Here is a 113,366-nt window from a genome sequence, read left to right as displayed (position 1 = left end):
CTCCGACGGCGGCGCCTGGGCGATGGACCCCATGACGTCCCTCGACACCGGCTTCGTCCCCCAGGGCGTCAGCGCCGACCTGATCGCCACCATCGGCGGCTGGACCCGGCACGACGTGGACACGTACGCGGCGATGTCCCAGGAACGCGCCGCCGAGGCGTGGAAGGAGGGCCGCTTCGCCAAGTCCGTGGTCCCCGTGCTGGACCGCAACGGTCTGGTCGTGCTCGACCGGGACGAGCACATGCGCCCCGGCACCACCCCCGAGTCGCTGGCCGGCCTCAAGCCGTCCTTCGCCGACATCGGCGACCTCGGCGGCTTCGACGCGGTCGCCCTCCAGCGCTACCACTGGGTGGAGAAGATCGACCATGTGCACCACGCGGGCAACTCCTCCGGCATCGTGGACGGCGCCGCGCTGGTCGTCGTCGGCAGCCGCGAGGCGGGCGAGCGCTTCGGCCTGACCCCGCGGGCCCGGATCGTCTCCGCCGCAGTCTCCGGCTCCGAGCCCACCATCATGCTCACCGGCCCCGCGCCCGCCTCCCGCAAGGCGCTGGCCAAGGCCGGGCTCACCATCGACGACATCGACCTGATCGAGATGAACGAGGCCTTCGCCGCGGTGGTGCTGCGCTTCGCTTCCGACATGGGGGTGAGCCTGGACAAGGTCAACGTCAACGGCGGCGCCATTGCGCTGGGCCACCCGCTCGGCGCCACCGGCGCGATGCTGCTGGGCACCCTGGTGGACGAACTCGAGCGCCGCGACCAGCGCTACGGCCTGGCCACCCTGTGCGTGGGCGGCGGCATGGGCGTGGCCACCGTCATCGAGCGCGTCTGACGCCCCAGCCGCCGCAATTGCGGATCGCTTCCGGCACCGCCGCTCCGGATCGCTTGGCCGGATCGCTCGGCCGGATCGCTCGGCTGGACCGTTTTGCCGGATCACCTTGCCGGATCGCCCTTCCGCAGCGCCGGCCCCCCACCTCCCGCTCACCGGACCCGACGGAGCCCCGAACACCATGAGCCAGTCCACCATCCGCTGGGAGCAGGACGCCGACGGCATCGTCACGCTCGTCCTGGACGACCCCGAGCAGTCGGCCAACACCATGAACGCCGCGTTCGCCGACTCCTTCGACGCCACCATGGACCGCCTCGAAGCCGAACTCGACACGGTGCGCGGCGTCATCGTCACCTCCGCGAAGAAGACCTTCTTCGCCGGCGGCGACCTGCGCGACCTCATCCGCGCCACCCCCGCCGACGCCGAGCAGGTCTTCGCCCGCTCCATGCGGCTCAAGCGCCGGCTGCGCCGCCTGGAGACGCTCGGCCGGCCGGTCGTCGCCGCCATCAACGGCGCGGCGCTGGGCGGCGGTTACGAGATCGCCCTGGCCTGCCACCACCGCGTCGCCCTGGACGCGCCCGGCAGCAAGATCGGCCTGCCCGAGGTCACCCTCGGCCTGCTGCCCGGCGGCGGAGGCGTGGTCCGTACCGTACGGCTGCTCGGCATCGCCGACGCGCTGCTCAAAGTGCTGCTCCAGGGCCGGAGTTACGACCCGGCGCGCGCCCTGGAGGCCGGGCTGATCCACGAGGTGGCCGCCGACCGCGACGCCATGCTGGCCGCGGCCCGCGCCTTCATCGAGGCCAACCCCGAGGCCCGGCAGCCCTGGGACGTGCCCGGCTACAAGATCCCCGGCGGCACCCCCAAGAGCCCGTCCTTCGCCGCCAACCTGCCCGCCTTCCCGGCCAACCTGAGCAAGCAGCTGGCCGGCGCCCCGTTCCCCGCGCCGCGCAACATCCTCGCCGCGGCCGTCGAGGGGTCCCAGGTCGACATCGACACCGCGACCGTGGTCGAGGCCCGCTACTTCACCGAACTCGTCTGCGGCCCGGTCTCGAAGAACATGATCCAGGCGTTCTTCTTCGACATGCAGGCCGTCAACTCCGGCGCCCGCCGCCCGGGCGGGGTGCCCACCCGCCAGGTGCGGCGGGTCGCCGTGCTCGGCGCGGGCATGATGGGCGCCGGCATCGCCTACTCCTGCGCGCGGGCCGGCATCGACGTCGTCCTCAAGGACGTGTCCCTGGCTGCCGCCGAGCGCGGCAAGGCGTACTCCGCCGGTCTGCTCGACAAGGCACTGGCCAAGGGCCGGACCACCGCCGGGAAGCGGGACGCGCTGCTGGCCCGGATCACCCCCACCGCCGACCCCGCGGACCTGGCCGGCTGCGACGCCGTCATCGAGGCGGTGTTCGAGGACGCGGCGCTCAAGCACAAGGTGTTCCAGGAGATCGAGGGCATCGTGGCGCCCGACGCGCTGCTGTGCTCCAACACCTCCACCCTGCCCATCTCGCTGCTCGCCGAGGGCGTCCAGCGCGGCCAGGACTTCGTCGGCCTGCACTTCTTCTCGCCGGTGGACAAGATGCCGCTGGTGGAGATCATCCGTGGCGAGCGCACCGGCGACGAGGCGCTGGCCCGCGCCTTCGACCTGGTCCGGCAGATCCGCAAGACCCCGATCGTGGTCAACGACTCGCGCGGCTTCTTCACCTCACGGGTGATCGGCCACTTCATCAACGAGGGCGTCGCCATGATCGGCGAGGGCCTGCCGGCCGCCTCCGTCGAGCAGGCAGCCGCCCAGGCCGGCTACCCCGCCAAGGTGCTGTCCCTGCTGGACGAGCTCACCCTGACCCTGCCGCGGAAGATCCGCCGGGAGGCGCGCGAGGCCGTCGAGGCGTCCGGCGGCGTCTGGCGGCCGCACCCGGCCGACGAGGTCGTCGACCGCATGGTCGACGAGTTCGGCCGCCCCGGCCGCAGCGGCGGCGCCGGCTTCTACGACTACCAGGACGGCCGCCGCACCGGGCTGTGGCCGGGCCTGGCCGAGCACTTCCAGCGGTCCGGCGCCGAACTCCCCTTCCGCGACATGCAGGAGCGCATGCTCTTCGCGGAGGCCCTGGACTCGGTGCGCCTGCTGGAGGAGGGCGTCATCGCCTCGGTCGCCGACGCCAACATCGGCTCCCTGCTCGGCATCGGCTTCCCGGCCTGGACCGGCGGCGTGCTCCAGTACATCAACGGCTACGAGGGCGGCCCGGCCGGGTTCACCGCCCGGGCCCGCGAACTGGCCGCCGCCTACGGGGAGCGGTTCGAGCCGCCGGCGCTGCTGGTGGAGAAGGCGGAGAAGGGGGAGCGGTTCGCGGACTGAGGCCGCCTGTATGCCGGGCCCGTCCGGCAGGGGCGGGGCGCCGCGGAACCCGTCGCTATGGGTGCGGGTACGGACCGGGCCGGCCCGGAATCTTCGGGTACGGGCCCGGTCCGTCCGCGGCGTCCCGGGGGCGGGAGTTACGCGAGACCCGCTGCGTCGCCCGAGCCCATTGCGTCGTCCTTCGCGGCGTGCGAACCCCTGGCGTCGTTCTTCGTGTCGCCCGGACGCGGACCTCTCACATCGTCCGAGTCGTCGGATCGCGGACCCCTCGCGTCGCCGGGGTGCGTGTCCGGTCCGGCTGCCGGCCAGGCCCGCACCTCCTCGCGCAGTGCCCGCTGGAAGGTGGTCACCAGCGCCTGGACCACCAGGGGCTGCATCTGCGCGGACAGCGACCGCATCTGCGAGGGGCGGTCCGGCCGCCACACCTCGGCCAGGAAGATCCGGCTGATCTCGCGGGCCGCCGCGCGGGCGTGCGCCATCATCGCCTCGCGGGCCTCGACCAGCGCCTCGACCGGGATCGGCATGTCCAGCAGCCGCACGCCCAGGTGCAAGGTGCCCGGGTCCACCCGGAAGGCGTCCGGGTCGCCGGTGCGCTCCAGCACGTTCATCGCTTCCAGCCGGTCGAGGTCGGCCTCGGTCAGCGGCCGGCCGACCCGGTGCTCCAGCTTCTCCCGGTCGATCCCGGCCATGCCCTCCGGCAGCCAGGACGACACCAGGGCCCGGTGGATCGCCAGGTCGTGCGCGCTGATGTCCGGCGGGAGCTGCTGGAAGTACCGCTCGATGGCCGCCAGCGTCAGCCCCTGGTGCTGGAGTTCCCCGATCAGCGCCAGCCGCGACTGGTGCTCGGGGCCGTACCGCCCGATCCGGCGCGGTCCGATGGCGGGCGGCGGAAGCAGGCCGCGGGCGCTGTAGAAGCGGACGGTGCGCACCGTCACCCCGGCGCGGGCGGCCAGCTCGTCGATGGTGAGACCGGTCTGGGGCACCGCAACAGTATCGCTGTGCCACCAGCACTGTGAAAGTCCCGCGGCGGCATCCCGGCCGACGGCCCGTACGCTGACCTGGTGCGCCTTCGCCGTGACCGCCCGCTTCCGCCGCCGCGGGGCCGGGCCCGGGGCCGCTCGCCGGCCGCCTCCCGGGCCGGCCTGACCGCGCTGCTGCTCACGTGCTGCGTGGCCTGTACCGGCGGCGGGGCGGTCGCCTCGGGCGCCCCCGCGGCCGCCCCCGGCCTCGGCGACCGGCTGCTGCCCGGAGCCGGCAACGGCGGCTACGACGTCACGCACTACGGCCTGGACCTGTCCTACGACCCGACCGGCGGGCGGCTGACCGGCACCGCCGTACTCACCGCTACGGCCACCGAGGCGATGAGCGCCTTCGACCTGGACCTGTCCGGGCTGACCGTCGGCTCGGTGCGGGTGGACGGGCGGCCCGCCACCTTCCGCAGGGACGGCACGGAGCTCACGGTCCGGCCCGACCGGCCGCTCGCCCGCGGCGCCCGCTTCGAGACCACCGTCGGCTACGCGGGCGTCCCGCAGCTCCTCACCGACCCCGACGGCTCGCACGAGGGCTGGTTCCGCACCGACGACGGCGCCCTCGCCCTCGGCGAACCCGTCGGCGCCATGGCCTGGTTCCCCTGCAACGACCACCCCTCGGACAAGGCCGCCTACGACCTCACCGTGTCGGTGCCCGCCGGGCTGACCGCGGTGTCCAACGGCGAACTGGCCGGCACCGCCACCCGCGGCGGCCGCACCGCGTACCACTGGCGCACCACCGCGCCCATGGCCACGTATCTGGCCACCCTGGGCATCGGGCACTACACCGTCACCCGGACCAGCACCCCCAGCGGCCTGCCGCTGTACATCGCGGTGGACCCGCGCTCGGACGACCCGCAGACCGCCGACGCGCTGCGCCGCCTGCCGGAGGTCCTGGACTGGGAGAGCGGCCTGTTCGGCCGGTACCCCTTCGCCTCCTCCGGCGCGATCGTGGACCACCTGCCCAAGGGCGTCGGCGGCTACGCGCTGGAGACCCAGAACCGGCCGGCCTTCCCGGGCGACGCCGGTGCGCCCGCCGTACGCCTGGACACCCTGGTGCACGAGCTGTCCCACCAGTGGTTCGGCGACTGGGCCACCCCGGCGTCCTGGAGCGACATCTGGCTCAACGAGGGCTTCGCCACCTATGCCGAATGGCTCTGGCAGGAGCACGAAGGCGGCACCACTGTGGCGGCCAACGCCGCCGCTGCCCTGGCCGGCACCTCCGACTGGGCCTTCCCGCCCGCCGCCCCGCCCACGGCCGCCCAGCTCTTCGCCCCGCCCGTCTACTCGCGCGGCGCCCTGGTGCTCTACGAACTGCGCCGCACCATGGGCGACCGGGCCTTCCTCACCCTGCTGCGCACCTGGCCGGCCGCCCACGCGGGCGGCAACGCGACCACCGCCGAATTCACCGCCTTCGCCCAGCGGCTGACCCCGCACGACCTGCGCCCGCTCTTCGCTACCTGGCTGTACGGGTCCGCGAAACCGGCGCATCTGTGACGGGAACGGTGGCGGGAGAAGTAGCGGCAATGGTGCCGGGGATCGTGGCGGGGGTCCTGGCCGCAATGGTGACGGAAAGCGCGCCCGGACTGGGACGCCCCGCAAGAGGCGCCCCGGACGGCGCGGTCCGGGTGAGGTGCCTGCGGCTGACGTGCGGCTGATGCCCGCCTGACGCCGGGCGGCGGGCGCCGAAAATCGGGGGAAGCCGTCACCGGGGCGCTGCCAGGATGGGCCCGTGACGACCCACGAACTGCGCCGCGCCGCCTGGACCGCCGAGCCGCACCCGGTCTCCGCCCCCGAGTCGGAGCTGCTGCTGCGCCGCTATGTCACCGAGCTGATCGTCCGCTACTACGGCCGCCCGACCGACGACCGGGAGATCGACGAGGTCCTGGCCCTGGAGCCCAGCCACGACCTGACCCGGCCCACCGGCGAGTTCCTGGTGGCCCGCCGCGACGGGCTGCCGTCGGGCTGTGTGGGCCTGCGCGTCCTGGACGCGGCCACCGTCGAGCTGACCCGGATGTTCGTGGTGCCCGAGGCCCGCCGCCAGGGCGGCGCCGACGTGCTGGTCACCGCCGCCGAAGGCGTCGCCCGCGACACCTTCGGCGCCGCCGCCATCCGCCTGGACACCCGCACCGACCTGGTCGAGGCCCGCGCCCTGTACATCAAGCACGGCTTCGCGGAGATCGCGCCGTACAACGACAGCGTCTACGCCGGGCACTGGTTCGAGAAGAAGCTGCTCTGACCGGACGCATCTGCTGCCGGGCACGCGTACGGGCGACCCCTGCGCCCTGCCGCGCCGGAGCCCGGGCCCGGCACCTGGATAATGCGTCCAGGAGTCCAGCGAAGGAAGCGGGTTCAGCATCGTGACGACACCGGTCGTGCAATCGGTCGAGGCCAGGATCGCCGAGGAGCTCGGCGTACGCGAAGGGCAGGTGCGGGCCGCCGTCGACCTGCTCGACGGCGGGGCGACCGTGCCCTTCGTGGCGCGCTACCGCAAGGAGGCCACCGGCGCCCTCGACGACGGCCAGCTGCGCACCCTGGAGGAGCGGCTGCGCTACCTGCGCGAGCTGGACGAGCGGCGGGCCGCGATCCTGGAGTCGATCGAGTCGCAGGGCAAGCTCGACGACGAGCTGCGCGACCGCATCATGGCCGCCGACTCCAAGGCGCGCCTGGAGGACATCTACCTGCCGTACAAGCCCAAGCGGCGCACCAAGGCGCAGATCGCCCGCGAGGCCGGGCTGGAGCCGCTGGCCGACGCCCTGCTGAACGACCCCGGTCTCGACCCGCAGACCGAAGCGGCCGGATACGTGTCGGCCGACAAGGGCGTCGAGGACGCGGCCGCCGCACTGGAGGGCGCCCGGGCCATCCTCACCGAGCGCTTCTCCGAGGACGCCGACCTCGCCGGTGAACTGCGCGCCCGGATGTGGCGCAGCGGCCGGCTGGTGGCGAAGGTCCGCGAGGGCAAGGAGGAGAGCGGCGCGAAGTTCGCCGACTACTTCGACTTCGCCGAGCCCTTCACCAAGCTGCCCTCGCACCGGGTGCTGGCCATGCTGCGCGGCGAGAAGGAAGAGGTCCTCGACCTCACCCTGGAGCCGGAGGACCCCGCCGACGCGCCCGCCGAGGGGCCCAGCGGTTTCGAGCGCCGCATCGCCCAGCAGTTCGGCGTCGTCGACCGGGGCCGCCCCGCCGACAAGTGGCTCGCCGACACCGTGCGCTGGACCTGGCGCACCCGCCTGCTGGTGCGCCTGGGCATCGACCTGCGGGTCCAGCTCCGCCAGGAGGCCGAGGACGAGGCGGTCCGGGTCTTCGCCGCGAACCTGCGCGACCTGCTGCTGGCCGCTCCGGCCGGCACCCGCTCCACCATGGGCCTGGACCCGGGCCTGCGCACCGGCGTCAAGGTCGCCGTCGTCGACTCCACCGGCAAGGTGGTCGCCACCGACACCATCTACCCGCACGCCCCCCGCAACCGCTGGGACGAGTCGCTGGCCACCCTCGCCAAGCTCGCCGCGGCCCACCGGGTGGACCTGATCGCCATCGGCAACGGCACCGCCTCCCGGGAGACCGACCGGCTCGCCGCCGACCTGATCAAGGCTCACCCCGAGCTGAAGCTCACCAAGGCCGTGGTCTCCGAGGCCGGCGCCTCGGTCTACTCCGCCTCCGCCTACGCTGCCGCCGAACTGCCCGGCATGGACGTGTCGCTGCGCGGCGCGGTCTCCATCGCCCGGCGGCTGCAGGACCCGCTGGCCGAACTGGTCAAGATCGACCCGCGGTCGATCGGCGTCGGGCAGTACCAGCACGACCTGTCCGAGGTGAAGCTGTCCCGCTCCCTGGACGCGGTGGTCGAGGACTGCGTCAACGGCGTCGGGGTGGACGTCAACACCGCGTCCGTGCCGCTGCTGCGCCGCGTATCCGGCATCACCGAGAGCCTGGCCGCCAACATCGTCGCCCACCGCGACACCAACGGCCCCTTCCGCACCCGCAAGGCCCTCAAGGACGTCGCGCGCCTCGGCCCCAAGGCGTACGAGCAGTGCGCCGGCTTCCTGCGCATCCAGGGCGGCGACGACCCGCTCGACGCCTCCAGCGTGCACCCCGAGTCGTATCCGGTGGTGCGCAGGATCAGCGCCACCGCGGGCACCGAGATCTCCGCCCTGATCGGCAACGGATCGGTGCTGCGGACCCTGCGCCCGCAGGACTTCGTGGACGACGCCTTCGGCCTGCCGACCGTCACCGACATCCTGGCCGAGCTGGAGAAGCCCGGCCGCGACCCGCGCCCCGCCTTCCGGACCGCCGCCTTCAAGGAAGGCGTGGAGGAGATGAAGGACCTGCGCCCGGGGATGCTGCTGGAAGGAGTGGTCACCAATGTGGCCGCCTTCGGCGCCTTCGTGGACGTCGGTGTCCACCAGGACGGCCTGGTGCACGTCTCGGCGCTGTCCACGTCCTATGTGTCGGACCCGCGCGAGGTGGTCAAGCCCGGCGACATCGTGCGGGTGAAGGTGCTGGACGTGGACCTGCCGCGCAAGCGGATCTCGCTGACGCTGCGGCTGGACGACGAGGTGGGGGCGCCGCGCGGCGGGCAGCGTGCCGGCCAGAACGGTGGCCAAGGCGGCGGACAGGGCGGCGAGCGCCGCGGCGGACCCCCGCGGCAGGGCGGCGGGCGCGGCCAGGGCGGCGGCGGTCGCCGCGGCGGCGGGCAGCAGCAGCCGGCGCCGGGCGGCGCGATGGCCGACGCCCTGCGCCGGGCCGGCCTCACCGGCGGCAGGTAGCAGCCCCCCGGGTGCCGTCCGCCGTTCTGTGCGACAGGGCGGCGGGCGGCACAATGGAGGGAACCGCTGCGGTCCGCAACGCGTTGCAATGGGTAGGTAAAAGCCAGGACGCGGCGCGGGTCGTCGTGAACGGAGGCGGGGAGATGTCGAACCGTACGAAGCTGGTCATCGGGGGCGTGGTGGTGGGCCTGATCCTGCTCGCCTGGATCCCCTGGTGGGCGTCATTCCTGATCATCATCGGCATTCCGGCGGCGGCCTACCTGGCCCTCGACCCCTCGCAGCGCCGCCGCTTGCGCCGGGCGGGCCGGAAGCAAATCGGTCGCTGAAGCGGGACCACCCCCGCTAGGGTGCCGGTGCGGTCAGGGGCAACCGAGCGAGGGGACTACCCACGTCATGAACGACGGTACGGTCGTCGCGGTGAGCCGCGACACCCTGCACCGGTTCAGCAAGGTCAACCAGGACGTCGTCAGGCTGCTCGCCGGCCTCGGCGTCGAGGGCGACGCACACCTCGGCGTCACCGTCCAGCACCGGTCCCGGGTCGCGCAGGACCCGACGCAGCCCAATCTGCGCCAGGTCCACCTCATCCAGGCCGAACTCTTCGCCGACCTGCGCAGGGCGGGATACGAGGTCGCCCCCGGCAACCTCGGGGAGAACATCACCACCCGCGGCCTGGACCTGCTCGCACTGCCGGTCGGCACCGTGCTGCGGCTCGGCGCCGACGCGGTCGTGGAGATCACCGGCCTGCGCAACCCCTGCCTGCAGATCGACGCCTTCCGCACCGGCCTGCTCAAGCAGGTCGTCGGACGGGACGAGGCCGGGGACATCGTCCGCAAGGCCGGCGTCATGGGTGTCGTCCTCGAAAGCGGCGACGTACGCGCCGGCGACGCCATCGAGGTCCGGCTGCCGGCCGCGCCGCACCGCCCGCTCGAAAGGGTCTGAGTCCCCGTGCTCCGAGGCAGCCCGGCGCCGTACGACGCCCGCTCCGTGGCCGAACTGATCGCGGGTGCCGCCGACGGCACCCGCGTGAAGTACCTCCATTTCTGGGGCCACCACCCGCGGCGCGACGGCCGTCCCGGCCCGGGCTGCCTCAGCCAGTGGTGGCCGGCCCCGTTCACCGCGGACGGGGTGCGCTACGCCACCGCCGAGCACTGGATGATGGCCGGCAAGGCCCGCCTGTTCGGCGACGCCGAGGCCGAGCGGCAGGTGCTCGTGGCCGGCCACCCGGACCAGGCCAAGACCGCCGGGCGCCTGGTGCGCGGCTTCGACGAGGCGGCCTGGGCGGCAGCCCGCTTCGACCTGGTCGTCCGCGGCAATGTGCACAAGTTCGGCCAGGACCCCGACCTGCGGGACTTCCTGCTCGGCACGGGCGAACGCGTCCTGGTCGAGGCCAGCCCGGTGGACCGGGTCTGGGGCATCGGGCTCGCCGCGGACGACCCGCGCGCCGCCGACCCCGCCAGGTGGCGCGGGCTGAATCTGCTGGGCTTCGCCCTCATGGAGGCGAGAAGCCGGCTGGCCGCCGCCTGACGCCTCCCCGGCTTTTGCGGGCGCCCGCGTCCGCGCGCGCATAGGGTCGTCCGGGGCCCGTACGTCCATGGGGGCCGCAGGCTTGTCCGCCCGGAAAGGGGCACATGGGGATGGCAGAACGGCTGGTGGTCATCGGGGGCGACGCGGCGGGCATGTCGGCCGCCTCGCAGGCCCGGCGCCGCAGGGGAGCGGACGACCTGGAGATCGTCGCCTTCGAACGCGGCCGCCACACCTCGTACTCCGCCTGCGGCATCCCGTACTGGATCGGGGGCGACACCGACGGGCCGGACGAACTCATCGCCCGGACCCCCGAGGAGCACCGGGCCCGCGGCATCGACCTGCGGCTGGGCACCGAGGTGACCGAGGTGGACCCGGCGCGGGGGCGGGTGCTGGCCCGGGACCCCGACGGACGGGAGACGTGGACCTCGTACGACCATCTGGTGATCGCCACGGGCGCGGTGCCGCTGCGGCCGCCGATCCCCGGCATCGACGCCCCCGGGGTCTACGGGGTGCAGACCCTGGACGACGGGGAGGCGGTGCTGCGCGGCCTGGACCGGGCCGGAGTTCGCCGCGCGGTGGTGGTCGGCGGCGGCTACATCGGGGTGGAGATGGCCGAGGCGATGCTCCGGCACGGCCTCGAGGTGACCATGGTCGACCGGAACGACCAGCCGATGAACACCCTCGACCCGGACATGGGCAGCCTGGTGCGGCAGGCCATGGAAGGGCTCGGCGTGAAGGTCGTCTCCGGCGCCGCCGTGCGCGAGGTGCTGGTCGGCGCCGACGGCCGGGCGAGCGCGGTCGCCACCGACGAGGCGACCTTCCCGGCCGACCTGGTCGTGCTGGGCCTCGGGGTGCGCCCCGGCACCGACCTCGCCGCCGCCGCGGGCCTGCCGCTCGGCGAGCACGGCGGCCTGCTGACCGACCGCGCGATGCGGGTCCACGGCGCCGAGGGGATCTGGGCCGGCGGCGACTGCGTGGAAGTCCTCAACCTGGTCTCCGGCGCCTTCCAGCACATCGCGCTCGGCACCCACGCCAACAAGCAGGGCCGTGTCATCGGCATCAACATCGGCGGCGGCTACGCCACCTTCCCCGGCGTCGTGGGCACCGCCGTCAGCAAGGTGTGCGACGTCGAGATCGCCCGTACCGGACTCAAGGAGTCTCAGGCCCGGGCGGCGGGCCTGCAATACGTGACCGCCGTCGTGGAGTCCACCAGCCGGGCCGGCTACTACCCGGACGCCGCCCTGATGACCGTCAAGATGCTGGCCGAACGCGGCACCGGGCGCCTGCTCGGCCTGCAGATCGTCGGCCGCGACAGCGCGGCCAAGCGCGTCGACATCGGGGCGGTGGCGCTCACCGCGGGCATGACCGTGGACGAGATGACCGGCCTTGACCTCGGCTACGCGCCGCCCTTCTCACCGGTGTGGGACCCGGTGCTGGTCGCCGCCCGCAAGGCGTCCGACGCGGTGGCGGCCGACATCAGACGGGGCTGACGGCCGCCTGCTCCCACCGCGCCGCCAGTTCTTCGAGCGCGCCCAGCAGCGGCGGCAGGGCCGGCCCCCGGCCCACCGGCAGCACCTCGCCCGGCGCGTCGTCCATCAGCACGAACGCCATGTCGTCGGTCCGGCCCACCAGGCTCCACCCCGGCCCGTCCGCCCGCACCGCGCCGTACGCGGTCCTGACCCGGCCGGGCGGCGGCGGATTGCGCACGTACTCCTCGGCGGCGGCCAGGACCTGGCGCACGCCGGGGTGGGAGATGGCGGGGGCCTTCTCATCGGCGGCCTGCCGGGCGGCGTGGTCGTCGTTGCCGGCAGCTTCCTCGGCGGAGTCCTGGTGGTCGCCGTTTCCGGCAGCTTCTGCGGTGGGGCCGTCGTTCTCCTGCGCTCCCTGGGGTACGGCTTCGGCGGGCGGCGCGGCCTCCTCCGGTGCGGTGAACTGGTCACGCCAGGCCCACCAGTTGACGGCGATCTCGTCCGCGCCCAGGCGTCGCTGCGGCGGTCCCCAGACGGTGGTGTCCGGCGGGGCGAGCGGGGGCCGGCCGGCGGACTCCTCGTCGGGGTCGTGCGGCTCGGGGATGCCCGGTACGGCGACGGCGACCGGCAGCGGCCAGCCGGGCAGCGAAGCGGCCGTCGTCTCCTCGCCGGGCGCCAGGTCGTACTCCAGGCCGCAGTCCCAGGCGGCGAGCGCGCAGGCGACCATCACGGCGTCCGTGGTGGCCACCGTCCACCGGGCGCCGGTGCCGTCCTGCCCGAACATCAGGCCGTAGCCGGACCCGAGCGGTTCCAGGCCCAGCCGCGCGCAGGCCGCCGGGTAGTCGTCGCCCAGCACCCCCGGGAACCGGCCCGGCGTCAGCATCGCCGCGGTCAGCACGAACAGCGCGTCGTCGTCCTCGGATTGCGCCTGCTCGGCCATCCGTCGCCTCCCTCGTTTCGGGTCCGCCGCGCACCCTAACCAGCCGGTAACCGTCGCGTCGAGGGGGTATCGGACTCGTCATTGCGTTCGGTTGCCCGGGAGTGTCCGATCACGTGCCCGTTCGCGTGCCCGTTCAGCCCCGCCGGACCGCGAGCGCCAGATAGCGGTCCTCGGCGTCGTCCAGCAGGGTCAGGTCCCAGCCCGCCTCGGAAAGCACCTGCCCGATCCGCGGCGCGGCCCGGATGTCGTCGGGCCGCAGCTCGTGGCCCCGGCGGGCGGCGAGGGTGGCCCGGCCGACGGGATGGAACACCGCCAGCCTTCCGCCCGGCCGCGTCACCCGGGCCAGTTCCCGCAGGCCGAGGGCCGGGTCGGGCAGGTGGTGCACCAGGCCGGCGGCCAGCACCGCGTCGAAGGCATGCGCCCGCAACGGCAGGCGCGCGCCGTCCGCCTCAAGCAGCGCGCCCTGCCGGTGCCGGCCGAGCCGTACGGCCTCGCGCAGCATCTCGGGCGTGAGGTCGAGACCGACCACCGTCCCCGCCGGGCCCACCACCGCCCGCAGCAGGGGGAGCGCCCGCGCGGTCCCGCACCCCGCGTCCAGCGCCCGACCGGCGGGCGCCAGGCCCAGTTCGGCGATCGCCGCCTCGTACGCCGGAGTGTCGTCGGGATACCGGGTCTCCCAGCCGACCGCACGGGCCCCGAAGAACTCCCTGACCCTCCGCTGTTCGCTCTCACCAGTGGCCATGCATCATGGTGGCATGATCACGCTCCGCTCCGTCGCTCTGTTCGTCCTCGCAGCTTTTCTGGAGATCGGCGGCGCGTGGCTCATCTGGCAGGGGGTGCGCGAGCACCGCGGACTGGCCTGGATCGGCGCCGGGGTGGTGGCGCTGGGCCTCTACGGCTTCGTCGCCACACTCCAGCCCGACGCCCAGTTCGGCCGCATCCTCGCCGCCTACGGCGGGGTGTTCGTGGCCGGCTCGCTGTTGTGGGCCGCCGTCGCGGACGGTTACCGCCCCGACCGGTTCGACATAGCCGGCGCGCTGATCTGCCTCGTCGGCGTCGGGGTCATCATGTACGCGCCTAGGGGGCGTTGAGCCGGGGGGCCGCCGCGCTGCGACGGGGGCGCGGATACGAGTGGCGCGGGACACGTGTTCCGCGTGGGGGTTGCCGTTCTGCGGCGATCGGTCCAGGCTCGTACCTCAGCGGAGATCCGGGGAGGTGGGCCATGGCCGAGGGCGAAGGCCTCGCGTGGCTGCTCGACGACCTGACACAGCGCGTGCCGCATGTCCAGCATGCTCTTGTGCTGTCCGGCGACGGACTGGTGACCGGCGCGAGCGCCGCCCTGGACCCGCCGACCGCCGAGCATCTGGCCGCGGTGTCCTCGGGGTTCCACAGCCTGGCCAAGGGAGCGGGGCTGCGGTTCGGCACCGGCGGAGTGCGGCAGACCATGGTGGAGTTCGAGGAGGGCTTCCTCTTCGTCACCGCCGCGGGCGACGGCAGTTGCCTGACCGTGCTCAGCGGGATGGAGGCGGACGTCAGGCTGATCGCCTACGAGATGACGCTGCTGGTCGACCGGGTCGGGGAGCACCTGCGGGTCGCGCCGCGGCGGACGGACGTGTCGCCGTTCTGATCTCTCGGTTCTGATCGGGGCCGCGAAAGAGTTATCCACAGGCTCAAGACGGGCGGTCGGCTCTCCGCGCTATCTTCGTGACTGTCAGTGAACGACAGTGACGGGGAGTGGAGAGCAATGCCGAAGACGAAGGACAACCGGCGGCAGCGGACGACGACAGCCGGCGCCGCCCGGCAGGCGCGGGCGGCCGCGAGCGGGACGCGTACGAAGAGTGGGGCCGGCGCCGGGAGTACGGCCAGCAGCGCGGGTACGGGACGATCGGCGGGCAAGAAGCGGGCGGCGGGTGCGCGGCGCGTGGCGACTGCCGAGCGGGTGGACGGCGAGCTGCTGACGCTGAGCCGGGCGCGCGACGAACTGGGTCTGGACTACGACGAGTTCGACGTGGCCGTGCAGCTCGGCGAAGTGCCGACGGTGGTGTGCGGGCCGGGGCTGTGGAAGGTGGCGGCCGCCGACGTGGCCAGGCTGCGGGACGCCGAGGGGCCGCCCAAGGATCTGCTCGACCGGATCCACTTGGTCAGCGGCGGCGAGGCGGCCCGGATGATCGGCATCGGGCGGGAGCGGTTCGTCAAGCTGGCGAGGACCGGTCATGTCCGCCCCGTGCGCTGGTACGTCAACCGGTACCGGGCGCTGGTGTGGATGTATCCGGCCCGCGAAGTGGTGGAGTTCGCCGAGGGCCATCGCACGCTGCTGGCCGGAAGACTGCCGCAGGCGCTGCGCGACGCCGTGGAGGCGGGGGAGGACCAGCGGCCGCGCGGCTGGCGGGAACGCCGGGTCGGCCAACTCGTGCGCGACGCCTGGGACGCCTGGGACGAGGCCGCGGTGTGGGCCGCGCTCCTGCACCCCGAACTGGTGAACGAGGCCGTGCCCGACGCCGGCGAACGGGCCCACCTGCGCCGCCTGCGCGGCGCGCTCCCGCCCGGCCGCACCGGGCCGGCCGAGCCCGAACTCGTCCGACGGCTCACCACCGCCGACCATCCCGACGAGATCGCCACCGCCCTGCGCGCCCTGACCGAGTCCCTGACCCGGGCCCGCGCCCTGCCTCCCGACTCCGACCAGGCGGCGGTCCCGCCGGACCGTGCGGCGGAGCCCGCGGCGACGGATGGGGTCACCCCTCACCCCGCCCCTCGTCCTTCGCCGGCGGCCTTCCCGGCACTCGGCGTCCCACCGGCGCCCGGTGCGCTTTCGTTGCCGCCCGTGCGGTCCGTGCCGCCTGTGCCGCCCGTGCCGCCGCCTCCGGGGCGTCCGTCCGGTGAGGCAGGACCGGCCGCCACCGGGCCCCAGGGGCCTGGACCGGGCCGGTCGGGAACGGTCGGTTCTGGGCCGGGCAGGCCGGAAACGGGGCGGCGGCGGGGGCTGCGCCAGCTGCTGCGGGGGCGGCGGTCAGCCGCCGATCTTGCGGAAGAGCCCCTCCTGCATCACGGACACCAGAAGCCGCCCCTGACGGTCGAAGATCTGGCCGCGGGCCAGCCCGCGGGCGCCGGTCGCGATGGGTGACTCCTGCTGGTAGAGGAACCACTCGTCGGTACGGAAGGGCCGATGGAACCACATCGCGTGGTCGAGGGAGGCCATGTCGAAGCCGCGTGGCCCCCACAGGGGTTCGATGGGCACCCGAACCGCGTCGAGCAGCATCATGTCGCTCGCGTACGTCAGGGCGCAGGTGTGCACCAGCGGGTCGTCGCCGAGCGGGCCGACCGCGCGCATCCACACCGCGCTGCGCGGCTCCGCGCTCTCGACCTCCTGGGGCGTCCAGCGCAGCCGCTCCACGTACCTGATGTCGAACGGCTGGCGGCGGGCCATGCGTTCGAGCGCCTCGGGCAGCTCGCCCAAGTGCGCGCGGATCTCGTCGGCCAGCGGCGGCAGGTTCTCCGGATCCGGCACCTCGGGCATCGGCAACTGGTGCTCGAAGCCCGGCTCGGACTGATGGAAGGAGGCAGTCAAATTGAAGATCGTCCGACCCTGCTGGATGGCCACCACCCGGCGGGTGGTGAAGGAGCGCCCGTCGCGGACCCGTTCGACCTGGTACACGATCGGCACCCCGGGCCGGCCCGGGCGCAGGAAGTACGCGTGCAGCGAGTGCACCGGGCGCGAGCCGTCCGTGGTGCGCCCGGCGGCGACCAGCGCCTGCCCCGCCACCTGTCCGCCGAAGACCCGTTGCAGGCGTTCCTGGGGGCTGCGCCCGCGGAAGATGTTCTCCTCGATCCGTTCCAGGTCGAGCAGGTCCACCAGCCGTTCGGCCGGGCTCGTCATCGCCGGACTCCCGCCGTCCTCGGGCGCGTCGCGCCGCTCACAGTTCCCCCACGTCAGTCAGCCGGATCACCGCACGGCCCTCCTCGTCGGAGGCTGCGAGGTCGACCTCGGCCGAAATGCCCCAGCCATGGTCCCCGTTGGGGTCGGCGAAGATCTGCCGGACCCGCCACAGGCCGTGCTCCGGCTGCTCCTCGATGATCAGCAGCTTCGGGCCGCGGGCGTCGGGGCCGGTGCCCAGGTCGTCGTACTCGTCCCAGTAGGCGTCCATGGCGTCGGCCCAGGCGTCGGCGTCCCAGCCGGCCTCGCCGTCGAGTTCGCCGAGCTGGTCGTATTTCTCCAGCGCGGCCAGTTCCACCCGGCGGAAGAGGGCGTTGCGCACCAGCACCCGGAAGGCCCGGGCGTTGGCGGTGACCGGCTTGACCTGGTCGGCACGCTCGGCGGCTTCCTCGGCGCTCTCCTCCTCGGGGTTGGCCAGCTGCTCCCACTCGTCGAGCAGGCTGGAGTCCACCTGCCGGACGAGCTCCCCGAGCCAGGCGATCAGGTCCTGGAGGTCCTCGGACTTCAGGTCGTCCGGCACCGTGTGCTCCAGCGCCTTGAAGGCGCCGGCCAGGTAGCGCAGCACGATCCCCTCGGTGCGGGCCAGTTCGTAGAAGGACACGAACTCCGAGAAGGTCATGGCCCGCTCGTACATGTCGCGGACCACGGCCTTGGCCGACAGCGGGTGGTCGCCGACCCAGGGGTGGCTCTTGCGGTAGACGCCGTAGGCGTGCACCAGCAGTTCCTCCAGCGGCTTGGGGTAGCTCACGTCCTGGAGGCGTTCCATGCGCTCCTCGTACTCCACCCCGTCGGCCTTCATCGCCGCGACCGCCTCGCCGCGCGCCTTGTTCTCCTGGGCGGCCAGGATCTGGCGCGGGTCGTCGAGGGTGGACTCCACCACGGAGACCATGTCGAGCGCGTAGGAGGGGGAGTCGGGGTCCAGCAGTTCGAAGGAGGCCAGCGCGAAGGTGGACAGCGGCTGGGTGAGCGCGAAGTCCTGCTGGAGGTCCACGGTGAGCCGGACGATCCTGCCCTCGGCGTCCGGCTCGTCCAGCCGTTCCACCACGCCGCCGGCCAGCAGCGAGCGGTAGATGGCGATCGCCCGGCGGATGTGCCGCAACTGGGATCTGCGGTCCTCGTGATTGTCCTCCAGCAGCCGGCGCATGGCCTCGAAGGCGTTGCCCGGGCGGGCGATCACCGACAGCAGCATCGCGTGCGTCACCCGGAAACGGGAGGTCAGCGGCTCCGGCTCGGAGGCGATCAGCTTCTCGAAGGTGTTCTGGGACCAGTTGATGAACCCCTCGGGCGCCTTCTTGCGCACCACCTTGCGCCGCTTCTTCGGGTCGTCGCCCGCCTTGGCCAGCGCCTTCTCGTTCTCGATCACGTGCTCGGGCGCCTGTGCCACCACCAGGCCGGCGGTGTCGAACCCGGCCCGTCCCGCGCGGCCGGCGATCTGGTGGAACTCGCGGGCCCGCAGCACCCGCACCCGCTGCCCGTCGTACTTGGTGAGCGCGGTGAACAGCACGGTGCGGATGGGCACGTTGACGCCGACACCCAGGGTGTCCGTCCCGCAGATCACCTTCAGCAGGCCGGCCTGGGCCAGCTTCTCCACCAGCCGCCGGTACTTGGGCAGCATGCCGGCGTGGTGCACGCCGATGCCGTGCCGCACGTAACGGGACAGGTTGCGGCCGAAGGCGGTGGTGAAGCGGAAGTTGCCGATCATGTCGGCGATCGCGTCCTTCTCCTCCCGCGTGCACATGTTGATGCTCATCAGCGCCTGGGCCCGCTCCACGGCCGCGGCCTGGGTGAAGTGCACGATGTAGACGGGGGACTGGCGGCTTTCCAGCAGATCGGTGAGCGTCTCGGTGAGCGTGGTGATGCGGTATTCGTAGCTCAGCGGCACCGGGCGGGTCGCCGACCGCACGACAGTGGTGGGGCGGCCGGTGCGCCGGGTCAGGTCCGCCTCGAAGCGGGAGACGTCGCCCAGCGTCGCCGACATGAGCAGGAACTGCGCCTGCGGGAGTTCCAGCAGCGGGATCTGCCAGGCCCAGCCGCGGTCCGGCTCGGCGTAGAAGTGGAACTCGTCCATCACGACCTGGCCGACGTCGGCGTCCTTGCCGTCACGCAGGGCGATGGAAGCCAGCACCTCGGCGGTGCAGCAGATGACCGGGGCGTCCGGGTTGACCGAGGCGTCGCCGGTGAGCATGCCGACGTTCTCGGTGCCGAACAGTTTGCACAGGTCGAAGAACTTCTCCGAGACCAGCGCCTTGATCGGCGCGGTGTAGAAGGTGACCTCGTCCCTTGCCAGCGCGGCGAAATGCGCACCGGCCGCGACCAGGCTCTTTCCGGAGCCGGTGGGCGTGGACAGGATCACGTTCGCCCCGGAGACCACCTCGATCAGCGCCTCCTCCTGGGCCGGGTACAGGGTGATCCCCTGCCCCTGGGCCCACGTCGAGAACGCGTCGAAGAGGGCATCGGGATCGGGCTCGGACGGAAGCTGATCGATAAGGGTCACCCCTCCATCTTGCCGTCCCGCCCCACGGGCGCGGAACCGGACCGACGCTCCGTGATCATCAACGGTAGGGTGTGCGCTCGACCACGGGTTACATGCGCCTTCGGGCGGCATCACAGGGGGGCTGAGCAACACCATGATGGGACCTGCGCACTCACTGTCCGGAGCGGCGGCCTGGCTGGTCGCCGGCGCGGTCGCGGCCGCCGCCGGCCACCCGATGCCGTGGCCGACCCTGGTGGTGGGAGCGCTGATCTGCGCGGGGGCGGCCCTGGCGCCGGACCTGGACCACAAGGCGGCCACCATCTCGCGGGCCTTCGGGCCTTTCTCACGCGCCTTGTGCGGCATCATCGACGGCATCGCGCACGCCGCCTACAAGGCGACCCGCAAGAAGGGCGACCCGCGGCGGTCCGGCGGCCACCGCACCCTGACCCACACCTGGCTGTGGGCCGCCTTCCTCGGCTGCGGCTGTTCCGCCGCCGCGGTCTTCGGCGGGTGCTGGGCGGTGCTGGGAATCCTGTTCGTGCACATGGTGCTCGCCGTCGAGGGGCTGCTGTGGCGGCAGGCCCGGGTCTCCAGCGACGTCCTGGTCTGGCTGCTCGGTGCCTCCAGCGCCTGGGTGCTGGCCGACGCGCTGGACGACCCGGGCAACGGCAAGGACTGGCTGTTCACCCAGCCGGGTCAGCACTACATGTGGATCGGCATGCCGATCGTGCTGGGCGCGCTGGTGCACTGCCTGGGCGACGCCCTGACGGTCTCCGGCTGCCCGATCCTGTGGCCGATCCCGGTCGGCCGCAAGCGGTGGTACCCGGTGGGCCCGCCGAAGTTCATGCGGTTCCGGGCCGGGAGCTGGGTGGAGGTCAAGGTGCTCACCCCGGTGTTCTTCGTGCTCGGCGGCGCGAGCGCCCTGGGCGCCCTGGGCGTCATCGGCTGACCCGTGGCACGGCGGCCCGGCACCCGATCCGGGCCGCCGCCGTACCTGACCCGCCGGCCGGGGCTCCGGGGCCCGGGTCAGCCGTGCCAGGACCGCCACAGCGCCGCGTACGCCCCGTCGGCGGCCACGAGTTGGTGGTGGCTGCCCAGCTCGCTGATCCGGCCGTCCTCGACCACCGCGATCACGTCGGCGTCGTGCGCGGTGTGCAGCCGGTGGGCGATGGCGACGACAGTGCGGCCGTCCAGCACCCGGGACAGCGAGCGCTCCAGGTGCCGGGCGGCGCGCGGGTCGAGCAGCGAGGTCGCCTCGTCCAGCACCAGGGTGTGCGGATCGGCCAGCACCAGCCGGGCCAGCGCGAGCTGCTGCGCCTGCGCCGGCGTGAGCGCCGAGCCGCCCGAGCCGACCTCGGTGTCGAGGCTGTCGTCCAGCGCCCGCGCCCACTGCTCGGCGTCCACCGCCCGCAGCGCCTCCCACAGCTCGTCGTCCTGGGCGTCGGCCCTGGCCAGCCGCAGGTTGTCGCGCAGCGAGCCGACGAAGACGTGGTGCTCCTGGTTGACCAGCGCGACATGCGCGCGGACCCGTTCGGCCGGCATTCGGGCGAGCTGGGCACCGCCGAGGGTGACCTCGCCGGTCCGGGGCGCGTAGATCCCGGCCAGCAGCCGGCCCAGCGTGGACTTGCCCGCGCCGGACGGCCCGACCAGGGCCAGCCTGGTGCCCGGCGGCACGTTCAGGGACACGCCGTGCAGCACGTCGCTGCCCGCCCGGTAGCCGAACCGGACCTCGTCGGCGGCCACCTCCCGTCCGTCCGGGGTGATCGTCTCGTCCCCCTCGTCCCCGGCCACCTCGCGCACCCCGACCAGCCGGGCCAGCGAGACCTGGGCCACCTGGAGCTCGTCGTACCAGCGCAGCATCAGATTGACCGGGTCGACCAGCATCTGGGCGTAGAGCGCCCCGGTGGTCAGCTCGCCGGGCGACACCCAGCCGTGCAGCGCGAAGACGCCGCCGACCATGAGCACCGAGGTCAGGATCAGCGCGTGGGTGAGGTTGACCACCGGGAACAGGATGGTGCGCAGCCACAGCGTGTACCGCTCCCAGGCCACCCACTGGCCGATCCGCCGCCGGGACAGGTCCTCGCGGCGGCCCCCGAGGCCGTGGGCCTCGATGGTGCGCCCGGCGTCCACGGACTCGGCGAGGACCGCGGCGACCGCGGCGTATCCGGCGGCCTCGGAGCGGTAGGCCCGCGGGGCGCGCTTGAAGTACCAGCGGCAGCCCGCGACCAGCACCGGCAGCGCGATCAGCACCGACAGCGCCAGCGGCGGCGAGGTCACCGCGAGCGCCCCGAGCAGCAGCCCGGCCCACACCACGGCGATGGCCAGTTGCGGCACCGCCTCCCGCATGGCGTTGGACAGCCGGTCGATGTCGGTGGTGATCCGCGACAGCAGGTCACCGGTCCCGGCCCGCTCCAGCACGCCCGGCGGCAGTGCCACGGCCCGCACCAGGAAGTCCTCGCGCAGGTCGGCCAGCATCCGCTCGCCCAGGACCGCGCCGCGCAGCCGGACCAGCCGGACGAAGAACGCCTGCACGGCCAGCGCCACCAGGAACAGCGTGACCGTCCGCCCGAGGTGGATATCCCGCCGCCCGGACGACAGGTCCTGCACCAGGCCGCCGAGCAGGTAGGGGCCCACCATCGAGGCGAGCACCGCGACGGTGTTGACGGCCATCAGCACCGCGAAGGCGCGCCGGTGGCGGCGGGCCAGCTCGCGGATGTAGGTGCGTACGGTGGCCGGCGAGCCGACCGGCAGCGTGGTGGTCTGCCTTGGCGCGGCCGGGTCGTATTGCGGCGGGCGCACGCCGATCATGCGGACTCCTCCATCGACAGGCCGCCGCGGACGGCGGGAGCGGGTGTGGGGGCGGGCGGGGGAGCGGAAGCCGCCTCCGCCGCGGCGGACGGTCCGCTGCCGGCCTCGCCCTCGCGGGTCACCACCGCGCGGTACTCCGGGTTGCCCCGCAGCAGGTCGTGGTGGTCGCCGACGGCCACCGCCGTGCCGTCGGCGACGAAGACCACCTGGTCGGCACGGTCCAGGACCAGCGGGCTGGAGGTGAAGACGACGGTGGTGCGGTGGGCGCGGATCTCCTTCAGGCCGCGGGCGATCCTGGCCTCGGTGTGGGCGTCCACGGCCGAGGTCGGCTCGTCCAGCACCAGCACCTGCGGGTCGGCCACCAGGGACCGGGCCAGGGCCAGCCGCTGGCGCTGGCCGCCGGACAGGGAACGGCCGCGTTCGGTGATCGTCGCCTGCATGGGATCGGGCGCGCCGTCCGCGCTCGAGGCGGCCATGGACTGCACCAGGGATTCCAGCACGTCGCCGCACTGGGCGGCGGTGAGCGCGGCCTCGGGCGGGACGGCCCCGGAGCGCGGCACGTCCAGCAGTTCGGCGAGCGTGCCGGACAGCAGCACCGGATCCTTGTCCTGGACCAGGACGGCCGCCCGGGCCGCCGGCAGCGCGAGCGCGTCGAGCGCCTGCCCGCCGAGTGTCACCGAGGGCGCGTCGCCGGTCGCGTCCGTCGCGTGCCCGCCGAGCCGGTCGGCCAGCCGCCCGGCCGCGTCGGGGTCGCCGCACACCACGGCGGTCAGCAGTCCGGCGGGGGCGCGCAGCCCGGTCTCCGGGTCGAACAGGTCACCCGTGGGGGTGGCCGGGTCAGGGGCCGCCGGGTGCTGGCCGGCCGCCCGGGCCGAGTGTGCCGTCACGTCCGCCGTCACGTCTGTCGTCACTTTGCCCGGCACAGCGGCAGGCAGCGGGCCCGGCACCGAGGCCGCGACGTCCGGCGCCAGGACTTTCGAGTCGGGGAGCGCCGAGTCGGGGAGTGCCGAGCGTGGGAGCCTTGAGCCCGGGCCCGATGACACGGCCATCGTGTCCGTACGAGCGTCCGTCCCGGCCTCCGACCCCGCCGTCACCACGTCCCCGGACCCCACCGGCGCCGGTCGCGCCTGGGACCGGCTCAGCCCCAGCACGCGGGCCGCGCGTTTGGCCGAGGGGCGGGAGAAGGACCAGGCCATGGCGATCTCGGCGAAATTCTGCAGCGGCAGCATGAGGAAGACCACCGAGCCGTACACCGTGACCAGTTCACCAACGGAGATGCGGCCGTCGAGGGCGAGCCGGGCGCCGCGCCAGGCGACGCCGACCAGCAGCAGGCCGGGCAGGATTACCTGGACCGCGCTGATCAGCGCCCACATCCGGGCACTGTGGACGGCCGCGGTGCGCACCTGCTGGGAGGCGCGGCGGTACCGGTCGAGGAACAACTCCTCGCCGCCGATGCCGCGCAGCACCCGCAGGCCCGCCACGGTGTCGGAGGCCAGTTCGGTGGCCCGGCCCGCCTTCTCCCGCTGGAGGTCGGCGCGCCGGGTGGCCGCCGGGAGCAGCGGCAGGACGGCGAGGGCCAGCACCGGCACCGCGGCGGCGACCAGGACGCCGAGCTCGGGCTGGTACACCAGCATCGCGATCGCGACGCCCACCGTGGCCAGCAGGGCGGAGGTGAAGCGGGCCAGGGCCTCCACGAACCAGCCGATCTTCTCCACGTCGCCGGTGCTCACCGCCACCACCTCACCGGCCGCGACGCGCCGGGTGAGCACCGAGCCCAGCTCGACGGTCTTGCGGGCCAGGAGCTGCTGGACGCGGGCCGCGGCGAAGATCCAGTTGGTGACGGCGGTGCGGTGCAGCATGGTGTCGCCGACCGCGGTGAGCGCGCCGAGCAGCAGCATCAGGCCGCCGGCGAGCGCCAGCCGGGTGCCGGAGCGGTCCACCACCGCCTGGACGGCGATGCCGACGCCGGCCGGGAAGGACGCGACGGCGGCCATGTGGAGCAGGCCCCACATGGCCGCCGTCAACTGGCCGCGCCACTGGCTGAGTTCCAGCCACAACAGGAAGCGGAAGCCCGACCGGACGTCAGGAACGCCCGGATCGGGGAGAGGGAGGCTGCGTAGCGACGGCATGATGTCCTGGGGTCGGGTGGGGAGTTCCCACCGGTCCCGCGGCACACGTGATCCACGGCGAACGTGGACGAGTGGGGCGGGAGCGGAGAAAACGTCCCCGGAGCGGTCAGGAGCCGCACAAGACTGGCGTCGCCGCGCGCCGCCGGTCAACAGGTTTTTCCCGGCCGACGGGAACGGGCCGCGCCCCGCCGCCCGTCCGCCGCCGTTCGCGGTGCCCGCGGGAATCGGGTGCCCCACGGGACCACAGTGACGTTGAGCACAGTGGTGCCCGCCAAGTCGGGGGCTGCCGCCGTACGTTCGCCGCGACGGTGAACTCGCCCGCATTGGCTCCCGAGCGGCGGGAAACGGCAGACTGTGGACTTCGCAACCGTGTCGAGCTCCTGAGCACAGAGGGGACCCTCACCCATGAAGGGCTTTCGCGCATTCCTGCTGCGCGGCAACGTCGTCGATCTCGCCGTCGGCATCGTCGTGGGCGCGGCCTTCACCACCCTGGTGAACGGCTTCGTCAAGGCGTTCCTGACCCCGATTGTCGGCCTGGTGTCCGGCGCCACCGGCGACTACAGCGCCAAGACGTTCCGCGTGTCGGGCGTGAAGTTCCCCTACGGCGTGTTCATCGACGCCGTGATCAGCTTCGTGATCGTCGCTGCGGTGATCTACTTCCTGGTCGTGCTGCCGATGAACCGCCTGCAGGAGCGGTTCTTCCCCAAGGCCACCTCTGCTCCGATGCGGGAGTGCCCGGAGTGCCTGACCCCGATACCGGCCGCCGCCAGGCGCTGCAGCGCCTGCACCGCCCCGATCGCCCCCCAGGAGCCCGTGGCCGACCTCTCGAAGTGACGCAACGCGTGACGCGCCTCGTCGGGGCCGTGGACCGCTCGGTCCCGGCCCGGGGGCGCCGGGGGCACTGCCCCGAAGCCCGAGTGATCTGAGGGCCCGGAACCGGCCCTCACTCGTCCAGTACGTCCAGCAGCGCCGTCAGCGCCGCCCGCTGGCTCTCGTCCAGCGGCGCCAGCAGTTCCGCGGCCGCGGCCCGGCGGGCCCGCCGCAGGTCGAGCAACGCCTGGCCGCCCGCCTCCCGCAGTTCGATCCGGGTCACCCGGCGGTTGTGCGGATCGGCCACCCGCCGTACGAGTTCCCTCGCCTCCAGGGCGTCCACCAGCGTGGTCACCGCCCGGGGCACCACGTCGAGCCGCTGCGCGAGATCGGCCATGCGCGGCGGCTCGTCGCATTGCCCGAGCGTGCGCAGCAGCCGGGACTGCGCCGGGGTGATGCCCAGCGGCTCCATGAGCTGGCGCTGGGCGCGGTGCAGCCGCCGGCTCAGCCGGATGAGCTGATCGGCGAGACGCCCGGTGACCTCGTCCGCTCCCGGGGCGTCGCCTTCCGGCTCCGACGGGCTCAGGGCGACGGTCGTGCGGCTTTCCATGGTCTCGAGCCTACCAGGATCCTAGCTCATTGTGAATATAGGTAACAATGAACTACACTCCCTGTGTCGGTCCGCGGTCCCGTCCCGTACGTCTCGCACGTCCGGCACGTCCAGCACGTCCGCACGACCCGCGCCCGACGCCCCCCTACGGTCCGCGGCCGTACGGGCACCCGCCGTCCCGAACCGCAAGGAGTCCTTTGCACCCCGAACACGATCCTGCCGCCCGGTGGTCGGGCGCCCCGAAGAACACCGCCCCCACCGATGTCCGCCGCATCGTCCGCCTCTTCCGCCCCTACCGCGGCCGGCTCGCCGTCGTCGGCGTGCTGGTCGGCCTGTCCTCGCTGGTCTCGGTCGCCTCGCCGTTCCTGCTGCGAGCGATCCTCGACACCGCGATCCCGGAGCGCCGCACCGGGCTGCTGGCCCTGCTCGCCCTCGGCATGATCGCCACCGCCGTCGCCAACGGCGTCTTCGGCGTCCTGCAGACGCTGATCTCCACCACCGTCGGGCAGCGCGTCATGCACGACCTGCGCACCGCCGTCTACGAGCGGCTCCAGCGCATGTCGCTCGCCTTCTTCACCCGGACCCGCACCGGCGAGGTGCAGTCCCGTATCGCCAACGACATCGGCGGCATGCAGGCCACGGTCACCTCCACCGCCACCTCGCTGGTCTCCAACGCCACCGCCGTCATCGCCTCGGTCGTCGCCATGGTCGCCCTCGACTGGCGGCTGACGGTGGTCTCCCTGGTCCTGCTGCCGGTGTTCGTCTGGGTGGCCCGCAAGGTCGGCCGCGAACGCAAGAAGATCGCCACCGAGCGGCAGAAGCAGATGGCGGCCATGTCCGCCATCGTCACCGAGTCCCTGTCGGTCAGCGGCATCCTGCTCGGCCGCACCATGGGCCGCGGCGAGTCCCTGTCCCGCGACTTCCGCACCGAGTCCGAGCAGCTGGTGGACCTGGAGGTGCGGTCCAACATGCAGGGCCGCTGGCGGATGGCCGTCATCGGCATCGTGATGTCCGCGATGCCCGCCCTGCTCTACTGGGCGGCCGGCCTCACCACCGGCAACGGCGGCCCGGCCGTCTCCATCGGCACCCTGGTCGCCTTCGTCTCCCTCCAGCAGGGCATGTTCCGGCCGACCGTCTCCCTGCTGGCCACCGGCGTGCAGGTGCAGACCTCCCTGGCACTCTTCCAGCGCATCTTCGAATACCTCGACCTGCCGATCGACATCACCGAGAAGCCCGACGCCGTCCACCTCGACCCGGTCCGCGGCGACGTCCGGTTCGAGAACGTCGACTTCGCCTACGACCCCGAGTCCGGCGCTCCGACCCTGCGCGGCATCGACCTGGCCGTGCCGGCCGGCGGCAGCCTCGCCGTGGTCGGCGCCACCGGCTCCGGCAAGAGCACCCTGAGCTACCTGGTGCCGCGGCTGTACGACGTCACCGGCGGCCGGGTCACCCTCGACGGCACCGACGTGCGCGACCTGAGCTTCGACACCCTGGCCACGGCAGTCGGCGTGGTCTCCCAGGAGACCTACCTCTTCCACGCCTCGGTCGCCGAGAACCTGCGCTTCGCCAAGCCCGACGCCACCGACGAGGAGATCCGGGCCGCGGCGCGCGCCGCCCAGATCCACGACCACATCGCGGGGCTGCCCGACGGCTACGACACCCTGGTCGGCGAGCGCGGCTACCGCTTCTCCGGCGGCGAGAAGCAGCGGCTGGCCATCGCCCGCACCATCCTGCGCGACCCGCCGGTCCTGATCCTCGACGAGGCCACCAGCGCGCTCGACACCCGGACCGAGGCCGCCGTCCAGGACGCCATCGACTCCCTGTCCGCCGGCCGCACCACCATCACCATCGCGCACCGGCTGTCCACCATCCGCGACGCCGACCAGATCGTGGTCCTGGACGACGGCCGCATCGTCGAACGCGGCTCCCACGACGAACTCCTCGCCCTGGGCGGCCGCTACGCAGCCCTGGTCCGCCGCGACACGCAACTGGCCACGACCGTGCCCTCGTGACGCCCGCCCCCCGCGGGCGGGCGTCACCCCTGCGCGAACGGCGTCACCCGGGGAAATCCGTCACCTGGGCGTCGCTCGCGACCATGACGACTTCCAGGGTGCGCGGCCCGTGCACCCCTTCCACCCGGTCGAGTTCGATGTCGCTGGTGGCCGACGGCCCGCTGATCCAGGTCTGCGGGCGGGTCGGGGTGAGCCGGGGCAGCGCCTGGGGGAGCGACTCGACGATCTGCTCGGGCCGGATGACGCAGATGTGGTGGTCGGGCACCAGGGTGAGGGCGCGGCGCCCCTGGTCCGGCGAGGCGTCCAGCACAATGGTGCCGGTTTCCGCGATGGCCAGCGCGCAGCCGGTGACGACGCTGTCCACGGCGTCCAGTTCGACCGGCGTCAGCCCGGGGTGATCCGTGACCACGTCGACGTCCAGGGCGCGCGCATCGGTGAGCCAGTCCCCGGGCAGCCCGGCGGGCACCACCGCCGTACGCGAGCCGCGCTCGGTCAGCAGCCGCGCGATGGTCGCCGCCAGGCCCGCCGCATCCGTGCGGTGGACGTGGGCCCGGTAGTCGGCCAGGTGCTCGGCGAGCAGGTCGGCGGTCTGCAGCGGTGTACGGGTGGCGTGCGTGGTCGCGTAGTCGCGCGGCACGTCCCGGGCGATGTCCTCGGGCGTGGGGGCGGCGGTGGCGGTCGTGGTCCCCAGCGCCTGGCGGACGCGGCGCAGAATCTCCGCGCGGCTGCTGCTGCCGGTCGTGTTCGTCATCGCGCACCGCCAGGGGTCGTGCTGCCGGGGTCGGGGTTCGTGTTCTTGGTGTGCTGCTTCCACCACTGCCGAAACGTCTGATCGGGCACCTGGGGGAGCGTACGGGTGTCGGTCCAGGCCTTCGCGGTCCGGATGGGCAGGCTGCGCGGGTGCAGCTTGCGGGTGCCGGTGGCCAGGCGCTGGGCGGCGGCCCAGGCAGCCGGGCGGCCCATGGCGTAGCGGCTCGCCCTGATCGCGGCGTGTTCGGTGGTGTGTCCGCGCGCGGGTTTGATGGTGACGCGCTGTCCTGCCTGGGTGACGGGGCCGCCTTGGACGACGCGTTGGCGGAGGTGGACGAGGATGTCGGGGATGTCGATGGCGACGGGGCAGACGTCGTAGCAGGCTCCGCACAGGCTGGAGGCGTAGGGGAGGGAGGCGTCCAGTTCGGTTGCGGTGCCGCGCAGTTGTGGGGTGAGGATGGCGCCGATGGGGCCGGGGTAGGCGGAGCCGTAGGCGTGGCCGCCGGCGCGTTCGTAGACGGGGCAGACGTTCAGGCAGGCCGAGCAGCGGATGCAGCGCAGGGCCTGGCGGCCTACGGTGTCGGCGAGGGTGTCGGTGCGGCCGTTGTCCAGCAGTACGAGGTGGAAGGTTTTGGGGCCGTCGCCGTCGGTGGTGCCGGTCCACATGGTGGTGTAGGGGTTCATGCGTTCGGCGGTGGAGGAGCGGGGCAGGGTCTGGAGGAAGACTTCCAGGTCGCGGAAGGTCGGCACGATCTTCTCGATGCCGACCACCGAGATCAGGGTTTCGGGCAGGGTCAGGCACATGCGTCCGTTGCCCTCGGATTCCAGGACGACCAGGGTGCCGGTGTCGGCGACCATGAAGTTGGCTCCGGAGATGCCGACCTTGGTGTGCAGGAATTTCTGCCGCAGGTGCAGCCGTGCCGCCTCCGCCAAGGCCGCCGGCTCATCGCTCAGGCCCTGCGGTGCGGGTCGTCCCCAGGCGGCCATCTGGGTGCGGAAGATGTCGCGGATCTCGGCGCGGTTCTTGTGGATCGCGGGGACCAGGATGTGCGAGGGCCGGTCGTCGCCCAACTGGACGATGAGTTCGGCCAGGTCGGTCTCGTAGGCGCGGATGCCCTGAGCGGCCAGGGCTTCGTTGAGGCCGATTTCCTGGGTGGCCATGGATTTGACCTTGACGACCTCGGTTTCGCCGGTGGCGTGGACGAGGTCGGTGACGATGCGGTTGGCCTCGTCGGCGTCGGCGGCCCAGTGGACGTGGCCGCCGGCGGCGGTGACGGCCTGTTCCAGTTGCTGGAGGTAGTGGTCGAGGTGGGCCAGGGTGTGGTCCTTGATCGCGGCTCCCGCGGCCCGCAACTCCCCCCAGTCGGAGAGTTCGCCGATCGCGACGGCGCGTTTGGCGCGGATGGTGTGGGTGGCGTGCCGCAGGTTCGCCCGCAACTGCCCGTCCCGCGTCGACTCCCGCGCCGCCACCGGAAACGACGGCAGACCGACGAAGACACCGGTGCCGTGCCCGGTCTGGGACTCCTGGCTGGTGGACGGAGGGTTCATCGGATCTTTGCCTCCGATACGGGGGGTCGGTACGGCTGCTCGCGGGTGGACGCCAGGATTTCGGCCAAGTGGAGGGTGTGCAGCGGGGCGTGCTCGTGGCGGACGATGCCCTCGATGTGCATCAGGCAGGAGTTGTCCGCCCCGCACAGCACCCCGGCCCCGGTGTCCAGGGCGTTGCGGACCTTGTCCTGGCCCATGGCGGCGGACACGTCCGAGTTCTTCACCGCGAAGGTGCCGCCGAAGCCGCAGCACTCCTCCGCCCCCGGCAGCTCGCGCAGTTCGATGCCCTCCACCGCCGACAGCAACTTCAGCGGCCGGTCCTTCAGCCCCAGCATCCGCAGCCCGTGGCAGGAGGGGTGGTACGTGACGGCGTACGGGAAGTACGCGCCCACGTCCGTCACGCCGAGCACGTCCACCAGGAACTCGGTGAGTTCGTACGTGCGCGGCACCAGCGTCTCGGCCGCGCGGTCCAGCCGCCCGTCGGGGCGGCCCTCGGCGCGGGCCCGGGCGGCGACGCGCGGGTAGTTGTCGCGGACCATCGCCACGCACGAACCCGAGGGCGTGACCACGTAGTCGTAGCCGGCGAAAGCGGCGGCCATGCCGCGGACCAGCGGCTCGGTCTCGTGCCGGTAGCCGGTGTTGTAGTGCGGCTGGCCGCAGCAGGACTGGGCCATGGGGAAGTCGACCTCCACGCCCAGGCGCTCCAGCAGCCGTACCACCGCCCGACCCGTGTCCGGGAACAGCAGATCGTTCACACACGTCAGGAAGAGGGCTACGCGCATGGCCGCCTCGCGCTGTCCGTGCGCCGGGTACGGGGGAGCCGCCGCGCAGGACGCGAGTCGGCCGGATGTTGATCACGCATACGCTCATACTGCCGTAAACGCGCGCGTCAGGGAAGCAGACATCCGATGTTTCTTGTGGTAAGGGCTACTGCTGGTGCCCTTCCGGCTCGGTCCGCCCGTCCGTGACCAGCGCGAGCACCGCGCTCACCACCGCGGCCGCGGCCACCGCGATGACGGCCGACCAGCCCACCCCGCCCAGCATCGCCGCCGCGACCAATACCACAGCGGTGAGCGCGGCTACTGCCGACACGCCGGCCAGCACGGAATTCCAACTTGATGTCCCCATTCCCCCAACCTAGATGCCGGGCACGCCGCGCGTGGCGCCGTTGCGTACTCCTGCCGCAGCGGGCGGCCGGGCGGCGTCCGGGATCAGGCGGTGGGATCAGGCGGCCGGTACGGGCTCCGGCAGATCCGCCGCAAGGTGTCGCGCGTCGGCCGCGCCCTCCGTGCCGGGCAGGGCCTGTGCCGCCGGGCCGCCGAGCAGCGCGCGGATCTCCCGGACCGCGGTGCGCCCGGCGCGATTGGCGCCGATCGTGCTGGCCGACGGGCCGTAACCGATCAGGTGGATCCGCGGGTCCTTCGCCACGCGCGTGCCGTCCATCCGTATCCCGCCGCCGGGCTCGCGCAGCCGCAGCGGGGCCAGGTGGTCCAGGGCGGCCCGGAAACCGGTGGCCCACAGGATCGTGTCGGCCTCCAGGGTGCGGCCGTCGTCCCAGGCCACGCCGTGCGGGGTGATGCGGTCGAAGACGGGCAGCCGGTCGAGGACGCCCCGGCGCTGCGCGTCCAGGATCGCGTCGGTGGCGGCCAGGCCGGTCACGCCGACCACGCTCTGCGGGGGCAAGCCCTTGCGGACCCGCTCGTCCACCAGCGCCACCGCGTTCCGGCCCCAGTCCTCGGAGAAGGGACCGGTCCGGAAGACCGGCGGCCTGCGCGTCACCCAGGTGGTCCGGGCCACCTCCGCGAGTTCCATCAGCAACTGCACCGCCGAGGTGCCGCCGCCGACCACGATCACGTGCTGCCCGGCGAACTCCCGCGCGCCCCGGTAGCCCGCGGTGTGCAACTGCCGTCCGAGGAAGGTCTCCTGGCCGGGGTAGTACGGCACGAAGGGCCGGTCCCAGGTGCCGGTCGCGTTCAGCAGCGCCCGCGCCGACCACACGCCGGCGTCGGTCTCCACCCGCAGCCGCCCGCCGGCGTCCTCGCGTACCGCGCGCACGTCCACCGGTCGGCGCACCCGAAGGTCGAACTCGCGCTCGTAGCGGGCGAAGTACTCGCTCACCACCTCGGCGGACGGCCGGCCCGGGTCCGCGTCGCGCAGCGGCAGCCCCGGCAGGTCGTGCACCCGGTGCGCCTTGCCGTACGTCAGCGAGGGCCAGCGGTACTGCCAGGCGCCACCGGGCGCGGGGGAGTGGTCCAGCACCACGAAGTCCCGCTCCGGGCGGAAGCCGGCCCTGTGCAGGAAGTACCCCGCCGACAGTCCGGCCTGACCGGCGCCCACCACCGCGACTTCGACGTCCCGCACGGCTGCTTCGTTCATGTTTCTACCAACCGCGGGCCCGGGGCAAAGCTTCCCGCGCCCCCGCAGCCCCGCGCTCCCGCAGCCCCGCCGTGCCCCCACGACCGCGACGCCGGACCGCGCTCATCCGCTTCCGCCCGCCAGAGCCGCGCTCACCGCTCCCGCGCGGCTGTCGCCCGCTCCGGCGCGGGCGAAGCGGCCTGGCCGGGGACCGGCGGCACCGGCATCGGCGGCTGGGCGGCCCAGCGGCGCAGCCGCGCCACCCGTTCGGCGGCCTCCTCCAGCCTGTGCAGGGGCAGATCGCCGTCGGCCACCGCGCGCGCCGCCGCCGTGTGGATCGCCTCGTGCACGCCCGCGCCGCTCGCCGGGCCGAGCCGGATCAGGTCCACGCCGGCGATCCAGGCCAGCACTGCCGCGCCCGGCACGCCCCAGCCGTTGACGATCACCGGCGCGTCCAGGGTGTCGCTGATCACCACCCCGCGGTAGCCGAGTTCGCCGCGCAGGATCCCGGTGACGGCGGTGGCGCTCAGGACGGCGGGCACCCCGTCCCCGCCGGGCGCCGGGGAGCGGGCCGCGGTGATCGCGCGCACCCCGGCCGCCGCGCCCTCGGCGAACGGGCGCAGGCTGCCCGCGCCCGTGAACGGGCCGAGGGCCGCGGCCACGCCGTGCCCCTGCAGGTCGGTGACGAACGCCCGGGTCTCGCCCGCGCGCGGGCCCGGCCGTACCCCCAGGTGCAGGTTGGCGCCCCCGGCCACGAGTTCGGCCGCCGCCGCGCTGCCGCCGTCGGCCGGGCGGTGAGCCCCCGGATGCCCGGTGAGCGCGTCCGGCAGCGCCGCCCGGAGGGCGTCCGAGGCGGCTCTGGCGGCCGGCCCGTAAGCGTGTACGGCGGCCCCGGGCGTGCCTCTCTCCAGGCCGCGCAGGATCCAGTCGGGCAGGCCGTCCCGGCCGTCCACGGCGGGCAGCACGCACGAGTCGACCAGGACGGTGAGCCGGTGCAACGGGGTCACGTCGTTGTCCCCCTTCGGGGCGCGGCGGCGGAGGGCGGTCGCCCAGGCGTCTTCCAGGCGCTGAATGGTACAGACCAATTCAGGGGTGCGGCAATCCGGCCTCCGCCACCTCGTACGACGTGCCGCGAGGTCGTCCGGCAAACACCCCGGCCGTACCGTCGTGGCGGGCCCGCGGCGTCCGGCGCTCCCCAGGGCTTCACCCGGGAAGTGCCCTTACGCGATGCCGTAAGGGAGCGCACGCAATGCCTCGCGCGCCGGGGGGACCCCCAGCGCCGGCAGCGGAATGGACACCGCTCAGCGCCCGCCCGAGATCAGCAGCGGAGCGCCTCCGGGGGCGGAGGCCGGGCGGCCGTTGGCGGCCGGGACCCCGTCCAGCGGGGAGGCCGGCGGATGCTCCAGCAGGCCCCGGTCGGCGAGTACGGGCATCACGCCCTCGCCGAACCAGTACGCCTCCTCCAGATGCGGGTAGCCGGAGAAGACGAAGTGTTCGATGCCCAGGGCGTGGTACTCCTCGATCCGGTCGGCGACGTCTGCGTGGCTGCCGACCAACGCCGTGCCCGCGCCGCCGCGCACCAGGCCCACCCCGGCCCACAGGTTGGGCGCGATCTCCAGGCCGTCGCGCCGCCCGCCGTGCAGCGCCAGCATCCGCCGCTGGCCCACCGATTCACTGCGCCCCAGCGCCTCCTGGGCCGCGGCCACCGTGTCCGCGTCGAGGTCGCCGAGCAGTCGGTCGGCCGTCGCCCACGCCTCGGCCGCCGAGTCACGGGTGATCACGTGCAGCCGGATGCCGAACCGGACCGTGCGCCCCTCCGCCTCGGCCAGCGAACGGATCCACGCGATCTTCTCCGCCACCTGGGCGGGCGGTTCGCCCCAGGTCAGGTAGACGTCGCTGTGCCGTGCGGCCACCGGACCCGCGGCCGGTGAGGAGCCGCCGAAGAAGATCTGCGGCATCGGGTCCGGCGGCAGCGCGGTCAGCCCGCCCTCCACCTGGTAGTGCTCGCCGTGGAAGTCGAACGGTTCGCCGCGCCACACCCCGCGTACCACCGACAGGAACTCCGCGGTGCGCGCGTACCGGCTGTCGTGGTCCAGATGGTCGCCGAACCGCCGCTGCTCGGTGGAGTCGCCGCCGGTCACCACGTTGAGCAGCAGCCGGCCGCGGGTGACCCGCTGGTACGTGGCCGCCATCTGCGCCGCCAGCACCGGCGAGACCACCCCGGGCCGGAAGGCGACCAGGAACTTCAGCCGCCGGGTGTGCTGGGAGAGCACCGCCGTGGTCAGCCATGCGTCCTCGCACCACGTACCGGTCGGGGTCAGCACCGCCTCGAAGCCCAACTGGTCGGCGGCGCGCGCGATCTGCGCCAGGTAGTCGATGTCGGGTGCGCGGATTCCGGAGACCGGGGTGATCCGGGAGCGCTTGATGCCGCCGTCGGTATAGGCGTGACGGTCCACCAGGGTGCGGCCGTCGCCGCCGGTGGGCAGGAACCAGTGCAGGTGTACGGACATTGGGCGGAGGCCTTTCGTCGGGTGGGGAGCGCGCCCGCCCGGCGCGCGTCGGCGCCGGGCGGTGCGGGTGGAGAGTCAGAGGAAGCCGGGGAGCCCGGGGCTTCGGGAGCTTTGGGGGCCGGGGCCGACGCCCGCTGCGAAGGGGCCGCGAACGGGCGCGGGCCGGACGGAGGAAGAAGCGTCAGCGGCCGGCGGGACACGCCGCCGATGCCACCCGCAGCAGGTCGATGTGACCGCGCGTGGTGAGCAGGCAAGGACGCGACATGCCGCGACGGTAACCACTGCCCGGGCAGCCGGTCAACGGCCCCGGGTTGCGCGGGTGGTGGCCGAGCATCGTCCGGAGCATCCGGTGCCGCCGCCGGTGGCCGATCAACGGCCCGTCGTCCTGCGGGCGTGGCCGGCCCGGCCCGACGCGCCCGACGACGCCGGCTGTACGCGCCGCCGATTCGCCGTCCGCGGCTCCCGCAGTCCGTCTCCGACGAACCCGGAGCCCGATGCCGCCGCCATGTCGCACAGCATCCGTACGGTCCCGCGTCCGCCGTACGGCTCACCCGTCCGGCCCCGGTGTCGCGCGGTGCGGCGCCTCGGCGACCATGGACACATGGCCGACACCTTCACCACTCGCGTCGTCGACGTCACCACCGGCTCCCGGGAGACGGTCCACGACCTGACCGCCGCCTGTGCGTCCTTCCTGCGCGAGGCGGCCGCCGGCCGCGACGGACTGCTCAATGTCTTCGTGCCGCACGCCACCGCGGGCGTGGCCGTCATCGAGACCGGTGCGGGCAGCGACGAGGACCTGCTCGCCGCCATGAAGGACCTGCTGCCGGCCGACGACCGCTGGCGGCACTGGCACGGCAGCCCGGGCCACGGCCGGGACCATGTGCTGCCCGCCCTGGTGCCGCCGCACGCCACCCTCCCGGTGGTCGGCGGCCGGCTGGAACTGGGCACCTGGCAGTCGGTCGTGCTGGTGGACACCAATGTCGACAATCCCCGCCGCCAGGTGCGGCTGAGCTTCCTGGGTTGAGCTTCCTGGGCTGAGCAGGATTCATCCCGGGTCCGACCGCCGAATCCCCGTCGGGTCCGAACCCTTGCGCTGTCGGAGTGGTCTTCCGCGTTCCGCCGCGCCCCCGCTGATCCAGCGGGCCGCTCGTCCCGCACGATGATCGAAGGCCGCTGCCGCGCCGCTCGATGTGCCTGGATCCCGGGAGCCTCATTGACCACCGCATCCGCCGGCTCCGACGCCCCACCCGCCCGTTACGACGACCTGCGGGCCCTCTACATCAACTGCACCCTCAAGAGGTCCCCCGAGCGCAGCCACACCCAGGGGCTGGTCGAGCGCAGCGTCCGCATCATGGAGGAGCAGGGCGTGGACGTGGGCGTCGTACGGGCTGTCGACCTCGACATCGCCACCGGCGTATGGCCGGACATGACCGAGCACGGCTGGGAAACCGACGCCTGGCCCGGGCTGTACCAACAGGTCATGGCGGCCGACATCCTTGTGGTGGCCGGCCCGATCTGGCTCGGCGACAACGCGTCGGTGACCAAGCGCGTGATCGAACGGCTCTACGCCTGCTCCAGCCTCCTCAACGACGCGGGCCAGTACGCCTACTACGGACGTGTCGGCGGCTGCCTGATCACCGGCAACGAGGACGGGGTCAAGCACTGCGCCATGAACGTCCTCTACAGCCTCCAGCACCTCGGCTACACCATCCCGCCGCAGGCCGATGCCGGATGGATCGGCGCGGCCGGCCCCGGTCCGTCCTACCTCGATCCGGGCTCAGGGGGCCCGGACAACGAGTTCACCAACCGCAACACCACCTTCATGACGTGGAACCTCCTCCACCTCGCCCGCATCGTCAAGGACGCCGGCGGCCTCCCCGCCTACGGCAACCAGCGCGCGGCCTGGGACGCCGGGTGCCACCGCGACGCGGACAACCCCGAACACCGGTGACCCGACGCCGGGGCCGGGCAACCGCTTCCGCGCCGACGGTGTCATCGGCGAGGCGCACTCCACCGGCTCCGGCCGGCCGTGGATCGGGCGGTGTCCCGGCGGCGCGTCATACGAGCAGTTCCGCCAGGTCGTAGCTGACCGGCTCCTCCAGTTGGGCGTACGTGCACTGCTCGGGCTCGCGGTCGGGGCGCCAGCGGCGGAACTGCGCGGTGTGGCGGAAGCGGTCGCCCTGCATGTGGTCGTAGGCGACCTCCAGCACTCTTTCCGGGCGCAATGGCAGCCAGGAAAGGTCCTTCTTGCCGGTCCAGCGGCTCACTCCGCCCGGCAGCCGCCCCGTGGCCTGCGCCTCCTCGCTGGTCCACCGCTCCCAGGGGTGACCGGCCACGGAGTCCGTCATCAGCGGCTCCAGTTCGGTCATCAGCGCCTTGCGCCGGGCCATCGGGAAGGAGGCGCACACGCCCACGTGCTGGAGCGCGCCGGACGCGTCGTACAGGCCCAGCAGCAAGGAGCCGACCACCGGGCCGCTCTTGTGCAGCCGCAGGCCCGCCACCACGCAGTCCGCGGTCCGCTCGTGCTTGACCTTCACCATGACCCGCTCGCCCGGCCGGTACGGCAGGTCGTGCGGCTTGGCGACCACTCCGTCCAGGCCCGCGCCCTCGAACCGGTCGAACCAGGTACGGGCCAGCTCCAGATCCTCGGTCGCGGGCGCGGTGTGCACCGGCGCGGCGGCCGGGCCCAGCGCCTCGACCAGCGCCTGGCGCCGCTCCCGCTGCGGGGTGCCCATCAGCGAGGCGTCGCCCAGGGCGAGCAGGTCGAAGCCGACGAAGGAGGCCGGGGTCACCTCGGCCAGGTGGCGCACCCGGGAGGCGGCCGGGTGGATCCGCTCCAGCAGCGCCTCGAAGTCCAGCCGCCCGCCGCGCGCGATCACGATCTCGCCGTCCAGCACGCAGCGCGGCGGGACCTGCTCGGTCAGCGCCGCCACGACCTCGGGGAAGTAGCGGGTCAGCGGCTTGCCGGAGCGGCTGCCCAGCTCGACCTCATCGCCGTCCCGGAACACGATGGCCCGGAATCCGTCCCACTTGGCCTCGTACAGCATGCCCGGCGGGATCCGCGCGGCGGTCCGGGCCAGCATCGGCTCCACGGGTGGCATCACGGGCAGGTCCATGGTCCGATTGTGCGTCCGGCGCCCGGGGCGCGCACAGCCGCCACGCACGCGCCGCGTACGCGCCGGCGGACGGGAAAGGCACCTCGAAGGGGCACGCGGGGGAGACGAAAGGAAGTGCTCCGGGAACGCGCCGGAGCGTCCGCCGGCGCGCGATGCGACCCCCGTCGGCCTAACGTGGGGGCATGGCGGAGTCGCTGGAGCTGACGGTCGGCGGGCGTACGGTCAAGGTGTCCAATCCGGGCAAGGTCTACTTCCCGCAGCGCGGGTTCACCAAGGGGGACGTGGCCCGCTACTACGCGAGCGTCGCCGAGGGAGCCCTGCGCGCCCTGCGGGACCGGCCGACCACCCTCCAGCGCTACCCCGAAGGGGTGGACGGCGAGTTCTTCTTCCAGAAGCGGGCCCCGAAGAACCTGCCCGACTGGATCCCGACCGGCCGGATCGCCTTCCCCAGCGGCCGGTACGCCGACGAGATCTGCCCCACCGAACCCGCCGCCGTGCTGTGGGCGGCCAACCTCGGCAGCCTCACCTTCCACCCCTGGCCGGTGCGCCGCGCCGACACCGAGCACCCCGACGAACTGCGCATCGACCTCGACCCGCAGCCCGGTACCGGCTACGCGGACGCGGTGCGCGCCGCCCTCGAACTGCGCGACGTGCTGGACGGCCTGGGCCTGGCCGGCTGGCCGAAGACCTCCGGCGGCCGGGGCATCCACGTCTTCGTGCCCATCGCTCCGGAATGGACGTTCGTCCAGGTACGGCGCTCCGCGATCGCCATCGCCCGCGAACTCGAACGCCGCGACCCGGAACGCATCACCACCGCCTGGTGGAAGGAGGAGCGCGGCGCGAAGATCTTCGTGGACTACAACCAGACCGCCCGCGACCGCACCATCGCCAGCGCCTACTCCGTACGGCCCTTCCCGCACGCCCCGGTGTCCGCGCCGCTGCGCTGGGAGGAGGTGCCGGACGCGGTCCCCGAGGACTTCGACCTGGCCACCATGCCGGACCGGTTCGCCGAGGTGGGCGATGTGCACGCCGACATGGACGAGCACGCCTTCCGGCTGGAAGCCGCACTCGAACTGGCCACCCGCGACGAGAGCGAGCACGGCCTCGGCGACCTGCCGTACCCGCCCGAGCACCCCAAGATGAAGGGCGAGCCCAAGCGCGTGCAGCCCAGCCGCGCGAAGAAGACGCCCTGACGCCCCGGCGCCCCGGGCGCCGCCTTCACCCCCCCCGCCGGCCACGGATCAGGTGGCCAGCGGCAGCGCGGTGCGCGAGGGGACGGGAGCCAGCACGTCGGCCGGGACCAGTTCCTCGGTCTCGTCGTCGATCAGGGAGACCCGGACGGCCGGGTTCTCCGTGGTGTCGATGGTGGCCGTGCGGTCCAGGGCGAACAGGACGCTGACCGGGTGGGCGCCGCGCATGTCCTCGTACACCCCGGCGAAGCGCAGCACCCGCCAGCCCTCGTCGTCCCAGGAGTCCAGCAGCGCCGAGCGGACGACCGGGGAGGCCGCCTGCCAGGCCAGCGAGCGTTCCAGGAGCTCCACCGACGCGGCGACCGGCACCTGTCCGGCCGGTCCGGCCGAGGCCGGCAGCGGGTTGCCGAACAGCCTGATCCGGGCCCGGCGCAGCGGCAGCAGCCACAGCCGGTCCAGATCGGCCGTCAGGGCGCCGACCACCACGGTCGCGGCCACGAGGAACACCGTGGAGACGGCCGGCCGGTCGGCGATCCGCGACCACCACGAGGTGTCCGCGGTCGCCGCCGCGGCGCCGCCCAGCACGACCAGCCCGGCCCGGCTGAAGGACAGCAGGCCGATCGGACCCTCCTGCTTGGCGCTGCACCCGCAGGACGACTCGGGCGCGGTCGCCCTGGCGTAGCCGAGGTAACCGGTGAAGCCCAGGCCCAGCGCGGCCGTGGCGGCGCCCGGGACGACCGCGGTGGGCGCGGCCAGCAGCGCGGCGGCCAGGGCGACTTCCACCCCGCCGATGGTACGCAGCGCGAGCGCGGCCCGCCGGGCGTCGCCCAGCACCCGTACGAGCACGGTGTCGGCGGCCACTTGCGCGGTCCGCCGGCCGAAGAGCTTGCCCGCGCCGGTGACGGCCAACAGCACGGCGCAGACCAGGGGCGCGAGGTCGGAGACGACCGGAATCATCGCCGCGCCCCCTCAGTGCCCGACCGTGACACGGGCGATGTCGATGGCGTCGTCCGCCGGCCGCCAGGCGCCCAGGATCTGCGCGGCCTGCCCGATCCGGACCCGGGACAGGTCCGGGGTGAGGGCTCCGCCCAGGTAGGAGGCGGTGGTGGTGTCGGGCACGACATGGCCCACCGTCTCGTGGCTGCCGTGCGTGAAGTGCAGCCGGTCCTTGGCGATGCCGCGGATGGTGACGTACAGGTTGACGATGTTCACCCACACGGCGTCCGCCGCGATGGTGCCGTCGGGCATGTCCACCCCGCGGGCGTACAGGCCGTCGCCGACCTTGACGGCGTCGGCGGTGGTCGGGCGCAGCTTCCAGATGCTGGTGACGTTGGTGAGCTGGATCAGGTGCTGGTCGCCGTAGGAGCCGGCGACCTCCAGCACGCTGCCTTTGATCCGGGTGATCCGGCCCTCGGCGAAGGCCGACTTGGTGATCGCCGGGTCGAGCGACGGCATGGGTTCGGCGAACGCGGCGTCCGCGTCCAGGCCGCCCAGCGCCGAGGCGCCGACGATGGTGGCGCCGCCGAGCGCGGCCGTGGTCAGGAAGCGCCGGCGGTCCAGCGGCCGCCCCGTGTTCTCGTGGTTCTGCCTCATCTGCGCTCTCCTTCCGGGCCTGGTCACTCGTAGATGTAGACGGGCAGCTTGCCGGAGCTGAGGTTGCCGATCGCGGAGAACGCGGCCGGCGTCAGGTCGATCACGCGGTTGGTGCGGCAGGAGCCGTTGCAGCAGGTCGCCTCGCCGCAGAAGCTCTGGGTGCGCGGGCCGCAGTCGGAGACGGTGACGCAGACGGAGGCGCCGGAGCACTGGTGCTTGACGTTCATCACCGAGCCGCAGGCGCGCTGGACGATGGTCTCGCCGCACAGGTCGGGGCGGGTGATGCTGAAGCACGCCGCCGAGGTGTTGGGCCACGCCGCCTGGTGGGCGTTGGACTGGCAGGTGCCGCAGGCGCCGGTGCCGGCGCTGCCGCACGGGCCCCAGGAGCTGCCGCAGCAGAACCAGGTGGTTTCCCCCGCCCACAGGGCGGTCGATCCGCAAGCCATGTGATTCCCTTCGCGTCCCGCACAGGCGCTCCTCATGAGGGATGACCTGTGCATGACAATTCGGACGACGCAGGAGGCGTACCGCGAAGTGGGGGGTCGCGGCGCGATCGCGAGAAAATCGCGAGAAAGGTGAACCTGCTGCGCCGGGTGGGATGGACGTGTCGGCCGTGCAGGTGGAGCACCGACATGATGCACCCGTTCTACGCGCGTCCGGAAGGGGCGGGACGCGACTCCTGGGCCCGCCGGCCCACGGCCTCCACCAGTGGCAGCACCCGGTGCGCCACCCGCTCCCGCAGGGCGATCTCGGTGCGGGTGCGCACCACCCCGGGGAGCTGGATCAGCCGCTGGATGATGTCCTCCAGGTGGGCGTTGTCCCGGGCGACGACCCGGGTGAGCAGGTCCCCGCCGCCCGTGATGGAGTACGCCTCGATGATCTCGGGCACCGTCGCGAGCGCGTCACCGACGTCGTCCAGGTGGCCCTGGGTGACCTCGATCCGGACGAAGGCCAGCACCGGGTGGCCCAGTGCGACCGGCGAGATCCGCGGGCCCGCCGCGGTGATCACCCCGTCGCGCTCCATCCGGTCCAGCCGGGCCTGCAGGGTGCCGCGGGCCACGCCGAGGATCCGCGCGTACTCACGGACGCTGGTCCGCGGCTGGTCCAGCAGCAGCCGCAGGATCCTGGCGTCCAGGGCGTCCACCGCCATCGTGCCCCCTGGTCCCTCACGGTCGGTCACCTGGCATATGCACCGTACCAATGGCACACACAAGAGCGATCAAAATGAGCCATCACAGGCACGGTTGGCCTTCGGGTCGGGCAATCTGTCAGTGGCCGGGCCCGTGAGGGGTCCGTACGCCGCGGCGCGCCGGGCCCCGGGGGCGACGCGGGCGCCGCCAGGTACTACTCTCAGCCGCCGTACGGACATCAGGCGGAAGAGGTACGGCAGTGGCCGGGCACGCATACATCGGGTCCTTCACCACGGAAGGAGGCCGCGGACTGACCACCGCGGCCGTCGACCCGAACTCGGGAGCGCTCACCGCGCTGGGGGACACGGCCGAGGTGCCGAATCCTTCCTTCCTCGCGCTGTCGCAGGACGAGCGCACTCTGTACGCGGTCAGCGAGACCGAACCGGAGGGGGCCGCGGCCGCGTTCTCCCTCGCCGACCCGGCGGCGCCGCGGCTGCTGGGCGCGCCCGTGGCGGTGGGCGGCGGCGCCACCACGCACCTGAGCGTGTATCAGGGCCACCTGCTGACGGCCAACTACGCGGCGCCCGGCAGCATCAGCGTGGTCTCGATCGGCGCGGACGGCGCGCTGGGCGAACTGCGGTCCGTCCTGGAGCACGAGGGCGACGGGCCGAACCGGGAGCGCCAGGAGGCCCCGCACGCCCACGCGGTGCTGCCCGACCCGGCCGGGCGCCGCGTGCTCACCGTGGACCTGGGCACCGACTCGGTGCGGGTGTGCGAACTGCTCGCGGACAGCGGCGAACTGGAGATCGACCGGGAGCTGGGCCTGCGCTCCGGCATCGGTCCGCGGCACATGACCTTCCACCCCGCCGGCACCCACGCCTACGTGATGAACGAGCTCGACTCGATCGTCACCGTGTGCCGTTGGGACGCGGAGAAGGGGTCGCTGCGCGCCCTGGCCGAGACCCGGGTGCTGCCCGAGGGCACCGAGGGCGAGAACTACCCGTCGGAACTGGTCGTCTCGCCCGACGGCCGGTTCGCCTGGGCCGCCAACCGCGGCCACAACAGCATCGCCGTGCTGACCCTGGACGAGTCCGGCGAGCGGCTGGAGCTGGCCGACACCGTCTCCTGCGGCGGCGACTGGCCCCGCCACCTGACCCTCGACCCGTCCGGCACCCGGCTGTATGCGGCCAACCAGCGCTCCGGCGACGTCACCTGGTTCGAGGTCGACCCGGCCACCGGCATCCCCAAGCAGGCCGGCTCGCTGGCGCTGCCCGCGGTCTCCTGCGTGGTGTTCGCCTGAGTTCGCCCGATCCGGGGCCCTGCCCGGCTTCGGACGGCGCCCGGAACGCGTCGGCGGGCGGCCCCGGTCGAGGGGACGCCCGCCGGTGTGACGGTCCTTCGTGCGCCGTTGAGCCGGTACGCCGTGCCCGTCGCCGTACCGCCTCCGTATCGGGGGCGGTACGCGTCAGCGCGAGGGCGCGCCCTGCGGCTGCTGCAGCGCGATGCCGACCGCGCCGGCGTACTGCGCGACGACCAGCTTGCCGACCGCCGGGTAGGGGCCGAGCGCGTCGGCGCCGGAGCACTCGGCCTCCGCGGCGGCGGTGTGCAGCAACTGCGGCGCGATCTCCGGACCGATCAGGCACGGCGCCAGCGCCAGCGTCGCCGAGCCGGAGGAGCGCAACTGCTCGGCGGCCCGGGCGATCGCGCCGTCCTCGTCCAGCGCCGCGGCCAGCACCGGTACGGCCAGCCGCGCGGCCAGCAGCAGCCCGGTCACTCCGGCGGCCTGCGCGGCCTCCTCGCCGCCCACCGTGGCCAGGATGATCCCGTCGGCCGCGGTCGCCACGGTGAACAGCCGGGCCCGGTCGGCCCGGGCCAGCCCCGCCTCGGACAGCCGCACGTGCAGCGCCTCGGCGAGCAGCGGATGCGGGCCGAGCACCTCGGTGAGGTCCACCTGCGCCTTGCTGTCGGCGATGGCCTGCCGGATCCGGCGCAGCACCGCCCCCTCCGGGCCGGCCAGCAGCGGCACCACGACCGCGGCGGTGTCCTCCCCGGGCCGGTCGGCCGCCACCTGGTCCAGCACCGAGCGCAGGGCGGGGAACTCCTCGTCGTCGCCGTCGACGAACGCGATCCGCGGATCGAGCCCGGACAGCTCCGACCGGGCGATGCTCACGACCTCCTCGGCCAGGCTCAGCGCGGCGGCGGTCGGAGTGCCGGGGACGGCGAGAACCAGCACCGGCGCGCCCTCGGGCGCGGACAGCGCCTCAGGACGGCGGTGTCGCCCGGGCTGGCGCGGACGCGGCATTCGAACGGGGAGGCCGGAACCGGGGCCTGTGGCAGTGCTCATGGCGACGCATGCTAACGCGTTGCGGCGCCTACGTGTTCGCGTGGGTACGAGGGCGGCCGGTCCTGTCCGGAACTGTCCGTTTCGCTGGTCACGACGGGTCATGGCACGAGCCGGGCACGTACACGTATCCGAATCCGAGTGCCCGCCGGGCACCCGATCCGGCCGCTTCCACCGGCGTCCGGAACCTCGGTCGATCTCCGGTTCGGCGGCTTCCGATGCGGTGGATTCCGCCTCGGTGATGGCAGGTGCGTTGACTCCTCGGCCCGGGTTCGGCCCGGTGCTCACGACGCGGTGAGGGTGAGCAGCGCAGGGTCGGCGGGCAGTGGGAGGTCGCCGCGGTGCAGGGCGCCGGCGATCAGCAGGGCGCCGTCCAGCGGGTCGCCCGCGGCCGGGACGAGCACGGCGTCGGGCAGCAGCCACTGGGCCTGGTCGCGCAGCGGACCGAGCAGCGGCTCGCCGAGCCGGAACAGCCCGCCGGTCAGCGCCACTTCGACCTCGCCGGGACCGGGCCGGACGGCCGCGGCGGACTCCAGGACGTGGGCCGCGGCCCGGCGCAGGATGTCCGAGGCGACCGGGTCCTGCGCGGCGCAGTCGGCCACGTCGGGCGCGAACGAGGCCAGCACGGCGGGCCGCTCGGGGCGCGGGTAGAGCTGTCCGGGCAGCGTGGCCGGCGGACCGAACCGTTTGTGCGCCCGGGCCAGCAGGGCGTCCGAACCGCCGGCCCGGCCGTCGTACGCCCGCATGGCGGCCTCCAGCCCGGCCCGGCCGATCCAGGCGCCGCCGCCCGCGTCGCCCAGCAGGTGGCCCCAGCCGTCTGCGCGCCGCCAGCCGGTGCCGTCAGCGGCCGTGCCCAGCGCGATCATGCCGGTGCCGGCCGCGACCACCACGCCCGCGCGCAGGCCCAGCGCCCCCGCGTAGGCCGTGACCGCGTCGCCGGCGAGCGCCAGCCGGCGCACTCCCAGGCGCTCGCGCAGCGCGCCGGGCAGCCGGGCCCGCAGGTCCTCGCCGAGCGACGCCATGCCGGCCGCGCCCACGCAGGCCGCGACCGTGCGCCGCGCGCCCACCTCGCGCAGCAGGGACTCGGCCAGCGGCAGCGCGAGGGACAGCAGGTCGGCGGCGTCGATGCCGTGGGCGCCGGTCACCGCGGGCCGGCCGGAGGTCAGCGGGGCGGCCGCGTAGGAGCCGTCGGCGCGGGCCAGCGCCACGCGCAGGCCGGAGCCGCCGGAGTCCACGCCCAGCACCCAGGTGTCGCCGGACGCGCCGGCGGCGGCGGGCGGCGGCCCGGCCGCCGGGTCCGGGGACGCCGGACCCGCCGTCATCCGAGCCCGCGGGAGTCCTGCTTGAGCGCGGTGTCCACGGTGAGCGCCGAGGCGACCACCATGCTCAGCAGCGGGTCGTCGAGCGGCCGGTGGATCTGCAGCACATAGTTGTCGGCCGTGGTGAACATGGTCTTCGCCAGGCCCTCCCACGTCTTGGTGATCCGGCCGATCTCGGTCTCGGTGTGGTCGACGATCGCGAAGTTCCAGGCCCGCCAGTTCTCCGCCTTGATGGCGCCGATCTTCTGGCCGTTGTACATGAACGCGAAGTTGATCTTGCCGATGGCGTTCTGCTGCACGATCTCGCCGAGCGGCTCGCCGCTGGGCCGCTGCACCAGCACCTTGGACTTGATGAACTTGGCCGGCCGGGTCAGCACGAGCTGCGGTTGCCCGTGCGCGTCCCGGACCTCCAGCTTGTGGGTGAGGAACTGGTCCACGCTGGAGACGAACCGCAGCACCTTCTTCGCGGTGCTCTGCCCGACCTCGACCACCGAGCCGAGGGTGTTGCCGTTCTGGTCGAACACGCTGTATTCGTTGACGAGTTCGATCAGTTTGGCCTTCTGGTTGACGACCAGGACCGGCTCGGAGAACAGGGTGCCGCCGCCGAACGCCGTCGGCGCTATGCCGGCCTGTTGCTGCACCTGCTTCTGGACCTTCGCCGGCTCCGGCGGCCTGCTGACGTTCAGCTCCCAGGCGTTCCCGCCGCCCTGCTGCTGCGGCTGCTGCACCTGCCCGGGATTGGTGTGCTCGGTCCACTGGGCGCCGTCCCAGTATCTGAGCAGATTCGGTGTGCCTTGCGGGTCGGCGTACCAGCCCGCGGGGGGAGTGGGATGCGTCGTCACCCGGGCAGGGTATCGTGGCGCGCCCCTTACGGGCCCCGGCCGCGGTGCGGCAAGGGCCCTGGGGACGCCGGGCGCAGGATTCAGGGAAGCTGCCAGTTCACCGGCTGCGCGCCCTGCTGGGCCAGCATGTCGTTGGCCCGGCTGAACGGGCGCGACCCGAAGAAGCCGCGGTCGGCCGACATCGGCGAGGGGTGCGCGGACTCGATGGCCGGCAGGTGGCCCAGCAGCGGCCGCAAGTTGCGGGCGTCGCGGCCCCACAGTATCGACACCAGCGGGCGGCCGCGCCCGGCCAGCGCGCGGATCGCCTGCTCGGTCACCTCTTCCCAGCCCTTGCCGCGGTGGGCGGCCGGCTGCCGGGGCGCGGTGGTCAGCGCCCTGTTGAGCAGCAGCACGCCCTGCCGGGTCCACGGGGTCAGGTCGCCGTTGGACGGCCGGGGCAGGCCCAGGTCGGCGTTCATCTCCCGGAAGATGTTCTCCAGACTGCCGGGCAGCGGGTTGACGTGCGGCGCGACGGAGAAGCTGAGCCCCACCGCGTGGCCGGGCGTCGGATACGGGTCCTGGCCGACGATCAGCACCCGTACCTCGTCGAACGGCTGCTGGAAGGCCCGCAGCACATTCGCTCCCGACGGCAGATAGGTGCGGCCGCCGGCGATCTCGGCGCGGAGGAAGTCCCCCATCGATGCGATCCGGCTTGCCACGGGTTCGAGCGCCTTCGCCCAGCCCGCCTCGACGATCTCGTGCAATGGTCGTGCAGTCACGGTCCGTCACTCTACTGGCTGAACGACCGTGCCCGGCACGGGTGTCGGCCGGGGCTGTGGGCAATTGCGGGCAAGCGCCCCGCCCGGCCGGCGATCCCGTCCTCGGCCCCGGCGTCAATTCCCCACTCTTCCTCCGCTCCCGGCGGCGTTTTCGGGTGCGGTCCGGCCCGGCTACACCACCGCCGCCCGTACGCAGAGCACGTCCGGCAGGTGGGCCGCGGCCTGCTCCCAGGTGTCGCCCTGGTCGGCGCTGGCGTACACCTCCCCGTTGCGGTTGCCGAAGTAGACCCCGCCCGGGTCGCCGTCGTCGGTGCTCATGGCGTCGCGCAGCACCACGCCGTAGCACGGCTCCTCGGGCAGCCCGGCGGACAGCGCCGCCCAGGTGGCCCCGGCGTCCTCGGTGCGGAACACCCGGCAGCGGTGGTCCGGCGGCATCCGGTACGCGTCCGCGCGCAGCGGGAAGACGTAGGCGACGTCGCCGCGATGCCTGTGCGTGGCCACGGCGAAGCCGAAGTCGGCCGGCAGGCCGCCGCCGATGTCCTGCCAGGTGGCGCCGCCGTCGTCACTGCGGTAGACGCCGCCGTGATTCTGCAGGTAGAGCCGGTCCGGGTCCACCGCGTCCTGGGCGATCTTGTGGACGCACTGCCCGAACTCCGGGAAGCGGCGCTCCTCGGGCAGGAAGGTGGCCTGCACGCCGGTGTTGGACGGCGACCAGTGCCCGCCGCCGTCCTTCGATCGGTACACCCCGCCGGTGGAGACCGCGACGGTGACCAGGTCCGCGTCCGCGGGATGGGTGACCACCGTGTGCACCGCCTGGCCGCCGAATCCCGCCTCCCACTGCGGGCGTTGCGGGTGCTCCCAGAGACTGCGCACGAAGCCGAAGGTCTCACCGCCGTCCTCGGAGCGGAACAACGCGCCGGGCTGGGTCCCGGCGTACACCACGCCGGGCGCGGCCGGGCCCGCCGGGTGCAACTGCCAGACCCGCTCCAGCGAGACGCCGGTGTCCTCGGGGAACTTCACGGCGGGGCGGGCCGGTTCGTGCCAGGAGGCGCCGAGGTCGTCCGAGCGGAAGACCGACGGCCCCCAGTGCGAACTGTCCGCACCCGCCAGCAGTCTCGGCGTCCCGCCGCGGGTGTCGATCGCCAGCGAGTACACCGCCTGCATCGGGAAGTGCGGCCCGGAGAACTCCCAGTGCCGGCCGCCCCGCCCGCGGCCGCGCCGGCCCAGGAACAGTCCCTTCTGCGTGCCCACCGCGAGCAGCACGTCCGCCATGGCGCCTCACCTCCGTGATGATCGGTGTGTCCCCCATCACAGAGTCTGCACCCGGCCACTGACAAAGGCCCCCATTCGGCGGATCACCGCAGATCAGGGACGAGCCGTGGGCTCGTACGCGGGTACGCGGGCGGCCGGAAACCGCCGGTGCGGGACGGGCCGTTCGTACGCCGGCCCGGGGTACGAACGGCCCGCCGCGGTCAGCGCGCGGCCCGCGGGTATCCCCGCAGGTACTGCGCCGGGATCCGCGCCGCCTCGGGCACGCCGAGTTCGCGTGCCGCGTCCAGCGGCCAGGTCGGGTGGCGCAGCAGCTCCCGGCCGAGCAGTACGGCGTCGGCCTGTCCGGTGGCGAGGACCGTCTCGGCCTGGCGGGGCTGGGTGATCTCGCCGACCGCGGCGACCGGCAGGTCGGTGGCCGCCTTCACCCGCGCGGCGAACGGCACCTGGTAGCCGGGGCCGGTGGGGACGGTCGCGGTGGCCGCGTTGCCGCCGGTCGAGACGTCGAGCAGGTCCACGCCCCGGGCCAGCAGCTCCTTGGCGAACCGCACTGTCTCGTCGGCCGTCCAGCCGCCCTCGTCGAGCCAGTCGGTGGCGGAGATCCGGAAGAACAGCGGCAGGTCGTCCGGCCACACCTCGCGTACCGCGTCCACCACTTCCAGCGCGAAGCGGATCCGGTTCTCGAACGGGCCGCCGTAGCCGTCGGTGCGGCGGTTGCTGTGCGGGGACAGGAACTCGCCGACCAGGTAGCCGTGGGCGCCGTGCACCTCGGCGACCTGGAAGCCGGCCGCGAGTGCCCGCCGGGCGGCGGCCGCGAACTGCGCGACGACCTGCTGGATACCCGCCTCGGAGAGCTGCACGGGCACCGGGTGCCGGTCGGAGAAGGGCACCGCGCTCGGTGCGACCGTCTGCCAGGCGCCTTCGCCGGCCCCCAGGGCCGCGCCGCCGTCCCACGGCCGCCGCACGGACGCCTTGCGCCCGGCATGTGCGAGCTGGATGCCCGGGACCGCTCCCTGGGCCTTGACGAAGGCGGTGATCCGGGCGAACGCCTCGGCCTGGCGGTCGTTCCAGATGCCGAGGTCGTGCGCGCTGATCCGGCCCTCGGGGGCGACCGCGGTGGCCTCGGTGAGCAGCAGCCCGGCGCCACCGGCGGCTCTGGCGCCGTAGTGCGCGAAGTGCCAGTCGGTGGGGACGCCTTGCTCCTCGCCGTCCGCGGCGGCCGAGTACTGGCACATCGGGGCCATCCAGACCCGGTTGGGGACGGTCAGCGACCGCAGGGTCAACGGCTCGAACAAGGCGCTCATCGCACGCTCCTCGTCAGGGGGTCGGGCAAAGGGCCCGGCTGAGGCCATGGACCCGGCTGTCACGATAGGCGCCGTAGTACGGTATCTGTCAAACTACGCCGGACGTCGAACTACGCCGTGCGTCGAACCAAGGTGCCTTCGTATCATGGTCCGCATGACTGCCCGGCCGCTGGTCACCGCCCCCGCCGGAGCCGCCCCGGGGCGCATGCTCGCCCACCCCGCCCCCGCGGACATCCGGCTCACGGACGTGCTGCACGCCCTGTCCGACCCGGTGCGGCTGACCGTGGTCCGCGCGCTGGCCGGCGCCCGCACCGAACTCACCTGTTCCGATGTGCCGCTGCCGGTCACCAAGTCCACGACCACGCATCACTACCGGGTGCTGCGCGAGGCAGGGGTGATCACCCAGATCTACCGGGGCACCTCGAAGATGAACGCCCTGCGCCGCGACGACCTGGACCGGCTCTTCCCGGGGCTGCTCGACAGCGTCCTGGCCGCCGCGGACGCCCAGGCGCGGCGCATGGGCGAGCGGTGACGCCCGGAGCGGTCGGCGCCGGGCGCTGCGCGGGCAGCGGGCCGCCCGTCGGTGGCCGGTAGCCGACGCTCACCGGTTTCCGGGCCGCCCGCCGGACGGCTGTGCCGCGTGCATGTGCCGCGGGCAGGTCACAGTGCTGGGAAGTCCGCCGGGAGGCGGGTGCCGACCGCCGGAAGGTCCGCCTCCTCCTCGCTCGGCGGCCGGCCGAGGGACCATTTCAAGTCAAACCGCTGGAAGAGTTCGGCCCGCAGCCGGGCCACCGGCATGGGCGCGCCGGGCAGCAGCAACGCCACCGTGGCACCCATCAGCAGCGCGCGCAGCAGCCGGTACTCCTCCTCCGCGTCGTCCGCCGCGCCCCAGGCCTCCACCGCGCCCCGCAGCAGGGCGGCGAGTCGCTGCTGCTCGGGGCACTGGATGAACCCTTCCTGCAGGATCGAGGCCATGTGGGTGCGCATCAGCCTGGTGTGCGTCTGCGTCAGCTGCAGGATCGCGTCGATGGCCCGGGCCAGCACTTCGTCCCCGTCGACGGCCGGCGGCTCGGCGTCCAGCGCCGCCGCCAGTTCCGTGTGCATCAGCCGGTGCACGGCGGACTGCAGGAGCGCGCGCTTGCCGGAGAAGTAGTACGAGACCAGGCCGCGGGCGGAGCCGGCGCGCTGGGTGATGTCGGCCAAGGTCGTGGCCTCGTAGCCGCGTTCCTCGACCAGCTCGACAGTGGCCTGCAACAGCCGCTCCCGGGAACGCTGACGCATGGCTTCATTGACCGATGCGCTGCGAGGGGACATGCTTTACTCCTGCGTTGACTGGCTGCGAGCCAATATACTCAGCGCGTCCCGCCGGACCACGGACCGTGCGGGAATCCAATGATGGACGCCGGTCCCGGCGACGCGGGGGATCGTCGGGATCGGCGTTCGTCGTACGTAGGGCCTGCCCGTGCCGGTTCCGGCTCGAACGGGCCGGTCGCGGCCCGGTGCCGGTCCTCGTACCCGGTGTCGCGGCACGGTCGCCCGTGCCCCTGCTCCCCCGTGCACGGTACGCCTCAGCCGAGCAGGTCCAGTACGCCGCGCAAGGCGTACGGCCGCTGCGCGACGGGCAGCGGGTCCACCAGGAGCACCCGGGAGCCCAGTGCCGCCGCGGCGCCGTCGGCCCGCGCGCTGTCGCCGACCATCACGGCGTCCTCCGGCGCCACCCCCAGCGCTTCGCAGGCGATCCGGAAGATCCGCGCATCGGGCTTCATGACGCCGTGCTCGCAACTGAGCACAAAGGCGTCGACATATCCGTCCAGACCGTGCGCGCGGAAGACCGGACGCAGGTCCCAGCCGATGTTGCTGACCACCGCCACCGGCACTCCGCGCGCCCGCAGTTCGCCGAGCACCTGCCCGGCGTCCGGGTACGGCTGCCACGCCGCGGGGTCGTGGTGGCGCGCGTAGAGCGCGTCGTGGACGTCCCAGGGCAGGCCCGTGGTGCGCGACAGGCCGGTGTACGCGGCCCGGTGCCGCTCGGCGTTCAGGTCGCGGTCCCGCCAGGTGGCGGCCAGGGCCGCGGGCACCTCGCGGGGAAGCGCGCCGCCCGGCTGCGCGCCGGCTTCCTCGAGCCGCCGCGCCCAGCCCGGGATCTCGTCCTCGGTGGCCGGCACGCCCTGTTCGGCCAGCACCGCCCCCAGCCAGGCCGCGGCGGGCTCCATGCGGAAGAGGGTCCCGGAGAAGTCGACCATGCAGCCCTTGACCGTCATCGGCTCGTCCTGTCCTCGTTGTCGTGCGCAATTCCGTGCGCCCTGAGTCGTCGGGGGGCCGTCGTACGGCCGGGGTCGGCCGCCGGGCCTGCCCCCGTCCCGTGGTGCGGGGACCGCCGCTAGGTGAGCGCGCTGATGCCCGGGCCGAAGGCGATCAGCAGCGGCACCGCCGGGATCAGCAGCGCGTACGCGGTGATCTGTACCCGGCGGGCCAGCGGCAGTCTGGGCGCGGGGTCCAGCAGTCGGTGCACCCGGCCGGGCAGCACCGCGCCGGTGGCCGCACCCGGCCCGAACACCCCGCGTTCCTCGTTGAGCTGGACCAGGGCGAGCGCGGTGTTCAGGCGTCCCACCCGGCGAGACGCGGTGTCGTCGGCGGCCAGTTCCACCAGGTGGTGCACCTGGTCGCGGAAGGCCGCGAAAACCGGCACCTGGGGGAAGGCTCCGGCCAGCGCCCCCGCGCAGTGCAGAAGGACGTCGTGCCGGGCCCGTACGTGCCCCTGCTCGTGCTCCAGCACCGCGTCCAACTGGCGGCCGCGCAGCCGGTCGAGCGCGGCGGTGGTGATGACCAGCCGCTGGTCGGCGCCGGACAGCCACCAGGCGTCCGAGCGCGGGTCCTCCAGTACCACCAGGCGCTCGCCGGGCGCCGGCTCGGCCCACTCGCCGGGCAACCGGGGGGCGCGCGCCCGCAGTTCGGCCCGGCGCTGCCGCCGCCTGGCACGTGCGGCCCGCACCTCGCGGGTGAGCATCGCCGCGGTCCACAGCCCACCCAGCGCCAGCAGGATGGCCAGGGCGCCCGCCCAGCGGCCGTGCGCGGAGAGCCCGTAGGCGTCCGCCGCGCCGCGCGGCGCGAAGGCGAAGACATGCCCGCGCACCTGCCACCAGGCCGCGGAGGCCAGCAGCGCCATCGCCGACACACAGCACAGCAGCACCGCGGCGACCACGCACTGCCAGACCCACAGGGCCAGCACGGGTTCTCGCTCCGGCCAGTCGGCACGGGCGAACAGACGCGGCGCCATTGCCGCCGCAAGTGCGCCGAGAATCAGCAGCACGAACGGGACCGTCATGCCGATCACCCTAGGAGGCGGGGTAATGCCTTGGCACGGCCGTGGACCACATGTGACGCATCACTCACAGCATGTGTCGGTAGTGGCCAACCCGTCGACGCGGCCAGCGCGTCCATACAGCGGTGTGACGGCCAGGCCACGGGCCGGTAGCGGATGGATCACAGGCCGTGAACTCACCCGGGGCGGATGGTTGGTCTCTACCACAATGAGCCGAATCCAAGCGGATCAGCTCAAGGGGGGACTCATGCGCCGAATCGGCGTCACCATTACCACAGCCACACTCGTCGTCCTGCTCGCGGCCTGCAACAGCGGCGGCACCAGCGTCAACAACACCCCGGACAAGGCCACCACCAAGGCGGCTGCCCCAACGAAGAAGGCGGTCGCGCCGACGGCGAAGCCCACTACCGCGAAGCCCAAGCCAGCCGTCGCGCACGTCGGCGACACGCTCACCGTCCACGGCTACGAGAACGGCTCCCAACTGGCCGTCACCCTCGTCAAATGGCTGCCCACCGCGAAGAGCAGCGACGAGTTCATGACCCCCGACGCGGGGAAGCGGTACGCCGCGGCGCAGATCCGCATCACCAACACCGGGACCGCCGCCTACTCGGACAGTCCGTCCAACGGGGCGCAGGTCGCCGATGGCTCGGGGCAGCGGTTCGACTCCACATTCGCCGACGTGACCGCCGGCCCGTCGATGGCGTCCAGCGTGACGTTGAAGCCTGGGGACAAGGCATTGGGCTGGATCACATTCGAGGTTCCCAAGGCAAGCACGATCACGGCGGTGCAGTTCACGATGGACTCCGGGTTCGCCGACGAGGTCGGCGAATGGCGTATCCCCTGACCGCCTGACCCCACGATCGCCGCGCCTGTGCTGCGTGGCCCGCAGGCCGCTGTCAGAAGGCGACGCCTGCCCCGTGCGGTCCGAGACCCTCGTCCGGGCCGCACGGCCTTCCGCCCCGCCGAAGAGGTGGACGGCGGCATCGACCTTCTCTCCCATCCGACTCGCGGCGATTGCTTGACCGCAGGTCAGACCCCGGCCGTCACATCGCGAGCAGCATCGCCAGCATGCCGAGGGCCATCGTCACCCGGCAGGCGATGGCCACTTCGGGGGCGTACCGGGCGGAGACGCCGTCGGCCCGCACTCCCGCCCCGGCTCCCGCGGGTATCAGGGACAGCGCATGCCGGTGGGCGGGCGCGGCCACCAGGAGCATTCCGGCGCGCAGCACGTATCCGGCGAAGTAGAGCAGCAGGAGTCCGGTCAGCAGCGGGACGCCGGGGGCGGCGTGTCCCGCGTGCTCGGCGTGCGCCGAATGCGCCGCTCCCGGGCGGGCCATGGACAGCGCGACGTAGACCATCGCCGCCGAGCACACCGAGTGGTGCAGATGGTGTCCGCCGCGGCCGCGGGCCGCCCACAGGGAGCGCGCGCCGGCCAGGGCGAAGACCGCGGTGAAGACCGGGGCGCACCACGGCCACGGGTCGAAGACGGACAGCGGGACCGCCATCACGGCCATGCCCGTGCCCATCAGCGCTTCGTCGGTGGACTCGCGGCGCACCAGGCAGGTGGTCGCCGCCGCGGCGCTGAGCACCACGAGCAGCCACGCGACGAGCGGTGGTCCGTGCATGGAGCCTCCAGTTCGCGGCGGGCCGTTCCCCTGCCGTGAACGACGGCCCGTCAATCAGATGCCCGGACCATATGGCGCACAACCTCGCGCACGGAATCCCTGGCGGCGCGCGCGGGGTTGACCTGCTGCTTTCCGTGCGCCCCGCACTACCCCCGGCAATCTGGGAGAAAATGTCCGCCGCGGACCGTTGCAGGCCCCGATCGCGGGCGGTCACCGCAGGCCCGGCTGCCGGGCCGGATGCCGTGTCGGCGCCCCGGGATAGCCTGTCCGCCATGGACATCGCCGCGCCCGCCTTCCGCCCCGCCACCCCCGACGACGTGCCCGCCCTGGTCGCCCTGATCGAGTCCGCCTACCGGGGCGACTCCAGCCGGGCCGGCTGGACCACCGAGGCGGACATCCTGGAGGGGCAGCGCACGGACCCCAGGGGCGTGCTGGAGGTCATCGAGAAGCCGGACAGCCGGCTGGTGGCGGTCGAGACCGACGGCGAACTGGTGGCCTGCTGCCAGTTGGAGCACCGCGGGGAGCACGCGTACTTCGGCATGTTCGCGGTGCGCCCGGAGCTCCAGGGAGCGGGGCTGGGCAAGATGATCATCGCCGAGGCGGAACGATTCGCCCGCGACGAGTGGGGCGTTGCCGAGATGCACATGACGGTGATCTCGGTCCGCGAGGACCTGATCGCCTGGTACGAGCGCCGCGGCTACGCCCGCACCGGCCGGATGAGCCCCTTCCCGTACGGCGACGAGCGCTTCGGCCTGCCGACCCGCGACGACCTCCAGTTCGAGCTGCTCACCAAGAAGCTGCCCTGACGGGCCGCCTCGTCACGGTCGTCCGGGCCCAGCACCGCCGGGCACAGCACTGCCGGTCACAGCCGGCCCGCCTCGGTCAGCCGCCGCAGGAAGTCCCGAGTGCGCTGCTGCCGCGGGGCGCCGAACACCTCGGCAGGAGTACCGCGTTCCAGGACCACGCCCGCGTCCAGGAAGCACACCTGGTCGGCGACGTCCCGGGCGAAAGCCATCTCGTGGGTCGCGAGCACCATGGTCATGCCCTCCTCCTTCAGGTCCCGGATCACCGCAAGTACTTCGCCCACCAGCTCCGGATCGAGGGCCGCGGTGACCTCGTCGAGCAGCAGCAGCCGGGGCCGGGTCGCCACTGCCCGCAGGATCGCCACCCGCTGCTGCTGGCCCCCGCTGAGCCGGTCGGGATACGCGCCCGCCCTGTCGGCCAGTCCCAGCCGGGCCAGCAACTCCAGGGCCTCGGCCTCGGCCCGGTCCCGGGGCACGCGGTGCACCCGGCGCGGCGCCAGCGTGATGTTGTCGAGCACGGTCATGTGCGGGAAGAGGTTGTACGACTGGAAGACCACGCCGATCCGGCGGCGCACCGCGTCCTGGTCGACTCGCGGAGCGGTGATCTCGGCGCCGTCCAGGAAGATCCCCCCGTCGTCCACCTCCTCCAGCAGGTTGACGCACCGCAGCAGCGTGGACTTGCCCGAACCCGAGGCACCGATGAGCGCGGTCACGGTGTGTACCGGCACCTCCAGCGTCACATCCCGCAGCACCAGCGAGGAGCCGTAGCCCTTGCGCACCTCCTCCAGGCGCAGTACGGGCTCGCCGGCCGCGGATTCGGCTCCGGCCGGTCCGGGTGCGTCGACGGTCATACGGCGCCTCCTTGCGACTGCCGGGCGTTCATCCGGGCCGCCACCCAGTCGGTGAACCTCGTCATCGGAATGGTGATCACCACGAAGATCAGGCCCGCCACGACATACGGCGTGTAGTTGAAGTCCCGGCTGGCGATGATCTCCGCCGCGTAGACCGCGTCCACGGCGCCGCCGATCGACACCAGGCCGGTGTCCTTCTGAAGCGACACCATGTCGTTGAGCAGGGCCGGCACCACCAGGCGCACCGCCTGCGGCAGGACCACGTGCCGCATGGTCTGCGCGGTGGTCAGGCCGAGAGAGCGGGCCGCCGCGCGCTGACCCGGGTGGACCGACTCGATGCCGGCCCGGAACACCTCGGCCACGTACGCGGTGTACGTCAGGCACAGCGCGAACCCGCCGAGCAGCACCGGGTCGTGGGTGACCCCGCTCAGCCGCAATGCCGGGACGCCGAACACGCAGACCAGGATGCAGATGATCAGCGGCAGCCCGCGGAAGAAGTCGACATACACGGTGGCCAGCGCGCGTACCGGGAAGAACACCGGGCCGCGCAGGGTGCGCAGCATCGCCAGCAGCAACCCCGCGACCAGCACAATGGCGCCGCACACCACGAGCAGTCGCAGGTTCAGCCACAGGCCGTCGAGCACCTTGGGCAGCGCGACCCGCGCGTAGTGCGCGTTCAGGAAGGTGGCCCGAGTGCGCTGCCAGCCCGGGGCGTTCACCACCAGGGCGACCAGGACGGCCGCGGTCGCCGCCGAACTGACCGCCGCGACGGCGAACGACCGGCGGGTGCGGGCCCGCCGGTAGCGCTCCCGCGCGATCCGCCGCGCCGAAGGGACGTACGCCGCTGGCGTGGCCTTGACGTCGGGCGGCCCGCCGGTCACGTCTTCGCCCTTGCCGCCGGCCATGTCGCCGGGCCGGTCGTCCGCGTCGTCCGAGACGGTCACTTGAGCACCGGTGCGTCGACCGCGTCCGACAGCCACTGCTTCTCGAGCGCGGCCAGTGTGCCGTCGCCGCGCAGCGCGGTCACCGCCTGGGAGACGCAGCGGGTGAGCGGGCTGCCCTTGTCCAGCACGAGCCCGAACTGCTCGGGCGTGCCGCCGGTCGAGGCGAACTGCCCGGCGACCCTGGCGTCGGGCACCTCGGCGCCGGTGATGTAGAAGGCGGTCGGCAGGTCCACCACGATCCCGTCCACCTGGCCGTTCTTGAGCGCTGCCACGGCGAGGTCGTTGCGCTGGTAGACGGCCGGCTGCCGGTCCGGCTTCACCACGTCGGTGATGGTGTCGAGGCTGGTGGTGCCCACCTGGGCGCCGAGTTTCGCGTTCCTCAGGTCGGCCAGGGTGCGGGCCTTGGCGGCGGGGGAGTCCTTGCGGACCACGAGCGCCTGGCGCACGTCGTAGTAGCCGGGCGAGAAGTCGACGGCCTTGCGGCGGTCGGCGTTGATGGACACCTGGTTGATGTCGAAGTCGAAGTCCTTCACGCCGGGGGAGAAGGCCGAGTTGAACGGCACCTTGCGCCAGACCACCCGGTCCGCGGTGAAGCCCAGGTGCTTGGCCACCGCGTAGGCGACGGCCGACTCGTAGCCCTTGCCGTTGGAAGGCTTGTTGCCGGAGAACCACGGGTCGTACGCCGGGTCGTCGGTGCCCACCGTGAGCTTGCCCTGGGCGCGGGTGGGCAGCGACGCGGCCGAGCAGGAGGCGGCGCTCGCCGCAGCCGTGCCCGGCCCTGGGCCGGACGCCTTGCCGTCGTCCTGCGGGGAGCACGCGGCCAGGGCGAGGGTGGCGGTCAGCAGGGCCGCCGCCGCAAGGGGCGTACGGTGTGGGGACGTGCGCATCGGCAGAAGCATGGCCGGACCTTGGCACCGCGGCGGCACCGCTGTCCACGCGGTTGGGGCCCGGGTCCGGATGGCGGACCTTTGTGTCCGCTGTGTTGCGGACGGTCGCGTGAAGTGGCCGGGCCGGCACGTAGGGTGACGGTACCCTACGGGCGTCCGCGGGGCAGTACGCGCCCCTACCGGGCCGCCGGGGCCGGTTCCTCGGGGAGGTCGGTGGCGGCGCCGTCCAGGCCCAGGGCGCGGGCCAGGGCCCAGTCCTGGGCGGTGTTGACGGTCCAGGCCATCACGGCGATGCCGGCGGCCTGGCAGCGGCGGACGATGTCCAGGCTGAGCCGGGTGAGGTCCAGGCTGACCAGGCGGGCGCCCACCGCCTCGGCGCGGGTGACGATGTCCGGGCCGAGGTCGCTCGCCACCAGCACGGTGCGCACCTCGGGCAGCAGCGCGTGGATCTCGGCCAGGGCCTCGTCGTGGAAGGACAGCACACTGACTCGGCCGGTCTCGCCGCGCTCGCGCAGCACATCGGCGACGGCACGCGCCGCGGCCACGTCCTTGATCTCGGCCTGAACGGGCTTGCCCACCGCGTCCAGGACCTCCTCGAAGACCGGCACCCGCTCGCCGAGCCCGGCGTCCAGGCCGCGGATCTCCGCGATCGTGAGGTCGCGGATCCGGCCGGTGCCGTCGGTGGTGCGGTCCACCGTGGCGTCGTGCATGACGACCAGGGCGCCGTCCTTGCTCAGGTGCAGGTCGAGTTCGATCTGGTCCATGCCCGCCTGCTCGGCGCGGCGGAAGGACCGCAGGGTGTTCTCCGGCTCCACGCCCATGACCCCGCGGTGACCGACGGTGAGGAAGCTCATGGCCGTCACCCTAGCGACCGCGGGCGTCGGCCAGCCGAACGCGCCGTGACGACTCGGCGTTCACCCGGCCGCCGTCCCGCGTCCCGTCACCCTTTCCCCGTACGCCGCATTCCACAAATTTTACGGGCCGCTCCCTGGGCACTGGCCGCAAAAATTACGGCTGGCGAAGGATACGACAGGACAATCTTCGGGTGCTCCTCTTGATGACACGCCGACGCGATGGATACGGTGTCTTGACGGAAGGTTCTCTTGCGAAGGAGGGGTCATGGCTGAAGTTCTTTCGCCGAAGGTGGCGGGAGAGGACGGGATATCCGGCGGGAGCGTCACCGGCCACCCCCAGTGGGGCGTGCTGAAGCAGGCCGTCGAGGCGATCCGCCCCTGGCAGCGCAAGGACGGCTCGATCGACTTCGACGCCGAGGACGCGCCGTCCCGCGCGGACGCCGAGCGCACCCTGGGCCGCGCGGTGGACGCGGTCGAGCAGCTCTCCCCGCTGCTCCCGCACGACGCCGACTACCACCGCGCTCTGGTCGCCGACCTGCGCCGCTGGGCCGGCGGCGGCTTCGCCGTCCCCGACTTCCTCGACTCGCTGCTGGCCTTCCGGCCCGCCGCCGACCGCCGGGACGGCCTCCAGCACCTGGTGGTCTTCCCGATGTACACCCAGAACGGCAACCCCGACCGCAACCTGGAGGCGGTCGTGCTGCGCGTGGTGTGGCCGCAGTGGCTCGCCGAGCTGGAGCGCACCCGGTACGACAACCCGATGTTCGTGCCCATCACCTTCGAGGACTTCACCCCGGGCTACGACACCAACTCCGCGGTCCTCTTCCCGGAGACCGTCGCCGTCCGCGAGGCTCCCGACCGCTGGACCTGGGGCGCCATCTTCTGCGACCGCGAGGCCGCCCGCTTCCGCTCGGTGACCGCCGCCGCCGTGGACGTCCTCGGCCTGGAACTGCCCGAGGACGCCGCCCGCCTGGTGGCCGACCAGGAGGTGGCCCAGCAGACCTATGTGCTGTGGGACATGATCCACGACCGCACCCACAGCCACGGCGACCTGCCGTTCGACCCCTTCATGATCAAACAGCGCGCGCCGTTCTGGATGTACGGCCTGGAAGAGCTGCGCTGCGACCTGACCGCGTTCAAGGAAGCGGTGAAACTGCAGGCCGAGGGCCACCCGATGGGCCTGGGCGTGCAGTACGCGATCCTCTTCGACCGGCTGTTCCGCTTCCCGGTCACCGGCGACCGCGTGCGCAACTACGACGGCCTCGGCGGCCAGTTGCTGTTCGCCTACCTGCACCAGCACGACGCCGTACGCTGGACGGACAACACCCTGCACATCGACTGGGAGCGCGCGCCGCAGGTCACCAACCAGCTCTGCGCCGAGATCGAGACGCTGTACCGGGACGGGATCGACCGGCCCAAGCTCGTGCACTGGTTCGCCGCCTACGAACTGGTCGCCCGGTACCTCTCCCCGCACCCCGGCTCGGTCTGGGCCCGGGGCCCGCGGGCCCTGGACCTCTCGCTCCCGCCCCGCAAGCTGGTGGACGACGTGCTGCCGGACGAGTTCCCGCTCAGCATGTTCTACGAGGCCCTTGCCAAGAAGCTGCGTACAGTGATCGCCTCTACCAAGGGCATCACCGGCGAGAGCGCGCTGCGGGGCGCCGCGTGACCGGTCCGGCCGAGGAGGCGCAGATGACGACCGACACGTACACAGGTGGCCTGAGCGGTGCGGTGATCGCGGTGGCCGGCGCCGGGGGACCGGCCGGGCGCGCCGTGCTCCAGCGGCTCGCGCGGGCCGGCGGCCACGTGATCGCCGCCGACGCCGACGCCGAGCGGCTGGCGCAGGCCGTGGACGCCGCGCAGTACGACGCGGGAGGCGCGGACATCACCGGCGAGGTCGTGGACCTGCTCGACCTGGAGGTGACCCGGGACTGGGCGGACCGGGTCGAGAAGGACCACGGCCGGGTGGACGGGGTGGTGCACCTGGTCGGTGGCTGGCGCGGCTCCGCCTCCTTCCCGGAGACCGACCCGGCCGACTGGGACGTGCTGGAGAAGCTGCTGATCCGCACCGTGCAGAACACGTCGCTCGCCTTCCACGACGGGCTGCTGCGCAGCCATGGCGGCCGGTACGTGCTGATCAGCGCGGCCGGTGCCACCAAGCCCACCGCGGGCAACGCCGCCTACGCCGCCGCCAAGGCCGCGGCCGAGGCGTGGACCCTGGCGATGGGCGACTCCTTCCGCAAGCTCGGCGGCGACGACGGCCCCAGGGCGGCGGCCACCGTTCTGGTGATCAAGGCGCTGGTGCACGATGAACTGCGGGCCCAGCGCCCGAACGCCAAATTCGCCGGTTTCACCGACGTCCGCGACCTGGCCGACGCCATCGCCGACGTCTGGAACCAGAGCCCAACGGAAGTGAACGGGACCCGACAGTGGCTGACGCCTCAACCGTGACCGACCAGAACGACCAGAACACCGAGAACGCCCGGAACACCGAGAACGGCGCCGCCCCGCACACCGACGCCGTACGGCGGCACGACCCCCAGATGCGCGGTTTCGCCAGCGACAATTACGCCGGGGTGCACCCCGAGGTGCTCGCGGCGATAGCCCTCGCCAATGGCGGCCACCAGGTCTCCTACGGCGCGGACGTGTACACGCAAGCCCTCCAGGAAGTCTTCCGGGCCCACTTCGGACCGGCCGCCGAGGTCTTCCCGGTGTTCAACGGCACCGGCGCGAACGTGACCGCGCTCCAAGCGGTCACCGAGCGCTGGGGCGCGGTGATCTGCGCCGACAGCGCCCACATCAACACCGACGAGTGCGGCGCGCCCGAGCGCATGGGCGGCCTGAAGCTGCTGACCGTGCCCACCCCGGACGGCAAGCTCACCCCCGGGCTCATCGACCGGCAGGCGTACGGCCTGGACGACGAGCATCGGGCACAGCCCCAGGTGCTGTCGATCACCCAGAGCACCGAACTGGGCACCCTGTACACGCCCGAGGAGATCACGGCGATCTGCGACCACGCCCACGAACTGGGCCTGACCGTCCACATGGACGGCTCCCGGATCGCCAACGCCGCGGCGGCCCTCGGCGTGCCGATGGCCCGCTTCACCACCGACGCCGGGGTGGACCTGCTGTCCTTCGGCGGCACCAAGAACGGCCTGCTGCTCGGCGAGTGCGTGGTGGTGCTCCGCCCGGAGGGCGTGCGCTCCATCCGCTACCTGCGCAAGATGTCCATGCAACTCGCCTCCAAGATGCGCTTCGTGTCGGTGCAGTTCGAGGCCCTGCTGGCCGGCGACCTGTGGCTGCGCAGCGCCGCCCACGCCAACGCGATGGCCCGCCGCCTCGAGCAGGCGGTGCGCGGCATCGACGGGGTGAGCGTGGTGCGCCCGGTGCAGGCCAACGCCGTCTTCGCGCTGCTGCCGCGCGAGGTCAGCGAGCGGCTCCAGAAGCGCTACCGCTTCTACTTCTGGAACGAGGCCACCGGCGAGGTGCGCTGGATGTGCTCCTTCGACACCACCGAGGCGGACGTGGACGGCTTCGCCGCCGCCATTGCGGAGGAAATGGCGGCCTGAGCGGTCGGGGCTCAGCCTCTGTCTGCATAAATATGCGGGGAGCGGAATATTGAGTGGACGGGCGGTCGGGAGCCTCCTAGGGTCGGCGCATGCAGCCGATTCCGGAGACCTCCGACCGCTCCGCCTTTCTCGCCGCCGACGAGGCCGTCGACCACGATCACCGGGTCGTACGGGAGACCGCCGCGCGGCTGCGGGCCGCGGCTCCGGACCCGTACGGCTACGCGCGCGCCGCCTTCGAGTTCGTCCGCGACCAGGTGCCGCATTCGTACGACAGCCGCGACGAACGGGTGACCTGGCGCGCCTCCGACGTGCTCACCCTGCGCACCGGCATCTGCTACGCCAAGTCGCACGCCCTGGTCGCGCTGCTGCGGGCCGAGGGCATCCCCGCCGGGCTGTGCTACCAGCGCCTGACCGAGGACGACGGAACCGAGCCGGTGATCCACGGCCTGATCGCCCTGCTGCTGCCCGGCCGCGCCGCCTGGTCCCGGCTGGACCCGCGCGGCAACAAGCCCGGCATCGACGCCCGCTTCGACCTGGACGAGGAGCACCTGGCCTGGCCGGTGCGCCCGGCCCTCGGCGAGTACGCCTACCCGCTGGTCCACGCCGCGCCGCCCGCGCCCGTACTGGACTGCCTGCGGCGCGCCACCCGGGCCAGTGCCATCGACCTCCCCGCCGACCTCCCAGGCGCTCCCGGGCAGTGACGGCCACCGCGCGGGCCGCCGGGAATCAAACCCCGCCCCGGGAACGCTGACCCGTGACGACCGGGGAGACCATGGACGGCGGGCGCCGCGGGGCGCGGGCCCGGAGCGGAACGGGAGGACCGGGTGCGGGACGACGACGGTGGGCAGCGGCTGACAGCGGCGGAGATCGGCGCGCCGCTGGGGGAGCGGGCCACACTGGTCCAGTTCTCCACCGCCTTCTGCGTGCCCTGCCGGGCCACCCGGCGGGTGCTGGGCGAGGTGGCCGGCATGGTCGAGGGCGTCCGGCACGTCGAGATCGACGCGGAGGGGCACCTCGACCTGGTGCGGAAGCTGGACATCGTGCGGACCCCGACCGTGCTGGTGCTCGACGCACAGGGCGCGGTGGTGCGGCGCGCGGCCGGTCAGCCCCGCCCGGTCGACGTGATCGCGGCCCTGGGCGCGGCGATCTGAACGGCGGCCGCGACGCCATGGCGCCGGGAAAGGCCGCGGGGATGGCTTCGGGGACGGTTCGCCGAAGGGCCGCGGCCGCGGCTTCCGGTGTGGATCCCCACGTGCGACGGATGGGGCGCACGCGGCGCCGTACCGTGCCCTGGGCCGGACAAACCCGCGCCGGCGCAGTTGTGACGGACATTCCACCTGGCCGGGGAGCCTTGACGCGGACCCGCCCGAATCGTCACTCTGACGTTATGTCCCGAGACCCCCTTCTGGTCGCGCGTGCCGACGTCGACTTCGGACGGCACTCCAGCGCGCGCTGTCCGGGTCGCTGAGCGCATCCGCCCGCACCGCCGGCCCGCTTCAGCCCGCTCCAGAAGGACGAACTCCGTGACCGCACCGACCCACCTCCGCACGCCCGGAGGGCCCGACGCCACGCCCTCCGCGCCCGCTACGGCCTCGTCGTCCCCTTCGGGACCCGCCTCCCGGCCCGCCGCCGGACCCGGACCGGAGCCCGGCCCCGCCTCCCGGCCCGCGTCCGGTCCCGGCACGGACCCCGGCTTGGATCCCGGTCTGGACCCCGGCCTCTTCCGCTCCGTCTTCCGCCGGCACGCCGCCGGCGTCGCCGTGATCACCGCCGCCGGCCCAGGCGGCCCGGTCGGCTTCACCGCCACCTCGCTCACCTCGGTCGCCGCCGAGCCGCCGCTGCTGTCCTTCGGCATCAGCCTGGGCGCGTCGAGCTGGCCGGTCCTCGCCCGGGCGGACCACGTCGGCGTCCACATACTGGGCGACCACCAGGAGGAACTGGCGGCGGTCTTCGCCCGCAGCGGCGCCGACCGGTTCGGGCCCGGGACCGCCTGGACCACCGGCCCGTACGGAGTGCCGCTGCTGGACGCGGTCCCGGCCTGGCTGGTCGGGCGGGTGCTGCACCGGGTGCCCGCCGGCGACCACCGGATCGTGATCGCCCAGGCGGTGGCCGCCGACCCGCACGGCCCCGGCCGCCCGTTGCTCTACCACCAGGGCGCCTTCCACCGGCTGCCGCACTGAGCCGAACCACTGGGCCGAAGCATTGGGCCCAATCACTGAGCCCAACCGGCCCTGGCACCGCACCCGGTGCCTCACCCCGGCCCGGTCCGGCCGCCCCCGCGGGCGCGCCCGGACCGGGCCGGCGAGCGTCGGACAGGTCACAGTTCACGGACCTTGCGAATGGGGCAGGAGCTCTGTGTACTGACGAGTAATATTTCGGTGGGGGCAGTTCCCGCGCCCTGGCCGGGAGCCGCTGCCACAGGCGCCTATGCTGCCCTGACGGGGCCTTTTCCCGAGCCGCGACCGCGGCGGACGCCGTACCGGGGCGGCACCCCGCGCCGGTCAACTGGACGATGACGTGCAGGACGAAGCAGTAGGAGAGCAGGCGTGAGCTTGAGGATCGTAGTGGCCGTGAAGTACGTGCCCGATGCCACGGGGGACCGGCGCTTCGCCGCGGACCTGACCACCGACCGCGACGCGGTGGACGGCCTGCTGTCCGAGCTGGACGAGTACGCGGTGGAGCAGGCGCTGCAGATCGCGGAGGCTGCCGACGACGCCGAGATCACCGTGGTGACCGTGGGCCCGGAGGACGCCAAGGACGCGCTGCGCAAGGCGCTGTCCATGGGCGCGCACAAGGCCGTGCACGTGGAGGACGACGCGCTGCACGGCACCGACGTGATCGGCACCTCGCTGGTGCTGGCCAAGGCCGTTGAGCACACCGGGTTCGACCTGGTGGTCACCGGCATGGCGTCCACCGACGGCACCATGGGCGTGCTTCCGGCGCTGCTGGCCGAGCGCCTGGGCGTGCCGCAGGTGACGCTGCTGTCGCAGGTGAGCGTCGAGGACGGCACCGTGACCGGGCGCCGGGACGGCGACGCGGCCAGCGAGCAGCTCCAGGCGTCGCTGCCTGCGCTGGTGTCGGTGACCGACCAGTCCGGCGAGGCCCGCTACCCCTCGTTCAAGGGGATCATGGCGGCCAAGAAGAAGCCGGTGGAGTCGCTGGACCTGTCGGACCTCGGCATCGACGCGTCCGAGGTGGGCCTGGGCGGCGCCTGGAGCGCCGTCGACGAGGCGACCGCGCGTCCGGCCCGTACCGCGGGCACGATCGTGAAGGACGAGGGCGAGGGCGGCAAGCAGCTCGCGGAGTTCCTGGCGAGCCAGAAGTTCATCTGAACCGGCCCGGCCGCCGCCCGGACCGCCCGGCGCGACCGCGGCCCCGCCGCTGGACCCCCTCTGACGCGGAAATCCCCGGGTCCGCCCGGACTTTCCCCGGATCTGTGCAGGAGAACGATTGTCATGGCTGAAGTCCTCGTCTACGTCGACCACGTCGACGGCGCCGTCCGCAAGCCGACCCTGGAACTGCTGACCCTGGCCCGCCGGCTGGGCGAGCCGGTGGCGGTCCACCTCGGCCCCGGCGCCGAGACCGCCGCCCCGGTGCTGGCCGAGCACGGCGCCACCCGCGTCCTGGCCGCCGACGCGCCGGAGTTCGCCGACTACCTGGTCGTACCCAAGGTGGACGCCCTGGAGGCCGCCGCGCAGGCCGTGCAGCCGGCCGCGGTGCTGGTGCCGTCCTCCGGTGAGGGCAAGGAGATCGCCGCCCGCCTCGCGCTGCGCCTGGGCTCGGGCGTCATCACCGACGCGGTGGACGTCGAGGCCGGCGAGCAGGGCCCGGTGGCCACCCAGTCGGCGTTCGCCGCCGCATTCACCACCAAGTCCCGCATCACCCGCGGCACTCCGGTGATCACGGTCAAGCCCAACTCCGCCCCGGTCGAGACCGCCCCCGCGGCCGGCGCCGTCGAGGCCCTGGAGGTCACCTTCGGCGACCTGGCCCGCGGCACCAAGGTGGTCTCCCGCACCCCGCGCGAGTCCACCGGGCGCCCGGAGCTGACCGAGGCCGCGATCGTGGTCTCCGGCGGGCGCGGCGTGGGCGGCGCGGAGAACTTCGCGGTCGTCGAGGCGCTGGCCGACTCCCTCGGCGCGGCCGTCGGCGCCTCCCGGGCGGCGGTCGACGCCGGCTGGTACCCGCACTCCAACCAGGTCGGCCAGACCGGCAAGTCGGTCTCGCCGCAGCTCTACATCGCCAACGGCATCTCCGGCGCCATCCAGCACCGGGCCGGCATGCAGACCTCGAAGACCATCGTCGCGGTCAACAAGGACCCCGAGGCGCCGATCTTCGACCTGGCGGACTACGGCGTGGTCGGCGACCTGTTCCAGGTCGTCCCGCAGCTCACCGAGGAGGTCAAGGCCCGCAAGGGCTGACCCCTCGCGCGGCACCCCGGCGCGCCGACCGGCCCCGAGCCCCGCTCCGGCCGGTCCCGGCCCCCGTACGCCCGCGGCGTACGGGGGCCGCCGCGTTTCCGTACGCCGGGGGGACGTACGGCGCGCGCGACCCGGCCCGCGCCGACGGTCCGCACCACGGCGCCACCCGGCACCGTACCGGCGACACGCCCCGCCCCGGCGGGACCGAGGGCCTGTTGACCGGCCGATACGCCCCCGCTAGCGTCGCTTCAACGAAATGTTGAAGCGCGCGGGAGGTGCGGCCATGCCGGACGGTTCGGGCGGGACGACACTGGCGGACGCGGTGCGCGAGCGGATCGGCGCCCGGCTCGCCGCCACCGACGCGGAACTGGCCCGCCGTTACCCCGGCGACCCCGGCACCCGCCAGCCCGTGCACACCGTCTACGTGCCCGCCGACGCCTTCGCCGAGGACACCGTGCGCTCCTGGGGCGACCAGGCGCTGGCCGCCCTCGACGCCCACGCGCCCGACGCCGCCGCGCTGGCCGGCGTCCTGGGCCTGCCCGCTGACGTGGCCGGGACGGTGCACGAGCGGGTGCGGGCCAAGCTGCGCCGCGAGCCCGTGGAGGACCTGCGGATCGACTTCGAGGACGGGTACGGCAACCGCCCGGACGCCGAGGAGGACGCGGCCGCGGTGGCCGCCGCCCGTACCGTGACCGCCGTGGTGGCAGCCGGGACCGCCCCGCCGTACCTCGGCATCCGCATGAAGTGCCTGGAGGCCGCGGTCCGCGACCGGGGGATCCGCACCCTCGACCTGTTCCTGACCGGGCTGCTGGCCGGCGGCGGCCTCCCGGACGGCCTGGTGCTCACCCTGCCCAAGGTCACCTTCCCCGAGCAGGTGGCCGCGATGGCCGCGCTGTGCGGGGAGTTCGAGCGGGCCGCGGGACTGCCGAACGGGCGGATCCGCTTCGAGATCCAGATCGAGACCACCCAGGCGATCCTCGGCCCGGACGGCGCCGCCGGGGTGCCCCGGCTCATCGACGCCGCCGGCGGCCGGGCCACCGCCCTGCACTACGGCACCTTCGACTACAGCGCCGCCTGCGGGGTCGGCGCCGCCCACCAGTCCCCGGACCACCCGGTGGCCGACTTCGCCAAGGCCGTCATGCAGGCCGCCGCCGCGGGCACCGGCGTACGGCTGTCCGACGGCTCCACCAATGTGCTGCCCGTCGGCCCCACCGAGCGGGTGCACGCCGCCTGGCGGCTGCACTACGGCCTGGTCCGCCGCGCACTGGCCCGCGCCTATTACCAGGGCTGGGACATGCACCCGGGCCATCTGCCCACCCGTTACGCCGCGGTCTACGCCTACTACCGCGAGGGCCTGGACGCGACCGCCGCGCGTCTGGCCGCCTACGTGGCCCGGACCGGCGGCGAGGTGCTGGACGAACCCGCCACCGCCCGCGCGCTCAGCGGCGACCTGCTGCGCGGCCTGGACTGCGGCGCGCTCGACCCGGCCGAGGTCACCGGCCGCACCGGGCTGGGCCCGGCCGACCTGGCCGCACTCGCCGGCCGGCCGGCCCGCTGAGACCGGCCGGCCATGCGCTCAGGGGGCGGGCGGCAACTCGCCGGAGCCGCGGGTGATCAGGCGCACCGGCAGTACCACCCGGGCCGGCTCCGGCGGGGCCAGTCCGTCCAGCCGGCGGAAGAGCAACTGGGCGGCGCTGCGGCCCATTCCGGGAGCGTCCTGGGCGACCACGGTGACCGCGGGATCGAGCAGGTCGGCCAGTTCGAAGTCGTCGAAGCCGACCAGCGCGATCGGGCGGGGCTGACCGGACAGCACACGCACCGCGGTTACGGTGACCCGGTTGTTGCCGGCGAAAAGCGCGGTCACCGGCTCCGGGCCGGACAGCATCGAGGCGAGCGCGGCCCGTACCCGGTCCGGGGTGGTGGGCCCCATCGTGTACCACTCCGGCGCGACCTGGAGCCCGGCCGCGGCCATCGCCTCGCGGTAGCCGCGCAGCCGTTCGGCCGCGGTGTGGATGACCGGCAGGTCGCCGATGAAGCCGATCCTGCGGTGGCCGTGCGCGATCAGGTGGGCCACGCCCTCGCGCACCCCGCCCGCGTTGTCGGTCAGCACCACGTCCGCGTTCAGCCGGCCGGCCGGGCGGTCCACGAACACCGTGGCCACGCCCGCGTCGATCTCCGGGGTCAGATAGCGGTGGTCGTCGCCGGCCGGCACGACCACCAGCCCGTCGACCCGGCGGGCGCAGAAGGCGAGCACCAACTCCTGCTCCCGGCGCGGGTCCTCGGCGCTGGAACCGGTGAACAGCAGCGCGCCGTGCGAGCGCGCCACGTCCTCCACCGCGCGGCTGAGCCCGGCGTAGAACGGGTCGGCGACGTCCTCCAGCACCAGGCCGACGCTGGCGGTGCGGCGGGTGCGCAGCAGGCGTGCGCTGTCGTTGCGACGGAAGCCCAGGGCGTCGATGGCGGCCTGCACCCGCGCGGCGGTGTCGGGTGTGACCCCGGGCTCCTCGTTCACCACGCGGGAGACCGTCTTGAGGCCGACGCCCGCGCGCGCGGCGACATCCTTCATGGTGGGGCGGGGGGTGCGTCCAGGTGTTTGGGTCACGGTCGTAGTATTCCCTGCGGCCGGAGATGGACAACGTTGTCAGAACAGGCGAGACTACTCCCGGTACCGCTCCCGCGGAACCCCCGCGACACAATGGTGCGCAGGAATGACGACAGGAGACCTCCGAGCGATGCAGCCCCCACACGGCGCGACCGGTCCACTCGTGGCCGCACTGGACATCGGCGGAACCAAGATCGCCGGGGGACTCGTCGACACCCAGGGCAGAATTCTGCTGCGGGCGCTGCGACCGACCCCCGCCGGCGAGGACGGCGACACGGTGATGAAGGCCGTCGCCGAAGTCCTCTCGGACCTGCGGGCGGACCCGCGCTGGGACGCGGCCGTCGCGGTCGGCATCGGCAGTGCCGGCCCGGTGGACGCCGCGCACGGCACCGTCAGCCCGGTCAACGTGCCCGGCTGGCGCGACTTTCCGCTCGTGCCCCGGGTCGGCGAGTCCGCCGGTGACCTGCCGGTGGTGCTCACCGGCGACGGCGTGGCGATGACCGCGGCCGAGCACTGGCAGGGCGCTGCCCGCGGCTTCGACAACGCCCTGTGCATGGTGGTGTCCACCGGCGTCGGCGGCGGCCTGGTGCTGGGCGGCGCGCTGCTGCCCGGACCGACCGGCAACGCCGGCCACATCGGGCACATCAGCGTGGACCTCGACGGCGATCCCTGCCCGTGCGGGTCGCGCGGCTGCGTCGAACGCATCGCCAGCGGCCCCAACATCGCCCGCCGCGCCGTGGCCACCGGCTGGCGCCCGCCGGAGGGCACCCAGCCCACGGCGGCCGCCGTCGCCGCCTCCGCGCGCGAGGGCGACCCGCTCGCCCTGGCCTCCTTCGACCGCGCCGCCCAGGCCCTCGCGGCCGGCATCGCGGCGACCGCCACGCTGGTGGAGATCAATGTCGCGGTGATCGGCGGGGGCGTGGCGGGCGCCGGCCCCATCCTCTTCGACCCCCTGCGCGCCCACCTCACCCAGTACGCCACCCTCTCCTTCGCCTCCGGCGTCCAGGTCGTCCCGGCCAAGCTCGGCACGGACGCGGGCCTGGTCGGTGCCGCCGCGGCGGCGGCCGAGGCGCTTCGGCTGGAGGCGTTCGCGCTGTCCGCGTAGGGCTCGCGCCGGGCGTGGACGGGCGTGGCCGTACCGGTACGGGGCCACGCCCGCGGGTACGCGGCTGTCGGCACCGGACGTACAGGCACGGGCGAACGCGGTGGCGGGTAGGCCGTGTTCGCCCGCTCCCGGTCGGGTGGACGCCATCGGGCCCGGGTACGTACGGGCCGGTACGGTGATCGTCCGCGGGCGCGTACCGTCAGCCGGCCGACGCGGTCGTCATCCGATCGCGTAAGGAGCCCACGACGGCCAGGGTGAGGCGGTGTACGTCAGGGCGTTCGACGGGAGTGGCCGCCGGGGGACGTGGCTTCCTGCCAGCCGCCCGTCGGGCCGTGGCCGAATGCCCCTCGGGCCGCGGCCTCCAGGTTGGGGCCGGCAACGGTCGGGTGGGGCGGTGTACGTCGGGGAGTACGGCGGGAGTGGTCGCCGGGGGTCGTGACGACGTGGCTTCCTGGCAGGCGTCCGTCGGGCCGTGGCCGAATGCCCCTCGGGCCGCGGCCTCCAGGTAGGCGCTGGCAACGGTCGGGTGGGGCGGCGTACGTCAGGGCGTACAACGGGCGTGCCCGTCGGTGGTCGTCGACCCGCCGCCTCCTGGTGGCCCGTCGCCCGAAGTGCGCTCTCAGGTCGCCCCTGCCGGGCCGAACATGGGCAGGCACCGGGGCAGGCCGCTGACCGTGACCGGGACGGACCGGTGCTGTTCCCAGCGGGACCGGGTCAGGCGAAGCCGGCGCATTGTCACCCTGCGGCCGCGCACCGCGTGCAGTTCGATGCCGTCGGGTTCGTAACCGTGCTTCATGGACACGGCGAACGAGGAGGGGTTGTCCTCGAAGGCGCCGGATGCCGCCTCGTGGGCGTCCAGGCCGGCGAAGGCCAGGTGCAGCACCGCGGCGCGCATCTCGGTGCCGATTCCCTGCCCCTGGAACCGGGTCCCGAGCCAGGAGCCGGTGGTCACCTGCCGCAGCACGGCGAAGTCCCGGGCCTCGACGGTCTGGAGGCCGACCACCCGGCCGTTCTCGAAGACGGCGAGGTTCAGGGCCCAGTCGTTCGGGGACCAGTTGCCGAGGCACAGCCAGTGGTGCTGCACCACCGAGCGCGCCCGGTCGGCGGGCGGCAGGTCGGTCCACGGCACTATGAAGGGCATACGGTCCGGGTCGTGAACGCCTTGAGCCGCGAGGTCGGCCAGGTCGGCGAGTTCGTCCGCACCGGGCAGGCGCAGCTCCAGGCGCGGGGTGGTCAGCCGCAGTCCGAGCAGGGGCCAGTGGTCGCTGATCATGCGTCATTGTCGGGGGCTGCGGCGGGCCGGGGCATCCGAATTTCCGCGTCCGGGCAGGCCGGAGGCCCACCGCGGTCGCACCGCCCGGCACGGGGCGCGGCGTTCGGATGCGCGCCCGCCGTCGGCGGTTCCCGGAATCCGGCGCGGGCGGCCGGCGGGCGGTGAGGCGGCCGCGTGCGTTTGCCGGGTGCGATGATCCGGGCAATTCGTAGGGGGCAACGGATAAGGGGGCACCGTGATCATCTGGGTGAACGGGGCGTTCGGCGCGGGCAAGAGCCGTGCCGCGCGGGAAATGCTGGACCTGATACCGCAGAGCACGCTCTACGACCCCGAGGTGCTGGGCGCCTTCCTGCGCGGACTGCTGCCCGAGAAGCGGCTGCCGGAGGCCGCCGACTGCTGGGAGATGCCGCTGTGGCGGCGCCTGGTGGTGGACACCGCGGCGGCGCTGCTGGCGGAGGTCGGCGGCGCTCTGGTGGTCCCGATGACGCTGCTGCGGCAGGAGCACCGCGACGAGGTGTTCGGCGGGCTCGCCGCCCGCGGCATCGATGTCCGACATGTCCTGCTCGATCCCGGAGAAACGATCCTGCGCGAGCGGATCGCCGCGCGCGGGGACGACCCCGAGGACGGCGACGACGAGACGGCCCGCCGCCGGGCGCAGGACCGGGTCGAGGAGTACCTGGCGGCGCTGCCCTGGCTCGCCCTCGACGCGCACGTGGTGCGGACCGCCGGGCTCACCCCGCGGCAGACCGCGCTCGCGGTGACCGAGGCGGTCGGCCGGGGCGAGGGCGTCTGCGACATCGTGCAGACCCCGGCGCCCCGCGCCGAGACCGTCGCCGCCGGGGTGCTGCTCTTCGACGACGCCGACCGGGTCCTGCTGGTCGACCCCACCTACAAGCCCGGCTGGGAGTTCCCCGGCGGAGTGGTCGAACGCGGCGAGTCGCCGACCCGGGCCGGGCACCGCGAGGTCGCCGAGGAACTCGGCATCGAGCTCACCCGCGGCCTCGAACTCCTCGTCGTGGACTGGGAACCCCCGCAGCCGCCCGGCCACGGCGGCCTGCGGCTGATCTTCGACGGCGGCCGCATGCCTCGCGCCGACATCGGCCGCCTGCTCCTGCCCGACGCAGAACTGCGCGACTGGCGCTTCGTCACCGAGGACGAAGCGGCGGGCCTGCTGCCCCAGGTCCGCCTCGACCGCCTGCGCTGGGCCCTGCGCGCCCGTGAGCAGGGCCGCCCGCTCAATCTGGAGGCGGGCCAGCCGGTGCGCTGAGCGCGGCCGGCCCTGCCCGGTCCCACTCGGGGCTTCCTGCCTCGGCTTCCCGCTCCCGGGCTTCCCGCCCGGGACTTCGTCCCTCAGACGCCCTGCCCGGCGGTCTGCGACACCGCGTAACGGGTCAGGAACAGCGCCTCGGTCAGCGACATGAGTTCGAACTCCCGCGGGTCCAGGCTCTCGTTGACCGCGTGGATGCGGGCCTCCGGCTCGCTCAGGCCGATCAGCAGGATCTCGGCCCGCGGGTAGAGGGTGGCCAGCGTGTTGCACAGCGGGATGGAGCCGCCCTGGCCGGCCACCGCCATCTCCTGGCCGTACGCCTCGCGCATCGCCTCGGCCATCGCGGTGTACGCGGGACTGGTGGTGTCCGCGGCGAACGGCTGGCCGCTGCCGCGCAGCGCGGTCTCCACGGTCGCGCCCCAGGGGGCCGCCGCCCGCAGGTGCGCCTCCAGCGCCTCGGCGGCGCGGGCGGCGTCCACGCCCGGCGGCACCCGCAGGCTCACCAGGGCCCCCGCCTTGGCCTGTACGGAGGGGGTGGCGCCGACCACCGGAGGTGCGTCGATGCCGAGGATGGTGACCGCCGGGCGGGCCCACAGCCGGTCCGAGACCGAGCCGTTCCCGATCAGGTCCACCCCGTCCAGCACCCCGGCGTCGCCCCGGAAGTCGGCCTCGGTGTAGTCGAGCCCCGGCCAGGTGCCGTCCGCGTCCAGGCCGGCCACCGTGGTGGCGCCCGACGCGTCCCGCAGGGAGGCCAGGATGTGGATGAGGGCGCCCAGCGCGTCGGGCGCCACGCCGCCGAACTGACCGGAGTGCAGGTTGCCCGCCAGCGTGGCCACCCGCAGGTCCATCAGCACCATGCCGCGCAGCGAGGAGGTCACCGTGGGCAGCCCGGGCCGGAAGTTGCCCGCGTCACCGATCACGATGGTGTCGGCGGCCAGCAGCTCCGGGTGCTGCTCGGCGTACCGCTCCAGCCCGCCGGTGCCCTGCTCCTCCGAACCCTCCACGATCATCTTGACGTTGACCGGCACTCCGCCCTGCTCCTTCAGCGCCCGCAGCGCGGTCAGGTGCATCAGCAGCCCGCCCTTGCAGTCCGCGGCGCCGCGTCCGTACCACCGGCCGTCCTCGCGCTCGGTCAGCTCGAACGGCGGGGTCAGCCACGCCTCCTCCTCCAGCGGCGGCTGCACGTCGTAGTGCGCGTACAGGAGCACGGTCGGCGCGTCGGCCGGGCCGGGCAGGTAGCCGTAGACCGACTGGGTGCCGTCGGGCGTGTCGAGCAGCGCCACGTCCCGGAAACCCTCGGCGGTCAGCGCCTGGAGGATCCAGGCCGCCGCCTTCTCCGACTCGCTGCGCGGGAACTGGCGCCAGTCGGCCACCGACGCGAACGACACCAGCTCCGCCAGTTCGGCATGGGCCCGCGGGATCAGCGCGGTGACGGTCTCGGAAAGCGGAACGGTGGACATGAAGTGCTCCTCGCAGGAATCCGGCAGGTAGCTCGGTCGTTGGTCACCCAACGGTGCCCTGCCGATGGTGCCACAGCGAGTCGGCGGGGCCGGGCGCAATAGGATGCGCTGAACAGCGACAACAGGCGGACCTGGCGAGCGGGAGCGGAAACGGACGTGAGCGGTGAGCAGGCAGCGCAGGACAGCGGCGCGGGGGACGGCGAGGCCGCCACGGTCTGGGACGTGGTGGTGGTCGGGGCGGGCCCGGCCGGAGCGTCGGCCGCGCACGCGGCGGCGGTGACCGGCCGCCGGGTGCTGCTGCTGGAGAAATCCGAACTGCCCCGGTACAAGACCTGCGGCGGCGGAATCATCGGGCCGTCCCGGGACGCCCTGCCGCCCGGCTTCGAACTGCCGTTGCGCGACCGGGTGCACGCCGTCACCTTCAGCCTCAACGGCCGGCTCAGCCGCACCAAGCGCTCCCGGCAGATGCTGTTCGGCCTCATCAACCGGCCGGAGTTCGACGCCGGGCTGGTCGAGGCGGCCCGCGCGGCCGGCGCGGTGGTGCGCACCGGCGCCACGGTCTCCCGGGTGGAGCAGCACGGCCCCGGTGTCCCCGACCGCCGTACGGTCGCGGTCATACTCAACAGCGGCGGCGCGGACGGCAATCGCGAGGAGGTCGTCTACGCGCGCGCAGTGGTCGGCGCCGACGGCAGCGCCAGCCGGATAGGAGCCCACGTCGGGGTCAAGCTGGACCAGGTGGACCTCGGCCTGGAGGCGGAGATCCCGGTGCCGGCCCCGGTCGCCGAGGACTGGGCGGGCCGGGTGCACATCGACTGGGGCCCGCTGCCCGGCAGTTACGGCTGGGTCTTCCCCAAGGGCGATTCCCTCACCGTGGGCGTGATCTCCGCGCGCGGTGACGGCGCCGCCACCAAACGCTACTTCGAGGACTTCGTCGCCCGCCTGGGCCTGGCCGGCTTCGAGCCGAGCGTCTCCTCCGGCCACCTGACCCGCTGCCGGGCCGACGACTCCCCCCTCTCCCGCGGCCGGGTCCTGGTCTGCGGCGACGCGGCCGGACTGCTGGAGCCCTGGACCCGCGAGGGCATCTCGTACGCCCTGCGCTCGGGACGGCTGGCGGGGGAGTGGGCGGTGCGCATCGCCGAGTCCCACGACGCGGTGGACGCCCGGCGCCAGGCCCTGAACTACGCCTTCGCCGTCAAGGCCGGCCTCGGCGTCGAGATGGGCATCGGGCGCCGCATGCTCGCCCTCTTCGAGAAGCGCCCGGGAATGCTGCACGCCGCGCTCACCACCTTCCCGCCGGCCTGGCGGGCGTTCGCCAGCATCACCCGCGGCAAGATCACGCTGGCCGAGCTTGTCCGGACGCGTCCGTTGGCCCGCCGCGCCCTGGAGGCTTTTGACCGGGCTTGACGACGGGCTCGGCCACGCCTCGTTGCCGGGCCCGCTCCGGCTCGGACTCGCCCGGCGAACCCCCGCTCCCTGCCCTGCGGGCCCGCTGGGCGGCGGAACGGTTCGCCGGGCCCCCGTCGGCGCGGGGGCACCGCCGAGGATCTGGATGCAACCCATCCGCTTGTCATGACATCGATGGCAGACTGAGACAGGGAGTGCAGGGCCGCGGGGGTCGTAGTGACTGCCGTCTTGACAGGGGGGGCCGGTGGGCATGACATCAAAGACCGGGCGTGATGCACAGCGCCGAGGCGTAAGGGGTGGTTACGTGACCGCGCAACAGCAGCCGGAGAGCGGCGTCGGCGCCCGCGTCCGCAAATTACGCCTCGAGTCCGGCCTGTCCCAGCAGGACATCTCCTCCGAGGAGATCTCCCCCAGCTACGTCTCCTTGATCGAGGCGGGCAAGCGCCTGCCGTCCAAGGCGGTGGTCGAGCTGCTGGCGGCCCGGCTCGGCTGCGAACCCGAGTATCTCCTGACCGGAAGGGACCGAAGCCAGGTCGACAGTGCCCGGCTCCAGGTGACCAGCGGCGAGGTGCTGCTGGCCAGGGGTGACGCCGAATCGGCCCTCGCGTCCTTCAGCGTGGCCCTGGAGTTCCCGCGTCTCCTGCCCTCCGACCTCACCCGCAGGGCCAGGCTCGGCCAGGCCCGGGCGCTGGAACGGCTCGGCCGGCTGGAGGCCGCGATTCCCAACCTCCAGGGACTGCTCGACGAAGGGGACCTGGTCCCCGGCACCGTCCCCTGGGCCGAAGCCGTGGTCGCACTCGTACGCTGCCTGCGTACCGTCGGCGACTACACCGCGAGCATCGAGATCGGCGAGCGGGCGCTGCGCGAGATCCGCGCGCTCGGCCTCGACACGTCGGACGACTACATCCTGCTGGGAGTCGCCGTGGCGGGCGCGCACTGGGCCCGCGGTGACCTGGCCACCGCGCAGTACCAACTGCACCGGATGCTGGAGATCGCCGCCACACACGCGTCCCCGGCGGCCCGTGGCTCGGTGTACTGGAACGCGAGCCTGGTGGCCCGCTCGCGGGGGTCCCTGAACCAGGCGGTCGCCTTCGCCGAACGTGCCCTGGCCCTGATCAGCGAAGGGGACAACGAACGGCATCTGGGCCTGGTCAAGCGGGTCTACGGCAGTCTGCTGCTGGAGACCGACCCGCCCCAGCCGCGTGCCGCGCGGACCTTCCTGACCGAGGCGATGGAGACACTCCGGGCCACCGGCAACCTCTTCGAGCAGGCCGGCTGCGAGGTCCGCCTGGGCCGGGCCGAACTGGCGCTCGGCAACTACGCGGCAGCCCGCGAACACGCGCAGTCCTGCATCGGCCGGATCGGGCACACCTCGCACCCGCACCATGCGGAGGTATTGGTCCTGCTCGCCGAGGCCCAGATGGCGACCGGTGAACAGGAGGACGCCGAAGCGTCCCTCCACGCCGCGGCCGAGGCCGCGCACGGCATTTCCCCCGTCCGCGACGCGGCCGGGATCTGGCGGCAGATCGGCGATGTCTGGCTGCGGGCCGGCCGCGAAGGCGAGGCGGTCAGGGCCTACCAGGCGGGACTGGGCGCGGCCGGCGTGCGCGAACAGCACGGGGCGCCCGTGCGGCCACCGCTGGAGCAGCCGTAGCGGCTCGTCCGCGCCTCGAAACCCTGCCCGGCGGCGCGTGCCCCGGCTGTTGGCAGCCGCGCCCCACGACTTGACTGAGTGTCATTGATTCGGTTGACACTCCTGCTGGCGCGACCGTCTACTGATGGCTAAGTCAATTGCCAAGGCCTGAGAAGTCGGGGGTGCAGGCCACATATGACTGACCGTAATGCTGCGATCGTTCTGGCAGGCGGCCGGGGGAAGGGGCCGAGCCGAACGCCCGGGGGCGACTGCCCTCGGCGACGGCGCGACAAGTCCACGACGGGGCGCAAGTCCGCGCCGGGGCGCGTCTGTCCGGGGCGGCGCTGCGCGGACCTGCGCGGTGTGGCCACCGGGCCGGAAAGTCCGCAGGTCACGACCTGCCGGGGCACGGACTCCGCACGAGTGGGCTGATGCCGCACACCGGCCCCTGATCCGGCACCGGGTCACCCGGCCATGAGCCGTCACGGTCACACCGTGCCGACGGCCGCGCCGGCGTCCGCCGGACCTGGCCCCGAGGGATGCGTCAAGCCCCAGCGCCCACGGGCGCGGTTCCAGCACCCATGCGCACTTCGCCAGAATTTCGCCAGAAAGCTGACCGAGCAGATGACCAAACAGATGATCTCAGACCACAAGACCGGCCGCACCTTATCCGACAGTTCGGCCGGATACCTCATCCACTGTTCTCCCGCCGGGCGCCGTTTCGGCCCGCGTACCGCCGACTGCCGCCGACACACCGTCGGGGGGACGCAGAAACGGGTCTCGCGCGCCGTCCGCAAACCGGGCGACGAGTACCGGAATACCAGTCACCGGGATACCGGCCATGCGGCCCTCGGCATGCTCGCCGAGGGCCGCTCCGTCTCCCGGACACGGCTGGAGGACGGACCCGTGCCGGAATCCGAGGAACCCGGAAAGTACCCGCGGGGGGTGCGATGAGCGCCGCCGCCGCAATTCGGGAGCTCCGAGGTGCCGGAACGCACGGCGAAGCCGGCCGGAACAGCAGACAGCCCGGCAGGCGCCGGCGGTCCCCCGCAGGGGCGCTGCTGCGGGAACTCAACGTCCGAGGCGGCGAAGCCGATGGCCTGCTCGCCGAGTACTGCCGGGATCTGTTCTCCGAGCTGCCGCGCTCCGACCAGCGGGCCTGGGCCGAGGTCTACGTGCGGGGGCTGCTGACCGTGCCGGGGCGCAAGACTCCGGCGCGGATATCGGAACACATCGTCGGCAAGCCCGCGGTCGCACAGCTCCAGCAGTTCGTGAACCAGAGTCCGTGGGACCACCTCCAGGTTCTCGGCCGGCTCGCCGGAGCGTGCGCCGCCTCGCTCCCCGTGCGCGCCTGGGCCCTGGACACCGTGGCCTTCCCGAAGACCGGGAAATGTTCGGTCGGGGTGTCCCGGCAGTACTCGGCCGCCGACGGCAAAGTGCTGAACTGCCAGCTCGGCATGGCCGCCTCGCTGGTGGGCGATGGCTGCGCCGTGCCGGTGGACTGGCAGCTCATGCTCCCCGCCGAGTGGGACCAGGACGCGAAACGCAGAACCTGCGCGCACGTGCCGAGCGAGGCGCGCCACCTTCCGGACTGGCAGTACGGGCTCCAGTTGGTGGACGAACTGCTGGTGGACTGGGCACTGTCACCGCGCCCGGTGCTCGTGGACTGGCGGCGGTTCCCCGACGAGGGCCTCGATGACCTTCTGCGCGGGTTCGAGGAACGCGGCCTGGGGTACCTGGTGCGGATCGACAGCTCGACCGGGATACGGTCGGCCGTAGGCCGCCATGCGGGCGGGCGGCTGTCGACCGCGTACGACTTGGGGCGCCAGGCCCAGGGGCGGACGAAACACACCACCGTGGCCTGGCGCGAGGGCGATCCGCCGCGGTTGCGGCAGACCCAGTTCCTCAGCTGCCTCGCCTCGGAGTCCTCAGGCGGCCCTCGTTCGCTGCGCCAGCCGCGATGGTTGCTGATGGAGTGGCCAGCGGGGCGGGACCGGCCGCGGAACTACTGGTTCACGAATCTCGACACCCGCCAGCCGGCAGGAGTCGTGGGGCTGGCGAAGCTCGGCGACTCGTCCCGCTCCGCGCTCGAGCAAATGCTGCGAACGGCCGGACTCCAGGACTTCGAGGGCCGCTCCTTCCGTGGCTGGCACCACCACGTCACACTGGCGTCCGTGGCTTTCGGCTTCGGCCTGCTGGCCATGGCCCGGGCCGATGAAGGTTATTGACCTTCGATGCGCAAAGAACTCCACCGGTGATATCCCGAGTTCACCCGGCGCGAGATCGAAGCGGAATGGGGCGGCGCCCTCCCCGGTGCGGGGAGGGCGCCGCTGTCGATCCTCAGCAGCAGGCCTCGGTGTTGCCGTACAGGCCGACGCCAATCGTCGGGTACGGGTGGTGGCCCTGCGGCGACAAGTCACCGACCAGTGATAAGAGTGCCGCCGCGGCCAGCGCGCAGGCCACAATCAATCGGAGTCCAGCCTCCACAATTGAGTCCCCCGTTCAATAATTCACAGTGATTTCACGTGAGAATTTTGCATCTCAGAGGGGGAGTCAACACCAGTGCGGCGATGCAGTCAACGGCGGCCCGGAAACAATTCCCGGGGCCCGGGTCCGCCGCCCGGAGATCAAGAATTGATCGAATTGGCCCCGGGGATATCGGGCGTCGCTCCGGCGGTCCTACAGGCTTGCGTAGACCTCGGTCACCCGTCCGGCGATCTCCTTCCAGGAGAATTCCGCAACAGCCCGCTCCCGACCCGCCGTTCCGAGCTCACGAGCGAGATCGCGGTCGTCGATCAGGGTGTTGAGGGATTCCGCCAGCCGCCCGGCCAGGGCCGTCGGGTCCCGCGGCTCACCGGTGGCGTCGTCGCCCGCGGCGAACGGCACCAGCAGCCCGGTCTCCTTGTCCACGACCACGTCCGGGATCCCGCCGACCGCGGTCGCCACCACGGCGGTGCCGCAGGCCATCGCCTCCAGGTTCACGATGCCCTGCGGCTCGTACAGCGACGGGCAGACGAAGGCCACCGCGTGCGTCAGGAGCTGGCACAGTGAGCGCCGGTCGACGAAGCGCCGGATCGGCACGACCGTGACCGGCGAGGCGGCCAGGTCCGCGATGGCCCGGTCGGTCTCCGCGGCGATCCGCGGGGTGTCGGCGGCGCCGAGGACGAGCACCAGCTGGGTGCCGGGCAGCAGCTGTTCGGCGGCGGCCAGCAGGTGGGCCAGGCCCTTCTGCCGGGTGACGCGCCCGACGAAGAGGACGTACGGCCGTGCGGGGTCGACGCCGGCGGCGACCAGGGCTTCGGTGCCCGGTTGGGGCCGGAAGGACTCGGTGTCGATCCCGCTGCCGATGACGTGCACCCGTTCGGCCCTAACCCGCGGATACACCGCGAGGACGTCGCGCCGCATCGCCTCGGACACGGCGATCACCGCGTCGGCCGCCTCGACGGCCGAGCGCTCGATCCAGCGCGACACCGCGTAGCCGGTGCCGAGCTGCTCGGCCTTCCACGGCCGCAGCGGCTCCAGGCTGTGCGTGGTCACGACGTGGCGGACGCCGTGCGCCAGTTGCGCCAGGTGGCCGGCGGCGTTGGCGTACCAGGTGTGGCTGTGCACGACGTCGGCTGCGCCGGCGTCGGCCGCGATCCGCTCGGCGACGGCGAGCGTCCGCAGTGCCATGCCGAGGTCGAGTGCAGGCTCGGGGTAGCCGACCACCCACGGCTCCGGGCGCGGCGGTCCGAAACAGCGCACCGTGACGTCGGCGAGGCCGCCGGGACCGCCCGGGCCGCCGGCGGCGCCGGGGCCGGCCGGACCGATCCGGTCGCGCAGTGCCGCGGCCAGTTCGGTGACATGGACCCCCGCGCCGCCGTAGACGTGCGGCGGATACTCACGGGTCAGCAGTTCCACACGCATCAGGCGTCCTCTTCACCCGCGTCGGCCAGGGTGAAGACCGCCGCGGGCCGCACCGCCGGGTCCAGCCGGACGAAGCCGTATCCGTACCACTGGTGCGTCAATCCGGTGAGGAGGTCGCGGACGGTCAGCGTGGTCTCGGCCGGGTCGATGCCGAACACCTCGGGATCGAGGCCGACGGCGGCCTTGCGGATGTGCTCGGGGTCCAGGTTCACGACCACGACGACGCTGTCCTTCGGCTGCCCGCCCTGCTTGACGTAGGCCAGGACGTGGTCGTCGTCGGTGTCCAGGAACCGGAGGTTGCGCAGTTGCCGCAGCGCCGGCAGGTTCCGGCGCAGCTCGTTGAGCCGGGTGATCAGCGGGATGATGCTGTCCGGGTCGGTGCGCGCCGCCGACCAGTCGCGCGGGCGCAGCTCGTACTTCTCCGAGCGGGCGTAATCCTCGCTGTCGGGCCTGGCCGGCGTGTTCTCGCAGAGTTCGTACCCGGCGTACATCCCCCAGCTGGGGGACAGCGTCGCCGCCAGCACCGCGCGCAGTTCGAAGGCCGGACGGCCGCCCGTCTGCAGGTGCCCGGGGAGGATGTCGGGAGTGTTGACGAAGAAGTTGGGGCGCAGGAACGGCGCCGAGGGTCCGGACAGCTCGGTCAGGTACTCGGTGAGTTCCTCCTTGGTCTCGCGCCAGGTGAAGTAGGTGTAGGACTGGTCGAAGCCGATCTTCGCCAGCGTGTGCAGCAGCTCGGGCCGGGTGAACGCCTCGGCCAGGAAGACGACGTCCGGATCGGCGCGGTGGATCGCCGCCAGCACCGCGTCCCAGAAGTCGGCCGGCTTCGTGTGCGGGTTGTCGACGCGGAAGACGCGGATCCCGTGCCCGATCCAGAACCGCAGGATCCTCACGGTCTCGGCGATGATCCCGGCCGGATCGCGGGCGAAGTCGAGCGGATAGATGTCCTGATACTTCTTGGGCGGGTTCTCGGCGTAGGCGATCGTGCCGTCGGCGCGCCGGGTGAACCACTCCGGGTGCTCGGTGACCCACGGATGGTCCGGCGAGCACTGGAGGGCGAAGTCGAGCGCGACCTCCAGGCCGTGGCGCGCGGCCTCGGCGACGAAGAAGTCGAAGTCGTCCAATGTACCGAGGTCGGGGTGCACCGCGTCGTGGCCGCCTGTCGGACCGCCGACCGCCCACGGCGAGCCGACGTCGGCCGGGTCGGTGCTGGGGGTGTCGTCGGGGCCCTTGCGCCCGGTGACGCCGATCGGATGGACCGGCGGCAGGTACACCACGTCGAAGCCCATGGCGGCCACGCCGGGCAGACGCTCGGCGGCTGTCCGCAGGGTGCCGGACACCGCGGGCCGGCCGTCGCCCGCATTCTCCCGCGCCCCCTCCGAGCGCGGGAAGAACTCGTACCAGGCGCCGACCAGCGCCCGCGAGCGCTTGACCCGCAACGGCAGCGGTTCGGACTCCGTGACCGCATCGCGCAGCGGGGCCGCGGCGAGCACCGTGGGCGGCACGGCCGCGTCGAAGGCCGCCATGCGGGCGGCCGGGGCGCGGGTGCGGTCGCGGAGGGCGGCGCCGGCCGTGGCGAGCGCGACCGGGTCCCGACCGGGGACGGTGCCGGCCCTCGCGGTCACCTCCGTGAGCCCGGCCGAACCGGCCAGCCGCTCCAGCAGCCGCGCGCCGTCCTCCAGTTCCAGTTCCACGTCGACCCCGGCCTCGACCTTGATGCCGGCCCGCCGCCGCCAGGTGGCGATCGGGTCGATCCATGCGCGCACCGCAAAGGTGCAGTCGCCGGCCTTCGACGCGGTGACGTGCGCCACGAACCGGTCGGGTTCGGTGGCGGACTCCGTCATCCGGACCGCGGGCTCCCGCGTGCCGGCGGCGTCGCGCAGGATCACCTCGGCGCGCACCACGTCGAGGCCGTGGGTGAACACCGTGGCGCTGACCGGGAAGATCTCGCCGACCGCGGCCTTGGCCGGGAAGGCGCCGTGTTCCGTACGCGGCTCCACGCCCAGCAGCGTGACCAGGCGCAGGCCTGCGTTCTCGGCTGTGTTCACGGCCGCCCCCCGGCCGGGTTGCGGGCCGCGATCTGGTCGATGACGGTACGGGCGAAGCGGTTGGCGTCCTCGGCGGTGCGGGCGGTGATCAGGTCGCCGTCGACGACGACGTCCTGGTCCACGAACTTCCCGCCCATGTTGGCGAAGTCGCCCAGCAGGTTGTTGTGGACGACGGCGCGCCGTCCGCGTACCGACTCCGGGATCGGCGCGGCCAGCCACATGCCGTGGCAGATGATGCCCTTGACGATGTTCCGGTGGGCGAACGCCCGGCGCAGGAACGCCGTCGCCGGCGGGATCGCCTTGGGGTTCTCGGTGTAGCGGAGCCGGTCGGCGACGATCCCCGAGGGGACGATCACCGCCGAGTAGCCGCGCAGCGTGGAGTCGTCGATGTCCTCGAAGGACTCGTGAACTTCGAACGGCAGACCGTATTCGTGCCCTTTGAAGGTGAGCCGGTCGTGGCCCCACAGCCGGCTCAGGAAGTGCACCTCGGCACCCTCCTCCGGGAAGCGCTGCTTGTAGTAGAAGATCTCGGGTTCGAAGTAATCGCTCTCCATCAGGATCGCGATCCTGTGGCCGGACAGCAGCATGCTGACCTCCTTGTTGACAGGCGCGCCGGGTCACCGCCCGGCGGAGGCGACCAGGTCGATCAGGAACGGGCCGGGGGTGGACAGGGCTTCATCGAGGGCCGGCCCGACGTGGCTCGCCGCCAGGACCCGGCGGGCCGGCACCCCGAGGGAGCGCGACAGTGCCGGGAAGTCGATCCGGGGCCGGGTCAGGTCGAACATGTCCGGCAGGGCGTGCTCGTCGATGCCCTGCTCCCGCCAGTACTGCCGGATGTTGTCGCGCAGGAGTTGGTAGGAGCCGTTGTTGCAGATCACGAACTTGGCGCCGATGTCGTAGCGGGCCGCCGTCCACAGCGCCTGCGCGGTGTAGAGGCTGCCGCCGTCGCCGGTGAAGCCCACGACCGTGGCGTCCGGACGCGCGAGCTTGGCGCCGATCGCGCCGGGGATGCCGACGCCCAGCGATCCGCCGCGGGTGGACATCCACCGGCCGGGCACGTCGGCCGGCAGGTACCGGAAGATGTCCGGCGACATCGTCAGCGCCTCGTCGAACAGGATCGCGTCGGCAGGCAGCCGGCGCGCCAGTTCGGCGCCGAACAGCGAGGCGTGCAGCGTGCCGTCGGGGGCCGCGGCCGGGCCCCGGCCGCTCCGCTCGGCGGCGCGCTTGTCGGCGGTCATCGCCGCGATCCGCGCGGCGGCGGCCGAGCGGTGCCCGGGCGACATGCGCGGCAGCAGCGCGTCGGCCAGGGCGCGCAGTGCCTGCTTGGGGTCGGCGGCGATCCCGACGTCGGCGGGGAAGTTCTTGGCGATCGCGTCGGTGTCCAGGTCGATGTGCACCACCGGCGCGCCGGGGCCGAACACCCCCGCGCCGGCCGGGAACACCTCGGGGAAGACGTAGGTCCCGACGATCAGCACCGCGTCCGCCTCCCGGGTGATCGCGCTGCTGGCGGCGCCGAACATGTGGCCGAGCTGCCCGGCGTACGCCGGATGGCTCGCCGCCAGGTTCACCTCGGACCAGTCCGCCCCCCAGACCCGCGCGCCCCACAGGGTCGCCAGCCGGCCCAGTTCCTCCTGCGCGCCGGAGAAGTGCACGCCGTCCCCGGCGATGACGATCGGCCGCCGCGCCGAGGCCAGCAGCGCCGCCGCCCGGCCGATCGCCGCGGCCGAGGGCCGGCCCGCCGTGTCCGGGACGGTGGTGGGCACGGCGGGCTCGTCGGTCCTGCCGTCCATGACGTCGGCCGGCAGGACCACCAGCACCGGTCCGTACGGCGGCGTCGCGGCCGTCTTGTAGGCCCGGCGCAGCACCCGCAGTGTCGAGTTCGGGTCGGTGACCCGGGTCGCCCACTTGGTCACCGGCCGGGCCATGCCCACCAGATCGGCGGCCATCTGCGCCTCGAACGGCTCGTAGCGCAGGCCGGCCTCGCCGACCAGGACCACCAGCGGCGCGTGGCCCCGCATCGCCTGGTAGAGCATGCCGATCCCGTTGCCCAGCCCGACGCCGCTGTGCAACTGCACCACGCCGGGCCGGCGGGTGGCGCGGGCGTAACCGTCGGCGATGCCGACCGCCGCCGCCTCGTGCAGCGTCAGCAGGTAGCCGACGTCGGAGAAGTTGCGCTGTTCGTCGAGGAACCCCTGCTCCACGGTGCCGGGGTTGCCCACCAGGAACGGGACCCCGTCGGCGCGCAGTTGCTCGAACAGCGCGACGCGCGCGGGCCGGAAATCGGACATGGATGCCTCCTGGGCGGATGCGGGGACGCTGGTGGCGGGCGCGGATCAGGCCTTGAAGCCCCATGTGCGCAGGCCCTGTTCGAGCACTTCGACGGTCTTCTCCCCGGTCAGGTACGAGTCCGGGGTCGAGCGCCCGGTGATGAACGGGTAGTCGACGATGACCGACGTCTCCTTGCCGAAGTTGCCGTGGTAGGCGCCCTCCGGGGCGGTGGCGTCGCGCAGGATGTACTCCAGCGGGTACGGCGGCGGGCCGATCACGAAGTCGGTGCCCATGAAGCCGGTGCCGTCCTTGTAGTCGTATTCGATGCAGTGTCCGGTGACGTGCTTGTTCCGCAGGATGCTGACCCGGGAGTCCTGGTCGCGGGCGAAGGCCAGCGCGGTGATGCCGTAGCACTCGGCGGCGATCGGCCGGTCCAGGTCGTGGAAGGCCAGGATCAGGTCGTGGACCCGCCAGTTGTTGGCCAGGTCGACGATCGGCCCGCTGCCGCCGACGATCAGCAGCGCGTCGTAGCGCCCGGCGATGTCCGCCCGGACCTGGTCCAGCAGCGTGTTGTAGGCCTCCCAGGCGCGCAGGAAGTCCGGGTCGCTGCGGTAGGGCCGGTCCGGCAGCCAGGAATTCAGGTCGACCGGCCGGTCCAGCAGGTCCGAGGCCTCCACCGCCCGGACCTTGTCGGCCATCTCCGGGGTGGTCACCGACCGGCCCAGCGGCGGGTCGATGTAGTTCGGGTCGTAGCTCGGCGGCAGCGCGACAGGGCGCTTGCCGGTGGGGGTGGCGAACGTCAGTTCGTAGCCTGCCCGCTGGAAGACCTCCAGCGGGCCGATGAGCTCCTCGCCCCAGTATCCGTACTCGGACAGGACGATCAGGATTCGCTTGCTCATGCACGCCTCCGAATCAGTCGGCACTTCGCGGGTCGGCGAAGCCCGATTCCTGGATACGGGGCGGGGTACGGCTCCGGGGCGGATCACGCGCCCCGGAGCCGTACAGGAGCATTTCCAGGGCTCGACTGCGTCAGGTCTGCGTCTGCGGAGCCAGTCCCTGGAGCACCTGCGCCACATGTCCGCCGGCCAGTGAGCCGTTCAGCGGGGCGTGCTGGACCAGCAGCCGGTACCAGAACGGGCCGAACACCAGGTCGACGGCGTGTTCGAGGTCGATGTCAGGGGCGATCTCGCCGCGTTCCTGGCCGCGCTGCAGGATCTGGGCCACCACGGCGCGGCGCTCGCCGATCCAGCCCCGGAAGACGTCGGCGAAAGCCTCGTCGAACTGCGCCGCGGTCATCAGGCCGCGCAGCGCGTTGACCCGCCAGGGGAACGAACTGATCCGGTACAGCTCGCGGATGAAGATGGTCAGGTCCCGTTTGACGCTGCCGGTGTCCGGGACCCGCAGCCGCTGGGTCACCGTCGTGTTGAACGTCTCCATGATCAGCTCGGCCTTGGACTTCCACCAGCGGTAGATCGTGCTCTTGGCCACGCCCGAGCGGGCCGCCACGCCTTCGATCGTCAGAGCGCCGAAGCCGCACTCCTCCAGCAGCTCGGCGGCGGCGGCCAGCACCTCCGCGTGCGCGTCCTTGCTGCGGACGCTGCCCCCGGTGCGCCTGGGCTTGGGATTGGGCTGGGTGGCGGTGGCTGAGGAGCTCGGCATGGACACCAGCGTAGCAGCCGGACTATGCTCGAATAGAACGCTACGTAGCGATTCGAATCTCAGCCTCGGGCCTGTGACCTGCGGCTTCCTCATCCTGCATCAGGATCACCCGGCTTCGGTGTCCGCCGGAGCCCACTCACGCGAGGAGATCCCGCCATGTCCCATCCGAGTGCGGCGGTCGGGGCCGAACGCCACAGGTTCGCCCTGCCGCTGCTGTTAACCGTGCAGTTCATGCTCATCCTCGACTCGACGATCATCGGCGTCGCGCTGCCGTCGATGGCCAAGCACCTGGGTTTCGCGCAACAGGACCTGCCCTGGGTGACCAACGCCTACGTGCTGCTGTTCGGCGGCTTCCTGCTGCTGGGCGGGCGGCTGACCGACATGTTCGGCCGGCGCCAGCTGTTCATCGGCGCGCTGGTCTTCTTCGCCGCCGCTTCGCTGGTCGGCGGCCTGGCGACCACACCGGGTGTGCTGCTGGCGGCGCGCAGCCTCCAGGGGCTGGCCTCCGCTTTCGCCGCGCCGGCCGCGCTGTCCCTGGTGCTCACCGTCTACCCCGACGACACACCCGACCACCAGGCGGAGCGCGGCAAGGCCCTGACGCTGTACGGTGCCGTCTCGGGCGCCGGCGGCGCGGCCGGCATGATCCTCGGCGGGCTGCTGGTGACCTGGTTCGGCTGGCAGGCGGTGTTCTACGTCAATGTGCCGATCGCGCTGGCCGCGGCCTTCATCGCCCCGCGCATCCTGCCGCGTACCCCGTCGGCCGGTTTCTCCGGCGGCTTCGACCTGCCCGGCGCGCTGACCCTGACCGGTGGCATGTCGCTGCTCGTCTACACCCTGGTCGAGACCGACCGCTACAGCTGGGGCTCCGCGCACACCCTGGGCTTCGGCGCGGCCGCGATCGTCCTGCTGGCGCTGTTCGCCGTGATCCAGACCCGCGCCTCCAACCCGTTGGTGCCGCTGGGGATCTTCAAGCGCACCGTGCAGCGCGGCGGCAACCTCGTCGGTGCCTTCACCACCGCCGGGATCATCCCCTCGATGTTCTTCTTCACCCTGTACCTCCAGCAGTTGCGCGGCTTCTCGCCCCTGCGCGCGGGCCTGTCCATGGTTCCGCTCGCGCTGTCACTGGTGCTCGCCGCGACCCTGCTGGTGGCCCGGCTGATCCCGCGGATCGGCATCAAGGGCACCGCGGTGCTCGGCAACGTCCTGGTGCTCTCCGGCGCGCTCCTGGGTTCCCGGATCGACGGCGGCGCCTTCTTCACGCAGCAGTTCTTCCCCGAGGTGCTGATCGGCGCCGGAGGCGGCATCGTCTGGGTGTGCGCGACCGTCGGCGCGACCGCGTTCGTGTCCCAGGAGGAAGCCGGCCTGGCCTCCGGCCTGTTCGACGCCAGCATCCAGGTCGGCGCCGCGCTGGGGCTGGCCGTCCTCACCACCATCGCCACCAACCACACCCACTCGCAGGTGCTGGCCCGCGCCTCGGACCCCGTCCTCAGCGGCTACCGCTGGGGCCTGGTCGGCGCGGCCGCGGCCGAGGCGGTGGCGCTGCTGATCGCGCTCACCCACCTGCCGGGACGGCAGAAGCCCCAGGCCCAGGAGCCGGCCCAGGCCGCGGACCAAGGCGCCGACGAGCCGGTACTCGAAGCCTGAACACGCGCCGCGACACCGGGAGAAGGACAAAGAGGCAAGGAGACAGGCATGAAGGTCGATTTCTACAGCGACATCGGCTGTGTGTGGTGCTACATCAGCATGCACCGTCTGAAGCGGGCGCTGGAGAGGTTCCCGGGCGCGGACCGGGTGGAGGTGATCCACCGGCCCTTCCAGCTCGACCCCTCGCTGCCCACCGAGGCAAAGCCGCATCTGGAGTTCCTGGACGGCCTGTTCGGCCCGCAGCAGGCCGCGCAGATCGTCGAACGCGTCACCCGGATCACCGGGCGCGACGGCATCCCGTACAACCCCCGCACCGCCTTGAGCAGCAACACCCTGCTCGCCCACCGGCTGCTGCGCCTGGCCGAGCTCGAACACGGCCGCCGGACGCAGACCGAGCTCAAGGCCCGGATGTACGCGGCCCGCTTCGCCGAGGGCGGCGACATCGGCGACGTGGCGCAACTGGCGGACATGGCGGTCGGGGTCGGCATGGACCGGACGCGTGTGGCGGCCTACCTCGCCTCCGACGAGGGGGCGAAGGAGATCCGCGAGCAGGTCGACGCGGCCCGGGCCATGGGCGTCTCCTCGGTGCCGACGTTCGTCGTCGACGGCAAGTGGTCGGTGTCCGGCGCTCAGGAGGTGGCCGTGTTCGTGCAGTTGCTGGAGCGGGCCGCCGCCGACGGGGCCGACGCCGAGGACGGTGCCGCGGGCGAGGAAGCCTTCACCTGCTGAACCAGGGCGCGACTCGCGCCCCGGCGCAGTGGCGGCACGGCATCAGTGCCCTGCCGTCACCGCCCGGGTGCGCGGGTCGCGCCCTTTGCCGTCCGGCGCGAATCTCCCGCGACTTCTCCCGCGACTTTCCGAGGTCGGCACCCGCAATTGACGCAGTCCGCGTCCCGCGCCGGGCCGGCCGCCTCCCGGCGCCCCGCCGAATCTACTTTCTGGTGTGCAGACACCAGCGGACCTCTGGGGGAGTCCCATGAGCAACGGCTCGATCACGGCGGTGCTTCCCGGCCCGCCGGCCCGCCGCCCGGTGCTGCTGCTCGCGCTCGGCAGCTTCGCGCTGGGCACCGACGTCTACGTGATCAGCGGCGTGCTGCCCGCCGTCGCCTCCGGCCTGCACGTGGGTACGGCGGCCGCCGGCCTGCTGGTCACCGTGTTCTCCGCCGTGTACGCACTCGGCGCGCCGATCCTCGCGGTCGTCAGCGGCGGTATCGAGCGGCGCAGGCTCCTGACGACGGCCCTGGCGGTCTTCGTCGCGGCCAACGTCGTGGCGACCCTGGCCCCGGACTACGGCACCATGGCGGCGGCCCGGGTGCTCGCCGCGCTCGGCGCGGGCCTCTACACCCCGGCGGCCACCGCGGTCGCCGCGGGCCTGGCCGCACCGCACGAGCGGGGCCGCGCCCTGGCCGCCGTCCTGGGCGGCCTGACACTGGCCGGCGCGCTCGGCGTCCCGGCCGGCACGCTGGTCGGTCAGAACCTGGGCTGGCGCTGGACCTTTGTGCTCGTCACCGTCCTCGGCCTGGTCGCCCTCATCGGCCTGGCCACGTCCCTGCCGCCGATCCCCGCCGGCGGCACCGCGTCGCTGCGCGAGCGACTGGCCGTCGCCGCGATCCGCGGTGTCCCGGCCACGCTGACCTCGATCGTCCTGGCGCTCGCCGGCGTCTACACCCTCTACACCTACCTGGCCTGGTTCGCCGGCCACACCGCCGGTATCCGCGGCGGGGCCCTGGCCGCGGTGTACTTCGGCTACGGCGTGGCCGCCCTGATCGCGACCGCCGCCGCCGGCTGGCTGACCGACCACCGCTCGCCGAGCGCCGTCGCGGCCTTCTCCATCGGCGGGCTGGTCGTCGCCTACGGCGCGCTGGGCCTGCTCGCCTGGCGCACCCGCCCCTCGGCCGGCGTCGCCGTCGCCCTGGCCGCGCTCGTCGTGTTCTGGGCGCTCACCGGCTGGATGTTCTATCCCGCGCAACAAAAGCGCCTGGTCGCGGTGGCCGGCCTGCCGCAGGCCCCGGTCGTGCTCTCGCTGTCCGCCTCAGCCGTCTACGCCGGGCAGGCCGTGGGCGGCGCGGCCGGCGGGGCGTTGCTCGGCGGGAACCCCGGCCGGCTCGGCGCCGCCGCCGCGGTCGCCGAGGCGCTGGCACTGGTCGCCCTGGCCGTCGCCGTACGCCAGGGCCGGGCGCCGCGGCCCAAGGATCCCGCTCCCGTTCACGCACCGACCGACACCCCAGAAGAAGTGGAGACGACATGACCGAGCCGGACACCTCAGCGCTGCGCACCTTCGCCCAGGACTGGTTCGACGCCCTGAGCCATCGCGCACCGGTGGAGCAGCTGCTGGGCTTCGTGGTCGACGACGGCCTGCGCATGGCCTTCCCCGAGGGGACGCTGCTCAGCCACGCCGACGTCGAGGACTGGTACGCCGCCGTCGGCCGGATCTACACCGACCAGACGCACACCATCGAGCGCTTCCTCGCCGTGCCGACCGAGTCGGGCACCGACGTGACCGTGACCGTGGTGTGGACCGCCCGGCAGCTCGCCGACGACGAGCGCCTGGCCTTCCGGGTCGACCAGGCATGGAAGCTCACCGCCGGCGGCCCCGACGGCAAGCAGCGCATCGCCGACTACCAGGTCGGCACCCTGACCCCGATACCGGTCTGAGCACCGGTCCGAGCCGGAAGGCAGTACCCGGATGACAGAGAACTACGACTACATCGTGGTGGGCGCCGGAGCGGCGGGCAGCGTGCTGGCCGCCCGGCTGAGCGCGGACCCCGACGTCACGGTGCTGGTGCTGGAAGCCGGCGGCACGTCCATCCCGGAGACCGTCGACATCCCGTACCGCTGGGCCGAGCACCACTTCACCGACCTGGACTGGCAGTACTTCTCGACCGAACAGGCCGCGCTGGACGGCCGGAAGGTCTATCTGGCCGCGGGCAAGGGCATCGGCGGGTCCACCAACCTCTACCACATGATCCATGTGCGCGGCGCCGCGGCCGACTTCGACGGCTGGGCCCACCACGGCGCGCCCGGCTGGTCGTGGCAGGACGTCCTGCCGTACTTCCAGCGGTTCGAGGACCAGCACGACGGCGCCAACCCGTCCGCCGGCACCGGCGGCCCCGTCCCCGTTGTCAATCCGGCCGACCACGGTGGCAACCCCCTCTCGCGCAGTTTCATCGAGGCCTGCGTCGAACTCGGACACCCGGAGACCGCGGACTTCAACGCCACGCTGAACGGCGCGGGATGGCATCACCTGCACATCGCGGACGGCAAGCGGTACGGCGTGCGCAAGGCGTACCTGGAGCCTGCGACGGCCCGGCCGAACACGACGCTGGCCGCCGGAGCGCCGGTGTCCCGGGTGCTGATGTCCGGTGGCCGCGCGATCGGCGTGGAGTACACGCAGGACGGCCGGACCATGCAGGCCCACGCCGATCGCGAGGTGATCCTGAGCGCCGGCGCCCTCCAGTCGCCCAAGCTGCTGATGCTCTCCGGCATCGGCCGGCCCGAGCACCTGGCCGAGTTCGGGATCCCGACCGCGGTCGCGCTGCCAGGGGTCGGCGAGAACCTGCACGACCACGTGCTGGTCGTCGCGCCGGTCGCGATGACCGAGCGCGCGGCGCCGGAGCCCCGGCTGAACCTCGCCGAGGCGTGCCTGTTCCTCAACACCGGCGGCTGGCCGACGGCGGACCTGGAGATCGGGTTCATCCACCGGGCCCAGTTCCAGCCGGCTCCGGATCCGAAGCTGGCCACGATGCTGCCGGGGGTGACGCGTCCGCTCTCGCGCGGCACCTTGCGCCTGGCCTCGGCCGATCCGGCGGACGCCCCGCTGGCCGACCCGCGCTATCTGTCGCATCCACTGGATTTGGAGCGGCTGGTGCGCGGCTTCGAGATCGGCCGGGAACTGCTGGGCACCGCGGCCTTCGCCCAGTGGGGTGTCAAGGAGGTCACGCCGGGTCCCGGCGTGGCGACCAGGGCCGAGATCACCGAGTACGTACGGGCGAACGCGGGCTCGTACTTCCACTACACGGGCACGGCCCGGATGGGCACCGACGAACTCGCGGTCGTGGACCCGCAGCTGCGGGTGCGCGGCGTGGACGGGCTGCGGGTGGTGGACGCCTCGGTCATGCCGGACGTCACCAGCGGCAACCCGCAGAGCGCGGTGCTGATGATCGCCGAGCGGGCCGCCGACCTGATCGCCGGCCGCGCGCCCGAGCGGGGCTGAGCCGTGGCCGCCGAGGAGGGGTACGACTTCGTCGTGGTCGGCGCGGGATCGGCCGGGAGCGTGGTCGCGCACCGGCTGGCCTCGCGCACCGCGGCGCGGGTGCTGCTGGTCGAGGCCGGCGGTCCGGACCTCCGGCCGGAGATCCACGACCAGGCGCTGTCCGGCGTGCTGTCGCTGTGGGGGCCGGGCGAGCTGGACTGGGGCTATGCCACCGAGCCCCAGCCCGGACTCGGCGGGCGCGTCGTGCCGATCGCCCGGGGCAAGGTGTGGGGCGGGTCGAGTTCGATCAACGCGATGCTGCATGTGCGCGGCAACCGGCGCGATTTCGAGCGCTGGGCCGCACTCGGCAACGAGGGCTGGGGGTATCGGGATGTACTGCCGTACTTCCGGCGGTCCGAGACCTTCCGCGGCCAGGCGTCGGACTACCGGGGCACCGAAGGTCCGGTCAGCGTCCTGACGCACGCCGAAGCCACGCCGGTCTCCCGGGCGCTGTTCGCGGCCGGCGCCGAAATCGGCCTTCGGGACGGCGGCGCGGCGTTCGACTACAACGCCGCCGAGCAGGAGGACACGGTCTTCTTCTACCAGTCCACGAAGAACCCCGACCTGACCCGGTCCAGTTCGGCCACCGCCTACCTGCACCCGGCGCTGGACCTGCCGAACCTGACCGTCCGGGACCGGAGCCTGGCGACCCGGCTGACGGTGGCCGGCGGGCGGGTCACCGGGCTCGCGTACGTGCGGGACGGCAGGTACGAGTACGCGCGCGCCGAGCGGGAGGTCATCGTCTGCGCCGGTGCCTTCGAGTCCCCGCACCTGCTGATGCTCTCCGGCATCGGCCCGGCCGGCCAGTTGCGCCGGCACGGGATCGGCGTCGTCGCGGACCTGCCCGCAGTCGGCGCGAACCTGCAGGACCACATGATCCTTCCGGTCGCGTACCTCAGCACCGGGTTCCGGGACGCCGAGGCGACGCTGATCGCGGAGACAGGGTTCTTCGTCAGGACCGGCGATCAGGCCGCCGAGGAGCCGCCCGGGCTCCAGATGAACCTCGGCGGCCTGAAGTTCGTGCCGCCCGACCTGGACCAGGACGGCCCCGGCTTCACCTTCGCCCCGGTGATCACCCAGCCGCGCAGCACCGGATCGGTCCGCCTGACGTCGGGGGACCCGGCCGAGCGGATGGCGGTCGATCCCGGCTATCTGACCGACCGCGCCGATGTCGAGTCCTTCCTGGAGGGCGTGGAGACGGCCCGCGCGCTTGCGGCGAGCCGGGCGTTCGAGCCCTTCGCCAAGGCCGAGATCGCCCCTGGGCCGCACGCCCGGACCCGAGCGGAGCTCATCGCATACGTACGGGGATACGCCGGCACCCTGTGGCATCCCGTGGGCACCTGCCGGATGGGCACGGGCGAGGACGCCGTGGTCGATCCGCGGCTGCGAGTGCGCGGCGTGGACGGCCTGCGAGTGGCCGACGCGTCCGTCATGCCGCGGATCGTCGCCGGCAACACCAATGCCGCAACGCTCATGATCGGCGAGAAGGCGGCCGACATGGTCATCGCGGACAGCGGGTTGTGAAACATTCCGACCACGAGGGGAGCGGCGCGATGGCGCTGTCCGACGACTCCGGAGCGAAGCTGTACCTGGCCTTCGCGGACCTGTTCAACCGCCGCGAGTACGAGCGCCTCGACGATGTGCTCACCGCGGACTTCACCGACCACCACCCGGGCCTGGTCGACGTGACCGGCCTGGATGTCTACCGGCGCAACCTGGCCGCCGTCATCACCGCGCTGGACATGCGGGCCGAACCGGAGGACGTGGTCGGTGCCGGCGACCGGGTCTACACCCGGATCAAACTGACCGGCCGGCATGTCGGCACCTTCCTGGGCATCGAGCCGACCGGCGCCGAACTCAGCTGGTACACGCACGAGATCTGGCGGTTCGACGGCGACCGGTTCGCCGAGCGCTGGGCGGTCGACGACCTGCTGAGCCTGCTGGGGCAGATGGGCTACCCGCTGCCGGGCTGGACCGACCCCGAGTGATCCGCCCTCGGTGACCGATGCCGTTCATCCAGGCCGGTCATGCGGGCCGGCGATCCATGCCAGTGATCGACCCCTTTACAGACGGGAGGATTCCCATGCACATCAAGGAAGTCGTCGACCGCTACTACGAACTCGCCAACGCCGGGGACTGGGACGCCTGGTGCGACCTGTTCGCCGAGGACCTGGTGATGGACGAGCAACTGGCCGGGCACGTCGAGGGCATCGGGCCGCTGCGCGAGATGATGCGCGGCTTCCCCGAGACGTTCGCCGTGTTCGCCAACAAGCCGGTGCACGTGGTCATCGACGGCGTGCAGGCGGCGGTGATCTCCACGATCACAGCCCGGACCCACTCCGGCGCCGGCATCGAGGCCGGGGTGTGCAACTACTTCCGGATCGAGGACGGGCGCATCACGTACATGGCGAACTTCCACGACAGCGTGCCGTTCGCGCCGATCCAGCAGCCGCAGGGGGCCTGACCATGAGTGCTGCCGATGCCCCGGTCCTGCGCACGGTCCGCTGGTCGCACGTCGGTCTGAACTGCCGGAACCAGGACGCGACCGAGGCGTTCTACCGCGACTGGTTCGGCTTCCGCCGGGCCCGGGTGGTCGCCGGAGACGGCTGGCGGGTCGTGTTCCTGCGGCGCGGCGATGTCTACCTGGAGCTGTTCGGCACCGACGCCGAGGCCGCCTTCGAGGCGAAGGACGACGGTCCGCGGCAGCCGGGCCTGGCGCGGCACCTGGCCTTCCAGGTGGACGACGTGGACGCCTTCCTGGCGGCCGCCGACGGCCGGTTGCCGATCACCCTGGGCCCAGCGGGCTTCGACGAGTACATCCCGGGCTGGAAGACCGTGTGGGTCAGCGATCCGGACGGTGTGGTCGTGGAGGTCAGCCAGGGCTACCGCGATCAGGACCCCGCCGAACTGGCGAAGCTGTCCTGAACCGGCGATTCACGGAACCGGCCCCGTCGACGGCGGGGCCGGTTACGTGTCATCTTGCAGCAAAACACAACGTTATCGTCATGATTGAGAGGATCGGCCATGGGCGGGGTACTGATCAGCCACGGCGTCAACGGATCACCGGGAGGCAACTGGTATCCCTGGCTCGCCGGGCGGCTTCGCGCCGACGGGCACGAGGTGGCCGTGCCGGCACTCCCCGCGGAGCCTGACCCCCACGGCTGGCAGAAGACCATTGAGACCGCGCTGCCTGCCGCGCCGGCCGACACCGTCCTGGTCGGCCACAGCCTCGGCGGCGTCGCGCTGCTGCGGCTGCTGCAGAACCATGACGTCGCGGCCCACGGCCCCTTCCGCGGCCTGCTCCTGGTCGCCTCGATGGCCGGCGACCTCGGCTATTCGCACCTCAAGGGCTTCTACACTCCGGGATTCGACTGGCCGCGCATCCGCGCCGCCGTGCGGGGCGCCCGGGTGCTGCACGCCGTCGACGACCCGGTCACCGGCGCCCGCGTCCCCGAGCACATGATGATCTTCGCCGGGAAGCTCGGAGCCCGGGTCCTGCTCATGCCCGACGGCGGCCACTTCCCGAGCCACGGCTCGACGCGCCCGGAACTGCCCGAGGCGCTGCGGCTGGTCCGGGAGCTGCTCGGCTGAAACGCCGCCGTCGGCCGCAAGCCCGGACCGAACCGACCCCGGCCACCGTGCCGGCCACGCGTACGGCCCCGATCAGGGCTGATCGGGGCCGACGCAGGCGGGAAGCCGACGGCCCGGGCGGCCCGGCGCTTCAGGCGCGCGGGCCGCCCGGGCCGTGCGGTGGCTCACCGGCTCGGGCCGCGGTCACCCGGCAGCAGTGCGGCACCCACCTCGACGACGTCGAGGTCGAGCACGAAGGCGTCGGTGGCCGCAAGCGCCAGCGCCACCTGCGGCGCCGCGCTTCCGGCGATCGCGAACTCGGTGCCGAGCCGCGCCTTGGAACGGGACACCAGCAACTCGTTGACCGCCTGCCGGCACATCGCGTTCACCCGCTCCAGGTGCACCTCGACCCGCTCGGGATCCCCGCTCAGCGCCGAGTCCAGAACGCGCCGGAACCGGCCCAGCTCCTCGTCCCCCACCGGGCCGCGCACGTGGACGTGCGCGGTCTTCCCGTCGGTGTCGCCGGTCAGATGCGTGCGCATGGTCGAGGGCACCAGCATGACCCGCACGCGCGTCGGCCGGTCGCCGGCCGGCAGGTTGACGATCATGGCCTCCGGGTCGTAGTCGTGCCAGGGCCGGTCGTCGACCCATACCGCGTCCAGCCGCACCTGCCCGGCCGGCAGCAGGTCCGGCGCCACCCGTAGCTGCCGTCCGGGCAGGAAGTCCGGCGTGGGCTTGAAATGCAGCGTCAGCGGATGCCGCCCGAGCAGCAGTCCGGTGTAGACCGCGGCCAGATAGCACAGCTCCACCGAGTGGTAGCCGGCCATCGCGTGGCTGCCCTTGAGGCGCTCGTTGCCGAGCAGGTACGGGAGCCCGGACGCCAGCACGTTGTAGTAGACGCCGCCGTCGTCGTGGTCGAGGAAGAACGCGTTGTAGAAGGACGCGGACTCCCGTGCCTGCCGCAGGTGCTCGGGGTCGCCGCCGGTGCCGGCCAGGATCAGGTAGGCCAGGATCGCCTGCTCCTGCTGCCACCAGGCCTTGCGGTCGTGCCAGACGAAGCGGTGCCCGGCCGGGCCGTGGGACGCCGTGCGCTCGACGACGTCGTACCAGCCGCCGCGCTGCAGGTCGGATCCCGCCTCCGGCATCGTCTCGGCGAGCCGCCGGGCCAGATCGCCGTACGCGGCCTTGGGCCGCAGCGCCGCGATCCGGGTCAGGTTCCAGGCGATCTTCAGGTTGTGGCCGACCACCGCCCGGTCCTGCTGCCAGGCCCAGCTCCGGTCCGGGCTCCAGTCCTCGTGGAATCGCTCCTGGACGAACGGGCTGTCCGGCTCGTCCGGGAAGTGCGCCACGATCGCGTCGGCGGTCTGCTCCAGCATGTCCGCGAGGTCGCGGCGGCCGGTGGCCAGGAAGGCGTTGATCAGGTACGCCGGGGCGTGGTCGCCGATGGAGTTCCAGTTCTTCCGGGCGCGGTTGCGGCCCAGCTTGTCGGCCTTGGGGTCCAGCGCCACGGGGTCCAGGTGGGAGAAGAACCCGCCGTGCACCGGGTCGGCGAAGTGCTCGCGGAACAGGGCCAGCGTCTGGTCCAGGTCCTCGGCGATCCGCGGGTCGCCGGTGACCCGGTAGGTCTGCACCGGCCCGGCCAGCGCGTATATCTGCTCGTACATGGGGATGGCGTCGTAGTCGTCGCCGAATTCCGAGGCCAGGACCTTGCGGTCGCCGGCCGCGGTGATGTCGATGCCGTGGTACCAGTACGCGATCCCGGCGGCGGCGTCGTGGATCTTCATCTGGGTGCGCAGATAGTCCGTGCCGGTCTCGGCCGCCTCCAGGAACCGTTCCTTGCCGGTCATGAGGTACGCGGTCGCCAGGCCGTAGACGAGGCGGGAGATGGTGTCGGTCTCCTGCCGCACGTCCTGGCCGCCGAATTCGGGCAGGTGGGTGCCGGCCAGGGTCAGCTTGGTGCGGAACTTCCGCCAGTCGTACTTGCCGTCGGGGAAATGGCCGCGCAGGTAGAAATCGGCGACCTCGGTCACCTGCCGCAGCCACCAGTCGGGGTCCTCGAACACGTAGACGCCGCGATCCTCCTCCGGGAACGTCAGCTCCTTGCCCTCGATGACCACCCCGGAGGGGTCTTCGTAGAAGATGGCGTAGACGTAGACGAAGCGGCCCTCGGCGAGCATGTCGATCAGGCGGTGGCTGCAGTCGCGGTAGTCCTCGCCGAGGTTGCGCACGATGCGCGCCGCGGCGTTCTCGGCGATCTCGACGGTGTGCCGCCGTCCGTCGGCGGTCCGTAATTCGAAACGGCGCCGCGCGGGGTCCGAGGAAGTGATGTAACCGGCAAGCGTGTCGGAAAAGGTCAGTCGTGGCGATGGGTTGGCCATTTTTGCGTCACCTTTCTACAACCCTCAGGAGTTCACCGCGCCCGCGCGGACAGCGGACCCCGACGGATCCGGGGCGCCCGCGCGGTGCGCCGGAGGTCTCACCGGACCGGGTCCAGGTCGGCGTCGAGCGCGCCGAACATGGCCGGCCAGTCGTGGACCCCGGCCGCGGCCGCCGGCGCCGGTTCGTTGAAGACCTCGAACGTCACGCCGACGGTCGCCGGGCTCGCCAACGCCTCGGCGATGGTCTCGGCGCAGTCCTCGCGGCGGATGAAGCCGTTCATGGCGTCGCCCTGGTCGAGCCGGATGCCGCCGTGCCGGGCGGCGTCGTCGAACCAGCCGGGGCGCACGACGGTGTACGGCAGCCCCGAGTCGCGCACCACCTCCTCGCCGGCCAGCCGCCAGTCCAGCAGCCGGCCGTAGGCGTTGGTCGGATGCTCCGGCCGGGTCACGCAGATCTGGCTGACCAGGAGCACGCGGGGCGCCTTGCTTCCGGTGCGTGCGGCATCGACGGTGTTGGCCACGCCTTCGTAGAGGGTGGCGCGCGGGCTGTCCGGACCGTCGTCGGCGAAGCCGGTCTCGGCCGCGAAGACCACGGCGCCGCACCCGGCCAGCGGCCCGGTCAGGGACCGGGCGTCGCGCACGTCGCCGCCGTGCACGCCGACTCCGCGCGGCAGTCGGTGCCGGGTCGCGGCGGGCTGTCTGCTGACCACCTCGACCTGCGCTCCCCGGCGGGCCAGAGCCCCGACGAGCAGCCGGCCGAGCCGGCCTCCACCCCCGATCACCACAACACGGTTCATCATGTTCCCCCTTCCGTGGCTGCGGAGCTCCCGGCCGCTGTCAGCCGGCGAGATCCAGGACTTCCTGGGCGCTGGCCAGCCGGGAGCCGGCCGGAACGCGCGCCTCGCGCGGGATGCGCAGGCCCGGGTAGACGGTCACCTGCGACAGCCGGATCCCGGGCGGGACGGCCGCACCGTCGCCGAGCGCGGTGAAGGCCTGGAGCCGGGCCGGCCGGCGGCGGCTCGAGCCGACGGTGACCAGCGGCCCGAGATAGCTGTCGGTGACGACAGCGTGCGGCCCGACGATCGCGCCGTCGGCGCACACGGCGCGACTCACCGTCGCGCCTTCGGCCACGTCCACCCCGTCGCCGAGGTCGGCATGGTCCAGGCGCACGCCGGGGCCGATCTCCACGTGCCGGCCGATCCGTACCCCGGGACCGATCTCGACCATCCCCGTCACGATCTTCTCGGCCAGCGTCAGGCCGGTCCGCGGGTCGGGCAGTGCCAGGGACGTCGGGTCGATCCATACCGCCGAGGCACCGTCCAGGCTGGGCCCCAGGGCCCGTGTGACGTGCGGGAAGCGGCCGTCGAGCGCACCGATGGCGCTGAGCAGGAAGTCCGGGACGCTGCCCAGGTCGCCCATCTCGCCGATGGGGTGCGTGACCACCGGGCAGCCGACGCCGACCAGCCAGGGCAGCAGGTCGCCGCCCCAGTCCAGGGTCCCCGTCCCGCGCCGCACGAGCCCCGCCCGCCGGACCACGTCCCGCAGCGCGGCGCAGTCGACCAGGTAGAGGCCCGCGCTGGTCGGCAGGGCGCTGCCGAGTCCCTGGTCCTCGCGCTCGCGGGCCAGCCGGTCGGCGACCTCGCGGGTCGGCTTCTCCAGGAACTCGGACACCAGGCCGTCGGCGTCGGCCGACATCGTCCCGTACTTGCCGGCCACCTCGGCCGCCGGACGCTCGACGACGGCGACCGTCACCACCGCGCCCGACTCCCGGTGCCGTCGCCGCATCGCGGCCACGTCCAGGTCGACGACCGAGTCGACCGGCAGCACCAGGGCGTCGCCGGTCAGGTCCCAGGCCTCGATGTTGTGCAGTGTCGCCGCGCCCGAACCGGTGTTGTAGCGGTCCAGCCGGGTCCGCGAGTACCGCACCGAGACCCCGTGCCGGTCTCCGGCCCCCAGCAGCGAGGAGATCTGCAGCCGGTTTTCCAGGCCGTGCGCGACGACGTAGAAGTCGTCCGCGCCCTGCTCGTGGATCTGCTCGACCGTCCACTCGATGAGCGGCCGGCCGAGGAACGGAATCAGCGCCTTGCTCCGCAGGTACGTGGGCCCGGCGAGGGTCAGCGGCTTGGCCCGCTCGCCCCGGCCGCCGGCCAATAGCACACCGACAAATTGATTGTCCGAGTTCATTGGTTCCCCCGATCTCGTGCTGGAATCCAACCTCGGGGGTCTGCGGCGGTCAATCCGCAACCATTTATTCCGTCAAGTCCGCAATGGATTTCGACAAGTAAGAGGTTTCCGATCAATCTCCTGATCCCGGAGACATTGCTGAGGCGGATGTGTCCGTACGATATCGAGGACGGATTGTTCACGACCTGCGCGGGAGGGTCGTCGACATCCGACCGGGCCGGTCGCGCCCACGCGGCGCCGGCCGTGTACCCGTACAGCCCCGCGCCCCTGGGGTATCCGTCGCGGAGCCGCTTCGTACTCCCGGCGGAGTAGGCGTACCGCCCGCGGCCGGGGGACGCCCGGGCGGGGGCCGCGGTTTAGCGTGGGACGCATGACGTACGAGGAGCCGCCCTGGACGGCGCGCCGCCGGCGCCCGGTGTGGGTTCCGGTGGTCGGTTTGGCCGTGCTCCAGGTGGTCGGCAGCGCTGTGGCCGGCAGGCATCAGCCGCAGCGGGTGTCGCTCGACGCGCTGGGTTACGTGCTGCTGCTCGCCGGGCCCGCGCTGCTGCTTCTGCGGAGGCGTCGGCCGGTCGCGGTGGCCGCCGGCGTGGGCGCGGTCACCCTGGCGTACGTCGCGCTCGGGTATCCCTGGGGCCCGGTCTTCGCCAGTTTGGTGGTGGCGTTCTTCAGCGCGGTCGCGGCGGGCCACCGCAAGGCGGTGCTGATCGTGGCCGCCGTGGTCTACGCCGGGCACGTGCTGATCGGCCAGTGGCTCTACCGGTGGCTGCCGCCCGCGCATGATCACGGCGCGTCGTGGGCCCAGACCTCGGGCGGTGCGGCCTGGTTGCTGGCCGTGCTGGCCGCGGCCGAACTGTTCCGGTTGCGCCGCGAGCAGATCGCCCGTGACCGGCGGGAACGCGAGGAGGCCCAGCGGCGGCGGGCCGGCGAGGAACGGATGCGGATCGCCCGCGAACTGCACGACGTGCTCGCGCACAGCATCTCGGTCATCAACGTGCAGGCGGGCGTCGCCCTGGCGCTGATGGACGAGCGCCCCGAACAGGCGCGCACCGCGCTCACCACCATCAAGGCGGCCAGCAAGGAGGCGTTGGGCGAGGTCCGCCAGGTGCTCAGCACCCTGCGCGCCCCCGGCGAGGCGCCTCGCTCGCCCGCGCCGGGCCTGGACCGGCTGCCGGAACTGGTCGAACAGGCCACCGCGGCCGGCCTCACCGCCGACGTCCGGGTCGAGGGCACCGCGACGGCGCTGCCGCCGGGCGCCGATCTGGCCGCCTTCCGTATCGTCCAGGAGGCGCTGACCAACGTGGTACGGCACTCCGGCGCCCGTACCGCCCGGGTCCGGCTGCGCTACCTGCCCGGGCTGCTCGACATCGGCGTGGAGGACGACGGCCCGGCGGTCACGGGCGGCGACAGCGGCGGCGGCAACGGCCTGGTCGGCATGCGCGAGCGCGCGGCGGCCCTGGGCGGCACCGTGGAGTGCGGCCCCCGCCCCGGCGGCGGCTTCGAAGTCCGCGCCCGGCTCCCGCTCACCGCACCCGACCACCCGGCCGCCGCCGCGGCCGGCCCCGCGAAGCCGACCCGCGCCGCCGAGGAGCGCCCGTGATCCGTGTCCTGCTCGCCGACGACCAAGTGCTGGTCCGGGCCGGTTTCCGGGCGCTGCTCGACGCCCAGGACGACATCGAGGTGGTCGGCGAGGCGGCCGACGGAGAGCAGGCCCTGGGGCTGGTACGCGAGCTGCGGCCGGACGCGGTGCTGATGGACATCCGCATGCCCGTGACGGACGGGCTGGCCGCCACCCGCCGGATCACCGAGGACCCGGATCTGGCCGGGGTGAAGGTGGTCATCCTCACCACCTTCGAACTCGACGAGTACGTCTTCGAGGCGATCCGGGCCGGCGCCTCCGGCTTCCTGGTCAAGGACACCGAGCCCGACGAACTGCTGCGGGCGGTGCGCGCGGTCGTGGACGGCGACGCGCTGCTGTCCCCGGGCGTCACCCGCCGCCTGATCGCGGAATTCGCCGCCCGCTCCAAGGAACCGGCCGCCGCCGCTGCCCTCGACCGGCTCACCGAGCGCGAACGCGAGGTGATGGCCCTGGCCGGCATCGGCCTGTCCAACGAGGAGATCGCCCGCCGCCTGGTGGTCAGCCCGCTCACCGCGAAGACGCACGTCAGCCGGGCCATGGTGAAACTCGGCGCCCGCGACCGGGCGCAATTGGTCGTACTCGCCTACGAGTCCGGGCTGGTGCGCCCCGGCTGGCTCGGCTGAGCGGAACCCCCACGGAATATCCGCAGCCGTCCACGGAACATCCGCGGCGCGGACGCGAAACGGCCCCGCGCGCTCCCTCGTCGCGCGGGGCCGTTCACCGTCATCCGGTCGGGGACGTGTACCTGAGTACGGACCGGGGAGACGCGGGGTTCAGTCGCGGGCGCCGACCTGCTCGGAGGAGTCGGTGGCCGTCCGGTCGGTGTGCGCCTGGGCCTGGGCGTCCTCGGAGGTGGCGAGCAGCGTGCCGTACGAGGCCTGGCGGCGGCGCAGCAGGCCGGACATGGTGATCAGCAGACCGGCCGCGCCGATCCCGGTGACCACCCACAGGCCGGGCCGGTAGCTGTCGAGCACCGCCTGCTTGCTCGCCGCGTGCGCCCCGGAGCCGGAGGTGACCACCGCGGTCACCACGGCCAGGAAGATCGCCCCGCCGACCTGGAAGGAGGTGTTGAGCAGGCCGGAGACCATGCCCTGCTCGTGGTCGCGGACGCCGTTGGTGGCCTGGATGTTGAGCGACGGGAAGGCGGTGGCGAAGGCCGCGCCGAGCAGCAGCATCGAGGGCAGGATCACCGTGGCGTAGTTCGGGTGCAGGTTGATCCGCAGGAACAGCACGTACCCGATCACCAGGGCGGTGAAGCCGAAGGCGATCACCCGCAGGGTGCCGAAGCGGTCGACGATCGGTCCCATCCGGGTGGACAGGATCGCCACCAGCGATCCGGCCGGCAGGAAGGCGAGCGCGGTCTGCATGGCGCTGTAGCCGAGGACGTTCTGCAGGTACTGCGTGACCAGGAACTGGAAGGCCACGTAGGAGCCGAAGAAGGTGGCCGCGCCGATGTTGGCCCGCACCTGTTCCGACGAGCGCAGCACGCCGAGCCGGATCAGCGGGTGGGCGGAGCGGTTCTCGACGACGACGAAGGCGGCCAGCAGGGCCGCGACCCCGGCGAAGGACCCGAGGGTACGGGCCGAGGCCCAGCCCGCGCTGCCCGCCGAGACCACGGTGAACACCAGCAGGAGCATGGCTCCCGTACCGGTGACGGCGCCCGGCAGGTCGTATCCGCGCCCCTCGCGCTTCTCGCGCGGCGCCTTCGGGATCAGCCTCAGGCCGGCGATCAGCGCGATCACCGCCACGGGGGCGGGCAGCAGCATGGTCCAGCGCCAGCCCGCCTCGGTGAGGAAGCCGGAGAGCACCAGGCCCATCGAGAAGCCGGTGGCGCCGCAGCTGGAGTAGATGGTCAGGGCCCGGTTGCGGATCGGCCCCTCGGCGAACGAGGTGGTGATGATCGACAGGCCGGCCGGCGCGGTGAACGCGGCGCTCAGGCCCTTGACGAACCGGGTGGCGATCAGCAGGGAACCGGAGTCCACCAGGCCGCCCAGCAGGGACGCCACGGCGAAGATGCCGAGGGCGATCAGGAAGACGCGGCGCCTGCCGAGCAGGTCCGCCGCGCGGCCGCCGAGCAGCAGCAGACCGCCGTAACCAAGGATGTAACCGCTGACGACCCACTGGAGCGAGGAGGTCGACAGGTGGAGGTCGACACCGATCGAGGGGAGTGCGACGCCGACCATGGACACGTCGAGGGCGTCCAGGAACAGCGCGGCGCAGAGCACGAAGAGCGTGCCCCACTGCCGGGCACTCCACTGCGGAGTGGTGCGGGGGACGGTGATTGACGGAGAGGTCATGGCCATAGGTTTACATGCACGCGCATCCAATGCAAATGCATTTAATGTGCGTGCATGCGGGTCCGTTTTCTGCTACCCTCAGGGCATGACCGGCGACAGGAATGAGCGAGCGCTCGTGACGGAGTGGCGAGAGATCCTCGCCGTTCACGCGCGCACGGCCTGTGAGATCGACCGTGAGCTGCACCAGTTCGGACTGGGTGCCAGCGACTTCGAGGTGCTGGACGTACTCGCCGACGGCGACCCCCAGGACGGCGGATGCTCCTTCCGCGTCCAGGAACTCGCCGACCGCGTCCACCTCAGCCAGAGCGCGTTGTCCCGCCTGGTCGCCCGCCTGGAGAAGGAGGGCCTGGTCGGCCGGGACATCTGCAGCGAGGACCGGCGCGGCGTGCGTGTCGCCCTCACCCCCGAGGGCTGGGAGCGTTACGAGAAGGCGCGTCCTGGCCACCTCGCCGTACTCGAGCGGATGCTGCCCAAGGGCGCGAACCCGCTGACCGGCACCGGCCTCACCTGACGCAGGCGGGCCCCGGGGCCACTGCGGTTGGATCGGCCGGGGTTCAGCCGATCGCGGCGGTCCGCTGCCACAGCTCCACCAGCGAGCCGTCGCCCTCGACGGCCAGCGCTTCGTACGGGCCGCGGTTCCACAGCGCGCGGTAGAGGTCGTTCGCCCGCCCGCTGATCGTGCAGTCCGCGGGCCCATCCGCTCCGCGCTCGGTGACCGGCTGCTCGGCGGACAGACGCACCAGCCAGTCGTGCCCGGTGTCGGTCGATCGTATCCGCAGGGTACGCGGCTGCTCGGTGCGGACCTGGCTGCGCCGCCGGCCGTGGAAGCCGGCGAGCAACTCGTCCACCCCGTCCGCCGCGAAGGCGCTGTCCACCGGGGAGAGCGCGATTCCACGCGCCCTTTCGGCGTCGATCCGGTGCATGGTGGTCTCGTGCGCCTGCCGGCGCGCCCAAAAGGCCAGCGCCGAGGGTGCGGTCAGGAAGAACCAGCAGGTCAGGTCCGCCGGGGCGGCGGTCAGCGCCTCGGTGAGCCGGCCGTGCATCCGCAGGTACCAGTCGAGGAGTTCGCCGTCGTCCGGTGCGGCCGGATCCAGGGCCTTGCGTTCCATGGCGCCGGTGAGCACGTAGTCCGCCGCCCAGCGGTGCACCGACGCGGTGTGCGTCACCAGATCGCGCACCCGCCAGCCCGGACAGGGCGGCACCTCGGCGTCCAGCCCGGCCCCGGCCGCCGCGTCGGCCAGCAACGGCCCTTCCCGGCGCAGTGTGTCGATGAACTCGGCGGTCTCCATACCGGGATTGTGCAGTACGGGGCTTCCGCCCGGGGTCAGCCGGCCGGAATCCGGCGCCTGCGCAGCCGGGCCAGCCAGCCGAGCAGGCCCGCGTTCACCACCGCCGAGACCACCGCGGCCAGCACCGTCAACGACCAGCCCCACCAGCCGTACGCCGTGGCGCCCCCGTTCATCCCGCCCAGCGTGGCGAACAGCGACCACAGCAGCGGCGTCCAGGGCAGGGTCAGCAGCATCAGCACCACCTCGGTGGGCGACAGGTGGAGGTGCGAGCGCGCGGCGGTGTCGACCAGCACGAGGGCCAGCGCGATCGCGACCGTCCACAGATAGCCGCGGGAGACCCGTTCCCGCAGCAGGCTCCGGGCGGCGGCCGCCGCCCACGTCGGTATGCGCATCGCTCCTCCTGCGGGCGCCTCGGTACGGAGCGGGCGGGTGCTACGCGCGGTAACACCTCCCGCGTGCCGACCAATATGCCGCCGCGGGGCCGGAAGAGCGCCTGTGGCGTACGTCAAATCCGTCCGTGGATGTACGTTGCGGCTCCCCGGTACGCCGGCCCGGGTCGGCCCCGGCTCAGCGCGCGCCCGCGCCCTCGCGCCGTACCGACCAGGCGATGCCCGCGGCGACCGCGGCCAGGGCGGCGACCGTGGTCAGCGCGGTCGGCAGGCCGAAGGCGTCGGTGAGGAAGCCGATCGAGGGCGGGCCCAGGAGCATCCCGCCGTAGCCGAAGGTGGAGGCGGCGGCGACCCCACTGGGGCCGGTGAGCTCGCCGGCCCGGGCGATCGCGGTCGGGAAGAGGTTGGCCAGGCCCAGGCCGGTGATCGCGAAGCCGACCATCACCAGCGGTGCCAGCGGCGCGAGCGCGCCGATCAGCATGCCGCCGCACGCGGTCAGCCCGCCGAGGACCAGTGCCCGGGTCCGGCCGAACCGCTCGATCAGCGTGGTGCCGGACAGCCGTCCGAGCGTCATGGCCAGCGCCACGCACGCGTACCCGGCCGCCGCCAGGCCCGGGCCGGTGTGCAGGTCCTGCTGGAGGTGCAGCGGCCCCCACTCGGCCAGCGCCCCCTCGCCGTACGCCGTGCACGCCGCGATCAGGCCGAAGACGGCGACCAGCACGGCCGGGTGGCCGCCGGCGGCCGGGCGCGGTGGGGCGGTGGGTGCCTGTGCGCCGGGTGCTTGTGAGGTGGATGGCTGCGTGGCCGGCGTCTGCGCGGCCGGTGCCGGCTTGGTCTGCGCCGGGGTGCGGCCGATGGGGTGGGCGACCAGCACCCGGCCGGCCGGCAGGATCGCGGCCAGGCCGATCGGGGTGAGCAGCAGCAGGTGGGTCGCGGGGGACAGGTGGGGCGCCAGGATGCCGCCGAGGCCCGCGCCGAGCAGGCCGCCCAGGCTGTAGGCGGCGTGGAAGCTGGACATCACCGGGCGGCGCAGGGCTGCCACCAGGTCCACGGCGACGCTGTTCATCGCGACGTTCAGGCCGCCGTAACTGACGCCGAAGCACAGCAGCACCAGGCCCAGGGCCAGGGCGGAGTGGGTGCGCGGCGGCAGCGCGATGCTGAAGGCGAGCATGACGCCGGTCGCCACCGTCACCCGTTCGCTGCCGAAGGCCCGGCACAGCCGGCCGGTGAGCACCATCGTGGCGACCGCGCCGGCCGACACGCCGAGCAGCGCCAACCCGAGCTGCCCCGCCGACGCGCCCACTTGGGCCTTGATCGCGGGGATGCGGACCACCCAGCCGGCGAACAGGAAGCCGTCGACGGCGAAGAACACGGTCAGCGCGGTGCGCAGGGTGCGCAGCGCGGGGTCGACGGCGGCGGTCGGGGCGGTGCGGGCGGCGGAGGCGGCACGATGGGAGCGGGACAGCACTGTCCCTATTTTGTTTAGCGTCGGCACAAAGTGAGAATAGAGGGGTGACGCAGATTCGGACAAGGCTTGAGCGCGGCCGGGGGGCGCTCGGCCCGGCACTTTCCCTCGTGCACACCGGCCGCGCGGCGACCCGCGCACTGCTCACCGCCGAACTCGGGGTGACCCGGGCAACGGCCGGCGCGGTCGCCGCCGAACTGGAGGCGCTCGGGCTGATCCGCGTCGACACCAGACCGCTGGGCCCGTCCGGCGCGCAAGGGCGCCCCTCGCACCGGCTCGACGTGGCGCCCGGCGGGCCGGTGGCCCTGGCCGCCCAGGTGCACGCCGACGGCTTCCGGGCCGCGCTCGTCGGGCTCGGCGGGGAGATCGTGGCGACCGCGCCCGGGTCCATGACCGTGCCCGCCGACCCCGCGCATGTGCTCGGCGCGGTGGTCGAGGCCGGCGCCGCGCTGCTGCGCGCGTCCGGGCGGGTCTGCATCGGCGCGGGCCTGGCCGTGCCCTCCGCGGTCGCCGAACCCGAGGGGACCGCGCTCAACCCCCTGCACCTGGCCTGGCCGGCGGGCGCGCCGGTGCGCCAGGTGTTCGCCGAGCAGATCCTGCGGGTCGGCATCCTCGGGCCCGACGGCGAACCCGTGCCCTCCTTCGTGGGCAACGACGTCAACGTGGCGGCGCTCGCCGAACACCGCCACGGCGCCGGCCGCGACGCCGAGCACCTGCTGGTGGTCGCCTCCGGGCACCGCGGCGTCGGCGGCGCACTTGTGCTCGGCGGACGCCTGCACACCGGCAGCGCCGGCCTCGCCCTGGAGGTCGGCCACCTGACCGTGGTGCCCGACGGCCGGCCCTGCCACTGCGGCAGCCGCGGCTGCCTGGACGTCGAGGCCGACCCGCTGGCCTTCCTCGAAGCCGCCGGCCGCACCCCCGGCCCCGAGGGCTCGCTGCTCCAGCAGAGCCGCGACCTGCTCCGCGAGGAGTACGCCGACCCGGCCGTCCGCGCCGCCGCCCACGTCCTCATCGACCGCCTCGGCCGCGGCCTGGCCGGCCTGGTCAACGTCCTCAACCCGGACCGCATCCTGCTCGGCGGACTCCACCTCCACCTCTTCGAGGCCGACCCCGAAGCGCTGCGGGCCGTGGTCGCCGACCACAGCCTCTGGGGCCGCAGCGGCAGCGTCCCCCTACTGGCCTGCGCCCTGGACCACAACAGCCTGGTGGGAGCGGCTGAACTGGCGTGGCAGCCGGTGCTCGACGATCCTCTGGCGGTCCTCGGCTGAGGTGTAGGGCCGGTCGGGCGGGTGCTGGTCGTTCACCTGATCGGCCGCACTTCGGCGCGGGCCGCACCGGACCCGTCAGCGCAGGTGCCTGCCGACCCGCAGCCCCTCGCCCGCGAGCGGGCACTCGGTCAGCCCGGCTGTTCAGCCGTTTCCGGTTGCTGGTCGCCCACCCGATCGGCCGCACTTCGGCGCGGGCAACCTCATGGCGCAGGCATCCCCCGAGTCCGCCCGTGGACGGTCACTCAGCCGGCCGGGCTGCCTGCCCGGTTGCCGACCTGCTCGCCCGATCAGAACAGCGGCTGCGTCTCGTCCGTCGGTATGCGCAAGGGGGCGGTCGGCGCAGGTGAGGGCGTGCCGGCTTCCCGGGTCAGGGGCAGGCCCATGGTCAGGCGGGCGTCCAGCAGGAGGCGGGTGCCGGAGGACGTCAGGTAGACGTCGTGGCCGGCCACTGCGGTCACCGTGCCGGTCAGGCCGGTGCCCGGGGGCAGGGCGGTGACCTCGGCGGACGGAGGCGGTGCGGGGTTCTCCAGGCCGAAGAGGGCGACGTGGTCCACCGCGCGGAAGGGCAGCCTGCGCAGCGAGTCGGGCAGCAGGTCGCGGCGCGCCGTCACTTCTTCGTAGCGGTGGCGGAGTTCGGCGGCGCGCTCGGCGGCGGGGGGAAGGCGGAAACGGGGCGCGCGCTTGGCGGTGCCGGGCACGCGGTCGGGAACGCGCAGCGCGCTGCCGAGGACCGCCTCGGTGCGGCGTGCCGTCATCAGGGGGCCCTCGCCGAGGAAGGTGAAGCACAGGGCGGCCTGCTCCAGGAGGCGTACGGAGCCGCGCTCGGCCCCGGTGATCCCGACCTTGTGCCGGCCGGGACCGAAGTACGCCAGGTAGACCCGGTACGGGCGCGGGTCGTCGGCGCGGGTGTCCGCGGCCACCGAGGAGGAGCGGTCCAGCGCGGCGCACGCCGGACACTGCCCGCCCCGGACCTGCGGCGCGAGCTCGGCGCCGTACGGGCACGCGGTCCAGGTGCCGCCGCGCACCACACCGCCGCATCGGCGCCCGGCATCGGACGGCACGGTGAATTGCAGCGGCCCGCCCACCGCCAGCGGGCTCACCCGTCCCTCGCCGCGCGGCCCGCGCCACCCCCACCCGGGCCGACCGTCCTGCCACCGCACCCCCGTGCACCACCACATACCCCGGACTTTACGTCCCCCCACCGACAGTCCGGGTGCCGTCCGGCGGAGCAGCCCGGGCGCGGCGCCGTACTCCCCGCGGAGCAGCCCCGGTGCCGCTGGCCGGACGACGACCGGGCGGGGTCGGCGGCGGCAGGCTCGGAGCGTCTGAGAAGAACCGCACAGGAGGTGGTGGGCGATGGTGTCGCTCGCGTTCCACGACGGAGGACCGGGGCCGTGGGTGCTGCTGGTGCCGCTGGTATGGGCGGCCGTGGTGGCCGCCGTGGTCACGGTGGTACGGCGGGCCGGTTGGCGCGGCGGGCCCTGGCAGCACCGGGTGACCGGGAACGGCGGCGAGCACTCGCCGATGGCGGTGCTGGGCCGGCGCTTCGCCGCCGGGGAGATCGACGAGGAGGAGTACTGGCGGCGGATGTCCGTACTGGAGGAGCACTTCGCCCGGGCGCCGCGCGGCCGAAAGGGTGGTGCGGCATGACCGGGGGAGTGGCCGCAGGAGCGGTGACGGCCGGGACGGGGGCCGCGGCGGACATCACGGCCGCCGCCCGGGTGGTGGCCGCGTCCAAGGTGTACGGCACGGGGGACGCGGCCGTGCGCGCCCTGGACGCGGTGACCGTCGGCTTCCCGGCCGGCCGGTTCACCGCGATCATGGGCCCTTCCGGCTCCGGAAAGTCGACGCTGATGCACTGCGCGGCGGGTCTGGACTCGCTGACCTCGGGCGCGGCGTACATCGGGGAGACCGAACTGGGCGCCCTGGGCGACCGGCAGCTCACCCTGCTGCGCCGCGAGCGCGTCGGCTTCGTCTTCCAGTCCTTCAACCTGGTGCCGACCCTCACGGTCGCCGAGAACATCACGCTGCCGCTCGACCTGGCCGGGCGCAGCCCGGACGCGGCCTGGGTGGACGGCCTGATCGACGTGGTCGGCCTCGGCGGGCGGCTGCGGCACCGGCCGGGCGAACTGTCCGGCGGCCAGCAGCAGCGCGTCGCGGTGGCCCGCGCCCTGGCCGGCCGGCCCGAGGTGGTGTTCGCCGACGAGCCCACCGGCAACCTCGACTCGCACTCCGGCGGCGAGGTGCTGGCCCTGCTCGGCCGCGCGGTACGCGAGATGGGCGGCACCGTGGTCATGGTCACGCACGATCCGAGTGCGGCGGCCCACGCCGACGAGGTGGTCTTCCTCGCCGACGGCCGCCTGGTGGACCGGATGACCGGGCCCACCGCCGGCGCCGTACTGGACCGGATGAAGGCATTCGACGGGCGGGGCGGAGGCGGGGCACAGTGAGCACGGCAGCCGAATCCGCGCGCGGGCCCGGGCAGGGAGCCGGTCCGGGCCATGGTTCAGGTCCCGGCCGCGGTTCCGGTACGGCCCCGGGTACGGGCGCGGCGCCCGCCTCCCTCCGGATCGGCCTGGCCGGACTGCGCGCCCACAAGCGGCGCTTCGCCGGCACCTTTGTCGCCGTTTTCCTGGGGGTGGCGTTCCTGGCCGGCACCATGGTGATGGGCGACACCCTGAGGGCGAGTTTCGGCGCGCTGTTCGGCGACGCCAACAGCGGCACCGACACGGTGGTGCGCGGCGCCGACCAGATCAAGGCCGGCCGGGGCCCGGGCGTTCGCGAGCCCGTGCCCACCGACCTGATCGCCGCCGTGCGCAAGGTGCCGGGTGTCGCCGCGGTGGCGCCCGACATCGAGGGCGCCGGCCAGTTGGTCAAGCCCGACGGCACCTCGCTGGACACCAAGGGCCCCACGGTCGCCGCCAACTGGATCGACGACCCGCGGCTGAACCCGTACCACCTCGTCGACGGCCGCGCCCCCACCCGTCCGGGTGACGCGGTGCTGCTGCGGGACACCGCGACGCAGGCCGGCCTGCACCTCGGCGACACCACGCTGCTGCGTACCCCCGACCCGGTACGGATCAGGATCGTGGGCCTGGCCACCTTCGGCGGGCAGGACAAGCAGGGCGGCTCCACGTACACCGCGCTGACCACGGCCGACGCGCAGCGTTACCTGATGCCCAGGCCCGGCGAGGCGACCACGCTCAAGGTCCGGGCCGACGCCGGGATCGGGCAGGCCGAGCTGACCCGGCGGGTCGCCGCGGTGCTGCCCGCCCGTTTCGAGGCGCTCACCGGACAGCAGGCCAGTACCGAGACGGAGTCGGCCACCGCGGGCACCTTCCTGACCGCCTTCACCACCCTGCTCGTGGTGTTCGCCGGAATCGCGCTCCTGGTGGCGACTTTCAGCATCCACA

At 73.2% G+C, this 113,366-nt stretch carries 104 protein-coding genes (2 of these 104 only partly in view); 53 read left to right on the top strand and 51 right to left on the bottom strand.

The window, feature by feature from the left end; genetic code table 11:
* Both ITX44_RS23980 and ITX44_RS23975 read left to right on the top strand, forming a co-directional pair.
* Positions 1-829: the 3' portion of an acetyl-CoA C-acetyltransferase gene (locus ITX44_RS23980; RefSeq protein WP_205359406.1), read on the top strand. Its footprint begins 386 nt before the window's first position; only the last 829 of its 1,215 coding nucleotides appear in the window; its start codon lies off the left edge, out of view; its stop codon occupies positions 827-829.
* Between the two features lie 178 nt (positions 830-1,007).
* Positions 1,008-3,173 (top strand): 3-hydroxyacyl-CoA dehydrogenase NAD-binding domain-containing protein, encoded by a 2,166-nt coding sequence (locus ITX44_RS23975; protein WP_205359405.1) that lies wholly within the window; start codon positions 1,008-1,010, stop codon positions 3,171-3,173.
* A gap of 137 nt (positions 3,174-3,310) precedes the next feature.
* Here the strand turns inward: ITX44_RS23975 and ITX44_RS23970 are convergent, their stop codons facing one another.
* Positions 3,311-4,156 (bottom strand): MerR family transcriptional regulator, encoded by an 846-nt coding sequence (locus ITX44_RS23970; RefSeq protein ID WP_205359404.1) that lies wholly within the window; start codon positions 4,154-4,156, stop codon positions 3,311-3,313.
* Between the two features lie 78 nt (positions 4,157-4,234).
* Here ITX44_RS23970 and ITX44_RS23965 point away from each other — a divergent pair, with 78 nt between their 5' ends.
* From ITX44_RS23965 to ITX44_RS23935, 7 genes are all read left to right on the top strand, one after another.
* Entirely contained in the window at positions 4,235-5,698 is a 1,464-nt protein-coding gene (locus ITX44_RS23965; protein WP_307795457.1) for a M1 family metallopeptidase, read from the top strand.
* A 235-nt stretch (positions 5,699-5,933) separates the two neighbouring features.
* A complete protein-coding gene (locus ITX44_RS23960; RefSeq protein WP_307795456.1) occupies positions 5,934-6,440 on the top strand; it encodes a GNAT family N-acetyltransferase in 507 nt (168 codons plus the stop codon).
* Positions 6,441-6,561: 121 nt separating this feature from the next.
* Positions 6,562-8,961 (top strand): Tex family protein, encoded by a 2,400-nt coding sequence (locus ITX44_RS23955; RefSeq protein WP_205359403.1) that lies wholly within the window; start codon positions 6,562-6,564, stop codon positions 8,959-8,961.
* A gap of 143 nt (positions 8,962-9,104) precedes the next feature.
* A complete protein-coding gene (locus ITX44_RS23950; RefSeq protein ID WP_205359402.1) occupies positions 9,105-9,287 on the top strand; it encodes a tail-anchor membrane protein in 183 nt (60 codons plus the stop codon).
* A 67-nt stretch (positions 9,288-9,354) separates the two neighbouring features.
* Positions 9,355-9,900: an MOSC domain-containing protein gene (locus tag ITX44_RS23945; RefSeq protein WP_205359401.1), complete on the top strand. Its 546-nt coding sequence runs from the start codon at positions 9,355-9,357 to the stop codon at positions 9,898-9,900.
* 6 nt (positions 9,901-9,906) lie between these two features.
* Complete coding sequence (ybiA, locus tag ITX44_RS23940; protein ID WP_205359400.1) at positions 9,907-10,485, top strand: riboflavin biosynthesis intermediates N-glycosidase; 579 nt, start codon at positions 9,907-9,909, stop codon at positions 10,483-10,485.
* A 104-nt stretch (positions 10,486-10,589) separates the two neighbouring features.
* Positions 10,590-11,975: an FAD-dependent oxidoreductase gene (locus ITX44_RS23935; protein ID WP_205359399.1), complete on the top strand. Its 1,386-nt coding sequence runs from the start codon at positions 10,590-10,592 to the stop codon at positions 11,973-11,975.
* Here the strand turns inward: ITX44_RS23935 and ITX44_RS23930 are convergent.
* Both ITX44_RS23930 and ITX44_RS23925 read right to left on the bottom strand, forming a co-directional pair.
* Positions 11,962-12,894: a hypothetical protein gene (locus ITX44_RS23930; RefSeq protein WP_205359398.1), complete on the bottom strand. Its 933-nt coding sequence runs from the start codon at positions 12,892-12,894 to the stop codon at positions 11,962-11,964. The genes ITX44_RS23935 and ITX44_RS23930 overlap by 14 nt on opposite strands.
* 133 nt (positions 12,895-13,027) lie before the next feature.
* The gene (locus ITX44_RS23925; protein WP_205359397.1) at positions 13,028-13,636 is read right to left on the bottom strand and encodes a class I SAM-dependent methyltransferase; all 609 of its coding nucleotides are present in this window, start codon (positions 13,634-13,636) and stop codon (positions 13,028-13,030) included.
* 13 nt (positions 13,637-13,649) lie between these two features.
* Between ITX44_RS23925 and ITX44_RS23920 the strand changes: the two genes are divergently transcribed.
* The 3 genes from ITX44_RS23920 (at position 13,650) to ITX44_RS23910 (ending at position 16,015) form a co-directional block, all read left to right on the top strand.
* Positions 13,650-13,985: a YnfA family protein gene (locus ITX44_RS23920; protein ID WP_205359396.1), complete on the top strand. Its 336-nt coding sequence runs from the start codon at positions 13,650-13,652 to the stop codon at positions 13,983-13,985.
* A 131-nt stretch (positions 13,986-14,116) separates the two neighbouring features.
* Positions 14,117-14,521, top strand: coding sequence for a roadblock/LC7 domain-containing protein (locus ITX44_RS23915; protein WP_205359395.1), 405 nt, complete (start codon positions 14,117-14,119; stop codon positions 14,519-14,521).
* 117 nt (positions 14,522-14,638) lie between these two features.
* On the top strand, positions 14,639-16,015 hold the full coding sequence (locus tag ITX44_RS23910) for a DUF6397 family protein (RefSeq protein ID WP_205359394.1): 1,377 nt from the start codon (positions 14,639-14,641) through the stop codon (positions 16,013-16,015).
* Here ITX44_RS23910 and tesB read toward each other — a convergent pair.
* Both tesB and ITX44_RS23900 read right to left on the bottom strand, forming a co-directional pair.
* Positions 15,902-16,768, bottom strand: a complete 867-nt coding sequence (gene tesB / locus ITX44_RS23905) for an acyl-CoA thioesterase II (protein ID WP_205359393.1) — start codon at positions 16,766-16,768, stop codon at positions 15,902-15,904. The genes ITX44_RS23910 and tesB overlap by 114 nt on opposite strands.
* 37 nt (positions 16,769-16,805) lie before the next feature.
* The gene (locus tag ITX44_RS23900; protein WP_205359392.1) at positions 16,806-19,319 is read right to left on the bottom strand and encodes a DEAD/DEAH box helicase; all 2,514 of its coding nucleotides are present in this window, start codon (positions 19,317-19,319) and stop codon (positions 16,806-16,808) included.
* Positions 19,320-19,452: 133 nt separating this feature from the next.
* On the opposite strand from ITX44_RS23900, the gene ITX44_RS23895 reads away from it, so the two are divergent.
* Positions 19,453-20,247 (top strand): metal-dependent hydrolase, encoded by a 795-nt coding sequence (locus tag ITX44_RS23895; RefSeq protein ID WP_205359391.1) that lies wholly within the window; start codon positions 19,453-19,455, stop codon positions 20,245-20,247.
* A gap of 77 nt (positions 20,248-20,324) precedes the next feature.
* On the opposite strand, the gene ITX44_RS23890 is transcribed toward ITX44_RS23895, so the two are convergent.
* Both ITX44_RS23890 and ITX44_RS23885 read right to left on the bottom strand, forming a co-directional pair.
* Positions 20,325-22,106, bottom strand: a complete 1,782-nt coding sequence (locus tag ITX44_RS23890; RefSeq protein WP_205359390.1) for an ABC transporter ATP-binding protein — start codon at positions 22,104-22,106, stop codon at positions 20,325-20,327.
* A complete protein-coding gene (locus ITX44_RS23885) occupies positions 22,103-24,235 on the bottom strand; it encodes an ABC transporter transmembrane domain-containing protein (RefSeq protein WP_205359389.1) in 2,133 nt (710 codons plus the stop codon). The genes ITX44_RS23890 and ITX44_RS23885 overlap by 4 nt, the downstream gene beginning before the upstream one ends.
* Positions 24,236-24,640: 405 nt before the next feature.
* Between ITX44_RS23885 and mscL the strand changes: the two genes are divergently transcribed.
* Positions 24,641-25,069 carry a large conductance mechanosensitive channel protein MscL gene (gene mscL, locus ITX44_RS23880; RefSeq protein ID WP_205359388.1) on the top strand — a complete coding sequence of 143 codons (429 nt, stop codon included), beginning with the start codon at positions 24,641-24,643 and terminating at the stop codon, positions 25,067-25,069.
* A 109-nt stretch (positions 25,070-25,178) separates the two neighbouring features.
* Here the strand turns inward: mscL and ITX44_RS23875 are convergent, their stop codons facing one another.
* Positions 25,179-25,655, bottom strand: a complete 477-nt coding sequence (locus ITX44_RS23875; protein ID WP_205359387.1) for a MarR family winged helix-turn-helix transcriptional regulator — start codon at positions 25,653-25,655, stop codon at positions 25,179-25,181.
* A gap of 197 nt (positions 25,656-25,852) precedes the next feature.
* Between ITX44_RS23875 and ITX44_RS23870 the strand changes: the two genes are divergently transcribed.
* The gene (locus tag ITX44_RS23870; protein WP_205359386.1) at positions 25,853-27,667 is read left to right on the top strand and encodes an ABC transporter ATP-binding protein; all 1,815 of its coding nucleotides are present in this window, start codon (positions 25,853-25,855) and stop codon (positions 27,665-27,667) included.
* Between the two features lie 43 nt (positions 27,668-27,710).
* On the opposite strand, the gene ITX44_RS23865 is transcribed toward ITX44_RS23870, so the two are convergent.
* The 7 genes from ITX44_RS23865 to ITX44_RS23835 all read right to left on the bottom strand — a co-directional run bounded on the left by ITX44_RS23865 (position 27,711) and on the right by ITX44_RS23835 (position 34,830).
* A complete protein-coding gene (locus tag ITX44_RS23865; RefSeq protein WP_205359385.1) occupies positions 27,711-28,418 on the bottom strand; it encodes a LutC/YkgG family protein in 708 nt (235 codons plus the stop codon).
* Positions 28,415-29,965, bottom strand: a complete 1,551-nt coding sequence (locus ITX44_RS23860) for a LutB/LldF family L-lactate oxidation iron-sulfur protein (protein WP_205359384.1) — start codon at positions 29,963-29,965, stop codon at positions 28,415-28,417. The genes ITX44_RS23865 and ITX44_RS23860 overlap by 4 nt, the downstream gene beginning before the upstream one ends.
* Positions 29,962-30,747, bottom strand: a complete 786-nt coding sequence (locus ITX44_RS23855) for a (Fe-S)-binding protein (protein WP_205359383.1) — start codon at positions 30,745-30,747, stop codon at positions 29,962-29,964. Before ITX44_RS23855 ends, ITX44_RS23860 begins: the two co-directional genes overlap by 4 nt.
* Positions 30,748-30,892: 145 nt before the next feature.
* Positions 30,893-31,093, bottom strand: coding sequence for a hypothetical protein (locus ITX44_RS23850; RefSeq protein ID WP_205359382.1), 201 nt, complete (start codon positions 31,091-31,093; stop codon positions 30,893-30,895).
* Positions 31,094-31,189: 96 nt separating this feature from the next.
* Positions 31,190-32,341 (bottom strand): NAD(P)-binding domain-containing protein, encoded by a 1,152-nt coding sequence (locus ITX44_RS23845; protein ID WP_205359381.1) that lies wholly within the window; start codon positions 32,339-32,341, stop codon positions 31,190-31,192.
* 131 nt (positions 32,342-32,472) lie between these two features.
* Positions 32,473-33,327, bottom strand: a complete 855-nt coding sequence (locus tag ITX44_RS23840; protein WP_205359380.1) for a glycoside hydrolase family 3 N-terminal domain-containing protein — start codon at positions 33,325-33,327, stop codon at positions 32,473-32,475.
* A 294-nt stretch (positions 33,328-33,621) separates the two neighbouring features.
* Entirely contained in the window at positions 33,622-34,830 is a 1,209-nt protein-coding gene (locus ITX44_RS23835) for an LLM class flavin-dependent oxidoreductase (RefSeq protein WP_205359379.1), read from the bottom strand.
* A gap of 601 nt (positions 34,831-35,431) precedes the next feature.
* Here ITX44_RS23835 and ITX44_RS23830 point away from each other — a divergent pair.
* Both ITX44_RS23830 and ITX44_RS23825 read left to right on the top strand, forming a co-directional pair.
* Positions 35,432-35,854, top strand: a complete 423-nt coding sequence (locus ITX44_RS23830; protein WP_205359378.1) for a secondary thiamine-phosphate synthase enzyme YjbQ — start codon at positions 35,432-35,434, stop codon at positions 35,852-35,854.
* Between the two features lie 189 nt (positions 35,855-36,043).
* Positions 36,044-36,781, top strand: coding sequence for a flavodoxin family protein (locus tag ITX44_RS23825; RefSeq protein WP_236061417.1), 738 nt, complete (start codon positions 36,044-36,046; stop codon positions 36,779-36,781).
* Positions 36,782-36,887: 106 nt separating this feature from the next.
* On the opposite strand, the gene ITX44_RS23820 is transcribed toward ITX44_RS23825, so the two are convergent.
* Positions 36,888-37,946 carry an ATP-dependent DNA ligase gene (locus tag ITX44_RS23820; protein WP_205359376.1) on the bottom strand — a complete coding sequence of 353 codons (1,059 nt, stop codon included), beginning with the start codon at positions 37,944-37,946 and terminating at the stop codon, positions 36,888-36,890.
* 182 nt (positions 37,947-38,128) lie between these two features.
* Between ITX44_RS23820 and ligD the strand changes: the two genes are divergently transcribed.
* Entirely contained in the window at positions 38,129-39,139 is a 1,011-nt protein-coding gene (gene ligD / locus ITX44_RS23815) for a non-homologous end-joining DNA ligase (protein ID WP_205359375.1), read from the top strand.
* Between the two features lie 48 nt (positions 39,140-39,187).
* Here ligD and ITX44_RS23810 read toward each other — a convergent pair whose 3' ends face one another.
* From ITX44_RS23810 to ITX44_RS23795, 4 genes are all read right to left on the bottom strand, one after another.
* Positions 39,188-40,093, bottom strand: coding sequence for a MauE/DoxX family redox-associated membrane protein (locus ITX44_RS23810; protein ID WP_205359374.1), 906 nt, complete (start codon positions 40,091-40,093; stop codon positions 39,188-39,190).
* A 12-nt stretch (positions 40,094-40,105) separates the two neighbouring features.
* The gene (locus tag ITX44_RS23805) at positions 40,106-40,729 is read right to left on the bottom strand and encodes a cell wall protein (protein ID WP_205359373.1); all 624 of its coding nucleotides are present in this window, start codon (positions 40,727-40,729) and stop codon (positions 40,106-40,108) included.
* A gap of 23 nt (positions 40,730-40,752) precedes the next feature.
* Positions 40,753-41,175, bottom strand: coding sequence for an RlpA-like double-psi beta-barrel domain-containing protein (locus tag ITX44_RS23800; RefSeq protein ID WP_205359372.1), 423 nt, complete (start codon positions 41,173-41,175; stop codon positions 40,753-40,755).
* Positions 41,176-41,375: 200 nt separating this feature from the next.
* The gene (locus ITX44_RS23795) at positions 41,376-41,879 is read right to left on the bottom strand and encodes an Lrp/AsnC family transcriptional regulator (protein WP_205359517.1); all 504 of its coding nucleotides are present in this window, start codon (positions 41,877-41,879) and stop codon (positions 41,376-41,378) included.
* 239 nt (positions 41,880-42,118) lie between these two features.
* Here ITX44_RS23795 and ITX44_RS23790 point away from each other — a divergent pair, with 239 nt between their 5' ends.
* Entirely contained in the window at positions 42,119-43,159 is a 1,041-nt protein-coding gene (locus ITX44_RS23790) for a lactonase family protein (RefSeq protein WP_205359371.1), read from the top strand.
* 165 nt (positions 43,160-43,324) lie between these two features.
* On the opposite strand, the gene ITX44_RS23785 is transcribed toward ITX44_RS23790, so the two are convergent.
* The 6 genes from ITX44_RS23785 to ITX44_RS23760 all read right to left on the bottom strand — a co-directional run bounded on the left by ITX44_RS23785 (position 43,325) and on the right by ITX44_RS23760 (position 49,692).
* Positions 43,325-44,203: a sirohydrochlorin chelatase gene (locus tag ITX44_RS23785; RefSeq protein ID WP_205359370.1), complete on the bottom strand. Its 879-nt coding sequence runs from the start codon at positions 44,201-44,203 to the stop codon at positions 43,325-43,327.
* 281 nt (positions 44,204-44,484) lie between these two features.
* Positions 44,485-45,522: an N-acetylglucosamine kinase gene (locus tag ITX44_RS23780; protein WP_205359369.1), complete on the bottom strand. Its 1,038-nt coding sequence runs from the start codon at positions 45,520-45,522 to the stop codon at positions 44,485-44,487.
* Entirely contained in the window at positions 45,519-46,361 is an 843-nt protein-coding gene (locus tag ITX44_RS23775; protein ID WP_205359368.1) for an LURP-one-related family protein, read from the bottom strand. Before ITX44_RS23775 ends, ITX44_RS23780 begins: the two co-directional genes overlap by 4 nt.
* Positions 46,362-46,441: 80 nt before the next feature.
* On the bottom strand, positions 46,442-47,119 hold the full coding sequence (locus tag ITX44_RS23770) for a uracil-DNA glycosylase (RefSeq protein ID WP_205359367.1): 678 nt from the start codon (positions 47,117-47,119) through the stop codon (positions 46,442-46,444).
* Positions 47,120-47,290: 171 nt separating this feature from the next.
* Positions 47,291-48,391, bottom strand: coding sequence for a WD40/YVTN/BNR-like repeat-containing protein (locus tag ITX44_RS23765; protein WP_205359366.1), 1,101 nt, complete (start codon positions 48,389-48,391; stop codon positions 47,291-47,293).
* A 200-nt stretch (positions 48,392-48,591) separates the two neighbouring features.
* Complete coding sequence (locus ITX44_RS23760) at positions 48,592-49,692, bottom strand: NADH:flavin oxidoreductase/NADH oxidase (RefSeq protein ID WP_205359365.1); 1,101 nt, start codon at positions 49,690-49,692, stop codon at positions 48,592-48,594.
* 154 nt (positions 49,693-49,846) lie between these two features.
* Between ITX44_RS23760 and ITX44_RS23755 the strand changes: the two genes are divergently transcribed.
* Positions 49,847-50,224 (top strand): ArsR/SmtB family transcription factor, encoded by a 378-nt coding sequence (locus ITX44_RS23755; protein ID WP_205359364.1) that lies wholly within the window; start codon positions 49,847-49,849, stop codon positions 50,222-50,224.
* 128 nt (positions 50,225-50,352) lie between these two features.
* On the opposite strand, the gene ITX44_RS23750 is transcribed toward ITX44_RS23755, so the two are convergent.
* From ITX44_RS23750 to ITX44_RS23740, 3 genes are all read right to left on the bottom strand, one after another.
* Positions 50,353-51,006 carry a TetR/AcrR family transcriptional regulator gene (locus ITX44_RS23750; protein WP_205359363.1) on the bottom strand — a complete coding sequence of 218 codons (654 nt, stop codon included), beginning with the start codon at positions 51,004-51,006 and terminating at the stop codon, positions 50,353-50,355.
* Positions 51,007-51,260: 254 nt separating this feature from the next.
* Positions 51,261-51,953, bottom strand: coding sequence for an HAD family hydrolase (locus ITX44_RS23745; RefSeq protein ID WP_205359362.1), 693 nt, complete (start codon positions 51,951-51,953; stop codon positions 51,261-51,263).
* A gap of 119 nt (positions 51,954-52,072) precedes the next feature.
* Complete coding sequence (locus tag ITX44_RS23740; RefSeq protein WP_205359361.1) at positions 52,073-53,017, bottom strand: M56 family metallopeptidase; 945 nt, start codon at positions 53,015-53,017, stop codon at positions 52,073-52,075.
* A 244-nt stretch (positions 53,018-53,261) separates the two neighbouring features.
* Between ITX44_RS23740 and ITX44_RS23735 the strand changes: the two genes are divergently transcribed.
* Entirely contained in the window at positions 53,262-53,858 is a 597-nt protein-coding gene (locus tag ITX44_RS23735) for a DUF4352 domain-containing protein (protein WP_205359360.1), read from the top strand.
* A gap of 199 nt (positions 53,859-54,057) precedes the next feature.
* On the opposite strand, the gene ITX44_RS23730 is transcribed toward ITX44_RS23735, so the two are convergent.
* Positions 54,058-54,639 carry a DUF5134 domain-containing protein gene (locus tag ITX44_RS23730; RefSeq protein ID WP_205359359.1) on the bottom strand — a complete coding sequence of 194 codons (582 nt, stop codon included), beginning with the start codon at positions 54,637-54,639 and terminating at the stop codon, positions 54,058-54,060.
* A gap of 272 nt (positions 54,640-54,911) precedes the next feature.
* On the opposite strand from ITX44_RS23730, the gene ITX44_RS23725 reads away from it, so the two are divergent.
* Entirely contained in the window at positions 54,912-55,445 is a 534-nt protein-coding gene (locus ITX44_RS23725; protein WP_205359358.1) for a GNAT family N-acetyltransferase, read from the top strand.
* Positions 55,446-55,501: 56 nt separating this feature from the next.
* On the opposite strand, the gene ITX44_RS23720 is transcribed toward ITX44_RS23725, so the two are convergent.
* The 4 genes from ITX44_RS23720 to ITX44_RS23705 form a co-directional block, all read right to left on the bottom strand.
* The gene (locus ITX44_RS23720; protein WP_205359357.1) at positions 55,502-56,293 is read right to left on the bottom strand and encodes an amino acid ABC transporter ATP-binding protein; all 792 of its coding nucleotides are present in this window, start codon (positions 56,291-56,293) and stop codon (positions 55,502-55,504) included.
* Complete coding sequence (locus ITX44_RS23715) at positions 56,290-57,198, bottom strand: amino acid ABC transporter permease (RefSeq protein ID WP_205359516.1); 909 nt, start codon at positions 57,196-57,198, stop codon at positions 56,290-56,292. The genes ITX44_RS23720 and ITX44_RS23715 overlap by 4 nt, the downstream gene beginning before the upstream one ends.
* Positions 57,199-57,233: 35 nt before the next feature.
* Entirely contained in the window at positions 57,234-58,124 is an 891-nt protein-coding gene (locus ITX44_RS23710) for an ABC transporter substrate-binding protein (RefSeq protein ID WP_236061415.1), read from the bottom strand.
* 176 nt (positions 58,125-58,300) lie between these two features.
* A complete protein-coding gene (locus ITX44_RS23705; protein WP_205359355.1) occupies positions 58,301-58,978 on the bottom strand; it encodes a glycerophosphodiester phosphodiesterase in 678 nt (225 codons plus the stop codon).
* 265 nt (positions 58,979-59,243) lie between these two features.
* Here ITX44_RS23705 and ITX44_RS23700 point away from each other — a divergent pair, with 265 nt between their 5' ends.
* The 9 genes from ITX44_RS23700 (at position 59,244) to ITX44_RS23660 (ending at position 68,517) form a co-directional block, all read left to right on the top strand.
* A complete protein-coding gene (locus ITX44_RS23700; protein WP_205359354.1) occupies positions 59,244-60,641 on the top strand; it encodes a DUF6421 family protein in 1,398 nt (465 codons plus the stop codon).
* 23 nt (positions 60,642-60,664) lie between these two features.
* Positions 60,665-61,423 (top strand): SDR family NAD(P)-dependent oxidoreductase, encoded by a 759-nt coding sequence (locus ITX44_RS23695; protein ID WP_205359353.1) that lies wholly within the window; start codon positions 60,665-60,667, stop codon positions 61,421-61,423.
* Positions 61,424-61,515: 92 nt separating this feature from the next.
* The gene (locus ITX44_RS23690) at positions 61,516-62,541 is read left to right on the top strand and encodes a threonine aldolase family protein (RefSeq protein WP_205359515.1); all 1,026 of its coding nucleotides are present in this window, start codon (positions 61,516-61,518) and stop codon (positions 62,539-62,541) included.
* 89 nt (positions 62,542-62,630) lie between these two features.
* Entirely contained in the window at positions 62,631-63,242 is a 612-nt protein-coding gene (locus ITX44_RS23685; RefSeq protein ID WP_205359352.1) for a transglutaminase-like domain-containing protein, read from the top strand.
* Positions 63,243-63,365: 123 nt separating this feature from the next.
* Positions 63,366-63,692 (top strand): TlpA family protein disulfide reductase, encoded by a 327-nt coding sequence (locus tag ITX44_RS23680; RefSeq protein ID WP_205359351.1) that lies wholly within the window; start codon positions 63,366-63,368, stop codon positions 63,690-63,692.
* A 543-nt stretch (positions 63,693-64,235) separates the two neighbouring features.
* Complete coding sequence (locus ITX44_RS23675) at positions 64,236-64,721, top strand: flavin reductase family protein (RefSeq protein WP_205359350.1); 486 nt, start codon at positions 64,236-64,238, stop codon at positions 64,719-64,721.
* Between the two features lie 366 nt (positions 64,722-65,087).
* Positions 65,088-65,873: an electron transfer flavoprotein subunit beta/FixA family protein gene (locus ITX44_RS23670; protein WP_205359349.1), complete on the top strand. Its 786-nt coding sequence runs from the start codon at positions 65,088-65,090 to the stop codon at positions 65,871-65,873.
* A 123-nt stretch (positions 65,874-65,996) separates the two neighbouring features.
* Complete coding sequence (locus tag ITX44_RS23665; protein WP_205359348.1) at positions 65,997-66,959, top strand: electron transfer flavoprotein subunit alpha/FixB family protein; 963 nt, start codon at positions 65,997-65,999, stop codon at positions 66,957-66,959.
* Between the two features lie 283 nt (positions 66,960-67,242).
* Positions 67,243-68,517, top strand: coding sequence for a DUF6986 family protein (locus ITX44_RS23660; RefSeq protein WP_236061413.1), 1,275 nt, complete (start codon positions 67,243-67,245; stop codon positions 68,515-68,517).
* An 18-nt stretch (positions 68,518-68,535) separates the two neighbouring features.
* Here the strand turns inward: ITX44_RS23660 and ITX44_RS23655 are convergent, their stop codons facing one another.
* Positions 68,536-69,525, bottom strand: a complete 990-nt coding sequence (locus ITX44_RS23655) for a LacI family DNA-binding transcriptional regulator (protein WP_205359514.1) — start codon at positions 69,523-69,525, stop codon at positions 68,536-68,538.
* A gap of 166 nt (positions 69,526-69,691) precedes the next feature.
* Between ITX44_RS23655 and ITX44_RS23650 the strand changes: the two genes are divergently transcribed.
* Positions 69,692-70,666, top strand: coding sequence for an ROK family protein (locus ITX44_RS23650; protein WP_205359346.1), 975 nt, complete (start codon positions 69,692-69,694; stop codon positions 70,664-70,666).
* A 619-nt stretch (positions 70,667-71,285) separates the two neighbouring features.
* Here ITX44_RS23650 and ITX44_RS23645 read toward each other — a convergent pair.
* Entirely contained in the window at positions 71,286-71,939 is a 654-nt protein-coding gene (locus tag ITX44_RS23645) for a GNAT family N-acetyltransferase (protein ID WP_205359345.1), read from the bottom strand.
* A 235-nt stretch (positions 71,940-72,174) separates the two neighbouring features.
* Here ITX44_RS23645 and ITX44_RS23640 point away from each other — a divergent pair, with 235 nt between their 5' ends.
* Positions 72,175-73,206, top strand: a complete 1,032-nt coding sequence (locus ITX44_RS23640) for an NUDIX hydrolase (protein ID WP_205359344.1) — start codon at positions 72,175-72,177, stop codon at positions 73,204-73,206.
* 83 nt (positions 73,207-73,289) lie between these two features.
* Here ITX44_RS23640 and ITX44_RS23635 read toward each other — a convergent pair whose 3' ends face one another.
* On the bottom strand, positions 73,290-74,666 hold the full coding sequence (locus ITX44_RS23635; RefSeq protein WP_205359343.1) for a dipeptidase: 1,377 nt from the start codon (positions 74,664-74,666) through the stop codon (positions 73,290-73,292).
* A 156-nt stretch (positions 74,667-74,822) separates the two neighbouring features.
* Here ITX44_RS23635 and ITX44_RS23630 point away from each other — a divergent pair, with 156 nt between their 5' ends.
* The 3 genes from ITX44_RS23630 (at position 74,823) to ITX44_RS23620 (ending at position 79,931) form a co-directional block, all read left to right on the top strand.
* The gene (locus tag ITX44_RS23630) at positions 74,823-76,070 is read left to right on the top strand and encodes a geranylgeranyl reductase family protein (protein WP_205359342.1); all 1,248 of its coding nucleotides are present in this window, start codon (positions 74,823-74,825) and stop codon (positions 76,068-76,070) included.
* 304 nt (positions 76,071-76,374) lie between these two features.
* Complete coding sequence (locus ITX44_RS23625) at positions 76,375-77,724, top strand: helix-turn-helix domain-containing protein (protein WP_205359341.1); 1,350 nt, start codon at positions 76,375-76,377, stop codon at positions 77,722-77,724.
* A 929-nt stretch (positions 77,725-78,653) separates the two neighbouring features.
* A complete protein-coding gene (locus ITX44_RS23620; RefSeq protein ID WP_236061410.1) occupies positions 78,654-79,931 on the top strand; it encodes an IS701 family transposase in 1,278 nt (425 codons plus the stop codon).
* Between the two features lie 451 nt (positions 79,932-80,382).
* Here ITX44_RS23620 and glgA read toward each other — a convergent pair whose 3' ends face one another.
* The 6 genes from glgA to ITX44_RS23590 form a co-directional block, all read right to left on the bottom strand.
* A complete protein-coding gene (glgA, locus tag ITX44_RS23615; RefSeq protein ID WP_205359340.1) occupies positions 80,383-81,609 on the bottom strand; it encodes a glycogen synthase in 1,227 nt (408 codons plus the stop codon).
* The gene (locus tag ITX44_RS23610) at positions 81,609-83,654 is read right to left on the bottom strand and encodes an alpha-1,4-glucan--maltose-1-phosphate maltosyltransferase (RefSeq protein WP_372440976.1); all 2,046 of its coding nucleotides are present in this window, start codon (positions 83,652-83,654) and stop codon (positions 81,609-81,611) included. The genes glgA and ITX44_RS23610 overlap by 1 nt, the downstream gene beginning before the upstream one ends.
* Positions 83,651-84,241, bottom strand: a complete 591-nt coding sequence (locus tag ITX44_RS23605) for a DJ-1/PfpI family protein (protein WP_205359339.1) — start codon at positions 84,239-84,241, stop codon at positions 83,651-83,653. Before ITX44_RS23605 ends, ITX44_RS23610 begins: the two co-directional genes overlap by 4 nt.
* A 30-nt stretch (positions 84,242-84,271) precedes the next feature.
* Complete coding sequence (locus ITX44_RS23600) at positions 84,272-85,942, bottom strand: thiamine pyrophosphate-binding protein (protein ID WP_205359338.1); 1,671 nt, start codon at positions 85,940-85,942, stop codon at positions 84,272-84,274.
* A 45-nt stretch (positions 85,943-85,987) separates the two neighbouring features.
* On the bottom strand, positions 85,988-86,821 hold the full coding sequence (locus ITX44_RS23595; protein ID WP_205359337.1) for a type 1 glutamine amidotransferase domain-containing protein: 834 nt from the start codon (positions 86,819-86,821) through the stop codon (positions 85,988-85,990).
* Between the two features lie 130 nt (positions 86,822-86,951).
* A complete protein-coding gene (locus ITX44_RS23590) occupies positions 86,952-87,581 on the bottom strand; it encodes a TetR/AcrR family transcriptional regulator (RefSeq protein WP_205359336.1) in 630 nt (209 codons plus the stop codon).
* 156 nt (positions 87,582-87,737) lie between these two features.
* Between ITX44_RS23590 and ITX44_RS23585 the strand changes: the two genes are divergently transcribed.
* The 10 genes from ITX44_RS23585 to ITX44_RS23540 all read left to right on the top strand — a co-directional run bounded on the left by ITX44_RS23585 (position 87,738) and on the right by ITX44_RS23540 (position 97,068).
* Entirely contained in the window at positions 87,738-89,225 is a 1,488-nt protein-coding gene (locus tag ITX44_RS23585) for an MFS transporter (RefSeq protein ID WP_205359335.1), read from the top strand.
* Positions 89,226-89,273: 48 nt separating this feature from the next.
* The gene (locus ITX44_RS23580; protein ID WP_205359334.1) at positions 89,274-89,954 is read left to right on the top strand and encodes a DsbA family oxidoreductase; all 681 of its coding nucleotides are present in this window, start codon (positions 89,274-89,276) and stop codon (positions 89,952-89,954) included.
* 247 nt (positions 89,955-90,201) lie between these two features.
* The gene (locus tag ITX44_RS23575; protein WP_205359333.1) at positions 90,202-91,473 is read left to right on the top strand and encodes an MFS transporter; all 1,272 of its coding nucleotides are present in this window, start codon (positions 90,202-90,204) and stop codon (positions 91,471-91,473) included.
* The gene (locus ITX44_RS23570; protein ID WP_205359332.1) at positions 91,470-91,880 is read left to right on the top strand and encodes a hypothetical protein; all 411 of its coding nucleotides are present in this window, start codon (positions 91,470-91,472) and stop codon (positions 91,878-91,880) included. Before ITX44_RS23575 ends, ITX44_RS23570 begins: the two co-directional genes overlap by 4 nt.
* A 31-nt stretch (positions 91,881-91,911) precedes the next feature.
* Positions 91,912-93,438 carry a GMC family oxidoreductase gene (locus ITX44_RS23565; protein ID WP_205359331.1) on the top strand — a complete coding sequence of 509 codons (1,527 nt, stop codon included), beginning with the start codon at positions 91,912-91,914 and terminating at the stop codon, positions 93,436-93,438.
* A 3-nt stretch (positions 93,439-93,441) separates the two neighbouring features.
* Positions 93,442-95,001, top strand: coding sequence for a GMC family oxidoreductase (locus ITX44_RS42730; protein WP_205359330.1), 1,560 nt, complete (start codon positions 93,442-93,444; stop codon positions 94,999-95,001).
* Positions 94,998-95,465 (top strand): ester cyclase, encoded by a 468-nt coding sequence (locus ITX44_RS23555; RefSeq protein WP_205359329.1) that lies wholly within the window; start codon positions 94,998-95,000, stop codon positions 95,463-95,465. The genes ITX44_RS42730 and ITX44_RS23555 overlap by 4 nt, the downstream gene beginning before the upstream one ends.
* 95 nt (positions 95,466-95,560) lie before the next feature.
* Positions 95,561-95,941: a nuclear transport factor 2 family protein gene (locus ITX44_RS23550; protein WP_205359328.1), complete on the top strand. Its 381-nt coding sequence runs from the start codon at positions 95,561-95,563 to the stop codon at positions 95,939-95,941.
* 2 nt (positions 95,942-95,943) lie between these two features.
* A complete protein-coding gene (locus ITX44_RS23545) occupies positions 95,944-96,402 on the top strand; it encodes a VOC family protein (RefSeq protein WP_205359327.1) in 459 nt (152 codons plus the stop codon).
* 99 nt (positions 96,403-96,501) lie between these two features.
* The gene (locus ITX44_RS23540; protein ID WP_205359326.1) at positions 96,502-97,068 is read left to right on the top strand and encodes an RBBP9/YdeN family alpha/beta hydrolase; all 567 of its coding nucleotides are present in this window, start codon (positions 96,502-96,504) and stop codon (positions 97,066-97,068) included.
* Between the two features lie 164 nt (positions 97,069-97,232).
* Here the strand turns inward: ITX44_RS23540 and ITX44_RS23535 are convergent, their stop codons facing one another.
* The 3 genes from ITX44_RS23535 to ITX44_RS23525 all read right to left on the bottom strand — a co-directional run bounded on the left by ITX44_RS23535 (position 97,233) and on the right by ITX44_RS23525 (position 101,609).
* Entirely contained in the window at positions 97,233-99,425 is a 2,193-nt protein-coding gene (locus tag ITX44_RS23535) for an AGE family epimerase/isomerase (protein WP_205359325.1), read from the bottom strand.
* 98 nt (positions 99,426-99,523) lie between these two features.
* A complete protein-coding gene (locus ITX44_RS23530) occupies positions 99,524-100,225 on the bottom strand; it encodes an NAD(P)H-binding protein (protein ID WP_205359324.1) in 702 nt (233 codons plus the stop codon).
* A 37-nt stretch (positions 100,226-100,262) separates the two neighbouring features.
* Positions 100,263-101,609 (bottom strand): sugar phosphate nucleotidyltransferase, encoded by a 1,347-nt coding sequence (locus ITX44_RS23525; protein WP_205359323.1) that lies wholly within the window; start codon positions 101,607-101,609, stop codon positions 100,263-100,265.
* Positions 101,610-101,979: 370 nt separating this feature from the next.
* On the opposite strand from ITX44_RS23525, the gene ITX44_RS23520 reads away from it, so the two are divergent.
* Both ITX44_RS23520 and ITX44_RS23515 read left to right on the top strand, forming a co-directional pair.
* Positions 101,980-103,206, top strand: a complete 1,227-nt coding sequence (locus ITX44_RS23520; RefSeq protein ID WP_205359322.1) for a sensor histidine kinase — start codon at positions 101,980-101,982, stop codon at positions 103,204-103,206.
* Positions 103,203-103,868, top strand: coding sequence for a response regulator transcription factor (locus ITX44_RS23515; RefSeq protein ID WP_205359321.1), 666 nt, complete (start codon positions 103,203-103,205; stop codon positions 103,866-103,868). The genes ITX44_RS23520 and ITX44_RS23515 overlap by 4 nt, the downstream gene beginning before the upstream one ends.
* A 150-nt stretch (positions 103,869-104,018) precedes the next feature.
* Here the strand turns inward: ITX44_RS23515 and ITX44_RS23510 are convergent, their stop codons facing one another.
* On the bottom strand, positions 104,019-105,542 hold the full coding sequence (locus tag ITX44_RS23510; protein WP_205359320.1) for an MFS transporter: 1,524 nt from the start codon (positions 105,540-105,542) through the stop codon (positions 104,019-104,021).
* A gap of 85 nt (positions 105,543-105,627) precedes the next feature.
* Between ITX44_RS23510 and ITX44_RS42275 the strand changes: the two genes are divergently transcribed.
* The gene (locus ITX44_RS42275; protein ID WP_205359319.1) at positions 105,628-106,053 is read left to right on the top strand and encodes a MarR family winged helix-turn-helix transcriptional regulator; all 426 of its coding nucleotides are present in this window, start codon (positions 105,628-105,630) and stop codon (positions 106,051-106,053) included.
* A gap of 43 nt (positions 106,054-106,096) precedes the next feature.
* On the opposite strand, the gene ITX44_RS23500 is transcribed toward ITX44_RS42275, so the two are convergent.
* From ITX44_RS23500 to ITX44_RS23490, 3 genes are all read right to left on the bottom strand, one after another.
* Positions 106,097-106,831 carry a maleylpyruvate isomerase family mycothiol-dependent enzyme gene (locus ITX44_RS23500; RefSeq protein ID WP_205359318.1) on the bottom strand — a complete coding sequence of 245 codons (735 nt, stop codon included), beginning with the start codon at positions 106,829-106,831 and terminating at the stop codon, positions 106,097-106,099.
* A gap of 35 nt (positions 106,832-106,866) precedes the next feature.
* Positions 106,867-107,223 carry an SCO4225 family membrane protein gene (locus tag ITX44_RS23495; protein WP_205359317.1) on the bottom strand — a complete coding sequence of 119 codons (357 nt, stop codon included), beginning with the start codon at positions 107,221-107,223 and terminating at the stop codon, positions 106,867-106,869.
* Positions 107,224-107,398: 175 nt separating this feature from the next.
* Positions 107,399-108,715 carry an MFS transporter gene (locus ITX44_RS23490; RefSeq protein ID WP_205359316.1) on the bottom strand — a complete coding sequence of 439 codons (1,317 nt, stop codon included), beginning with the start codon at positions 108,713-108,715 and terminating at the stop codon, positions 107,399-107,401.
* A gap of 17 nt (positions 108,716-108,732) precedes the next feature.
* Between ITX44_RS23490 and ITX44_RS23485 the strand changes: the two genes are divergently transcribed.
* Positions 108,733-109,953 carry an ROK family protein gene (locus ITX44_RS23485; RefSeq protein WP_205359315.1) on the top strand — a complete coding sequence of 407 codons (1,221 nt, stop codon included), beginning with the start codon at positions 108,733-108,735 and terminating at the stop codon, positions 109,951-109,953.
* 287 nt (positions 109,954-110,240) lie between these two features.
* Here ITX44_RS23485 and ITX44_RS23480 read toward each other — a convergent pair whose 3' ends face one another.
* Positions 110,241-111,053: a DUF2797 domain-containing protein gene (locus ITX44_RS23480; protein ID WP_307795454.1), complete on the bottom strand. Its 813-nt coding sequence runs from the start codon at positions 111,051-111,053 to the stop codon at positions 110,241-110,243.
* A gap of 256 nt (positions 111,054-111,309) precedes the next feature.
* On the opposite strand from ITX44_RS23480, the gene ITX44_RS23475 reads away from it, so the two are divergent.
* The 3 genes from ITX44_RS23475 to ITX44_RS23465 all read left to right on the top strand — a co-directional run.
* Entirely contained in the window at positions 111,310-111,603 is a 294-nt protein-coding gene (locus ITX44_RS23475) for an SHOCT domain-containing protein (protein WP_205359313.1), read from the top strand.
* Positions 111,600-112,403, top strand: coding sequence for an ABC transporter ATP-binding protein (locus ITX44_RS23470; RefSeq protein ID WP_205359312.1), 804 nt, complete (start codon positions 111,600-111,602; stop codon positions 112,401-112,403). The genes ITX44_RS23475 and ITX44_RS23470 overlap by 4 nt, the downstream gene beginning before the upstream one ends.
* Before the next feature lie 119 nt (positions 112,404-112,522).
* Positions 112,523-113,366: the start of an FtsX-like permease family protein gene (locus tag ITX44_RS23465; RefSeq protein WP_307795466.1), read on the top strand. Its footprint extends 1,685 nt past the window's final position; only the first 844 of its 2,529 coding nucleotides appear in the window; it begins with the start codon at positions 112,523-112,525; its stop codon lies beyond the right edge, outside the window.

It is taken from the genome of Actinacidiphila acididurans (assembly GCF_016918855.1).
Lineage (GTDB): Bacteria > Actinomycetota > Actinomycetes > Streptomycetales > Streptomycetaceae > Actinacidiphila > Actinacidiphila acididurans.
This window is presented reverse-complemented; position numbering and strand designations above follow the sequence as displayed.

Coding starts and splice junctions, on each gene's coding strand:
- ITX44_RS23820 (WP_205359376.1), bottom strand. CDS start 37,946: ATGGACCTGCCCGTGATGCCACCCGTGGAGCCGATGCTGGCCCGGACC.
- ITX44_RS23855 (WP_205359383.1), bottom strand. CDS start 30,747: ATGCGCGTAGCCCTCTTCCTGACGTGTGTGAACGATCTGCTGTTCCCG.
- ITX44_RS23650 (WP_205359346.1), top strand. CDS start 69,692: ATGCAGCCCCCACACGGCGCGACCGGTCCACTCGTGGCCGCACTGGAC.
- ITX44_RS23890 (WP_205359390.1), bottom strand. CDS start 22,106: ATGATCGGCGTGCGCCCGCCGCAATACGACCCGGCCGCGCCAAGGCAG.
- ITX44_RS23725 (WP_205359358.1), top strand. CDS start 54,912: ATGGACATCGCCGCGCCCGCCTTCCGCCCCGCCACCCCCGACGACGTG.
- tesB (WP_205359393.1), bottom strand. CDS start 16,768: ATGACGAGCCCGGCCGAACGGCTGGTGGACCTGCTCGACCTGGAACGG.
- ITX44_RS23805 (WP_205359373.1), bottom strand. CDS start 40,729: ATGAGGCAGAACCACGAGAACACGGGGCGGCCGCTGGACCGCCGGCGC.
- ITX44_RS23530 (WP_205359324.1), bottom strand. CDS start 100,225: ATGATGAACCGTGTTGTGGTGATCGGGGGTGGAGGCCGGCTCGGCCGG.
- ITX44_RS23845 (WP_205359381.1), bottom strand. CDS start 32,341: ATGAACGAAGCAGCCGTGCGGGACGTCGAAGTCGCGGTGGTGGGCGCC.
- ITX44_RS23635 (WP_205359343.1), bottom strand. CDS start 74,666: ATGTCCACCGTTCCGCTTTCCGAGACCGTCACCGCGCTGATCCCGCGG.
- ITX44_RS23915 (WP_205359395.1), top strand. CDS start 14,117: ATGGCCGAGGGCGAAGGCCTCGCGTGGCTGCTCGACGACCTGACACAG.
- ITX44_RS23865 (WP_205359385.1), bottom strand. CDS start 28,418: ATGACGAACACGACCGGCAGCAGCAGCCGCGCGGAGATTCTGCGCCGC.
- ITX44_RS23760 (WP_205359365.1), bottom strand. CDS start 49,692: ATGAGCGCCTTGTTCGAGCCGTTGACCCTGCGGTCGCTGACCGTCCCC.
- ITX44_RS23700 (WP_205359354.1), top strand. CDS start 59,244: ATGGCTGAAGTTCTTTCGCCGAAGGTGGCGGGAGAGGACGGGATATCC.
- ITX44_RS23510 (WP_205359320.1), bottom strand. CDS start 105,542: ATGACCTCTCCGTCAATCACCGTCCCCCGCACCACTCCGCAGTGGAGT.
- ITX44_RS23665 (WP_205359348.1), top strand. CDS start 65,997: ATGGCTGAAGTCCTCGTCTACGTCGACCACGTCGACGGCGCCGTCCGC.
- ITX44_RS23740 (WP_205359361.1), bottom strand. CDS start 53,017: ATGACGGTCCCGTTCGTGCTGCTGATTCTCGGCGCACTTGCGGCGGCA.
- ITX44_RS23695 (WP_205359353.1), top strand. CDS start 60,665: ATGACGACCGACACGTACACAGGTGGCCTGAGCGGTGCGGTGATCGCG.
- ITX44_RS23660 (WP_236061413.1), top strand. CDS start 67,243: ATGCCGGACGGTTCGGGCGGGACGACACTGGCGGACGCGGTGCGCGAG.
- ITX44_RS23565 (WP_205359331.1), top strand. CDS start 91,912: ATGACAGAGAACTACGACTACATCGTGGTGGGCGCCGGAGCGGCGGGC.
- ITX44_RS23755 (WP_205359364.1), top strand. CDS start 49,847: ATGACTGCCCGGCCGCTGGTCACCGCCCCCGCCGGAGCCGCCCCGGGG.
- ITX44_RS23785 (WP_205359370.1), bottom strand. CDS start 44,203: ATGAGCACTGCCACAGGCCCCGGTTCCGGCCTCCCCGTTCGAATGCCG.
- ITX44_RS23500 (WP_205359318.1), bottom strand. CDS start 106,831: ATGGAGACCGCCGAGTTCATCGACACACTGCGCCGGGAAGGGCCGTTG.
- ITX44_RS23570 (WP_205359332.1), top strand. CDS start 91,470: ATGACCGAGCCGGACACCTCAGCGCTGCGCACCTTCGCCCAGGACTGG.
- ITX44_RS23705 (WP_205359355.1), bottom strand. CDS start 58,978: ATGAGCTTCCTCACCGTCGGTCACCGCGGGGTCATGGGCGTGGAGCCG.
- ITX44_RS42275 (WP_205359319.1), top strand. CDS start 105,628: ATGACCGGCGACAGGAATGAGCGAGCGCTCGTGACGGAGTGGCGAGAG.
- ITX44_RS23605 (WP_205359339.1), bottom strand. CDS start 84,241: ATGCTGCTGTCCGGCCACAGGATCGCGATCCTGATGGAGAGCGATTAC.
- ITX44_RS23745 (WP_205359362.1), bottom strand. CDS start 51,953: ATGACGGTCAAGGGCTGCATGGTCGACTTCTCCGGGACCCTCTTCCGC.
- ITX44_RS23470 (WP_205359312.1), top strand. CDS start 111,600: ATGACCGGGGGAGTGGCCGCAGGAGCGGTGACGGCCGGGACGGGGGCC.
- ITX44_RS23715 (WP_205359516.1), bottom strand. CDS start 57,198: ATGGCCGGCGGCAAGGGCGAAGACGTGACCGGCGGGCCGCCCGACGTC.
- ITX44_RS23945 (WP_205359401.1), top strand. CDS start 9,355: ATGAACGACGGTACGGTCGTCGCGGTGAGCCGCGACACCCTGCACCGG.
- ITX44_RS23580 (WP_205359334.1), top strand. CDS start 89,274: ATGAAGGTCGATTTCTACAGCGACATCGGCTGTGTGTGGTGCTACATC.
- ITX44_RS23495 (WP_205359317.1), bottom strand. CDS start 107,223: ATGCGCATACCGACGTGGGCGGCGGCCGCCGCCCGGAGCCTGCTGCGG.
- ITX44_RS23575 (WP_205359333.1), top strand. CDS start 90,202: ATGAGCAACGGCTCGATCACGGCGGTGCTTCCCGGCCCGCCGGCCCGC.
- ITX44_RS23830 (WP_205359378.1), top strand. CDS start 35,432: ATGGCCGACACCTTCACCACTCGCGTCGTCGACGTCACCACCGGCTCC.
- ITX44_RS23535 (WP_205359325.1), bottom strand. CDS start 99,425: ATGGCCAACCCATCGCCACGACTGACCTTTTCCGACACGCTTGCCGGT.
- ITX44_RS23875 (WP_205359387.1), bottom strand. CDS start 25,655: ATGGAAAGCCGCACGACCGTCGCCCTGAGCCCGTCGGAGCCGGAAGGC.
- ITX44_RS23655 (WP_205359514.1), bottom strand. CDS start 69,525: ATGAAGGATGTCGCCGCGCGCGCGGGCGTCGGCCTCAAGACGGTCTCC.
- ITX44_RS23540 (WP_205359326.1), top strand. CDS start 96,502: ATGGGCGGGGTACTGATCAGCCACGGCGTCAACGGATCACCGGGAGGC.
- ITX44_RS23595 (WP_205359337.1), bottom strand. CDS start 86,821: ATGAGCAAGCGAATCCTGATCGTCCTGTCCGAGTACGGATACTGGGGC.
- ITX44_RS23620 (WP_236061410.1), top strand. CDS start 78,654: ATGAGCGCCGCCGCCGCAATTCGGGAGCTCCGAGGTGCCGGAACGCAC.
- mscL (WP_205359388.1), top strand. CDS start 24,641: ATGAAGGGCTTTCGCGCATTCCTGCTGCGCGGCAACGTCGTCGATCTC.
- ITX44_RS23925 (WP_205359397.1), bottom strand. CDS start 13,636: ATGGCCACTGGTGAGAGCGAACAGCGGAGGGTCAGGGAGTTCTTCGGG.
- ITX44_RS23975 (WP_205359405.1), top strand. CDS start 1,008: ATGAGCCAGTCCACCATCCGCTGGGAGCAGGACGCCGACGGCATCGTC.
- ITX44_RS23795 (WP_205359517.1), bottom strand. CDS start 41,879: ATGGCGGTGGACGCCCTGGACGCCAGGATCCTGCGGCTGCTGCTGGAC.
- ITX44_RS23590 (WP_205359336.1), bottom strand. CDS start 87,581: ATGCCGAGCTCCTCAGCCACCGCCACCCAGCCCAATCCCAAGCCCAGG.
- ITX44_RS23690 (WP_205359515.1), top strand. CDS start 61,516: ATGCGCGGTTTCGCCAGCGACAATTACGCCGGGGTGCACCCCGAGGTG.
- ITX44_RS23860 (WP_205359384.1), bottom strand. CDS start 29,965: ATGAACCCTCCGTCCACCAGCCAGGAGTCCCAGACCGGGCACGGCACC.
- ITX44_RS23550 (WP_205359328.1), top strand. CDS start 95,561: ATGCACATCAAGGAAGTCGTCGACCGCTACTACGAACTCGCCAACGCC.
- ITX44_RS23780 (WP_205359369.1), bottom strand. CDS start 45,522: ATGACGGCGGGTCCGGCGTCCCCGGACCCGGCGGCCGGGCCGCCGCCC.
- ITX44_RS23585 (WP_205359335.1), top strand. CDS start 87,738: ATGTCCCATCCGAGTGCGGCGGTCGGGGCCGAACGCCACAGGTTCGCC.
- ITX44_RS23950 (WP_205359402.1), top strand. CDS start 9,105: ATGTCGAACCGTACGAAGCTGGTCATCGGGGGCGTGGTGGTGGGCCTG.
- glgA (WP_205359340.1), bottom strand. CDS start 81,609: ATGCGTGTGGAACTGCTGACCCGTGAGTATCCGCCGCACGTCTACGGC.
- ITX44_RS23935 (WP_205359399.1), top strand. CDS start 10,590: ATGGGGATGGCAGAACGGCTGGTGGTCATCGGGGGCGACGCGGCGGGC.
- ITX44_RS23645 (WP_205359345.1), bottom strand. CDS start 71,939: ATGATCAGCGACCACTGGCCCCTGCTCGGACTGCGGCTGACCACCCCG.
- ITX44_RS23895 (WP_205359391.1), top strand. CDS start 19,453: ATGATGGGACCTGCGCACTCACTGTCCGGAGCGGCGGCCTGGCTGGTC.
- ITX44_RS23800 (WP_205359372.1), bottom strand. CDS start 41,175: ATGGCTTGCGGATCGACCGCCCTGTGGGCGGGGGAAACCACCTGGTTC.
- ITX44_RS23600 (WP_205359338.1), bottom strand. CDS start 85,942: ATGTCCGATTTCCGGCCCGCGCGCGTCGCGCTGTTCGAGCAACTGCGC.
- ITX44_RS23750 (WP_205359363.1), bottom strand. CDS start 51,006: ATGTCCCCTCGCAGCGCATCGGTCAATGAAGCCATGCGTCAGCGTTCC.
- ITX44_RS23520 (WP_205359322.1), top strand. CDS start 101,980: ATGACGTACGAGGAGCCGCCCTGGACGGCGCGCCGCCGGCGCCCGGTG.
- ITX44_RS23810 (WP_205359374.1), bottom strand. CDS start 40,093: ATGATTCCGGTCGTCTCCGACCTCGCGCCCCTGGTCTGCGCCGTGCTG.
- ITX44_RS23930 (WP_205359398.1), bottom strand. CDS start 12,894: ATGGCCGAGCAGGCGCAATCCGAGGACGACGACGCGCTGTTCGTGCTG.
- ITX44_RS23735 (WP_205359360.1), top strand. CDS start 53,262: ATGCGCCGAATCGGCGTCACCATTACCACAGCCACACTCGTCGTCCTG.
- ITX44_RS23850 (WP_205359382.1), bottom strand. CDS start 31,093: ATGGGGACATCAAGTTGGAATTCCGTGCTGGCCGGCGTGTCGGCAGTA.
- ITX44_RS23920 (WP_205359396.1), top strand. CDS start 13,650: ATGATCACGCTCCGCTCCGTCGCTCTGTTCGTCCTCGCAGCTTTTCTG.
- ITX44_RS23885 (WP_205359389.1), bottom strand. CDS start 24,235: ATGCCGTCGCTACGCAGCCTCCCTCTCCCCGATCCGGGCGTTCCTGAC.
- ITX44_RS23475 (WP_205359313.1), top strand. CDS start 111,310: ATGGTGTCGCTCGCGTTCCACGACGGAGGACCGGGGCCGTGGGTGCTG.
- ITX44_RS23710 (WP_236061415.1), bottom strand. CDS start 58,124: ATGCGCACGTCCCCACACCGTACGCCCCTTGCGGCGGCGGCCCTGCTG.
- ITX44_RS23910 (WP_205359394.1), top strand. CDS start 14,639: ATGCCGAAGACGAAGGACAACCGGCGGCAGCGGACGACGACAGCCGGC.
- ITX44_RS23730 (WP_205359359.1), bottom strand. CDS start 54,639: ATGCACGGACCACCGCTCGTCGCGTGGCTGCTCGTGGTGCTCAGCGCC.
- ligD (WP_205359375.1), top strand. CDS start 38,129: ATGGCGGAGTCGCTGGAGCTGACGGTCGGCGGGCGTACGGTCAAGGTG.
- ITX44_RS23835 (WP_205359379.1), bottom strand. CDS start 34,830: ATGTCCGTACACCTGCACTGGTTCCTGCCCACCGGCGGCGACGGCCGC.
- ITX44_RS23545 (WP_205359327.1), top strand. CDS start 95,944: ATGAGTGCTGCCGATGCCCCGGTCCTGCGCACGGTCCGCTGGTCGCAC.
- ITX44_RS23720 (WP_205359357.1), bottom strand. CDS start 56,293: ATGACCGTCGACGCACCCGGACCGGCCGGAGCCGAATCCGCGGCCGGC.
- ITX44_RS23685 (WP_205359352.1), top strand. CDS start 62,631: ATGCAGCCGATTCCGGAGACCTCCGACCGCTCCGCCTTTCTCGCCGCC.
- ITX44_RS23765 (WP_205359366.1), bottom strand. CDS start 48,391: ATGGCGGACGTGCTGCTCGCGGTGGGCACGCAGAAGGGACTGTTCCTG.
- ITX44_RS23525 (WP_205359323.1), bottom strand. CDS start 101,609: ATGAACTCGGACAATCAATTTGTCGGTGTGCTATTGGCCGGCGGCCGG.